Source organism: Pseudomonas sp. NPDC089734 (assembly GCF_044748865.1).
GTDB lineage: Bacteria > Pseudomonadota > Gammaproteobacteria > Pseudomonadales > Pseudomonadaceae > Aquipseudomonas.
This window is the reverse complement of the sequence record NZ_JBIVGV010000005.1, coordinates 1-115,343: the sequence shown is the minus strand read 5'-3', so window position 1 is coordinate 115,343 and position 115,343 is coordinate 1. Positions and strand designations below refer to the sequence as shown.

General features: G+C 60.8%; 93 protein-coding genes, 2 pseudogenes and 1 riboswitch (1 of these 96 running past the window's edge). Of the genes and pseudogenes, 58 read left to right on the top strand and 37 right to left on the bottom strand.

All coding sequences use genetic code 11. The annotated features are described in order from the left end of the window. The 8 genes from ACIPY9_RS08510 to ACIPY9_RS08475 all read left to right on the top strand — a co-directional run. Window positions 1-47 carry the 3' portion of an AraC family transcriptional regulator ligand-binding domain-containing protein gene (locus tag ACIPY9_RS08510; protein WP_400699362.1) on the top strand. It extends 991 nt beyond the left edge of the window, so the window shows 47 of its 1,038 coding nt (coding positions 992-1,038); the start codon falls outside the window, past its left edge; the stop codon is at window positions 45-47. A gap of 153 nt (window positions 48-200) precedes the next feature. After that, window positions 201-3,035 carry a TonB-dependent receptor plug domain-containing protein gene (locus tag ACIPY9_RS08505; RefSeq protein ID WP_400699359.1) on the top strand — a complete coding sequence of 945 codons (2,835 nt, stop codon included), beginning with the start codon at window positions 201-203 and terminating at the stop codon, window positions 3,033-3,035. Window positions 3,036-3,080: 45 nt separating this feature from the next. Beyond that, window positions 3,081-5,903: an insulinase family protein gene (locus ACIPY9_RS08500; protein ID WP_400699356.1), complete on the top strand. Its 2,823-nt coding sequence runs from the start codon at window positions 3,081-3,083 to the stop codon at window positions 5,901-5,903. Beyond that, window positions 5,900-7,576, top strand: coding sequence for an ABC transporter ATP-binding protein/permease (locus ACIPY9_RS08495; protein ID WP_400699353.1), 1,677 nt, complete (start codon window positions 5,900-5,902; stop codon window positions 7,574-7,576). Before ACIPY9_RS08500 ends, ACIPY9_RS08495 begins: the two co-directional genes overlap by 4 nt. A gap of 49 nt (window positions 7,577-7,625) precedes the next feature. Further along, window positions 7,626-7,841, top strand: a riboswitch (cobalamin riboswitch). Window positions 7,842-7,974: 133 nt separating this feature from the next. Beyond that, window positions 7,975-8,988, top strand: a complete 1,014-nt coding sequence (locus ACIPY9_RS08490) for an ABC transporter substrate-binding protein (protein WP_400699350.1) — start codon at window positions 7,975-7,977, stop codon at window positions 8,986-8,988. After that, window positions 8,985-10,007 (top strand): FecCD family ABC transporter permease, encoded by a 1,023-nt coding sequence (locus ACIPY9_RS08485; RefSeq protein WP_400699347.1) that lies wholly within the window; start codon window positions 8,985-8,987, stop codon window positions 10,005-10,007. The genes ACIPY9_RS08490 and ACIPY9_RS08485 overlap by 4 nt, the downstream gene beginning before the upstream one ends. After that, entirely contained in the window at window positions 10,004-10,795 is a 792-nt protein-coding gene (locus ACIPY9_RS08480) for an ABC transporter ATP-binding protein (RefSeq protein WP_400699344.1), read from the top strand. The genes ACIPY9_RS08485 and ACIPY9_RS08480 overlap by 4 nt, the downstream gene beginning before the upstream one ends. 22 nt (window positions 10,796-10,817) lie before the next feature. Continuing rightward, on the top strand, window positions 10,818-11,255 hold the full coding sequence (locus tag ACIPY9_RS08475; RefSeq protein WP_400699341.1) for a pseudoazurin: 438 nt from the start codon (window positions 10,818-10,820) through the stop codon (window positions 11,253-11,255). Between the two features lie 7 nt (window positions 11,256-11,262). Here ACIPY9_RS08475 and ACIPY9_RS08470 read toward each other — a convergent pair whose 3' ends face one another. Further along, on the bottom strand, window positions 11,263-11,757 hold the full coding sequence (locus ACIPY9_RS08470; RefSeq protein WP_400699339.1) for a GNAT family N-acetyltransferase: 495 nt from the start codon (window positions 11,755-11,757) through the stop codon (window positions 11,263-11,265). A 450-nt stretch (window positions 11,758-12,207) separates the two neighbouring features. Here ACIPY9_RS08470 and nirB point away from each other — a divergent pair, with 450 nt between their 5' ends. Then, window positions 12,208-14,769 (top strand): nitrite reductase large subunit NirB, encoded by a 2,562-nt coding sequence (nirB, locus tag ACIPY9_RS08465; RefSeq protein WP_400699336.1) that lies wholly within the window; start codon window positions 12,208-12,210, stop codon window positions 14,767-14,769. After that, entirely contained in the window at window positions 14,769-15,134 is a 366-nt protein-coding gene (gene nirD, locus ACIPY9_RS08460) for a nitrite reductase small subunit NirD (protein ID WP_400699333.1), read from the top strand. The genes nirB and nirD overlap by 1 nt, the downstream gene beginning before the upstream one ends. Here nirD and ACIPY9_RS08455 read toward each other — a convergent pair. After that, window positions 15,131-16,477, bottom strand: coding sequence for an ATP-binding protein (locus tag ACIPY9_RS08455; RefSeq protein ID WP_400699330.1), 1,347 nt, complete (start codon window positions 16,475-16,477; stop codon window positions 15,131-15,133). The genes nirD and ACIPY9_RS08455 overlap by 4 nt on opposite strands. Further along, on the bottom strand, window positions 16,478-17,170 hold the full coding sequence (locus ACIPY9_RS08450; RefSeq protein ID WP_400699327.1) for a response regulator transcription factor: 693 nt from the start codon (window positions 17,168-17,170) through the stop codon (window positions 16,478-16,480). A 430-nt stretch (window positions 17,171-17,600) separates the two neighbouring features. Here ACIPY9_RS08450 and ACIPY9_RS08445 point away from each other — a divergent pair, with 430 nt between their 5' ends. The 23 genes from ACIPY9_RS08445 (at window position 17,601) to ACIPY9_RS08335 (ending at window position 47,983) form a co-directional block, all read left to right on the top strand. Further along, entirely contained in the window at window positions 17,601-18,926 is a 1,326-nt protein-coding gene (locus ACIPY9_RS08445; protein WP_400699324.1) for an OprD family porin, read from the top strand. Window positions 18,927-19,050: 124 nt separating this feature from the next. Further along, entirely contained in the window at window positions 19,051-21,003 is a 1,953-nt protein-coding gene (locus tag ACIPY9_RS08440; protein ID WP_400699321.1) for a DNA topoisomerase III, read from the top strand. 298 nt (window positions 21,004-21,301) lie between these two features. After that, entirely contained in the window at window positions 21,302-21,967 is a 666-nt protein-coding gene (locus ACIPY9_RS08435; RefSeq protein ID WP_400699318.1) for a response regulator transcription factor, read from the top strand. Next, entirely contained in the window at window positions 21,942-23,336 is a 1,395-nt protein-coding gene (locus tag ACIPY9_RS08430) for a sensor histidine kinase (RefSeq protein WP_400699315.1), read from the top strand. Before ACIPY9_RS08435 ends, ACIPY9_RS08430 begins: the two co-directional genes overlap by 26 nt. A gap of 134 nt (window positions 23,337-23,470) precedes the next feature. Next, window positions 23,471-23,671, top strand: a complete 201-nt coding sequence (locus tag ACIPY9_RS08425; protein ID WP_400699313.1) for a Flp family type IVb pilin — start codon at window positions 23,471-23,473, stop codon at window positions 23,669-23,671. A gap of 24 nt (window positions 23,672-23,695) precedes the next feature. Then, the gene (locus ACIPY9_RS08420) at window positions 23,696-24,253 is read left to right on the top strand and encodes a prepilin peptidase (protein WP_400699310.1); all 558 of its coding nucleotides are present in this window, start codon (window positions 23,696-23,698) and stop codon (window positions 24,251-24,253) included. Between the two features lie 19 nt (window positions 24,254-24,272). Next, window positions 24,273-25,199 (top strand): Flp pilus assembly protein CpaB, encoded by a 927-nt coding sequence (cpaB, locus tag ACIPY9_RS08415; RefSeq protein WP_400699307.1) that lies wholly within the window; start codon window positions 24,273-24,275, stop codon window positions 25,197-25,199. A gap of 57 nt (window positions 25,200-25,256) precedes the next feature. After that, complete coding sequence (locus ACIPY9_RS08410) at window positions 25,257-26,786, top strand: type II and III secretion system protein family protein (protein ID WP_400699304.1); 1,530 nt, start codon at window positions 25,257-25,259, stop codon at window positions 26,784-26,786. A gap of 14 nt (window positions 26,787-26,800) precedes the next feature. Continuing rightward, window positions 26,801-27,466, top strand: a complete 666-nt coding sequence (locus ACIPY9_RS08405) for a CpaD family pilus assembly lipoprotein (protein WP_400699302.1) — start codon at window positions 26,801-26,803, stop codon at window positions 27,464-27,466. Window positions 27,467-27,476: 10 nt separating this feature from the next. After that, a complete protein-coding gene (locus ACIPY9_RS08400; RefSeq protein ID WP_400699299.1) occupies window positions 27,477-28,709 on the top strand; it encodes a CpaE family protein in 1,233 nt (410 codons plus the stop codon). A 16-nt stretch (window positions 28,710-28,725) separates the two neighbouring features. Next, entirely contained in the window at window positions 28,726-30,093 is a 1,368-nt protein-coding gene (locus ACIPY9_RS08395) for a CpaF family protein (RefSeq protein WP_400699296.1), read from the top strand. Window positions 30,094-30,104: 11 nt separating this feature from the next. Then, window positions 30,105-31,085: a type II secretion system F family protein gene (locus tag ACIPY9_RS08390; protein ID WP_400699294.1), complete on the top strand. Its 981-nt coding sequence runs from the start codon at window positions 30,105-30,107 to the stop codon at window positions 31,083-31,085. A 28-nt stretch (window positions 31,086-31,113) separates the two neighbouring features. Further along, on the top strand, window positions 31,114-32,067 hold the full coding sequence (locus tag ACIPY9_RS08385) for a type II secretion system F family protein (RefSeq protein ID WP_400699292.1): 954 nt from the start codon (window positions 31,114-31,116) through the stop codon (window positions 32,065-32,067). Window positions 32,068-32,093: 26 nt separating this feature from the next. Further along, a complete protein-coding gene (locus ACIPY9_RS08380) occupies window positions 32,094-32,975 on the top strand; it encodes a tetratricopeptide repeat protein (RefSeq protein WP_400699289.1) in 882 nt (293 codons plus the stop codon). Next, window positions 32,972-33,478, top strand: a complete 507-nt coding sequence (locus tag ACIPY9_RS08375; protein WP_400699286.1) for a TadE/TadG family type IV pilus assembly protein — start codon at window positions 32,972-32,974, stop codon at window positions 33,476-33,478. The genes ACIPY9_RS08380 and ACIPY9_RS08375 overlap by 4 nt, the downstream gene beginning before the upstream one ends. Next, on the top strand, window positions 33,475-34,053 hold the full coding sequence (locus ACIPY9_RS08370; protein ID WP_400699283.1) for a TadE/TadG family type IV pilus assembly protein: 579 nt from the start codon (window positions 33,475-33,477) through the stop codon (window positions 34,051-34,053). The genes ACIPY9_RS08375 and ACIPY9_RS08370 overlap by 4 nt, the downstream gene beginning before the upstream one ends. Before the next feature lie 127 nt (window positions 34,054-34,180). Beyond that, window positions 34,181-35,710 (top strand): hypothetical protein, encoded by a 1,530-nt coding sequence (locus tag ACIPY9_RS08365; protein WP_400699280.1) that lies wholly within the window; start codon window positions 34,181-34,183, stop codon window positions 35,708-35,710. 42 nt (window positions 35,711-35,752) lie between these two features. Beyond that, entirely contained in the window at window positions 35,753-41,365 is a 5,613-nt protein-coding gene (locus ACIPY9_RS08360) for a beta-propeller fold lactonase family protein (protein ID WP_400699277.1), read from the top strand. A 23-nt stretch (window positions 41,366-41,388) separates the two neighbouring features. Then, a complete protein-coding gene (locus tag ACIPY9_RS08355) occupies window positions 41,389-43,086 on the top strand; it encodes a TolC family protein (protein WP_400699274.1) in 1,698 nt (565 codons plus the stop codon). Continuing rightward, a complete protein-coding gene (locus tag ACIPY9_RS08350) occupies window positions 43,076-43,843 on the top strand; it encodes an efflux RND transporter periplasmic adaptor subunit (protein ID WP_400699271.1) in 768 nt (255 codons plus the stop codon). Before ACIPY9_RS08355 ends, ACIPY9_RS08350 begins: the two co-directional genes overlap by 11 nt. After that, a complete protein-coding gene (locus ACIPY9_RS08345) occupies window positions 43,840-45,177 on the top strand; it encodes an efflux RND transporter periplasmic adaptor subunit (protein ID WP_400699268.1) in 1,338 nt (445 codons plus the stop codon). Before ACIPY9_RS08350 ends, ACIPY9_RS08345 begins: the two co-directional genes overlap by 4 nt. A 3-nt stretch (window positions 45,178-45,180) precedes the next feature. After that, window positions 45,181-47,304: an HlyD family efflux transporter periplasmic adaptor subunit gene (locus ACIPY9_RS08340; RefSeq protein ID WP_400699852.1), complete on the top strand. Its 2,124-nt coding sequence runs from the start codon at window positions 45,181-45,183 to the stop codon at window positions 47,302-47,304. Between the two features lie 85 nt (window positions 47,305-47,389). Next, the gene (locus tag ACIPY9_RS08335) at window positions 47,390-47,983 is read left to right on the top strand and encodes a biliverdin-producing heme oxygenase (protein WP_400699266.1); all 594 of its coding nucleotides are present in this window, start codon (window positions 47,390-47,392) and stop codon (window positions 47,981-47,983) included. Between the two features lie 130 nt (window positions 47,984-48,113). Here the strand turns inward: ACIPY9_RS08335 and ACIPY9_RS08330 are convergent, their stop codons facing one another. Further along, window positions 48,114-48,476 carry a hypothetical protein gene (locus ACIPY9_RS08330; protein ID WP_400699263.1) on the bottom strand — a complete coding sequence of 121 codons (363 nt, stop codon included), beginning with the start codon at window positions 48,474-48,476 and terminating at the stop codon, window positions 48,114-48,116. 257 nt (window positions 48,477-48,733) lie between these two features. Beyond that, complete coding sequence (locus tag ACIPY9_RS08325; RefSeq protein WP_400699260.1) at window positions 48,734-49,660, bottom strand: LysR substrate-binding domain-containing protein; 927 nt, start codon at window positions 49,658-49,660, stop codon at window positions 48,734-48,736. A 224-nt stretch (window positions 49,661-49,884) separates the two neighbouring features. On the opposite strand from ACIPY9_RS08325, the gene ACIPY9_RS08320 reads away from it, so the two are divergent. The 4 genes from ACIPY9_RS08320 (at window position 49,885) to ACIPY9_RS08305 (ending at window position 55,637) form a co-directional block, all read left to right on the top strand. Next, the gene (locus ACIPY9_RS08320) at window positions 49,885-51,174 is read left to right on the top strand and encodes a dicarboxylate/amino acid:cation symporter (protein WP_400699258.1); all 1,290 of its coding nucleotides are present in this window, start codon (window positions 49,885-49,887) and stop codon (window positions 51,172-51,174) included. An 11-nt stretch (window positions 51,175-51,185) separates the two neighbouring features. Continuing rightward, window positions 51,186-52,655: an aspartate/glutamate racemase family protein gene (locus ACIPY9_RS08315; protein ID WP_400699255.1), complete on the top strand. Its 1,470-nt coding sequence runs from the start codon at window positions 51,186-51,188 to the stop codon at window positions 52,653-52,655. A 116-nt stretch (window positions 52,656-52,771) separates the two neighbouring features. After that, window positions 52,772-54,886 carry a TonB-dependent siderophore receptor gene (locus ACIPY9_RS08310; RefSeq protein ID WP_400699252.1) on the top strand — a complete coding sequence of 705 codons (2,115 nt, stop codon included), beginning with the start codon at window positions 52,772-52,774 and terminating at the stop codon, window positions 54,884-54,886. A gap of 22 nt (window positions 54,887-54,908) precedes the next feature. Beyond that, window positions 54,909-55,637 carry a DUF4198 domain-containing protein gene (locus ACIPY9_RS08305; RefSeq protein WP_400699249.1) on the top strand — a complete coding sequence of 243 codons (729 nt, stop codon included), beginning with the start codon at window positions 54,909-54,911 and terminating at the stop codon, window positions 55,635-55,637. A gap of 13 nt (window positions 55,638-55,650) precedes the next feature. Here the strand turns inward: ACIPY9_RS08305 and ACIPY9_RS08300 are convergent, their stop codons facing one another. The 4 genes from ACIPY9_RS08300 to ACIPY9_RS08285 form a co-directional block, all read right to left on the bottom strand. Next, complete coding sequence (locus ACIPY9_RS08300) at window positions 55,651-56,817, bottom strand: DUF1624 domain-containing protein (protein WP_400699246.1); 1,167 nt, start codon at window positions 56,815-56,817, stop codon at window positions 55,651-55,653. A gap of 132 nt (window positions 56,818-56,949) precedes the next feature. Further along, window positions 56,950-57,510 (bottom strand): carbonate dehydratase, encoded by a 561-nt coding sequence (locus ACIPY9_RS08295; protein WP_400699243.1) that lies wholly within the window; start codon window positions 57,508-57,510, stop codon window positions 56,950-56,952. A gap of 11 nt (window positions 57,511-57,521) precedes the next feature. Continuing rightward, the gene (folE2, locus tag ACIPY9_RS08290) at window positions 57,522-58,427 is read right to left on the bottom strand and encodes a GTP cyclohydrolase FolE2 (RefSeq protein WP_400699240.1); all 906 of its coding nucleotides are present in this window, start codon (window positions 58,425-58,427) and stop codon (window positions 57,522-57,524) included. Window positions 58,428-58,571: 144 nt separating this feature from the next. Then, a complete protein-coding gene (locus tag ACIPY9_RS08285; protein WP_400699237.1) occupies window positions 58,572-59,480 on the bottom strand; it encodes a LysR substrate-binding domain-containing protein in 909 nt (302 codons plus the stop codon). Between the two features lie 191 nt (window positions 59,481-59,671). Between ACIPY9_RS08285 and ACIPY9_RS08280 the strand changes: the two genes are divergently transcribed. The 8 genes from ACIPY9_RS08280 to ACIPY9_RS08245 all read left to right on the top strand — a co-directional run bounded on the left by ACIPY9_RS08280 (window position 59,672) and on the right by ACIPY9_RS08245 (window position 69,385). Then, on the top strand, window positions 59,672-61,192 hold the full coding sequence (locus ACIPY9_RS08280; RefSeq protein WP_400699234.1) for an ABC transporter substrate-binding protein: 1,521 nt from the start codon (window positions 59,672-59,674) through the stop codon (window positions 61,190-61,192). 109 nt (window positions 61,193-61,301) lie between these two features. Next, window positions 61,302-62,219 (top strand): ABC transporter permease, encoded by a 918-nt coding sequence (locus tag ACIPY9_RS08275; protein WP_400699231.1) that lies wholly within the window; start codon window positions 61,302-61,304, stop codon window positions 62,217-62,219. An 8-nt stretch (window positions 62,220-62,227) separates the two neighbouring features. Then, entirely contained in the window at window positions 62,228-63,136 is a 909-nt protein-coding gene (locus ACIPY9_RS08270) for an ABC transporter permease (protein ID WP_400699228.1), read from the top strand. Between the two features lie 16 nt (window positions 63,137-63,152). Then, the gene (locus ACIPY9_RS08265; protein ID WP_400699225.1) at window positions 63,153-64,154 is read left to right on the top strand and encodes an ABC transporter ATP-binding protein; all 1,002 of its coding nucleotides are present in this window, start codon (window positions 63,153-63,155) and stop codon (window positions 64,152-64,154) included. Then, window positions 64,151-65,137 carry an ABC transporter ATP-binding protein gene (locus ACIPY9_RS08260; RefSeq protein WP_400699222.1) on the top strand — a complete coding sequence of 329 codons (987 nt, stop codon included), beginning with the start codon at window positions 64,151-64,153 and terminating at the stop codon, window positions 65,135-65,137. Before ACIPY9_RS08265 ends, ACIPY9_RS08260 begins: the two co-directional genes overlap by 4 nt. Continuing rightward, window positions 65,134-66,561: a M20 family metallopeptidase gene (locus ACIPY9_RS08255; protein ID WP_400699219.1), complete on the top strand. Its 1,428-nt coding sequence runs from the start codon at window positions 65,134-65,136 to the stop codon at window positions 66,559-66,561. Before ACIPY9_RS08260 ends, ACIPY9_RS08255 begins: the two co-directional genes overlap by 4 nt. Continuing rightward, window positions 66,558-67,712 carry a M20 family metallopeptidase gene (locus ACIPY9_RS08250; RefSeq protein ID WP_400699216.1) on the top strand — a complete coding sequence of 385 codons (1,155 nt, stop codon included), beginning with the start codon at window positions 66,558-66,560 and terminating at the stop codon, window positions 67,710-67,712. Before ACIPY9_RS08255 ends, ACIPY9_RS08250 begins: the two co-directional genes overlap by 4 nt. 152 nt (window positions 67,713-67,864) lie before the next feature. Beyond that, complete coding sequence (locus ACIPY9_RS08245; RefSeq protein ID WP_400699213.1) at window positions 67,865-69,385, top strand: amidase; 1,521 nt, start codon at window positions 67,865-67,867, stop codon at window positions 69,383-69,385. Between the two features lie 50 nt (window positions 69,386-69,435). Here ACIPY9_RS08245 and ACIPY9_RS08240 read toward each other — a convergent pair whose 3' ends face one another. Then, window positions 69,436-70,683 carry a D-amino acid dehydrogenase gene (locus ACIPY9_RS08240; RefSeq protein ID WP_400699210.1) on the bottom strand — a complete coding sequence of 416 codons (1,248 nt, stop codon included), beginning with the start codon at window positions 70,681-70,683 and terminating at the stop codon, window positions 69,436-69,438. A gap of 148 nt (window positions 70,684-70,831) precedes the next feature. Between ACIPY9_RS08240 and ACIPY9_RS08235 the strand changes: the two genes are divergently transcribed. Further along, window positions 70,832-71,182 (top strand): RidA family protein, encoded by a 351-nt coding sequence (locus tag ACIPY9_RS08235; RefSeq protein ID WP_400699207.1) that lies wholly within the window; start codon window positions 70,832-70,834, stop codon window positions 71,180-71,182. Here ACIPY9_RS08235 and ACIPY9_RS08230 read toward each other — a convergent pair. From ACIPY9_RS08230 to ACIPY9_RS08195, 8 genes are all read right to left on the bottom strand, one after another. Continuing rightward, entirely contained in the window at window positions 71,179-72,627 is a 1,449-nt protein-coding gene (locus tag ACIPY9_RS08230) for an amidohydrolase family protein (RefSeq protein WP_400699204.1), read from the bottom strand. The genes ACIPY9_RS08235 and ACIPY9_RS08230 overlap by 4 nt on opposite strands. Further along, a complete protein-coding gene (locus ACIPY9_RS08225; RefSeq protein ID WP_400699201.1) occupies window positions 72,624-74,270 on the bottom strand; it encodes an ABC transporter ATP-binding protein in 1,647 nt (548 codons plus the stop codon). The genes ACIPY9_RS08230 and ACIPY9_RS08225 overlap by 4 nt, the downstream gene beginning before the upstream one ends. Then, on the bottom strand, window positions 74,267-75,142 hold the full coding sequence (locus ACIPY9_RS08220; RefSeq protein ID WP_400699199.1) for an ABC transporter permease: 876 nt from the start codon (window positions 75,140-75,142) through the stop codon (window positions 74,267-74,269). Before ACIPY9_RS08220 ends, ACIPY9_RS08225 begins: the two co-directional genes overlap by 4 nt. Before the next feature lie 10 nt (window positions 75,143-75,152). After that, on the bottom strand, window positions 75,153-76,094 hold the full coding sequence (locus tag ACIPY9_RS08215) for an ABC transporter permease (RefSeq protein ID WP_400699196.1): 942 nt from the start codon (window positions 76,092-76,094) through the stop codon (window positions 75,153-75,155). A 25-nt stretch (window positions 76,095-76,119) separates the two neighbouring features. Beyond that, the gene (locus ACIPY9_RS08210; RefSeq protein ID WP_400699193.1) at window positions 76,120-77,712 is read right to left on the bottom strand and encodes an ABC transporter substrate-binding protein; all 1,593 of its coding nucleotides are present in this window, start codon (window positions 77,710-77,712) and stop codon (window positions 76,120-76,122) included. A 111-nt stretch (window positions 77,713-77,823) separates the two neighbouring features. Beyond that, on the bottom strand, window positions 77,824-78,678 hold the full coding sequence (locus ACIPY9_RS08205) for a D-amino-acid transaminase (protein ID WP_400699190.1): 855 nt from the start codon (window positions 78,676-78,678) through the stop codon (window positions 77,824-77,826). Between the two features lies 1 nt (window position 78,679). Then, window positions 78,680-79,630 carry an N-carbamoyl-D-amino-acid hydrolase gene (locus ACIPY9_RS08200; RefSeq protein WP_400699188.1) on the bottom strand — a complete coding sequence of 317 codons (951 nt, stop codon included), beginning with the start codon at window positions 79,628-79,630 and terminating at the stop codon, window positions 78,680-78,682. A 129-nt stretch (window positions 79,631-79,759) separates the two neighbouring features. Further along, complete coding sequence (locus ACIPY9_RS08195; RefSeq protein WP_400699185.1) at window positions 79,760-80,677, bottom strand: LysR family transcriptional regulator; 918 nt, start codon at window positions 80,675-80,677, stop codon at window positions 79,760-79,762. A 162-nt stretch (window positions 80,678-80,839) separates the two neighbouring features. Here ACIPY9_RS08195 and ACIPY9_RS08190 point away from each other — a divergent pair, with 162 nt between their 5' ends. Then, window positions 80,840-81,739, top strand: a complete 900-nt coding sequence (locus tag ACIPY9_RS08190) for an AEC family transporter (RefSeq protein WP_400699183.1) — start codon at window positions 80,840-80,842, stop codon at window positions 81,737-81,739. 23 nt (window positions 81,740-81,762) lie between these two features. Here the strand turns inward: ACIPY9_RS08190 and ACIPY9_RS08185 are convergent, their stop codons facing one another. The 6 genes from ACIPY9_RS08185 to kdpF all read right to left on the bottom strand — a co-directional run bounded on the left by ACIPY9_RS08185 (window position 81,763) and on the right by kdpF (window position 89,734). Beyond that, window positions 81,763-82,470 (bottom strand): response regulator, encoded by a 708-nt coding sequence (locus tag ACIPY9_RS08185; RefSeq protein ID WP_400699181.1) that lies wholly within the window; start codon window positions 82,468-82,470, stop codon window positions 81,763-81,765. Between the two features lie 55 nt (window positions 82,471-82,525). Beyond that, on the bottom strand, window positions 82,526-85,180 hold the full coding sequence (locus tag ACIPY9_RS08180) for a DUF4118 domain-containing protein (protein ID WP_400699178.1): 2,655 nt from the start codon (window positions 85,178-85,180) through the stop codon (window positions 82,526-82,528). Window positions 85,181-85,196: 16 nt separating this feature from the next. Next, window positions 85,197-85,769, bottom strand: coding sequence for a potassium-transporting ATPase subunit KdpC (gene kdpC / locus ACIPY9_RS08175; RefSeq protein ID WP_400699176.1), 573 nt, complete (start codon window positions 85,767-85,769; stop codon window positions 85,197-85,199). 95 nt (window positions 85,770-85,864) lie between these two features. Continuing rightward, entirely contained in the window at window positions 85,865-87,931 is a 2,067-nt protein-coding gene (gene kdpB, locus ACIPY9_RS08170) for a potassium-transporting ATPase subunit KdpB (RefSeq protein ID WP_400699174.1), read from the bottom strand. Between the two features lie 10 nt (window positions 87,932-87,941). Beyond that, on the bottom strand, window positions 87,942-89,636 hold the full coding sequence (gene kdpA / locus ACIPY9_RS08165; RefSeq protein ID WP_400699171.1) for a potassium-transporting ATPase subunit KdpA: 1,695 nt from the start codon (window positions 89,634-89,636) through the stop codon (window positions 87,942-87,944). Between the two features lie 8 nt (window positions 89,637-89,644). Continuing rightward, window positions 89,645-89,734, bottom strand: a complete 90-nt coding sequence (kdpF, locus tag ACIPY9_RS08160; protein ID WP_219060310.1) for a K(+)-transporting ATPase subunit F — start codon at window positions 89,732-89,734, stop codon at window positions 89,645-89,647. Window positions 89,735-90,080: 346 nt separating this feature from the next. Between kdpF and ACIPY9_RS08155 the strand changes: the two genes are divergently transcribed. The 3 genes from ACIPY9_RS08155 to xopAW all read left to right on the top strand — a co-directional run bounded on the left by ACIPY9_RS08155 (window position 90,081) and on the right by xopAW (window position 92,728). Continuing rightward, complete coding sequence (locus ACIPY9_RS08155; RefSeq protein ID WP_400699169.1) at window positions 90,081-90,830, top strand: response regulator; 750 nt, start codon at window positions 90,081-90,083, stop codon at window positions 90,828-90,830. Next, entirely contained in the window at window positions 90,827-91,870 is a 1,044-nt protein-coding gene (locus ACIPY9_RS08150; protein WP_400699167.1) for a sensor histidine kinase, read from the top strand. Before ACIPY9_RS08155 ends, ACIPY9_RS08150 begins: the two co-directional genes overlap by 4 nt. 114 nt (window positions 91,871-91,984) lie before the next feature. Further along, window positions 91,985-92,728 (top strand): XopAW family type III secretion system calcium-binding effector, encoded by a 744-nt coding sequence (gene xopAW / locus ACIPY9_RS08145; RefSeq protein WP_400699164.1) that lies wholly within the window; start codon window positions 91,985-91,987, stop codon window positions 92,726-92,728. A 41-nt stretch (window positions 92,729-92,769) separates the two neighbouring features. On the opposite strand, the gene ACIPY9_RS08140 is transcribed toward xopAW, so the two are convergent. The 8 genes from ACIPY9_RS08140 to ACIPY9_RS08105 form a co-directional block, all read right to left on the bottom strand. Then, window positions 92,770-93,822, bottom strand: a complete 1,053-nt coding sequence (locus ACIPY9_RS08140; protein WP_400699161.1) for an AI-2E family transporter — start codon at window positions 93,820-93,822, stop codon at window positions 92,770-92,772. Between the two features lie 59 nt (window positions 93,823-93,881). After that, window positions 93,882-94,712: a DUF4892 domain-containing protein gene (locus ACIPY9_RS08135; protein WP_400699158.1), complete on the bottom strand. Its 831-nt coding sequence runs from the start codon at window positions 94,710-94,712 to the stop codon at window positions 93,882-93,884. Between the two features lie 121 nt (window positions 94,713-94,833). Then, window positions 94,834-95,688 (bottom strand): alpha/beta fold hydrolase, encoded by an 855-nt coding sequence (locus tag ACIPY9_RS08130; RefSeq protein WP_400699155.1) that lies wholly within the window; start codon window positions 95,686-95,688, stop codon window positions 94,834-94,836. Then, window positions 95,685-96,494, bottom strand: coding sequence for an alpha/beta fold hydrolase (locus tag ACIPY9_RS08125; protein ID WP_400699152.1), 810 nt, complete (start codon window positions 96,492-96,494; stop codon window positions 95,685-95,687). Before ACIPY9_RS08125 ends, ACIPY9_RS08130 begins: the two co-directional genes overlap by 4 nt. Before the next feature lie 120 nt (window positions 96,495-96,614). Then, entirely contained in the window at window positions 96,615-97,058 is a 444-nt protein-coding gene (locus ACIPY9_RS08120) for a hotdog fold thioesterase (RefSeq protein WP_400699150.1), read from the bottom strand. A 48-nt stretch (window positions 97,059-97,106) separates the two neighbouring features. Continuing rightward, the gene (gene sixA / locus ACIPY9_RS08115) at window positions 97,107-97,562 is read right to left on the bottom strand and encodes a phosphohistidine phosphatase SixA (protein ID WP_400699148.1); all 456 of its coding nucleotides are present in this window, start codon (window positions 97,560-97,562) and stop codon (window positions 97,107-97,109) included. Further along, entirely contained in the window at window positions 97,559-97,903 is a 345-nt protein-coding gene (locus ACIPY9_RS08110; protein WP_400699145.1) for a DUF4389 domain-containing protein, read from the bottom strand. The genes sixA and ACIPY9_RS08110 overlap by 4 nt, the downstream gene beginning before the upstream one ends. 25 nt (window positions 97,904-97,928) lie before the next feature. Further along, window positions 97,929-98,954 carry an NAD(P)H-dependent glycerol-3-phosphate dehydrogenase gene (locus tag ACIPY9_RS08105; RefSeq protein ID WP_400699142.1) on the bottom strand — a complete coding sequence of 342 codons (1,026 nt, stop codon included), beginning with the start codon at window positions 98,952-98,954 and terminating at the stop codon, window positions 97,929-97,931. A gap of 316 nt (window positions 98,955-99,270) precedes the next feature. On the opposite strand from ACIPY9_RS08105, the pseudogene ACIPY9_RS08100 reads away from it, so the two are divergent. The 7 genes and pseudogenes from ACIPY9_RS08100 to ACIPY9_RS08070 form a co-directional block, all read left to right on the top strand. Beyond that, a pseudogene (locus ACIPY9_RS08100) lies at window positions 99,271-99,525 on the top strand (hybrid sensor histidine kinase/response regulator); the annotation flags it as partial. Between the two features lie 144 nt (window positions 99,526-99,669). Beyond that, window positions 99,670-101,169 (top strand): annotated as a pseudogene (locus ACIPY9_RS08095) (ATP-binding protein); the annotation flags it as partial. Window positions 101,170-101,392: 223 nt separating this feature from the next. Further along, complete coding sequence (fabA, locus tag ACIPY9_RS08090) at window positions 101,393-101,908, top strand: 3-hydroxyacyl-[acyl-carrier-protein] dehydratase FabA (protein WP_400699139.1); 516 nt, start codon at window positions 101,393-101,395, stop codon at window positions 101,906-101,908. Between the two features lie 10 nt (window positions 101,909-101,918). Then, window positions 101,919-103,139: a beta-ketoacyl-ACP synthase I gene (gene fabB, locus ACIPY9_RS08085; RefSeq protein ID WP_400699136.1), complete on the top strand. Its 1,221-nt coding sequence runs from the start codon at window positions 101,919-101,921 to the stop codon at window positions 103,137-103,139. Between the two features lie 99 nt (window positions 103,140-103,238). Beyond that, on the top strand, window positions 103,239-104,093 hold the full coding sequence (locus ACIPY9_RS08080) for a pirin family protein (protein WP_400699133.1): 855 nt from the start codon (window positions 103,239-103,241) through the stop codon (window positions 104,091-104,093). A 259-nt stretch (window positions 104,094-104,352) separates the two neighbouring features. Next, the gene (locus tag ACIPY9_RS08075) at window positions 104,353-107,859 is read left to right on the top strand and encodes a Dyp-type peroxidase (RefSeq protein ID WP_400699130.1); all 3,507 of its coding nucleotides are present in this window, start codon (window positions 104,353-104,355) and stop codon (window positions 107,857-107,859) included. A gap of 70 nt (window positions 107,860-107,929) precedes the next feature. Beyond that, window positions 107,930-109,177, top strand: a complete 1,248-nt coding sequence (locus tag ACIPY9_RS08070; RefSeq protein ID WP_400699127.1) for a hypothetical protein — start codon at window positions 107,930-107,932, stop codon at window positions 109,175-109,177. Between the two features lie 58 nt (window positions 109,178-109,235). Here ACIPY9_RS08070 and ACIPY9_RS08065 read toward each other — a convergent pair whose 3' ends face one another. Continuing rightward, window positions 109,236-109,961 (bottom strand): dienelactone hydrolase family protein, encoded by a 726-nt coding sequence (locus ACIPY9_RS08065; RefSeq protein WP_400699124.1) that lies wholly within the window; start codon window positions 109,959-109,961, stop codon window positions 109,236-109,238. 83 nt (window positions 109,962-110,044) lie between these two features. Then, on the bottom strand, window positions 110,045-111,952 hold the full coding sequence (gene htpG, locus ACIPY9_RS08060) for a molecular chaperone HtpG (protein WP_400699121.1): 1,908 nt from the start codon (window positions 111,950-111,952) through the stop codon (window positions 110,045-110,047). 343 nt (window positions 111,953-112,295) lie between these two features. Here htpG and ACIPY9_RS08055 point away from each other — a divergent pair, with 343 nt between their 5' ends. Next, a complete protein-coding gene (locus tag ACIPY9_RS08055) occupies window positions 112,296-112,553 on the top strand; it encodes a hypothetical protein (RefSeq protein ID WP_400699119.1) in 258 nt (85 codons plus the stop codon). A 109-nt stretch (window positions 112,554-112,662) separates the two neighbouring features. Here the strand turns inward: ACIPY9_RS08055 and brnQ are convergent, their stop codons facing one another. The 3 genes from brnQ to ACIPY9_RS08040 all read right to left on the bottom strand — a co-directional run. After that, on the bottom strand, window positions 112,663-113,976 hold the full coding sequence (brnQ, locus tag ACIPY9_RS08050) for a branched-chain amino acid transport system II carrier protein (protein ID WP_400699116.1): 1,314 nt from the start codon (window positions 113,974-113,976) through the stop codon (window positions 112,663-112,665). A 398-nt stretch (window positions 113,977-114,374) separates the two neighbouring features. Further along, window positions 114,375-115,259, bottom strand: coding sequence for a succinate--CoA ligase subunit alpha (gene sucD, locus ACIPY9_RS08045; protein ID WP_400699113.1), 885 nt, complete (start codon window positions 115,257-115,259; stop codon window positions 114,375-114,377). After that, the coding region (locus tag ACIPY9_RS08040; protein WP_400699850.1) for a hypothetical protein at window positions 115,259-115,343 on the bottom strand (85 nt) is incomplete at its 5' end. The genes sucD and ACIPY9_RS08040, both read right to left, overlap by 1 nt.

Below are 115,343 nucleotides of genomic sequence, written 5' to 3'. Positions count from 1 at the left end.
CCGGCAGCACCCCAAAGCTGATACGGCACTTGTTCAATTTCGACTGAAACGCCCTGAAAACGACACTCTGCTGCCTTCCATGAAGTTTTTTTAATTTTTTTCTGAAAATTTCTCGCGCTGCCCCGTCCTTTGACTCGCACATAACATTGAGATCAATTCTCATTCAAAAATGCGGGCCTTGGCCCGTACGGGGACGTGGGATGACACCGAACACTCAGCCATCGCAGAGCCTTGGCGCAGCGATCCGCAAACACCTGAATCACGCCACACAACTCAGCGCCCTGAGCCTGTGCTGGATGATCAGCAGCCAGACCGTCATGGCCAGCGAACCGCTGAGCGAACCTGAGCAAATCCTGCAGACCCGCCACAGTTTCGATATCTCGGTACAGGAACTCTCCGCCGCGCTGATCAGCTTCGGCCAGCAGAGCGGCCTGCAAGTCAGTGTCGACCCGGCACTGCTGGGCGGTCGTTATTCCCAGGCCGTCCAGGGTCAGATGAGCAGCGAACAGGCGCTCGCCAAACTGCTGCATGGCACCGGCATCGGCTGGAACTACGATCAAGGCAGCCTGGTGTTCCACCTGACCCGGACCAGCGGCTTCGATGCGCCCATGGAATTGCAGAGTACCGTCGTTCTCGGTGAACCGGAGGAGAACAGTTTTCAGGGGCAGACGGTGATTGGCCGCAAGGCCATCAAGGCATTCCCCGGCGCCAATGGCGATATCACCACCCTGCTGCGCATGCACCCTAGCGTTCAGTTCGATGGTGCACAGCAAAGTTCCAATACGCCCGGTGAAATCTCCCCGGCTGACATCAGCATCAACGGCGCCAAGTATTACCAGAACAACTTCATGATCGATGGTATCTCGATCAACAACGACCTTGATCCGGGCGAGCATGATTACAACTCGATCCGTCAGTTCGACTCGGCCCCCAGCCGTTCTCACGGAATTGCACTGGATGCCGACCTGCTCGAAGAAGTGCGGGTCTACGACAGTAACGTGCCAGCCGAATACGGTGGCTTCAATGGCGGTGTGGTAGACGCCATTACCCGCAAGCCCACCCAGGAAATGCACGGCAAGATTTCCGCGTCGATGACACGTTCCTCCTGGACCAAATACCACATCACGGGCGAAGACCAGGAAAGTTTCGCGACATCATCCAATGAAAGTTTTCAGCCCGAATTTGAAAAGACCACTGTCCGAGGAACACTGGAAGGTCATCTGACCGATGATTTCGGGGCCATTCTCAACTTCTCCCAGAAACGCGCCACCATCCCGCTCAACACTTATGAAAATGGTTACCTCAGCCCTGTACAAAATAACAAGACAGAGCAGACTCGACGCCTCGATAACTACCTGCTCAAGACTTACTGGAACGCCAGCGAACGCCTGACGCTCGATACATCGTTGACCTATGCCCCCGAAGAAAACTATTACTTCCGGGCCAACCGCCTCAACTCCGGTTTCACGACAAAAGGGGGTGGTTTTCAAGGAACACTCAATGCCAAGTGGCAAGGAGACAATGCGGTCTGGACCAATAAACTGGCTATTACCAATCTCAGTAGTTCAAGGGACGCCGAATCCGATGACTACATCAACTGGTACTACTCGAGCACAAAAAACTGGGGCAACCCCAGCAGCAATACAGCGCGCAGTGCTGAAGGAGCATTCGGGTCACTTGAACAGACCCAGCGCGGTATCACTTACAACACCAAGGCAGACTGGTTCCCTCTCCAGTTCGCAGGCACTACCCACTCCCTCACGACGGGTATGGAGTTGTCGACCCAGACTGCAACCTGGGAACGTACCAGCGATGCCACGTCTGCAACCACCTTTGTCAGGGACAGTGGCACCAGTTGCGACGGCAATGATTCACTTTGCTCGATAGGCACACTGCTCAATGGTGCGACCAGGCAATACGCCACAAGGATGACCACCTACCAGGCGGGCAAGATCGAATTGACCGAAAACAAATACGGCTTCTTTCTTCAGGACAAGGCTGAGATCGGCAAGTTGACGTTGCGCCCTGGCGTTCGCTTCGAAGGCGATGATTACATGGAGAAAAAGACCATCGCCCCGCGCTTCTCGGGTGATTACGACGTGTTTGGCGACCGCAGCACTGTTGTGGTCTTTGGTGCCAACCGCTACTACGGCCGCAACCTGTTCAAATATCGTCTGGCCGACGGTCGCGGAGCTCTCAATGTCAACTACGTCCGCAGCGCTCAGACAGGACTCTGGACAGGCACTCGACAGTCCAATACCAACAAGTTCACGACGCTGGATATTCCTTATGACGACGAACTGACATTGGGTATCGATCAACGCTGGCTGGAAACCGATTTCCGCTTGAAGTATGTCAATCGCAAAGGCCGGGACAAGATCAACCGTTCCCTGGCCCGTGTACAGGGGTTATCGGCCGCTACGGGTTATGCAACCGAGTACTACACCTACACCAACGAAGGGAAAAGCGAGAGCGACAACATCACACTCAGCATCACCCCGATAAATGAACTCAAGTTCCTGAACACCAGGACCAGCATACAAATGGCCTTCGACTGGTCGCGTACCCGTGATGCCTATGGCAACTACGACGCGGCAGTCAACGCAGGCTTGTACGTCGATGCTGACGTTTTCTATAACGGCACATTGATGAAATACAGTGATTTGCCCGCGAGTAACTTCAACCGGCCGTGGACAGGTCGCATGACCACCATTACTGAAATTCCGCAACTGCACCTGACCTGGAGTAACTTCTTCCGTTATCGCGGTGCCTATGACCAGATCATTACAACGGGTGATGAAGTCACTATCGGTGGTGAGTCTTTCAGTCTGTTTGAAAACGCAAGAGTCAAGGCTGCCCCGACCTGGGACATGCGCCTGGACTGGGAACTGCCGACAGGTAAAGAGCAAGCCGTATTTGCAGCAGTGGACATCACCAACGTCACTGACAAGGTCAACCCGATCGTAGGCAGCACCGGCAGCACTTCTTATGAAGTAGGCCGCCAATTCTGGCTGGAAGTCGGTTACCGCTTCTAGCCCTGCGCCCCCTCTACGCCAAAAATGCTTTAACCGAGAAGCCTGATGAAAAAGATAATCATGAGCCTGTCCGGCTTGCTGATGCTGGGCGCGTGCGCCCAGTTTCCCGCCAGCACTGCGCCCCGTGCCTGGGATTCCCAGGTCATGCGCGGCCATCTGACCAATGGCCTGGAATACCGTCTGGTGCGTGAAACCAGTCAGCCGGGCAGGATCGATGCGCGCCTGACCGTGAAAGCCGGCTCCGTGGATGAAGAGGACGATCAGGTGGGCGTGGCCCATATGGTCGAGCACCTGAACTTCTATAGCCGTGCCGGACAGGAAGACACTATCCGCCACCTGATGAACCAGTGGGGCTGGGTTCAGGGGCGTCATTACAACGCCATGACCAACTACGACCGCACCCTGTACATGCTCAGCCCTACCGGCGGCGCAGCGCAGACCGAGCAGGCCTTGCAGGCACTTTCGACCCTGACGCTGGCCCACGACTACACCGCGGACAATCTGGAGCAGGAACGCCCGATCGTCATCGAAGAATGGCGCGGCGGTCTGGGGGTAGCGCAGCGCATGAACGATCAGCGTACCGCCTCGCAGCGAATCGGTTCTCGCTATCCGGAACATCGCACCATCGGCAACGAAGCGGCGATTCGCTCGGCGACGCTGGCCGAGTTGCAAAGTTTTGAAAAACGCTGGTATGTGCCCAACAACATGGTGCTGACCATCGTCGGCGATATCGACCCTGCCACTTTGCCCGCCCGTATCGAACACTGGTTCGGCAAGGCCAGACCGGCAGACCTGCCCGAGAAGAGCTATCGGGAGCTGCCACTCGACAATCAGTTGAAAATCGTTCGCCTGCAGGACAGCCAGAGCGGCAGCAATCAGGTCGCTCTGCTGTTTCGTCTGCATGAGCCCGCCAGCCGAGCCTCCACCCAGGATGGCTTGCGTGAACGGCTGATCGACCGCATGACCCTGTCGGCCCTGCTTGACCAGTTGCGCCTTCAGCCCCTCGAACCCGGCGTGCGCAGCCTGACCGTGCAGAAGAGCCTGATCGGTGATCAGTCCAGCGTATTGGGTGTTGCAGCAGGCGTGGAAGGTGACGCTCATGACGTTGCATTGAAACAATTGCTGACGGAGATCGAGCGCGTTCGGCGCTTTGGTCTGCGTGAGGCCGATCTGAATCGGGAAAGAGACAGTATTCGCGCCATCGCTCAGAAGATGCTGGCGAAAGACGAGGCTCGCACGTTCGAGCAATGGGTCACCGAGCTCAGCGATGCCGCGAATCAGAATCGCGTTGTCATCGCCAGACATGACCTCGCCTTGCAAAACCTCGAAGCGCTCGACAGCATCGACCTCAAGGACTTGAACCAGCGCCTGAAAAGCTGGACTGACAGTCCGGACCGCGTGCTGCAATTGTCGGCTCCCGGTCTGCGGCCGCTGACACTGCCGACGGTCAACGCCGTGAACGACCTGATGACTCAGGTCCGGAACAGTCCGCTGGACGCACCGCAAGCCGCCCCCATCACAGCCTCGACAGAACCCGAGGCTCTGCCCGCCTTGCCTGCCGCACTGCCCAAAGGACAGATCGTGAAGCGCAAGGCGTTCGCCGAGCAGAAGGTCGAATACTGGCACTTGAGCAACGGCGACCGTCTGGTCTGGCTCAAACGCAATGGCGAGAACGGCCGGTTCGTGATGCAGGCGGATTCCAGTGCCGGTTTCATGACCACCGAGATTCCGGCCTGGCGCAGTCAGATGGCAACGCAACTGGCGGAACAAAGTGCTCCGCAAGGCTGGAACGAAGAGCAGATCCGCCGCTGGCGCTCCGAGCAAGGCGTGAACCTCTCCTTCGATCAGGAAGCCAGTCGCCTGCACGTGGAACTGTCGACGATCGACAACAAGAAAGACCTTCCCTCGCCGCAGCGCCTCCAGGCCATGCTCCAGGCCTATCGTCTGAGCCAGTCGCCAGCCGGGATCGACAGCGACGCGTTCGAGGAGGCGCGCGATGAGTTGATCGAGCGTCAGTCACGCAATACCGACAATGTCCGCGAACGTCAGGACAAGGCCTTGCGCACACTGCAATACGGTGAGGATCACTGGCAGACGCCCACTCCGGACGACCTTCAGCGGGTACAGCCCCTGGACCTGAACGCCGACTGGAAACGTCTGAGCCAGGCCCCGGTGACCTACTACCTGATGGCCGATATCGACGCCAGCACGCTCCAGCCGGTGGTCGAGCAGGAACTGGCCAGCATTCTGCGCGGCAAACCGCTCAAGACGAGTCAGCAACAACAGCGCAGCGGCCAACACACTCAGGAACTGGCCATCGGCATCGAACCACGCGCCATGCTGTATGCCTTCAGCTATCACCCTCGCGCCTGGACACCCGAGGATGCCGCCCGTGTTTCCACCCTGAAGGACATTGCGCTCAAGGCCCTCAAGGAGCAGTTGCGCGGAGAAGCATCGGGGGTCTATCGACTGACATTCGACAGCATGCTCAACCAGCAGACCCAGCGCATCGAAAGCCGCCTGAACTTCAGCAGCGACCCGGCCCGTGTGGAAGAGCTCTGGCAGCTTGCCAGAAGCACGCTCGCCACACTGCCGAAAACCATCAGTGAAAAAGACATTCTTGCAGCCCGAAAAACGCTGATTCACCAGGAAAAACTGCGCCGCGACGATCCGCAGACCCAGATGCGCCGTCTGATTCTCAGTGATCGTTACTGGGGGGACCCACGCTACCTGAGCCAGCAACAGCAATTGACGCAAGCCCTGACGGTTCCGGCACTCAAGCGTCTGGCCGGTGAACTGTTCGATCCGCAGAACCTGGTCCAGTTGCGCCTGTTGCCCGTACCGAAAAGCGTGGTAGCCGGACAATGAAAACCCTGAGAACCTTCTACGCCCTGGCCAGCCCTTACTGGCTGGACCGCAGGCAATGGCTGTCCTGGGTGTTGCTCCTCAGCGTGATCGGCATGGGCTTGCTGGTGGTGCAGATCAACGTCTGGATCAACGCCTGGAGCAAGACGTTCTACGACACCCTGGGCGAGTTCAAGACCGAAGCGCTCTATTCCCTGATGGGCCAGTATTGCCTGTACATCGCCGGTTACGTGGTGATCGTTGTCTACCTGGAATGGCTGCGCAAGGCGCTGGTGCTGCGCTGGCGCAGAGCGATGACGAAAACCACCATCGAGGCCTGGATGCAGGGCCAGGCCTATTACCGTCTGGGGCTGACCGGAGAACCGGACAACCCGGACCAACGGATTGCCGAGGACGTGGATCTGCTGGTGGATCGCAGTGTCGAACTGCTGGCCTCGTTCATCATCAACCTGGCTCAGGTGCTGGCATTCGCGGGGGTGTTGTGGAACCTCTCGGGTGTCCTGAATTTCCAGGTGCTGGGCCATGACGTCACGATCCACGGCTATCTGCTGTGGGCTGCCGTGCTCTACACCGCACTGGGCACCGCCTTCACACACTTTCTCGGTAGCCCCCTGCAACCGTTGAACTTCCAGCAACAGCGTTATGAAGCGGACTTCCGTGCCAGCCTGCTGCGCAAACGCGACCACGCCGAACAGATTGCACTGTATGGCGGCGAAGCGGCCGAAAAACGGCAGCTGGGCGAACGCTTCGAGCACATTGCAAGCAACTGGTGGCAGTTGATGGAGCGCATGCGCAAGTTGCAGTTCTTCACCGTGAGCTACGACCGGGTCAGCCGCATCATCCCGGTCTTCGCCGCCCTGCCCGCCTTTCTTGCCAAGACCATTACCCTCGGTGGTCTGATGCAGATCCGCAGTGCCTTTACCGCGGTTCAAGGCTCGCTCAGCTGGTTCATCGACGTCTATCCACGGCTTGCCGCCTGGAGCGCTACCGTGGAGCGTCTCGGTCAGTTCCAGCAGGCCATCGAGGCCACTCGCGGCCAGGTTCGGGATATCGAGCGCACCGCAGCACTGCGAATAGAGGGTCTGCAAATCCACCGGCCAGATGGCAGTGTGCTGCTCGACAACATCAATGCCAGCGTCCACACGGGCGAATGGCTGCGTATCGAAGGCCGTAGCGGCCTGGGGAAATCCACCCTGTTGCGCACGTTGCAAGGTTTGTGGCCCTACTATCGAGGCGACTGGGCGTTGCCCGGCGGATCGAGCCTGCTGATTCCGCAACAGCCTTATCTTCCCGAAATGCCACTGCGCCAGTTGCTGACTTATCCGGCCACCGAATGCCCGTCCGATGCACGCCTCGTTCAAGTGCTGCACCGGGTCGGGCTGTCGAAGCTGGAACATCGTCTGGACCATCAGACCGAATGGACCCGCGAGCTGTCCGGCGGTGAACAACAGCGTCTGGGCCTGGCCCGTGCCCTGCTGTATGCGCCACAGACGCTGTATCTGGACGAAGCGACCAACCAGCTGGATGACCAGAGCGCCTGCCAGTTGCTCAAGGTCATTCGGGAGGAGCTGCCCGATACCCTGGTGATCGGTATCAGCCATCAAACCAGCGTGGCCGGTCTGTTCCAGCGGACACTGAATCTGCAGCCCGCCACTCACTCCGCAGCCACGGCATGACCGGGGGGCAGGCTTCGCGCAAAGCATTAGCCACTGCCCCCCTTATCGTTTACCATCGCGCCCCGTCGGTTTCCGAGAGGAACTAACAGGGAATTCGAGAGCCCCGTCATACACGGGGCTCAAACGAAACTGCCCCCGCAACTGTAGGCATCGAGTCAGCTCCATCATGGCCACTGGGTATTTCCGGGAAGGCCGGGGCAAGCCAGATTGGCTGAATGACCATGACATGCCAGTCAGGAGACCTGCCGACCTGCATATTCACTGACCGGCGGGGTGTCCGGGAAGGACATCCGCACGCCGGTCCACGGCGACCTTGCCCTGCTTCCCAGCGCAGTGCCGAGGATGTGTTTCCTGTCTGTACATTGCACCTTGCACGTACGAAACGGAGATCGCATTACATGTCACTGCCTCGCCTTGCCGCACTCATTGCCGGTCTGAGCCTGTCCACCCTGACGCTGGCCGCGCCCACTCAATACCCGCTGACGGTCGAGAACTGTGGTCTGAAGCTGACCTTTGCGCAGGCTCCGCAAAGGGCCGTGACCATTGGCCAGTCCGGCACTGAAATGCTTTACGAACTGGGTCTGGGCGACAGGCTGGTGGGCACGTCGTTGTGGTTCAACGATGTACTGCCTCAGTTCAAGGCTCAGAACGACAAGGTCGAACGTCTGGCGGACAACGACCCCAGCTTCGAGGCCGTCATCGGCAAGCGCCCGGAACTGGTCGCCGTCCAGCTGGAATGGATGGTCGGAGCCCAGGGTGTGGTCGGCACCCGCGAACAGTTTCATGACTTGAAGATCCCTACCTACATCATGCCGTCCGACTGTGAAGGCAAGGACAATCTGGTCGGCGCTGACGGCACGCGTCTGGAGCCTTTTCGCATCGACACCATCTACAAGAGCATCGAACAGCTCGCGCAGATATTCGATGTGCAGGATCGCGGCCAGCAACTGGTTGCACAACTGCGCAATCGTCTGGCCCATGCGGTGGCGAACGTGAAGCAGAACAAGGCCCGTGATGTGTCCGCCGTGTTCTGGTTCTCCAGCGCCGATATCGATATCGACCCTTATGTGGCCGGTCGCAAGGGTATTCCGGACTTCATGCTCAATAACCTGGGCATGCGCAACATCGTCGAATCCGATGAGGAATGGCCGACCGTGGGCTGGGAAACCATTGCCAAGGCCAACCCGGACATTCTGGTGATTGCGCGCATGGACCGTCGCCGCTTCCCGGCCGACGACTATCGCAGGAAACTCGAATTCCTCAAGTCCGACCCGGTGACCCGCAACATGGATGCAGTCAAGCATGACCGTATCGTGATCATCGACGCCGATGCCATGCAGGCCAGCATCCGCCTGTTCACGGGTATCGAAGAGCTGGCCGAAGCGGCCAATCGCTACAACGCCGCGCAATGAGACTGACCACGGCGCTCATTCACACACTCTGGGTTTCGGCAGTGCTGTTGCTGGCCATTGTCGCCGGTGCGGCCATCGGTGAAACCAGCATCAGCCTGCCCGTGGTTTTCCAGGTGTTGGCGAACAAACTCTGGGCAGCCGGGTATGTGCTCGATCCGATCGATGAAGGCATTGTCTGGAACTACCGCCTGACGCGCGCCATCGTGGCCGCCGCCTGTGGCGCGGGGCTGGCCATTTCCGGAGTGGTGCTGCAATCGCTGCTGCGCAACCCGTTGGCCGACCCTTATCTGCTGGGCATTTCGGCGGGCGCCTCGACCGGTGCTGTGCTGGTGGCCATCCTCGGGTTGGGTGCCGGGGCCATTTCCATGTCGGCAGGTGCTTTCGTCGGCGCCCTGGCGGCCTTCTCGCTGGTCGCCCTGCTCGCCCGCTCCTCCCACGGCTCGACCACCGCCGGGCACATCATTCTGGCCGGCATCGCCGGATCGCAACTGTTCAATGCACTGACGTCGTTTCTCATCACCAAGTCGGCCAGTTCCGAACAGGCCCGCGGCATCATGTTCTGGCTGCTGGGCAACCTCAGCGGCGTCCGCTGGCATTCGGTGTGGCTGGCCGTGCCGGTGGTGCTGATCGGGCTGCTGGTCTGCCTGTGGCACCGACGCTCGCTGGATGCTTTCACATTCGGCAGCGACTCGGCCGCTTCACTCGGCATTCCGGTAAGGCAGGTACAGGTCATGCTGATTGCCTCGGCGGCACTGGTCACCGCAGTGATGGTGTCCATCGTCGGCTCCATCGGTTTTGTCGGGCTGGTGATTCCCCACGCCGTACGCATGATCGTCGGGGTGCGGCATGCGCGACTCATACCCTTCAGCGCACTGAGTGGCGCGCTGTTCCTGGTGGCCGCCGATGTGCTTTCCCGAACCCTCATCAAGGGCCAGACAGTCCCCATAGGGGTCATCACGGCCCTGATCGGAGCACCGGTCTTCGCACTGATTCTCGTCAGGGGGAAAACCTCACGATGAACGCGTTCTCGCCTGTCGCCGATGTGGCCACTCTGACGTGCTCCGGCCTGGGCTACTCGGTCAAGGGCAAAACCCTGCTTCAGGGTGTGGACCTGAGCATCGTTCCGGGTGAAACCCTGGGCATTGTCGGCCCAAACGGTTCAGGGAAATCGACCCTGCTCAAGTTGCTCTCCGGTATCCAGATGCCCACCAGCGGGCAGGTGCAGCTCAATGGTCAGGCGCTGACAGGCATGAAGCGGCGCGATATCGCCCGCCTGCTGGCCGTCGTCGAACAGCAGGCCGATACCAGCGACGCCATTACGGTACTCGATGCCGTCGAACTGGGACGCACCCCCTGGCTGTCGGCTCTGGAGCCCTGGAGCGACAACGACGACAGCATCGTTCGCCAGGCCTTGCAGGATGTCGACATGCTGCACCTGATCCAGCGTGCCTGGCACACCCTCTCCGGTGGTGAGCGTCAGCGTGCCCATATCGCCAGGGCACTGGCCCAGCGCCCGCAGATATTGCTGCTGGACGAGCCCGCCAACCACCTGGACATCCAGCATCAACTGTCGATTCTGGGGCTGATCAGGTCATTGCCGGTCACCACGGTGATTGCCCTGCACGATATCAATCAGGCCCTGGAATGCGACCGTGTGGCGGTCATGGAGAACGGCCGGATGGTCGCACTGGGCGTGCCGGCCGACGTGCTGACACCCGAGCGCCTGCTGAGCACGTTCGGCGTCAAGGCCCACTGGCTGACCGACCCCTTCGACGGCGCGAAAATCCTGCGCCTGCTCCCTCACTGACCGAATCCGGAAACCTGTGAATATGCGTATTCCTGCTGCACTGACCCTGCTCCTGCTGACTTGCTGCCCACCAGCCATGGCCCAGACCTACGAAGTCAAGATGCTCAACCGTGGCGCGGCGGGCAGCATGATCTACGAGCCTGACTTCCTGCATATTGCACCGGGCGATACCGTGAAGTTCGTCGCGACCCACAGCAGCCACAATGTAGCCTCCATTCCACAACTGCTGCCGGCTGGCGCCACCGGTTTCAAGGGCAAGATCAACGAACAGCTTGAACTGACCCTAGACACACCCGGCTTCTACGGCATCCAGTGCATCCCCCATCTGGCGATGGGCATGGTGATGCTGATTCAGGTGGGCGAACCCGCCGAGCCGTCACCTGCCATACCGACCACCCTGCCCGCACGGGCCAGTGAACGACTGAATGCCATCATGGCCCGGGAGCTTTTGTCGCGGTGACAGCCCTCTAACGCACACACTGCATGTGCGTTGTCTGCCAGACCGGGTCGTCTTCCACATCGACCGTCACGAACCCCTGCTTTTCCCAGAAGCGGATCGCACCCGGCAAGAATGGATGGGTGTGCAGATACAGCACTTCGACGCCGTGGGCATCGGCCTGTGCCTTGAGCGCTTCATACAGCCGCCCTGCCAGCCCGGCGCCTCTGAATTCGTGACAGACGAACAGGCGCACGATCTCCACGGTCCTGCGCCCCGAGTAATCCAGTTGAGGAAAACGGTGGTCGTAAGGCAGATAGCCGATGGCGGCGATGATCTCGCCTTCGCAACGGGCGATCAGAAACTTGCCGGTCTCTGCGCCCAGATACACCTGTTCAAAATTCGCCAAATCGGCCGGGACCACAGTGGCATCGAGCATCGGGAAGATTTCGGCGCGAGAGCGCATGACAAAATCGATGGTCTCGCGGATGTCGGCAGGCTGGACTTCAGTGAGGATGATGTTCATGACAGCAGATCGGGTCGGGGGATCGCAGGGTAATACAAATGATGCGTGTACAGCGTGTGTGGGACCGGATTTATCCGGGAAGAGGCCCGTAGATTCCAACACATGCTTCGCCATGAAGAATGCCTTCCCGGATAAATCCGGCCCTGCAGGGCACGCATACATTTGTTTCAGGGATGCACGGATTTACAGCATCGCCAGACCCTGATGCACCAATGCAAAGCGGACATCGACTGCTTTTCTCAGACAAAAGCCCCCGAAAACAGGCGTTCTCCCAGGCTGGCACACCCCCTGCATAGTCCTGCACAAGATGATTCAGGTGCATCCGGCAACGTCGCCCGATGCCCTCCCAAAACAGAGATGAACGACAGGCAAAGACGCCTGGAACCGAAAGGTTCCGGGCGTCTTTTTTTTGGCTTTGAAAAACCTGATGGGCCTCGGCCGGGACTTGATATGAACACCACAGTCTTCCCCCTCAACGATGTAAAGACCCTGATCGTCGTCGGCAACGGTATGGTCGGTCATCATTGCGTCGAGCAATTGATCGCAGGCGGCGCTCTTGATCGCTATCGCATTCATGTGTTCGGCGAAGAACGCCAGCGTGCCTATGATCGCGTGCACCTTTCCGAATACTTCACCGGCCGCGATGCCGAGTCACTGGCCATGAGCGATGCGAGCCTTTATGAGCAAGCCGGGCTGACCCTGCATCTGGGCGTGCCGGTGCTGGAGATCGACCGCGAACGTCACGAGATCATCACCGCCGAAGGCTGCTTCACCTACGACAAGCTGATCATGGCCACCGGCTCGTTTCCGTTCGTACCGCCCATCGAAGGGGCTCAGGGCGACTCACGCCTGGTCTATCGCACCCTCGAAGACCTGGACACCATTCGTTATGCCGCCTCCAGAGCGCGTCGTGGCGTCGTGGTCGGTGGTGGCCTGCTGGGGCTGGAAGCCGCCAATGCACTCAAATCCCTGGGGCTTGAAGCCCATGTGGTGGAGTTCGCGCCACGCCTGATGCCGGTGCAACTGGACGATCATGGCGGCGCGGCCCTCAAGGCGCGGATCGAGGCGCTGGGAGTGGGTGTACATCTGTCCCGCGCCACGCAGTCCATCAGCGACGGCAAGCAATACCGCTATCGCATGAACTTCGCCAACGACGAATTTCTGGAAACCGACCTGATCGTATTCTCTGCCGGCATTCGTCCGCAGGATGCACTGGCACGCCAATGCGAGCTGGAACTCGGCCCGCGCGGCGGTATCGCTATCGATGAACACTGCCTTACCAGCGACGCGGATATCTATGCGATTGGCGAGTGCGCGGCCTGGAACGGCAGCGTCTTCGGACTGGTCGCACCGGGTTATCAGATGGCCCGTAGCGTGGCCGCGCAGCTTTGCGGGCAAGAGGCCGATCCTTTCTTCGGTGCCGACATGTCCACCAAACTCAAGCTGCTCGGCGTGGACGTCGGTTCGATTGGCGATGCCCATGGCGCACTGGCCGGTGCGGTCAGCTATCGCTTTATCGATGAAGCCACTGCCAGCTATCGTCGCCTGGTGGTGTCGGCCGATGGCAAACAGGTGCTGGGGGCGGTGCTGGTCGGCGACAACAGTTACTACGACACCCTGCTGCAATACGCCCAGAACGGCATTCCCCTGCCCGCCGATCCATCCAGCCTGATCCTGCCCCGTGGCGAAGGCGCACCGACCCTGGGTGCCGATGCCCTGCCCGCCACGGCGACCATCTGTTCCTGCCACAACGTCAGCAAGGGTTCGATCTGCTCGGCCATCGATGCGGGCTGTACCGACCTGGCCAGCATCAAGACCCAGACCAAGGCCTGCACCGGCTGTGGTGGCTGTGCGGCCTTGCTCAAACAGGTCTTCGAGCATGAACTGATCGCCCGGGGTGTCAGCGTCGACAAGAGCCTGTGCGAGCACTTTGCCTATACCCGTCAGGAGTTGTATTCGATGGTTCGCGTCGAAGGCATCGAAACCTTCGAGGAACTGCTTGCCCGCCATGGCAAGGGTGCCCATGGCTGCGATATCTGCAAACCTGCCGTCGGCTCGATCCTGGCGTCCTGCTGGAACCGGCCGATCACCGATCCCTCACTGGTGCCGTTGCAGGACACCAATGACACCTTCATGGCCAACATGCAGAAGAACGGCACTTATTCGGTCGTACCGCGCATTCCCGGTGGCGAGATCACCCCGGACGGCCTGATTGCCATCGGTGCGGTGGCCAAGAAATACGACCTGTACACCAAGATCACCGGCGGCCAGCGCATCGACCTGTTCGGCGCGCAACTGCATGAACTGCCGGATATCTGGGGTGAGCTGATTGCGGCCGGCTTTGAAACCGGGCATGCCTACGGCAAATCGACCCGCACCGTGAAATCCTGTGTGGGCAGTACCTGGTGCCGGTATGGTGTGCAGGACAGCGTGGCCATGGCCCTGCGTATCGAGGATCGCTACAAGGGATTGCGCTCCCCGCACAAGCTCAAGTTCGCCGTCTCCGGCTGTACCCGTGAATGCGCCGAGGCACAAAGCAAGGACGTAGGCGTCATCGCCACCGAAAAGGGCTGGAACCTCTACATCAGCGGCAACGGCGGCATGCGTCCGCGTCATGCGGAGCTGTTCGCCACCGATCTGGATGACGAAACCCTGATTCGCTACATCGACCGCTTCCTGATGCTGTACATCCGCACCGCCGACAAATTGCAACGCACCTCGGTCTGGCGCGAATCCCTCGAAGGTGGCCTCGACTACCTCAAGGCCGTTGTGATTGATGACAGCCTGGGCCTGGCCGCAGAGCTGGAGGCGCAGATGCAACTGGTGGTCGATCGTTATGAATGCGAATGGGCCAACGCCCTCAAGGACCCGGAAAAGCTCAAGCGCTTCCGCACCTTCGTCAATGATCAACGCAGCGATCCGGACGTGCATTTCGTCAAGGAACGCGATCAGCGTCGCCCGGCAAAAACCGAGGAAATCACCCTGATTCCACTGTTCAAGGAGGTGGTCTGATGAACCAGTCCAATAGGGCCTGTGCCGAAACGACTCAATGGCAGGCACTCTGCACACGCCGGGATCTGGTAGCCAACTCAGGCGTAGTGGCCTGGCTTGATGGCGCTCAGGTCGCACTGTTCTATCTGCCTGAAACCGACGAAGGCGAAAAGCTCTATGCCATTGAAAACCGCGACCCCAAGTCCGGCGCCAATGTCATTGGCCGTGGCCTTCTCGGGCAGATGGGCGGAGAACTGGTGATCGCTTCGCCGCTTTACAAACAACACTTCCGCCTGCGCGACGGGGCCTGCGTGGAATACCCGGAACAGCAGCTTGAGGTATGGCCTGTACGCCTCAACGGCGAACAGGTGGAGATTGCCCTTTAACCGGCAGACGCCTGCAGCACGACGCGCAACCCGGGTTGCGCGTCCTCCAGCAGCAGCTCGTAACCATGCGTACTGGCAACTGCCGCGACGATGGCCAGCCCCAGCCCGGCCCCACTCACGCCCGGATCGCGTCGCCCCCGGGCAAAACGGGTCAACACCGTCTTGCGCTCACTCCAGGGAATACCGGGGCCGCTGTCCTGAACCTCGAGCCGGGTTCCCTTGGTGCCAGCCGTCAGACGCATCAGGATACGTCCACCCTCAGGAGTGAACTTCAAGGCATTGTCCAGCAGGTTCATCATGGCTTCGGCCAGCAATTCACGGTCGGCCAACAGAGGCGCGACCTCTTCGAGCTCCAGTTGCAGCCGGATCCCTGCCTCCTCCGCCACCGCTTCATAGTCCTCGAATAACTGCTCCAGCAGCAGTCGGGGTGGAAAATGCGCCATGCCCGCACGGCGCGCATTGCTGTCGATCTCGGCAATACGCTGCAAGGCGCGAAAGCGTCCCAGCAGAATATCCGCCGCGTCGAGAGACTTTTCCAGGCGGTTTTTCAACTGCTCCTTGGGCGACTCATCCCACTCCATCAGGGCACGATGCAACTGGGCGCGCAGCTTGTTCAGCGGTGTGCGCAGGTCATGGGCAACGTTGTCCTCGACGCTTTTGACTTCATCGAGCAGGCATCCGACCTGGCAGACCATCTGATTCACCAGCGACGACAGCACATCGAGCTCATCGCCCTTGCCTGTCACGGGCAGGCGTTGGGAAAAGTCGCCTTCAGCGATGCGATGGCTGATGACCTGAACGCTACGCACCCGACGCAACGGCCCTGCGCCCAGCAATACGCCGAATACCAGACCGCCCAGAATGATCAGAGCCGCACTCCAGCCCAGCGAATACAGGAGGATTTCGCGCAGGCAGGCCAGCGTTCTGGCGTCATAACCGACCAGCAATATCTGGCCGTTGTCCAGACGCCGGGCGATGGCCTTGTCGCCGAACCGAAACCCCGACTCCCGCCAGTCATGGGGCTGCCCATCGATCGGGAGGCCTTCGGGCAAGGCCTTGAGCTGCCCATACAGGCCATTGCCTTGCGGGCTGAACAGGCCATAAGAGATCACTCTCCGCAGGTCCCCCCTTTGCAGCCGGTCAATCTCCTGAGGCAACTGCCCGACGTCCAGATACGACAGCTGCCTCATTTCGCTCAGCACCACGTCTTCGGCCTGGCGCGACATGTAATTGGCCGTGTGCCAGTAGATAAGACTGACCAGAGCGATGACGCCCACCAACAGGACGGCAGCATAGGTGAACGTGAGGCGGAAAGCCGTCGTACGTGACAGACGAGCGCGCATTCAGTGATCCCGGCCCGTGGTCACCAGTACAAAACCCGAGCCACGCAGGGCATTGACCGTCGCGACACAACCGATCGCATCCAGTTTGCGACGCAGACGGGTCAGGTGGACATCGATCAACTTGGTACCGGGGTCGAAGTGATACCCCCATACCGACTCGAAGATCAGTGCCCGGGTCACCACCGAACCGGCGTTGCGCATCAGGAATTCCAGCAGCCTGAACTCTGTCGGCGACAGGGCGATGCACTGATCTGCGCAGTGTATTTCGCGGCTCAGTAGATCCAGTGTCAGATCCTCCACCCGCAGGAACGTCTCACGCTCGCGGGTATCGCCATGACGGCGCAGCAGCACTTCAATGCGTGTGGCCATTTCTTCGGAGACAAACGGCTTGACCAGGTAATCGTCGCCCCCGGCACGCAGCCCGCGAATCCGGTCATCCACATCCGTGAGCGCACTGATCATCAGCACAGGCGTCTGTACACCGGAACGACGCAGGCAGGTAATCACTTCAAGCCCATCGATGCCGGGCAACATGCGATCAAGGGTAATCGCGGCAAAATCGCCGCTGAGTGCGCGTTGCAACCCTTGCTCACCATCACCCACGCATTCGACAGCAAAGCCTACGCGCCTCAGTTCCGAGGCAATTTCATGGGAAGTGTCGCTGTCGTCTTCGATACACAGGACTTTTCGCATTCGGTTCTCCGTTCAGCCTCGGCCCGAATGTTAACAAGTCTGTACGTCCGATCGGGGAAATCGCCCATAAAAAAGCCGCCACAACAGGGTGGCGGCAATCAAAAGAGCAATTGAAGCGATGAGATCTTCAATTCGACCCGAGACTAACAAGTCAATATTTCTGCCAAAAGTTAAATATTTGTAACCGTCGTTTTATTGCAACCAACATGCCCCGCACAACAGACATGCTATAAGTACCAGCGGCGCGATACACAGGTCGGTTTCCGATAACCCGGCCCATAATCATTCTTCAATATCGCGACCTTCAATAATTATCAGACGGGCGCTTGCCAGCCTGCCGTTCATACCTGTCTCCGTCGATGAGTGACGCGCTTGAAAGCGTGCTTTTCGATAAGGATTCGGGAGACATCAAACCAGGGGAATCAACAGCATGAATGCAAGACATTGGAGCGCCATCGCATTGGCGGTATCGGCCGGACTGAGCCAGATGGCATTGGCCGCACCCGTTGAAGACCAGGCCCAGGCCACAGGTTTTGTCGAAGGCAGCAGCCTCACCGCCTTGCTGCGTAACCAGTATTTCAACCGTGATCGCCAGAACAACCGCCCGGACAACCGGGACTGGACGCAAGGCACCACCGCCAACTTCAGCTCGGGCTTTACCCAGGGCACAGTAGGCTTCGGGGTGGATGCATTCGCTCAGCACGTCCTGAAACTCGATGCCCAGGCACGCTACACCGGCACCGGTAACCTGCCGATCAAGAGCGACGGGCATCCGGAAGACGATTACGGCACCGTGGGCGCCAGCGTCAAACTGCGCGTGTCCAAGACCCAGCTTCGTTATGGCAACCTCCAGCCTACAGCGCCTGTCTTTGCAGTGGGCGGCACCCGCCTTCTCCCACAGACAGCTACAGGTTTCAATCTCAACAGCAGTGAGATCGAAGGCCTGGATCTGGAAGCCGGTCGTTATACCAGCACCAACAGTGGTGTGACCGCCAACCACGATCACGATATATATGCCGTTTATGCGAACGAAACTTCCAGCAGTGCAACTTTTGCCGGGGGTGTCTATCAGATCACGCCGAACTGGTCCGCCACATTATATGGTTCGGAATATAAAGACATCTGGAACCAGTACTACGTCAACACCAACTATTCATTGCCACTGAGCGATGATCAGTCCCTGGCGTTCGACTTCAATCTTTATCGCACGCTCGATGAAGGTCAGGCCAAGGCCGGCAGCATCAATAACACCACCTACTCCCTGGCGGCGACTTATTCGTTCCTGGCGGCTCACTCCATCACCCTGTCCTTCCAGGAAGTCGATGGCGATACTCCGTTCGACTACGTGGGTACGGGCGACAACGGAGGTGGCGACGGTGGCGACTCGATCTTCCTGGCCAACTCGGTGCAGTGGTCGGACTTCAACGGCCCCAACGAAAAATCCTGGGGCATTCGTTACAACCTGAACATGGCCACTTACGGCGTGCCGGGGCTCAGCTTCATGGCCCGCTACATCAACGGCTATGACATCGACGGTACCAAGACGCCGTCCAACAGCTCCTATGCCGGCCTGTACGGCGAGGATGGCAAACACCATGAAACCGACCTCGAAGCCAAGTACGTGATCCAGAGCGGCCCGGCAAAAGACCTGTCGTTCCGTATCCGTCAGGCGTTCCATACCGCCAACGCCGACCAGGGCGAAGGCGATCTGAGCGAGTTCCGCCTGATCGTGGATTACCCGATCACCATTCTGTAATCGCCACGATCAACCGATCGGTCTTACAAGGTTTATCTGTATATCCATACAGATAAACCTTGCCCCCAGCCTCTCGAGTGTTCATCCTTACAGCCTTCAAGACCCGTCAATCAAAGCGGTGGTTATGCGGCTGTTTCTCTGCGAAAAACCTTCCCAGGCCAAAGATATCGCTGCCGTGCTCGGTGCAACCCGGCGCGGGGATGGCTGCTGGACAGGCCCCAATGCCACCGTGACCTGGTGCATCGGCCACCTGCTGGAAACCGCACCGCCGGATGCCTATGACACCCGCTACAAGCGCTGGGTGCTGGAAGACCTGCCCATCGTTCCGGCCCAGTGGAAGATGCTGGTCAAGCCGAAAACCGCCAGCCAGTTCAAGGCCGTCAAACGCCTGCTCGGCGAAGCCCGGGAACTGATCATTGCCACCGACGCCGACCGCGAAGGCGAGATGATTGCCCGGGAACTGGTGGAACATTGCCGCTATCGCGGGCCGATCCAGCGCCTGTGGCTGTCGGCGCTGGACGACGCCTCCATCCGCAAGGCTCTGGCGTCCCTGAAGCCCGGGGCCGACACCTTCAGCCTCTATCATTCGGCCCTCGGTCGCTCCCGCGCCGACTGGCTGATCGGCATGAACATGAGCCGCCTGTTCACCCTGCTCGGTCGCCAGTCCGGCTATCAGGGTGTGCTGCCGGTCGGCCGCGTGCAGACGCCGACCTTGCGGCTGGTGGTGGATCGGGACCGCAGCATTGCCGACTTCGTGCCGGTGCCGTACTGGGCCATCGACGTCAGGCTGCTGCATGAAGGTCAGGCCTTCATCGCGCAATGGCGAGCCCCCTCCGATGCCTGCGACGATCAGGATCGCTGCCTGAACCAGCCGCTGGCACAACAGGCCGCCGAAGCCATGCGCAAGGCCGACAGTGCCAGGGTCATCAAGCTGCGCACCGAGCGCATTCGCGAAGCCGCGCCCCTGCCGTTCGATCTCGGCACGCTGCAGGAAATCTGCTCGAAAAAGCTCGGCCTTGGTGCCCAGGAAACCCTGGACATCGCCCAGGCCCTGTATGAAACCCACAAGGTCATCACCTACCCGCGCAGCGATTGCGGCTACCTGCCCATGAGCCAGCATGGCGAAGCCGCAGGCATCATCGCCGCGCTGGGCAAGGCCGATCCTGCATTGAGCGAGTTGCTGAAATACCTGGAACCGCAACGCCGTTCACGGGCCTGGAACGATGCAAAAGTCAGCGCTCACCATGGCATCATTCCCACTGCTGCCGCCCGTGGTATCGAGCGCCTGAGCGGCAAGCACCGGGCGGTCTACACCCTGATTCGGGCACGCTATCTGGCGCAGTTCCTGCCCAACCACGAATACGACCGGACCCAGGCCGATTTCGATTGCGCCGGGCACGCCTTGCGCGCTGTCGGCAAACAGATCGTCGAGCCGGGCTGGAAACGGGCCATGCCCGAAGCCCTGGCTCCGGCAAAAGGCCGCGAAGCACCGCCCCCGCAAAACCTGCCCGCGCTGTTTCAAGGCTGCGACTGCGCCGTCAGTGATGTCACCCTGAAGGACCTCTGGACCCAACCGCCCAAGCCATTCACCGAGGGCGACCTGATCAAGGCCATGAAGAACGTCGCCCGGCTGGTCGAAGACCCGCTGCTCAAACAGAAACTCAAGGAAACCACGGGGATCGGCACCGAAGCCACCCGCGCCGGCATCATTCAGGGCCTGCTGGATCGGGGTTACCTGATCAAGCAAGGCAAGGCGCTGTCCGCCACCCCTGCCGCGTTCAGCCTGATCGATGCCGTCCCCCGCGCCATTGCCGACCCCGGCACAACGGCCATCTGGGAGCAGGCGCTGGACATGGTGCAGAACGGCGAAATGAGCCTTGAGGAATTCGTTTCCCGGCAGGCCGCCTGGATGAGCAAGCATGTAACCCGTTGCCTCGGCCTGCGCCTGACCATCACTGGCCCCGCCAGCCCGGCCGGTGGTGCTGCTCCCTGGAAGAAGAAACGCAAGGTCGGCACTCGCAAAGCGGCTGGCACGAATGCGCGCAAAGGCAAGCGTCCAGCCAGATCGAAAGCCTGAACGCCGATTTCCGAGGCGTAGCCTGTTTTTGTATTTTTTCCCTTACACAGTCTCCTGAGGCTGCAGAAAATGCAGGCTTGCCCCCTGCTTTCCCTCAAAATCCGCGACTTGAATCCCTCCTTCTTTCCTGCCAGTCAGACTGATTTTTGCCTTTTCTCTTGAAGAAAGCGCATGAATATCGTATTGCTTGTCTGACAATGATAATGATTAACATTTACTAACATTAATGAATCTTAATTGTTACAATCTGGCTTTCCGTTTGAATATGACTGCCACAGAAGAAGGGAGCAGCACCACCATGCGTGTATTAGTGGTAGAAGACGACATATCGGTCAGCCACTGGCTTGGCAGCAAACTGCATGCGTTCGGCCATAACTGCAAATTGACTCACGACGGCGAAGGCGCGCTGGAAATGCTGACGCAGGAGGCGTTTGACGTGGTGGTCCTGGACCGCATGCTGCCCAGAATGGATGGCATCGAACTGCTGGGCAAACTGCATGGCCGCTCCCGCCCTCCCGTGCTGATCCTGTCGGCAAACGACCAGATCAGCGACCGTGTCGAAGGACTGCGGGCCGGTGCCGATGATTACCTGGGCAAGCCTTTCGACTTCACCGAACTGCTGTTGCGACTGGAGGTGCTGGCTCGCCGGCATAATCAGACCGCCATGGAAGAAGTGATTTACATCGAAGACCTGCGCATCGATCTCGGACAACGCTGCGCATGCAGGGCCGGTCGCCAGATCGACCTGACCGACAAGGAATTCCGCCTGCTGCAAGTGCTGGCCGAACACCCCGGCCAGACCGTCACTCGCACCATGTTGCTGGAGAAAGTCTGGGGCTATCACTTCGATCCGCAGACCAACCTGATCGACGTCCATATTTCCAAACTACGCACCAAGATCGACAAGGGTTTTGAACGCAGCCTGCTGAGGACCATCCGTGCTATCGGTTACGAACTCGGCTAGCCGCTTCGAGCTGCGCCACATCCTTGAAACCAGCAATTTTCAACAAGCCGCCACCATGGCGTTCGCCTGTCTGCTGGTGGCCCTTCTGTCGGTCATCGGCAGCGGCTGCGTGCTTGAAAGCGTGATGCGCAGCCATGTGCGGGAAATGATCCTGGCCGACGTACGTACCATGCATGAGCTGACGCAAAGCCGCAGCAGCCATCAGGTGGCCGAACTGCTCAGGCAGCGCGACCTCTACGATCGCCGCAGCGAACGCCACTCCCTTTTGCTGGACCCGCAAGGCAAGGTCCTGACAGGCGATGCGACGATGCTGGAAGTCATGGACTGCATCAGTTTCAAGTGCCCCGATAACTGGCGAAACATTCGCACCTACGAAGACCGCCAGATCATGGGGCTGGTGATCGAACTGCGCGACGGCGGCCGTTACTTCAGTGCCTATGACCTGCAACCCATGCTGGAACGCACCCAGATCATTCCCCTGATGGCCGGTGCCGGTCTGTTTCTGGTGCTGCTGGGCAGCCTGATCCTGAGCCTGCGCTACAGCCTGCGCAAGCTGTACCGCATCGAACGCATCCATGACGCACTGAAGCGTTTTGCCAGCGGCGATCATCAGGCCTTTCCCCCGCTGGATCGCAGCGGCGACGAACTGGACCGGCTGGCTACGGATATCTACCGCAATCTGGAACGCATCAACAAACTGATGGCAGAGGTCAAGGGCGTGACCAGCCATATCGCCCATGAGCTGCGAACCCCCTTGACCCGCTTGCAGAATCGTCTGGTCAGCGCGGCGGAAATCGCCACCGGGGATGTGCGCGAAGCCCTCTGGATGGCCGCCGATGAAAGCGAACGCATTCAGAGCCTGTTCAGAGCGGTCATGCGGGTCGGCGAAGTGGAAACCGGTCGTTGCGCCCACCTCTTCGAGGCGTTCCCGGCCCACGACCTGCTCCATGACTTGCGAGAGTATTACCTGCCGCTGGCCGATGAACGCAATTCGCCTCTGGAGATTGAAACAGACCCCGGCTGCCAGATCTGGGGAGACCGCGCCCTGCTGTTTCAGGCCATGGCCAATCTGGTCGACAACGCATTGAAATATGCCCCCCGCAATTCAACGGTGACACTGTTCGCCCGGCACCGCGGTCACTTCACAATTCTGGGCGTGGCGGATCACGGAAGCGGTATTCCGGCTTCGGCCACGGAACAGGTGGTCGAGCGCTTCCATCGCCTGCACACGTCTGGCGACATCCCCGGCAACGGGCTGGGCCTGACACTCGTCAAGGCCATCAGCGAATTGCATGGCGGGTCCCTGTGCCTGAGCGACAACCAGCCGGGCCTGCGCGTCGAATTGCAGCTGGGCCGGGCGATTCCTTAACGCTTCTTAATGATCCCCGCCTTGCCGCTTAATGAGAATAAATCCTACTATCGTTTCACTCGCTTGAACTCGCCCTCGCCCCGTATTGACTGCGGGCGGGACTCCTTTTTACGACCCTCATACAGGCCTTCGGCATGCTCGATTCCATCAAGAAATTCCTTAAAGACGAAAGCGGTGTGACTGCCATCGAATACGGCATCCTCGCGGCCTCCATGGCAGCTGCCATTGGTTACATCTTTGGTTCGGACGGTCAGTTCATCGGTGCGCTCAAAGAGCGTTTCGGCGGCATTGCCGATCAGATCCGGTCCACCAACAACAGCACCGGCAGCAACTGACGTTACCTTCCAGGATTCCCGTCCATGACCAGCCTTGTCGTCGTTCTACTGTCGCCCGCTCTGTGCTGGGTGGTGGTCACGGATCTGCTGTATCGCAAGATCCACAATCGACTGGTGCTGGCCCTGCTGGCGGGATGGTTCGCACTGCCGTTGCTGGCCCCGTTTCAGATCGGCCCCTTTGCCGGTTTCGGCGTCTGGCAGACGATCTCCAGCATGGGATGGTCGACGGCAGGTGCAGCCCTGGTTCTGCTGGTCGGCTACGGCCTGTACATGATCGAACGAGTGGGTGGCGGCGACGTCAAGCTGATGACCGTCCTGAGCCTGTGGATCGGCAGCGAAGATCTGGTCACCTTTCTGATCATCACTTCACTGGTCGGCGGCATCCTGGCCCTGATACTGCCCTCGCTGGAAGTGCTTGAAGCAACGCTGGCACGAGGCGTGATGTGGCTGATCAAGCGCATGCCACAGAACATCCTTGCCGTACCGATCATTTACGACGCCCAGCGTCCCGCAGGTATCCCCTACGGTCTGGCCATCGCAGCAGGTGCGCTGTTCACCCTGCTCAATCCCATCAACACCTGACCCACAGTAGTCGTACTCGATGAAAAAGAATTCGCTCATTCTGCTGACTGGGGCCATTGTCCTGGCCAGTGGTTCCGCTCTGCTTGCCCGGGCACTGCTGGCACCGCCCAAGCCACCTGAAGTCAAGGCACAGGTTCAACCTGCCGCGCCCAAGGAAGTGACCCGCCAGGTGCTGGTCGCCTCCCGTACTCTGCAACCGGGTGACTTCATCGATGCCGGCAGCCTTGACTGGCAACCGGCAACACCGCAAATGACGCGCTCGCTGTATTTCATCGAGGGCCAGGACAAACAGGAATCCCTGCTGGGTGCCACGGTACGCCAGCCGGTGGAAGCCGGTCAGCCGCTGACCAGCAGCGTCGTCGTGCGCCCCGGCGAACCGGGCTTTCTGGCCTCGGTCATCAAACCGGGCATGCGCGCCGTGTCCGTACCGACCAGCGCCGTGGAAAGCAACTTCGGCCTGGTGGCCGCCGGTGATCGCGTGGATGTGATCCTGAGCCTCAAGCGCGAGCAGGAAATCCAGGCACCGGATGCGCCCGCCCATGCTGCTCCCTTCCTGGCCGCCCAGACCATTCTTCACGATGTCCGCGTGCTGGCGATGAACAACAGCACCCGCAGCGATCTGACCGTGCGCAAGGATGTGGAAGCCACACCGAACACCAAGAGCACCAGCACCCGTCAGAGCTTTGAGACCGTCACCCTGGAAGTCGCGCCGTCGGCAGCCGAACAACTGGCCGTGGCCAAGGAAATCGGCAATCTGCAACTGGCCATACGTTCGTCGGTCGAGCCTACCGAAGAAGAGCTGCTGGCCACCGGTGAAGTCACCACGCTGAACAAGACCACCAGCATTTATCCGTCCCCGAAAAGCGCAGGCAAATCCGGGGCCGCCGCTACTGTGCAGGTCTACAAAGGCAAGGCCACCGAAGTTCTGGATCTGGCGAAACACTGATCAGTCGCGAATGCCGGCCGGTGTAGCGCCGACAGACGCCCTTACGGAAAAAACAGCATGAAACGCACAGCGCAACCTCTGGCTTCGGGCCGGAACGGACTCTCCTTGCTGCTCGCCGGCCTCGGCTTGAGCGCCACACTGGTCAGCCCGTCAGTTGTCATGGCCGAGCAGGCCCCCGTGGACAACTACGACATGCCTGCAAAAATGCCGGTCACTCCAGTGATCACGGCGCAACAACGCGCCCATTTGCAACAGGTCAGCGAAACCCAGACGGTCAATCTGACCGTACGCCAGGGACGCCTGCTGCAATTGCCTCGCGCCGCCGCCAAAGTGCTGCTGGCCGATCCGGACGTGGCCAGTTTCCAGATGCCGTCCCCCAGCAGCGTGTTCGTGTTCGCCCAGCGGGCCGGTGCGACCACGCTCTATGCGCTGGACGCCAACGACAACGTGATCGCCGCCATGCGTCTGGTGGCCGGCTTTGACCTGGAAGGCCTGCGCCAGCAGATCGAAAACGAAGTGGCCGGCTCACAGGTCAGCTTCGTCCCTGCCGCCGGCGACGGCCTGATCGTTCGCGGCCATGTGCGGACCCCGCTCGAAGCCCGCCAGGTCATCGCCAGCGTCAAGGCAGCCGTCGGTGCCAACGACAACGCGGCCGGCGCACCCGGTGGTGGCGGCGGTGGCGCACCGGCTCCGGGAGGCGGCGGACCTGCTGCACCGCGGGTCATCAACCAGCTCAAGGTCGAGCTGTCCGCTCAGGTCAATATCCGGGTTCGCGTGGTCGAAGTGTCGCGCAACCTCAGCCATACACTGGGCCTGAACTGGGACTCGGTCATGAACAGCGGCAAGTTCCGTCTGGCAACGGGTTCGTCCACCAGCCTGTTCAACGCCGCCAACGCTGCGTCGTCGGCCGGCACCATCGCCGGGGCGACACAGGCGGGCCAGCTGATTCGCAGCGCCAACACCATCGGTTTCACCGACGGCAACCTGACCGGCCTGATCAATGCCCTGTCCGTGGAAGGCATGGCCTCGGTCCTCGCCGAACCCAACCTGACGGCCCTGTCCGGCGAAACCGCAGGCTTCGCGGCCGGTGGTGAAGTGCCGATCGTGGTGATCACCAACAACAACGTCAGCATCACTTACAAATCCTACGGCGTGATCCTGCGCATGACGCCTACCCTGCTCTCGCCCAACCGGATCAGCCTGCATATCGCGCCGGAAGTCAGCGACCTGTCCGACGACGGTGCCGTGACCCTGCCCGATGGCGGCTCGACAATCCCGGCGTTCAAGGTGCGTCGCGCCGACACCACCGTCGAACTGGCCAGCGGTCAGAGCTTCGCCCTGGCGGGCATGCTGCGTAGCAACGTTGCCCAGGAAGTCAGCAACCTGCCGGGCCTCAAGAGTGTGCCGTTGCTCGGTCGCCTGTTCGAGAGCGAAACCAGCACCCAGCAAGACACTGAACTGGTGATTCTGGCGACCGCTTATGTGGTCGACCCGGTCACCGAAGGCGAACTGCAAACCCCGGGCCGCGGCCTGCCAAGCATGGACGCGCAGATGCCGCGTCAGGCCAGCGCAGGATACCTGTACTGATGGAGACCTTGAAAATGAAGCCTGTCACTTTGCGTCTGGCCCTGCTGGCCTGCCTGCCTGTCTTCATGGCCGGTTGCACCTCGCAGTACAACGACCTGCGCGCCAAACGCTTTGCCAATACGCCCATGCCGACCGTGCAAGTGAACCCCAGCGCCCTGAGCGTTTCACTCAACACCGTCAATCAGGGCAAGGGACTGAGCGCCGAATCCCTGGAAAACCTCAATACGATGCTGGGCAATCAGGGCCGCCTGAAAAATCAGAGCCTGACCCTGCAACCGTTCACCCCTGCCGGTGAACAGATGGCCAAGCGTCTGGCGCGCGTCCTGAGCGAGCGCGGTGCGGATGCCGACCGGATCATTGTCGCGCCCATTCAGCTCAAGGCCGCCGAACAGTCGGGCGGCTGGGATCTGCAAGTCATCTCCGAAGCCATCGTCGCGCAGATCCCCGACTGCCAGATCGCCAATCCCAAGGCCTGGACCATGACCCCCTATCAGGCGGTCGGCACCCTTGGCTGCGCGAACCGCGCCAACATTGCCCGCATGGTCAGCGACCCTCGCGACCTGGTCCGCCCACGCACCCTGGACAGCGCCGATGGCAACCAGGCCAACAATGCCGTGCAGCGTTATCAGGAAAACAAAGTCATCGAACTGATGAACATCGACTTCGCCAAGGACGACTGAGGACGCCGCCATGAACGACAAGACCAATCCCGTATTGCTCAACGGCGACAAAACCTTCCTGGCACCGGTCCTGTTCGCGGCCAGCACGGCTGACCAGCGTACCTTTGCCGAACAGATGCAACGTCTGGGACAACCCGAAGCGCTGGTGCAAAGCGGTGGCATCGAGGCTGCCAAGGCCTGGTGCGCCGAGCAGCGGGCCAGCCTGCTGCTGGTGGACCTGGATGGCGAACAGTTTCCCCTGCAAGCCATCTCTGAACTGTCGAGCCTGTGCGACCCCGGCTGCGCCATTCTGGCCATCGGCAGCCGACATGATGTGGACCTGTATCGCGCCCTGACTCACAGCGGCGTGGTCGACTACCTGTGCAAACCCGTGCCGCTGGACCTGCTGGCCAGCAGCCTGGAGCGTGCGCGCAATATCCACCATCAGCCACAGGCAGGCCAGGTGCGCACCGGCCGCAGCATCGCGGTGACCGCCTGCAGCGGCGGGCTGGGCACCAGCACGATCAGTGCCGGGCTGAGCCTGTTGCTGGCCCGTGAACGCCACATGCCGGTGGCCGCCGTGGATTACGACCGCCACAACGCCGACCTGTCCCTGTTGCTGGGCGCCCAGGGCGATTGCGGGCTGGCCGCCGCCCTGAGCAGCAGCGAGATCGATGCCCGCTTCCTGCAACGCGCCATGAGCCGTCTGGACGACCGTCTGCACTTGCTGGCCCAGGAGCCTTCGCCCGAGCATTTTGCCCCTATCGATACCGATCACTTGCTGGAACTGGGTGCCAACCTGTGCCGCCTGTTCAATCAGGTGGTGTGGGACCTGCCCTCCGGTCATCCCCAGGGTGCGCTGGAGGTCTTGCGTCACGTCGAGACACGCATCCTGATCAGTGAGTTCAGCATTCAAGGTGCCCGCAACACTCAGCGCATGCTTGAAGAAATCGGTGACGAAAGCGAGGGCCAGCAATTGCTGCTGGTGGTCAATCAGAGCCGCGGCACCCACCAGACCGTCGCCCGCGAACAGTTCGAGGCTTTCGTCGGCAGACGCGTGGACCTGATCCTGCCCTACGCCGGTCATGCCCTCAGCGATGGCCTGCTGAGCGGCCCGCTGCGCCTGGAGGCGGCACCGGCCTTCCGTCAGGCCCTGCTGAATCTGGCGGACCTGGCCTGCGGCCGCAAGCCGGGTAACACCACCATTGCGCCGTCCGTGCTGGCCCGCCTCAAAGGCGCCCTCACCCGTCGCAACGCGGCTTGAAGCAAGGAGCCGGACCATGCTGATACGCAAACCCAGAACCCTCGCCCCTGCGCCCGCGCCCTCCCCTGCGCAAGAGAGCAGTGAACCTGCCATCGAGATGCAGAAAGTCAGCGCGACCAAGGCAAACCCTACGCTCAAGACGGCCGACAGCAGCGCCAATATGAACCGGCGGCTGATACGCGGCTTTCTGTACGACCAGATCGACCCGCTCAAGGCGGCGGCCATGGGCCGTGACAAGCTGCGCCAACAGATCGAAAGCCAGATACGCCGCATCTGCGATGAAAATCGCCTGCAACTGTCTCGCCCCGAAGAAGAGCAGATCGCCAGCGAAATGCTCGACGAAATGCTGGGTATCGGACCGATCCAGCCACTGCTGGCCGACGATACAGTCAACGATATTCTGGTCAACGGTGCCGGGCAAGTCTTCGTCGAACGCTTCGGCAAACTGGAGCTGTCGAACATCACGTTTCTGGACGAAGAGCACGTGTTCAACACCGCCCAGCGTATCGCTGCCGGTGTCGGTCGACGCATCGACGAAGCCAACCCCATGGTCGATGCCCGACTGGCGGACGGCAGCCGGGTCAACGTCATCACCTACCCGCTGGCCATCGACGGCACCACCATTTCCATCCGGAAATTCATGCGTCGCAACCTGACCCTCGAATCCCTCGCGGCCCGCAATGCCATGTCGATGGAAATGGTCCAGGTGCTCAACCGCGCCATGATCGCCAAGCTCAATATCGTGGTCTCCGGCGGTACCGGTGCGGGCAAGACCACGCTGCTCAATGCCTTGTCGCAGAAGATCAGCGAAGACGACCGGATCCTGACCATCGAAGACGCCGCCGAGCTGCAACTGCAACAGATCCACGTGGTTCGTCTGGAAACCCGCCCGGTCAGTGCCGAAGGCACCGGCAAGGTCGATCAGCGCGACCTGGTACGCAACGCCCTGCGCATGCGCCCCGACCGGATCATTCTCGGTGAGGTGCGTGGCGGCGAAGCCTTCGACATGCTGCAAGCCATGAACACCGGTCACGACGGCTCGCTCTGCACCGTCCACGCCAACACCCCCCGCGACGCCATCATGCGTCTGGAGAACATGGTGATGATGGCCAGCATGCAGCTGCCCATGGAGGCCATTCGACGCCAGATCGCCAGTGCCGTGAACCTGGTGGTTCAGGTCGAGCGTCAGCGCGACGGCGGACGACGTGTCGTGTCGATCACCGAAGTCTGCGGCATGGAAAACGACGTGATCCAGACCCAGGAACTGTTCGGCTTCAAGGTCCGCTCCACCGACAGCCAGGGCAAGATTCTGGGCGACTACGTAGGCAGCGGTCAGCGGCCCGAGTTCTACAACCAGCACGCCCACCTGTTTGGCGATCTTTGAGGGAACACTCCATGCAAGCCGTTCTCGATCTGCTCACCCTGCTGGTCTTTGCCTGTGTCATGTTCGCGTTCTATGGCCTGCTGAGCTTGAGCAAACGCCGCCAGCGGGCAGCCGAAAGCGCCGCCCGCCTGGAGCAATTGCTGCGCGACAAAGTGGCGGTCAATGCACCCGCCACCCAGGTCGAGAGCATCATGCGGGACATGCAGAGTGCACCGCTGGGCAATGTCCCCGTGGTCGGAGCCCTCGTTGCACGTATCTGGGTCAACCTGAACCTGCTGGGCTGGCGCAAGACCCTCAAGGCACGGGCCATCATGTTCGGCCTGGGCGGTTTTTTCGCCGGGGTACTGATCGGTCGCGATACGCCCATGCCATGGCTGTTCGGCAGCCTGATTGCGGTCTTTGCCGCTTTGGCGCTGTTTACGCTGTTCTACCGTCAGGCGCTGGCCAAATACCATAAGCAGTTGCGCCAGTCCCTGCCCGAAGCCATCGATGCCATTACCCGAACCTGCCGTGCAGGCGTGCCCGTCAGCAACGCTTTCGTGCTGGTGGCCGAACACTTGAGCGGGCCGTTGAGCGTGGAGTTCGCGATGATCGACCACTGGCTGCGCCTGGGCGTGCCTTTGCGTCGGGTCATGCAGGACTCGACACAGCGGGTGCCGCTGGCCGAATACCAGTTCTTCGCCGTGATCCTGATCATCAACCAGGAAGCCGGCGGCCGTCTGGGGGAAACCCTTGACCGGCTTTCGGCCACCCTGCGCGACCGTCACGAGCTGCAACTCAAGATCCTGTCCAAGACCTCCGAAGCACGGGCCTCGTCCAAGATCGTGTCATCGCTGGTGCCCGCCATGCTGGGCTACATGTACATCAACTCCCCTCAGGACTTTCGCTTTCTGCTCAACGACCCCACCGGCAACATGGTGCTGCTCTACGCCATCGCCAGCGTCACCCTGGGGCTGATCATCAACCATCTGATGGTGAGCCGGGTCGGATGAACCCTCGCCTTTGCGGAGAACAACAGCCATGACCAACGACACTCTCGTTCTGCTCGCCCTGGGGGTGATGCTGACCGGTACCGGCCTGGCTCTGCTCGGCTGGTACATGAGCCTTTCGGAAAAAAGTCTCGACCTGCGTCTGGGGCGCAGTGAGGACAGCCGTCAGCAACAGGTCCAGGACAATATCCTGCGCACCGACCAACTGGCACTGCCCGCCAGCGCCAGACGCCTGTTGCTGCCACTGGCCTCGGCCGGCGAACACCTGGCCGGTACGGCACAGGATCGCCACCACCTCAATCGCCTGCTGAGCATGGCGGGGTTCCGTGCCCAGGCCAGCCTCGGTCTGTTGATGATCGCCAAGTACACCAACGGCCTGCTGTTTCTGGGCATCGCCCTGTTCGGCGTGCTGGACGCCCAGGGCCGTTTCGGTCTCAAGGGCCTGGCCATGGGCCTGATTGCATTGTTCGTGGGCAGCACGCTCCCCGAAGCCTGGCTGAAATGGAAAGCCGCCCGCCGTGGCGGACGCATGGCCCGTTCGGTTCCCGATGGCCTGGACCTGATGGTGATCTGCGCCGAGGCCGGCCTGCCCCTGGGCCGCATCATGCAAGTGGTGGCCAAGGAACTGGCCCTGTCGGCACCCGAACTGGCGGATGAGTTGCGCTACACCTTCGCGGAACTGCAGATCGTCAGCGACCGTTCCCGGGCACTGCTCAATCTTGCCGAGCGCACCGGCGTGCGGGAAATCGAAAGTATGGTCGCCACCCTGATCCAGGCCGAACGCTACGGCACACCGCTGTCCCAGGCACTGCGCACCATTGCCGATGAAAGCCGCAAGACCCTGGTGCTGGGCCTTGAAGAAAAAGCCGGAAAGTTGCCCGCACAGATGAGCGTGCCACTGATGGTCCTGATCCTGCCGCCGATCATCGCGGTCATGGGCGCACCGGCCATGATCCGTCTGGTCCGCGCACTGGCGCAAAACTGATGCCTGCCTTGTCTCTGGAGAATACCGTGTCCTCACCTTTTTCCCTTTCACGCCTTGCCTTGCTGTCACTGCTGATCGTCGGGCTGAGTGGCTGCGCCAGCCTGCCTGGCCTCGGCCCTGACAAGACACAGCCGCAGACCAATGCGCCTCTGAGCCAGAAGGAAAGCGCCGAGGCCCTGCGACTGGCCCGCGTGCTGCGCGACAACGGGCGCTTTGAAGCCGCCACCGAGGTCTACGCCAGAATGGACCAGCGCAATCAGCTCTCCCCGCGCGAGTTGCTGGAATACGCCAGCGTTGCGGCGCTGGTGCGCAAACCGCAGCAATCGCTGGAGCTTTATGGCCGCGCCCGGCATGCGCTCGGCGGTGCCGACAGTCTCAAGCCGTCCGAAAGCCTGATTACCTGTCTGGGCATGGGCCGTGCACGGCTGGCACTGAATCAGGTTCAGGCTGCGGTCAAGGATTTCAATTGCGCGCTCAAGGCCCAGCCGGACAGCACCGAAGGCCTCAACGGCCTGGGTGTGGCCAGCAACAGTCTGGGGCAGACCGAACAGGCCCAGAAGCTGTTTCAGCAGGCCCTGGAGATCGACCCGTCCAATCAGCCCGCGCTGAATAATCTGGCCATGACCTACCTGAGCAGCAACCAGCCTCAGCAAGCCATCACGCTTCTGCAGGGTGCCAGCCTCAACGCGACACCCAGCCTGGTGCTGAACCTGGCGCTGGCGCATCTGCTCAAGGGCGATAACGATCAGGCGCGTCAGATCCTGAGCCGCAACCTGCCCGATGCCAACACCGAAGACTTGCTCAAAGCCCTGCAAGCCAGCGTCGAGCGTATCCATGCCGGTTCACCGGTAGCCACTGAACTGCTCGCCGCCAGTCAGCGGCCACTGGCTCTGGGCACACCACAGTGAAGTCGTGGCCCTGGAAACAACGCGGCGTGACAGCCGTGGAAACCGCACTGATCATGCCGGTGATCCTGATCGGCCTGATGATGTTCTTCGAGCTGGCACGCATCGCACTGGTGGTCATCATCGGCAATCTGGCCCTGGACTCGGCATTGGGCGGCCTGCGTCACGAGAAACTCGACCTGATGGCCACCGAACAGCTTCAGCCCCTGATCACCGACCGGATTCTGCTGGCGTCCTACGGCTACCTGAAAGCCGACGAGATCCAGATCGATGCCACCTCCTACAGCGCCCTGCAAGTCATGGGCGGGGAAAACGTCAATGACGATGAATCCAGCACAGAACTGCCCGATGGCAGCCTGCCGGTCATCGTCGTCAAGGTGACCCTGCAACAGACTTACATCACCGCACTGCCCAAACTGCTCGCCCTGCCTGACCGCTTTACCTATGAGTACCGCCAGGTACTGGGCAACCTCTACAACACGGCCCTTATCGGTAACGACCAATGATCAAGCGTACGCAGCAACGCGGCAGCGCCCTGCTGGAAACCGCACTGGCCCTGCCGATCATCCTGGGAACAGGGTTCATCTGCGCCGACCTCTACAACCTCAGCCGTGCCAAGACCGACATGGAACGCAGTACTTCGACCCTGTCTTCGGTCCTGTCGATTCAGGACCGGCTGACCAGTGCCGGTCTTGAGCAGTTGATCGAGAACATTCGCGGCCCGAGGCGGGACAACTATCAGATCTTCATCGCTCAGGTCCGACGCAGCGGCGACGTGGTGTGGCACCTGCAACGCGGCACGGCAACAGGGCTGTGCGACGACCCGTTCGCCGGCAGCTATTACAGCGGAGAACTCCCCGAAAGCAGCCCCACCTCTTCCTCCTCCGAAGAGCAGCAGGAAGACAAGGTCTCGATGCTGATCGTACAGACCTGCCAGGCCAGCACCGAACTGGCCATGAGCAGCGACCTGCTCGGTGGCCGGATCATGCAGAGCGTCGCCCTCGACCGCATGCAGAACAGCGATCTGGAACTGGCCGAAGACCTGGCGCAGGAAGCCGGTCTGGACAAGGAAAAGAGTTGATTAAGGCTTCTTAATGGAGCCAGCCTTGCTGCTAGTTGGGAAAGATTCTTATTCTTGTATGAACCTCAAGACCGCTGTGACAGCGGTCTGCTGATCCCCCGGCTACCCCCTCAGGAATAACCGTTTCATGCTCAATCGCAGGCTTCAGCGTGGCAACGTCGCGCCCTTCATGATTCTTGCCACTGGCGGCCTGTTACTGGCCAGTGCCTACGCGATAGACCTGACGCGCATGACCGGCAATGCCTCGCAACTCAAGCGCGCCACCGACGCCGCCGCCCTGGCCATCGGCCGGGCCAATGCCGACGGCGATGAGAACGTCACCAAGGACCCTGTCGGTTTTGCCACCGCTTACGTGCGCCAGAACCTGGGCATGGACGCGCAGCTTCTGGATAACCTGGGTGAAGTCACCGTCGAAGAAGGCCGCAGCGACGACAGCAACCCGACCTACCGGGTCACGGCAACGTCCCGTCACGATCCGCAGGTCAGCGGCAATGCCAGCCAGGACCTGACCGTGCACTCCACGGCCGAGTTGATCAGCAAGCCGCTGGAAGTGGCGTTGGCGATTGACTCGTCGGAAATCGAAAACGCCATGACCATAGGCGTCAACTCAAAGCTGCACACCGATGCCGCACGGTACTTTCTTGACCGGTTGTTTGGTACAGACGCCAACGGACAGCCACGCGAAACCAAGGAAAACCTGAGGGTTGCTCTGGTTCCGTTCAGTCAGGAAGTGAACCTGTACGATCCCCAATACAGCCGGGCCAATCAGCCTCGTCTGACGGACTGGACAGCACCGGGTGCGCTTAGGCCTGAAGATTACGGCACCACCCTTCTGCAACAATATGGCTTTTTCAAACGTTATGGTGACTTGAGAAACCCTCAGTACCCCGACCGCCGGGCCAGACGCCAGGCCTTCTTCAGAGGCACGAACACCAACAGGTCATACGAGTGGATTCCATCACCTGCCGAGTCAAAGATGCAGCTCGTGGCCGGGATGATCGTTTCCAGTAACGAAAACATGCGTGCCGTCGTTTCAGAGCGTCGCTTCTTCAGCCTCACCGCCAGCAATGACGATGGCGTGGAAAACACCGTAGAGACCGACACCAGTATCCCTAACGCGCCATTACTGCCGCTGGAAGCGGAACGCAGCAAACTCGATGAGCGCCTCGATGAAATACGCGGTGACTGGTATCTCCAGGTCATGCCGGGGCTTGTCTGGGCAGGCAGCGCACTGTCTCCGAACTGGCGCGGCAGCGGTGGCTGGGGCGATAACACCTATCCCCTGGACTTCAACCCTGATGGAAGCGGCCCCAACCGCAAGGCCATCGTCCTGTTGCTGAACTGGAACGCGGGCATTGCTACCGAGAACCAGAACCAGAACCTTCAGGACTTCCTCAACATATGCCAGTCATTCAGCGATAACGGCATCGAGTTCCATGCTGTCGTCCAGGCGACGACCGAACTGACCGCCGTACCTCCCGGCATAGACCCGGTTTCCATTGCTGCCGACTGGCTCACGCCCTGCACCAATGGCGGCAAACGCCTGCACGTCATCGCAGGCAGTTCATCGGATACCACCAGCGATTTTCAGGCCGCAGTCGACAGTATCGCCAACGAGCTCAAGAGCCAGGCCAACCGTGTGTTGCTGGTCGAATGATGCGCCTCCCCCTTTCCGTCCATTCCTCAAAGGATTGCCCCCATGACTGAGCGCTCCCCTGCCCGTCCCCGTCTTCAGCGGCTGTACCTGGCGCTTGAACCCCGGATGATGTTCGACGCAGCGGCGGTTGCCACGGCAGCGGATGTCGCGGCTGCCAGCGAAACACAGAGCGCCAGTCCAACCCCGGATAAAAGCGCCGCTGCGGCCACGGATACAACGACGACAACTACAACAGTCCATGAAGACAGCAGTTCTTCAACCGATCAGGAGAGCACCGCTACCAGCCTGCGCACCACCGCACAGGCGACCGACAGCGGCAGTCACTTGAACCTGGACATTCTGAAAAATATTACAGACCTGAGCAGTGTCAGCGGTCTGACGGATATTGCCCAGACCGAACTGTCCAGTGACGGCAAGACGCTGTATGTGGGCAGCAGCAAAGGTGAGCTGGCGATATTCACCCGCAATACCGACACCGGTGAACTGACGCTCAGCAGAACCCTGACGGCCAGCGAAACCCATCTGACGTCGATCATTGACCTGAAGATCAGCCAAGATGGCGAAATGCTCATCATGAGCGGGGCAAACGGCAGGTCCTATTCCGACACGCTTGCCGTATTCAATCGTGATACGGCAACCGGACAGTTGACCTATGTTGAAAGCCACAACATCAACACCATCACGCAGTTGGCAATCTCGGACGATGGCAAATCGGTGTATGCCATCGATAGCGGCAATGAAGGGGTTTACGTTTTCAGTCGCGACACTGCCAGCGGCCAACTGACCCGGCTGAATATGGTCGACTCCACCTCCTGGAGCGAGCCTTACCTGTTCAGGGTATCGGCCATGGAAGCCCATGGCGACTACGTCTTCTTCACCGCCACCTTCCAGCAACACACCCTGATCGCCTACCAGCGCGACGCCGATGGCAATCTGGGCTCGCCGTTCTACATCCGCGATGGCCAGCAGGACAGCGCCGGTACAACGGTATCACTCAAGGACCCCAACCAGATCAATGTCTCGCCCGATGGCCAGAGCCTGTATGTCACCACTTCCGAAGGGATCGTGACGTTCAAGGTCGATGGCCAGTCCTTTGTCGTCCAGAACACTCTCAGCCAGACCAATATCACTTCGACAGCCCTGAGCAGCAACGGCAGTACGCTCTATGCCACCCTCAGCGATGGCACCATCAATCGCTACAGCGTCACAACCCAGGGTCTGGTGCTGCTCAACAGCACGGCAGGCGGCCAGAGCAACGCCACCGAAATCCAGCTCACCACCGATGGCGGCGTGATTGTCACCGGCTCGGGCATTGGCGTGTTGCAGGAAGCCAGTACCCGTTATCTGGAAGGCACAACGGTACAAAAGCTGAGCGACGCCGTGGTCAGCGATTCGACTCTGGATGCGCTCGACAACGGCAATGGCGACTACAACGGCGCAAGTTTCAACGTCACGCCGCAACGCGGAGACAATGCCGAAGACCGCTTGAGTTTCATTGCAACCGGCACCCTGACATTGAGCAGTGACGGTACCCAGATCCTGAACAACGGCAATGCCATCGCCACACTGACCGGCACAGGCTCCAGCCTGACCGTCACGTTCACCAGCCAGGTCAGCACCGCGCTGGCCAATCAGGTGCTCCAGCAGATCGGCTACAGCAACACCAGCTCAGACGCCGGTAGCCTTGCCGTCATGGTGCTGACCTTCGATAACGGTCAGGGCGCGAGCACGTCCCTCAACGTTGAAGTCCGTCTGGTCGACGTCAACAATGCCCCGACACTGGCCACGACGGCCAGCGACCCCAAATATTCCGCACAGGGCAACCCGGTCACGGTGTTCCAGGGCACCGTCATCGATACCGGCGAAAAAGCCCAATTGGTCAGCGGTCTGGACTTGAGTGTGACCGGCGTTCAGGACGGCGCGAACGAAATACTGGTCATCGACGGCACTCGCATCGCCTTGACCGACGGCAATAGCGGCACCACCCGCAGTGGCCTGAACTATGTCATCAGCATCAGTGGCACCACCGCCAGTATCAGCCTGAGCGGCGGCGCACTCAGCGTGGCCAGCGCACAGACGCTGGTCGACGGTATCGGCTATTACAACGACAGCACTGCCATCACCGGAGCGGATCGTGTCGTCAGCCTGACACTGATTCGCGACAACGGCACGACAGCCAATGGCGGCATCGACAGCACGGCCCTGAGTCTGGCGTCGACGGTCACCATGCGCGACAACAGCGCACCAGTGCTCAGCAACGTGCCGACAAGCCTGGCCTACACCGAAAAGGCCGCAGCGTTGGCTCTGCTCGCAAATGCCGGGTTTACCGACGCCGAGCTGGACAGCGATGGCGATTATCGCGACGCCAGCATCCATATCGCGCGCAGCGGAGGAGCCAATGCGGCCGATATTTTCGGCTTCCAGGAAGGTAACGGCCTGACGCTGTCCGCCGATGGCAAGCAAGTGCTCAAGGATGGCAACGTCATTGCCAGCTTCAGCCTGGTAGACGGCACGCTGGTGCTGACTTTCACCGCCAGCCAGCCGGTCAGCGCCGCCGACGCCAATCAGGTGCTGAAACAGATTACCTATGCCAATGAAAACAGCGATCCGGGTAGCCAGATCAGCCTGGACCTGTCGATCAACGACGGCGACGGCCTGACCTCCACCACGCATACTCTTGTCATCGCCGTGACCGAGATCAACGACGCGCCAGAGCTGACGGCCACGCCCCTGGACCCGACCCTGAGTTTCGGCAACAACACCGCGCTGTTCAGCGACACACGGATTTCAACCGTGGAACAGGGGCAATCCATCCTCGAACTGCGCCTTGAAATCAGCGGACTGAGCGACGGCAGCCAGGAACGCCTGAACATCAACGGCACCCTTGTCGAGCTGGTGGACGGCACACAAACCATCGGTGGCTACACCTATACCGTGACCCTGTCGGCAGGCACTGCCACGCTGATCATCACCCCGGCCAGCGGCATCAGCACGGAAGCTGCGCAAACCCTGATCGACGGTATCCGTTACAGCAATGCCAGCCAGACACCGACGCTGGGCAGCCGCACCGTGACGCTGACCCGCATTCAGGACAGCGGCGGGACTCAGGATGGCGGAACCGACGTCAGCGATCTGAATATTGCGTCCACCGTAGAAGTCACTGCCAATACCGCGCCCGGCGTCAACAATCCGAACCTGGGCACGGTACTGACCTCCCCCGCCATCACCGATCCGACTCAGCCCACACATCTGACACAGGGCAGCGTGGACTCGGCCCCCACGACCATGGCCACCTCCAGCGACGGCAAGTTCGTCTATATCGTGGCGGGCAAGACCCTGACGGTCTATGCCCGGACGGCAGACGGGCTGGTCGCCCAAGGCAGCTTTACCGACGACCAGTATTTCAGCGACCGGGACATCTTCTTGCAGGGCATGGACAGCGTGTCATCGGTGTCCCTGTCCGCCGACGGAAAATACCTCTACGTCGCAGGTTCCGAAGCCACGCCAGATAACGCTTCGGGCACCATTTCGACCATTGCCCTGTACCAGCGCGACGTCACCACCGGAGCGCTCACCTATGTCGGCATTGCCGCCAGCAACGAAACGAGCACGGCCTATTTCGGCGGCATGGTCGCGTCTGCCGACGGCAAATCCTTGTATGTGGTCAGTGCCGACAGCTCAAACCCCGGCATCACCACCTTTACGATCGACGCCCAGGGCGGCCTGACTCAGATCGGGCATCTGTCCGACGGCATTGGTCAGGCGTCGGAAGTGGTGATGTCCAGCGACGGCCGCTCGGTCTATGTCAGCGCCAGCTGGGATAACGGCATTGCCATTTTCTCCCGCGACACCGCGACCGGTGCATTGACCTATACAAGCTCTCTGAAAGACCTGGGTAACGGCCAAAGCCTCACGTCAACGGGAGGGATTGCGCTGTCCAGCGACGGCAACTTCCTGTACGCCTCGGACAAGAGCAGCAACTCGATCCGGATCTTCAGCCGCGCCACCGATGGCAGCCTGACACTGATCAGCACCTTCAGGGACGGGCTGAACAGTGTCTACTCGCTGGCCGACATCACCCTCAGCGCCGATGGCAGTGCCCTTTATCTCGCCCACAACAGCGGTGATCCCAGTCTTCTGGTGTACAGCCGGGATACCGCCACCGGTGCCTTGAGCCTTGTCCGGACCTATTCGTCCTCGTCGGGTTTCGAGCACCTCGTCAGCGCCGCAGACGGCAGCCTGTATGCCCTGGGCAGTACCTGGTCCGGTTCGGATGTGGTGGTCCTGGGCAGCCCGACCGGTGCACCGCACTTCACCCAGGGAGGCGATGCGGTATTGCTCGCACCCCACGGGGTTCTCAGCGATGCCGAACTGGATGTGCTGAACAACGGCGTCGGCAATTACAACGGCGCCACCCTGACGCTGGAGCGTGCCGAGGGAGCCAGTGCAGACGATCGTTTCGGCCTGCAATCTTCCGACACACTCGCCTTGTCCAGCGATGGCAGCCAGATTCTGCTCGACGGCACGGTCGTTGCCACGTTCAGTCAAAGCGCCGGTCGCCTGACCATCACGTTCACCCGTGATATCAGCCAGGCACAGGCGCAATCGGTGCTGCAACACCTGACCTACCTCAACAGCGCGGGCACACCGCCTGCGCAGGTGCAACTGGCCGTCACTCTCAACGATGGGCTGCTGACGTCAAGCAGCACGAACTTCAGCGTTGCGATCACTGCCACGCCCGGCACCACACCTCCCGTGACCGGCGGAGACGGTGGAACCGTCGTGACACCTCCTGACACAGGCAATGGCGACCCGGTCGTCACACCCCCGCCAACCGGAGGCGAAAACACGGGCAACACCTCGGACGGCACGACCGATCCCGTGATCGTGGCCTGGCAATCGGCACCGCTGATGGGTCTGCGCCCGAACGGCTTCAACGAGCGCAACAACGCCGAACAGGCCAATGCGCCGCAACCACCCCGGATCACTCAGGCGGGCCTGCCGATCAACATGAACAGTGCGTTGAATACCGCACTGCCCGATGCCACGGGTCTGGAGTCGAGTCAACGCAGCATCACCGAACAACTGCTCGGCAGCAGCAACATCCTGAGCGACAGCCTGGTCTCCAGTGAACCGGCACGACCAGGGGAAATCTGGCAGATGCAGGTCGATACCGGCAGCACGGCCCTGACCAGCGAAGTGCAATTGCCGCAATCGTTGCTCAGCAGCCAGGGCAGCCCCTTGCTGCGCCAGGACAACGGCCTGCCCCTGCCCGCCTGGATTCGCTTCGACCCGCGCAGCGGAAAACTGACCGTCGACAACCGCCAGCTGGCGACGGCCCAACGGCTGAATCTGGTGCTCATTACACGGGACAGCTCCGGCAAGGAACAACGTACACCGGTGCAGATCGAGACGGGCGAACGGCCTCAAGGGGCCGCCACGCAAGCCGCTCCGGCCAACACACCACAAGCTTCGGCACCAACACCGGAACAGGCCTTGCGCGCCCAGCTGCAAGACAGCGCGCCCAGCCTGAACCTGGCACGTCAGGCCGAGCATCTGCTTGAAAGCCTGCTCTCGTTGATGGGCAACGCTCCAACACGCGATACCGAAACAGTCGCCAACGCAGCGACCACCGACGACCAGCGCGTCGCATGATCTTTTTCAGGGGAAACGCAACAATGTCCAGATTCACCCACGAACAACGCCTGCCGGGGCTGGCGCTGCGCAAGACTTCGCTGTGCCTGGCCATCGGTTTCATCGTGGCCGGCCTGAGTGCCTGCGCGGTCAAGCCCGAGCCGGTCAGCCTGGAACAGCAACTGGCCCAGGCCAGCGCCGACCGCAGCAAGATGTTCGATCAGCAGGAACCCCTGAACCGGCCGGTCAGCCTCAACGAGGCCATGGCCCGCGCCGTGAAATACAACCTGCAACAGCGTCTCGGTCTGATGGAACAGGCCATGGAAGAAGGCCTGCTCGATACCCAGAACCTGTCGATGCTGCCACAACTGGCTGCCCGCGCAGGCTGGCGTGGTCGCGACAACGTGGCGGGCTCGTCCAGCGAATCGGTGCGTACCCGCACCCAGTCTCTGGAACCGTCCACCAGTTCCGACCGTTCGGGCCACACAGCTGACTTGCAGTTGTCGTGGAACGTACTGGATTTCGGCATCAGCTATTTCGGTGCCAAAGTCCAGGCCAACAAGAGCCTGGCCGCCGAGGAACGCCGTCGCCGCGTGATCGCCGATATCATCCAGCAAGTGCGCACCGCCTACTGGGACGCCGCCACGGCACAACGCCTCAAGCCACAGGTCCAGTCGACGCTGGTCCAGGCTCGCGCGGCGCTGGAACAGGCGCGCGTCACCGAACGTGAGCGCCTGCTGACGCCTATCGATTCGTTGCGTTACCAGAAAAGCCTGGTGGAAATGATCCGCCAGCTGGAAGTGCTGGACGGTGAACTGGCACTGGCCAAGTCGCGTCTTGCAGGCTTGATGAATATCCCGCCTGCCAGCCAGTACACCCTGGCGGTCCCGGATGATGCCAGCATGACCGCGCCTGCCGTGGCCTACAGCCTGGAGGATCTGGAAACCCTGGCCATGACCCAGCGTCCGGAAATCCGCGAGGAAACCTATCAGGCCCGCAATGCGGTACTGGAAACCCGCATGGCGATGCTCAAGCTGCTGCCCGGCGTCAATCTGTTTGCGGGTCTGAACCGTGACAGCAACAGCTATCTGGTCAATGAGCAATGGGCCGATGCCGGCATGCAGATCAGCTGGAACCTGATGAGCGTGCTGTCTTATTCGTCCATCAAGAAGACCGGCGAAAACCGTGAAGCGGTGGCCGAGCTGCGTCGTCAGGCCATGCGCATGGCGGTGCTGACACAGGTCAACGTGGCCTGGCAGCAATACCAGCGCGCCAATCAGTTGTTCGAGCGCTCCAACGAGCTGCAACGCTTGCAGGACGGCATCCTGGCGCAAAGCGAAAGTGCTTACAGCAGCCAGGCGCAGAGCCTGCTGGAAAAGGTCCGGATCGAAACCGAAACCGTCCTGGCCAAACGCACCCGTGATCGCAGCTTCGCCGAATTGCAGGCCACCTACGGTGCCATTCAGCAGGCCGCCGGGCTCGATCCCCTGCCCCAGCGTCTGTCGGGCGAAAGCATTGCCGAACTGACTCAGGCCATCGCCCGCAATGCCGTGGACCTGGCCCGTGGTCAGGTGCAGATTCCACGTTTCGAGAGCCCGTTGAACAACGTTGCCCAGAGCCGCCCGGCACCGGCCAGAACAGCCGTCATCGCCCCGGTCGCCCGGGTCGACATGTTCGACAGCCTGGGCTCGCTGCAAGGCGTGGAGCTCAAAGAGCAAGGAAGCACGGCCCATGCACGCTGAGCCCACTGCAAGCGGGATCTCTATCAAGCAGCACTCGAAAGTCTGGCTGGCGATTCTGATCGGCGTGGCGGCCAATATGGCCCATGCTGCGGAAGGATTGCGTGTGCAGTTGAGCCCTATCGCCCAGACGACGCTGTCCAGCGAAGTGGCCGGCAAGATCACCGAACTGTCCATCAAGGAAGGTGAGCGTTTCAAAAAGGGTGACCGGCTGGTGGCGTTCGATTGCGGCGTCTACCAGGCGCAGTTGAACCGTACCGCCGCCGTGCAGGAAGGTGCGCGCAAGAAGCTTGAAGTCGCCAACCGCCTCGACAAGCTCAACTCCATCAGCGTCGCCGACGTCACCCAGGCCCAGGCCGCCATGGCCGTGGCCAGGGCCGAAAGTGGCATCAACCAGGCAATCCTCGGCCGCTGCGCCATCACCGCGCCCTTCTCCGGGCGCGTGGCGGCACGCAAGGCGCAACGCTGGGAATACGTCGCCGAAGGCAAGGAGTTGCTGAGCATCTACGACGACAGCGCCTATGAACTGGAACTGATCGTGCCGTCCAACTGGTTGCGCTGGCTCAAGCCGGGCCAGAACTTCAGCGTCCATCTGGACGAGAGTGGCAAGGACTACCCGGCGCAGATCAGCCGGATCGGCGCCATCATCGACCCGGTCAGCCAGTCGGTGAAGGTGTTCGGACGCATCACCCAGAGCGACGAAAGTCTGCTGCCCGGCATGAGTGGCGTGGCGAAACTGACCCCGCCGGGTGAGTCATGACAGCGCACCCCCACAGTCGCTCCATGGAGCATCTGACCCTGCTGGTCCAGCTGGAACAGCAGGTACGCGCCGCGGACAGCCTGCAAGCGCTGGGTTTCATCATGCTCAACGACAGCCGTTCGCTGCTTGAATACCGGCAAGCGATCCTCTGGCGCAGCGACACCCAGAGCCTGCAAGGCTTCTCGGGGCTGGCCGTCGTTGAGCAGCAGGCGCCCATGGTCACCTGGCTGAACCGCCAGTGCCGACGCTGGGAACAGACCGACAATGCCCGGCATATTCACGCGCTGGACATCTCATCCGTGGCTGTCGAAGACCAGCCTCAGTGGCGCGAGTATTGTGCTCAACACCTGATCTGGCTGCCACTGCAAAAGGCTGGCGGTCCGCTTCTGGGCGCTTTGCTTCTGAGCCGCGACGACCCGTTGCGCGATACCGAGTGTCTATTGGCGCCCTTGCTTCTGGATTGCTACGGCCATGCCTGGAGCAGCCTGCTGGGACATCGCCCGCGTCGCCAGCCACTGCGCAGGCGCAAGCGGCTGTGGTGGGCGGCCGGGCTGGCCATGGCCGTCGTGTTGATGCTGCCGGTGCGCCAGTCCGTATTGGCCCCGGCGGAAATCGTCGCCCGCGAACCTGCCGTCCTGCGGGCACCGCTGGCCGCCGTGGTGGACCGCATTCTGGTCCAGCCCAACCAGCGCGTCACCGCTGGCCAGCCACTGGTCCAGCTGGATACCCGTGAGCAGACCAACCATCTGGAGTCGGCACGCCAGGCCTATGCCGTGGCCGATGCCGAACTGCGCCAGGCCCAGCAACAGGCGCTGTTCGACGAACGCAGCAAGGCATCGCTGGCCACCCTGCAAGGGCGACGCGAGCAGGCCAGAAACGATGTCGAGTTCTATACCGCCAACCTCAACCGTCTGCGCATTGAAGCCCCCCGCGACGGCATCGCGATTTTCGATGATCCCAGCGACTGGATCGGCCGCCCCGTCACCCTGGGCGAACGCATCATGCTGATTGCCGAACCTCAGGATGCCGATCTGGAAATCCAGTTGCCCGTCGCCGATGCCATCGACCTGCAACCCCGGACGCCGGTGAAACTGTTCCTGAACACCGACCCGACCGCGCCGCTGGAAGCCACGCTGCAACGCATCGGCTATCGCGCCAGCGTCAACCCTGATGGCGTCATGGCCTATCGGTTGAAAGGCAGCTTCGACACCCAGGACCCGCGCATCCGCATCGGCCTCAAGGGCAGCGCCAAACTGTATGCAGAACCCACCGTGCTGTTCTATTACCTGTTGCGTCGCCCGCTGGCTGCCTTGCGTATTCATGTGGGCCTGTAAGTGATGCTCGCCCCTTCGACCCAAGACCTGCCGCCGCTGCGCCAGGAACTGAAACTGCATCGCGGCCCGAGACTGCGGGACGGCTCACCGAGCTGGACCCTTGAAGACCCGGCACGCGGGCAGTTCTTCCGGCTTGGCTGGGCCGAAGTGGAAATGCTGGCCCGCTGGGAAACCGGCAACAGCCAACAGGTGCTCGACGCGATCAATGCCCAGACCTCATTGACGCTGGACATTCAGGACGTCAAAGGTTTCGCAGCGTTCCTGAGCAACCTGCAACTGATCCAGACCCAGGGACCGGAAGGCAACGAACGGCTGCTCAGGATCAGCCAGCAAGGCAAGCATGGCTGGGCAGGCTGGCTGCTGCACAATTACCTGTTCGTGCGTATTCCGCTGGTCAATCCCGACGCCTTTCTGGGGCGCAGCCTGCCATGGGTGCGCCCCCTGATGAGTCGCGGCTTTGCCTTGCTGACGGTGTTGGCGGCCTTGCTCGGCCTGATACTGGTCGCCCGCCAGTGGGACGTTTTCGTGCATACCTTCCTGCACTTTTTCACCCTTGAAGGTGCGCTGCTGGCCGCCATGACGCTGGGGTGTACCAAGGTGCTTCACGAACTGGGCCACGCCTACACCTGCAAGCGCTTCGGGTGCCGGGTCGCCAGCATGGGCGTGGCCCTGCTGGTGATGTGGCCGGTGCTGTACACCGACACTACCGGGGCCTGGCGGCTGACCGCACGAAGACAACGGCTGGCCATCGGCGCGGCGGGCATGCTGGTCGAACTGTCGCTGGCCGCCTGGGCCACCCTGCTCTGGAGCTTCCTGCCGGACGGCCCTCTGCGCAGCGCGGCCTTCATGCTGGCGACCACCACCTGGATCCTGACCCTGGCGATCAACCTCAGTCCGCTGATGCGTTTCGACGGCTACTTTCTGCTGTCCGACGCGCTGGACGTTCCCAACCTGCAAAACCGCAGTTTTGCCCTGGCCCGCTGGCGTCTGCGCGAGTGGCTGTTCGGCCTGGACGATCCGCGTCCCGAAGTGTTCGAGCCCTGGCTGGAACGCACGCTGCTGATCTACGCCTTCGGCACCTGGGTCTACCGCTTTTTTCTGTTTCTGGGCATTGCCCTGCTGGTCTATCACTTCGCATTCAAGTTGCTGGGGCTGCTGCTGTTCGCCGTCGAGATCGGCGTTTTCATCGTGATGCCGATCTGGCGCGAGTTGCAGCACTGGGCCGGACGACGCAAGGACTATCGTATGAACCGCAATACCCTGATCACCCTCCTTGTGCTGGCCACACTGCTGCTCGGTATCTGCCTGCCCTGGCGCAGCAGCGTCCAGGCCCCGGCCCTGTTGCGCGCCAGCCAGCAGGCCACCTTGCTGGTGCCCAACGGTGCCCGGTTGCAGAGCATTCACGTACAGGCCGGACAGGTTCTGAAACGTGACCAGCCGATGTTCGGCCTGGAAGCACCCACCCTCGTTCATGAGCGGAACAACCTTGAATTGCAGATCAAGACCCTGCGCTGGCAACTGAGCTTCCAGCGCATGGACAAGGACGCAGCTGCCCGTCTGCCCGTGGTTCAACGAGAACTGGACACCGCCGAGGAACGCTACACCGCCCTGCGCAACCAGATCGACCAGTTACAGATCCGCGCCCCTTTCGACGGCACGCTGGTGGACATTGCCGAGCCTCTGGCCGTCGGTCAGTGGCTGCCACCCGGAGAGTGGCTGGGCACACTCGCGGCACCGGAGAGCGCGCTGATCGAAGCCTTCGTGAGCGAGCAGGACATGCACCGTATCGCGACCGATAACCGTGCCTGGTTCTATCCCGAGGATCTGTCGCGCCCGCGTCTGGAACTGCGCGTCGTCAGCGTCGAACAGACCGCCGTGCGCAAACTGGCTTCGGCCCCGGAGCTGGCTTCGGATTATCAGGGGGGTATCGCCACCCGCATGAACAAGGACCACGAGCCCATTCCGGAACAGGCGGTCTACCGTGTTCTACTGCGTCCCGATGGTTCTTCACAGGGTATCGAACAGGCCATTCGAGGCAGCGTCAGCATCGATGCGCAGAGACGAAGCCCGCTGCTTCACGCCTGGAACAATGTGGTCGCAGTATTGATTCGCGAAGCCGCATTCTGACCTTAACAACTCTTAATGGACCCACGATTGTTGACGCCTGATGCGGACTCTATCGTGCTGTTCTACTTTCACGCTGGAGTCAGCCATGTCCACCGCCACCCTTGCAGAACCCCTGTCACGCGCCAAACAACTGAAGGCCAGCACGCATACGGCGCATGAAAAGATCGACAAACTGGTGATGCGCCACGAGCCGTTCCAGAGCCTTGAAAGCTACGGCCACTTCCTACGTCTGCAACATGTCTTTCATGGGGCGCTGGAGCCGGTCTATCTCAATGAAAACCTGAACAACCTGCTGCCAGGCTTGAGCCAGCTCAACCGGTTCCCGGCTGTCGAAGCCGATCTGAACGATCTGGAAATGCCCATCCCGCCAAGCCCTGAAGCAGCCGCCATCGGCTCTGCCTATCAGGCGCTGGGATGGCTGTATTGCAGCGAAGGCTCGAACCTGGGCGCGGCGATTCTGTTCAAGCACACCCGCCAGCTCAACCTGCACGAAACCCACGGTGCCCGCCACCTCGCCGCCCACGAAGACGGCCGCGCCCTGCACTGGCGCGCCTTCGTCCAGCAACTGGACGCCCTGGAACTGACCGAAGAACAGGACCAGGAAGTGATCGCCGGCGCACGGGCTGCGTTCGATTTCTACCGCGATCAACTGCATCGGGTGTATGGCGAAGTAGCCTGAAGAGCGTCTTCGCGAATGAATTCGCTCCTACTGTAGGAGCGAATCGGGCGGCGTCTTCGCTCCGTCGCGGGAAACCCATAAATATGGGTACCGGTAGAAGCGAATTCATTCGCGAACAGACTGACTCCCGTTACTGCACAACCACCCACCCCTTACCCTTGTCAGCCGAACCTTTCATCCCCGCCATACAGGCAATTACCTGAGGTTTTTTCATCGCCTGAAAAACCTCGGGCTTCATGGCCTGACCATACAACTGAGCCAGTTGTGCGCTGTTGGCCACAGACTTCTGATACTGATCCTCGGCAATGGCCGCACACGCATCGATATCGGTCCGGAAGCTGGCTGCCAGTGTCTCGCCAGTCAACCCGGACTTGTTGAAGCGGGTGTTCTCGTAGCTGAGTTTTGCGTAATCGATGGGGGCAGCCGGGGTTGCAGGCTGCGTGGCACAACCCACGAGAGAAACCGCCAATACGAAGGGGATGAAACGAAGCATGGAATGTCCTTACTCGTAGAAGAATCAGTTGGTCAGCGCTGAATGCTATCGACTTTGCGGGTGGGTTCTTGAACAACCCGCACCAGGAAAACCTATCGAACCTTGAGCGACTCGATAACCGCCTCGGTATAGCCATCAATTGCTCGTAAGGCGACAGCCCCTGAGTAGCCCCTGTGGAAGGCTTTCCTTAGCGTGTCACCCACATTGTGCTTTCTCGCAGCACTTGTACTTTCTCTCTCAGCCCCTGGATTTTGGCCTCATCGTACGGGCATGGAGACACACCGCGAAGCCCCTTCCAAAGTCTTCCACAGACTGCGCATGGTCGGATTCTGATTGGCAATCGCACAATACGACCGGATCTCCAGTCGCGTGCTCCACTCCTCCCCTCCGGCCCGAACCAGCAGCCCACGTTCCAGTTCATCGACCACAGCGCTCTGCGGCAGCCAGGCCACGCCGTAGCCTTCAATGGCCATGCGCATCAGGAGCATGGCCATGTCGGCTTCGTAGCAGCGCTCCAGCTTGACGGGAGACGGACCGTTCTTGATGACGATGTCGGCAACCCGCCCAAGGAAGGTGGTGGCGGTATAGGCCAGATGGGGAACGGGTCTGGCAGTGCTGCCCGGCAGGCGGTAGAGCGGTTGGCCTTTCTTGTCCGGGGCGCACAGGGGGATGAAGGCATCATGCCCAAGGGCCAGGCTGCCGAAACGTTCGGCATTCAACAGGATAGGCGTGAGGGGATGATGGTAGACGATCATGAGGTCGCAACTGCCCTCTTCCAGAGCGATCACCGCGTCATGAATGTTGGCCGCAACGACCCGGGCGTTGAACTGCTCGTTGTGTTGCTGAAACTGTGAAAGCCATTTGGGCAGGAAGGTCATGGACAGGCTGTGGCCCGCCGTGACCTGAATGGATCGTCCGGGCATGCGTTCCACTTCGCGCAGGGTTGAACGCAATCTGAGCAGACCTGCCAGTGCTTCGCGGCTTTCTTCACAGAATGCGCTGCCGGCTGCGGTAAGCCGCACGGGATAGGTGCCACGGTCGACCAGCTCGACACCCACCCACTCTTCCAGCGACCGGATGCGTCGGGACAGGGCCGACTGAGTCACGCAACGCACTTCAGCCGCCCGGGAGAAGTTCTTCCACTCGGCGATGGCCTGAAGATCGTCCAGCCACTTGATTTGCATACCCGCACCTCCCGTTTTTAGAAGGCATCTTACGTCGCCTTTACGCACCTATCGCTGCCATTTCGGCAACTATTCCAAAAGCGCATCGGTTTAGCCTGATTACTCATCATGCCTGTCAGGCGCATCCCTAGAATCGTCACAGCACCGGGGCCAGCAGAGCCATCGGGCGAATCAGACTTGTCTCCTGCCGAATAAAAAAACCAAAAACACTTGAGGACAGCTTCGTGACGAAAAACAGACTTCCAAGACAAATCGCGATCGGCATTGCACTGGGCGTGCTGGTGGGTTGGGCGTGTCATCATTTCGCAGGCAGCGAACAAGGCGCCAAACAGATTGCGTCCTACTTTTCGATGATCACCGATATTTTCCTGCGCATGATCAAGATGATCATCGCCCCTCTGGTCTTTGCAACGCTGGTCGGCGGCATTGCCAGCATGGGGAGTTCCCGATCGGTCGGGCGAATCGGCCTGCGTGCCATGGCCTGGTTCGTGACGGCCTCGGTGATTTCCCTGGCGATCGGCATGGGCCTGGTCAATCTGTTTCAGCCCGGTGCGGGCCTTAATATGGAGGTGACCCAACAGGCAAGCGCCGTAGTGCCGGTCAATACCGGTGACTTCAGCCTCAAGGTGTTCATCAGCCATGTGTTCCCCCGCAGCATTGCCGAGGCCATGGCCAATAACGAGATCCTGCAGATCGTGGTGTTCTCGCTGTTCTTCGGCTTTGCCCTGGCAGGCGTCAAGCGCGCGGGCTACACCGCGATCACCGACATCGTCGATGAACTGGCCAAGGTGATGTTCAAGATCACCGATTACGTCATGGCTCTGGCCCCGATTGGTGTCTTTGCCGCCATCGCATCGGCGATCACCACTCAGGGGATTGGCTTGCTAGTGGATTACGGCAAGCTGATCGCCGAGTTCTATCTGGGAATTGCCGTTCTCTGGGGCGTGCTCTTCGGTGCCGGATACCTGTTCCTCGGACGCTCCGTCTTTACCTTGGGCAAGCTCATTCGCGAACCGATTCTATTGGCCTACTCGACCGCCAGCAGCGAGTCCGCCTACCCGAAAACCATGGAAGCCCTGGAAAAGTTCGGCGCGCCCAAAAGGGTCTCCAGCTTCGTGCTGCCACTGGGCTATTCGTTCAACCTCGATGGTTCGATGATGTATCAGGCCTTCGCCATCATGTTCATTGCCCAGGCCTACAACATCGACCTGAGTTTCACCCAACAGCTGCTGATTCTCCTGACACTGATGATCACCAGCAAAGGCATGGCGGGTGTTGCGCGTGCCTCGGTGGTCGTGGTGGCCGCCACGCTGCCCATGTTCAACCTGCCTGAAGCCGGGCTGTTGCTGATCATCGGCATCGATCAGTTCCTGGATATGGCACGCACGGCCACCAACGTCGTGGGTAACAGCATCGCAACCGCCGTGGTCGCAAGATCGGAGCCTTGCGAAGAGCCCATGGAGGAATCGCCTGGCGCGTCAGCCTCACATGCCCGCCCGGTTTCGGTTGCCTGAGGAGTATCGTCATGAAAAGCAAATCGAAGTCGGCCAACAAAGGCTCACTGGTGCGCAAGCTGGGTATCGTCGGGGGACTGGGTTCCCTGGCCGGTGGCGACCTTTTCTACAAGCTGGTCAGATCCAGGGCGGTACTTGAAGATCAGGGCCGCTACCACTTCCTGTTCGAGCAGCACCCGTTCAAGGACGTGCTGCTGCCTCTGGACAAGGACGCGCACATGACGTCGCGCAAGTTCTATGTGTTCCAGGTGTGCAAGTCCTTCGAGGAGAGCGGCGTAGATGCGGTAATGCTGCCCTGCTTCGCCAGCCACACGTTCCGTGCCGAAATCCAGGAGGAACTCGGCATTCCGGTGCTGGACATGATGCAGGCCCTGGCCCGGTACATCCGCCATGTCGCCAGGCCCGGCACGACGCTGGGCGTGATCGCGTCGGACTTCGTGGCTCATTCGGGTCTGTTCGAGCGCTATCTGGGCAAGGACTTCAGGATCGTTTACCCCGATCCCGAAGCACAGTCCGTGCTGATGAATGCGATGTACGGAGTCAACGGCATCAAGGATGGACACCTCGATGGCGTTCCGCTCGAGTCGGTCTATCAGGCCTGCCTTTCCCTCCAGACACAGGGGGCCACGCTGGTGGTCCCCGGCATGACAGAACTCTCGCTGGTCTGCTCCGATCTCCAGCGGCGCGGCGTATCGGTGCTGGATATCAATGAGATCCATGCGAACTTTGCGACACAGGAGCAAGGCCAGCCAGCACAACCGCCGTTCAAACTGGGCATTGTCGGCGGTGTAGGCCCCGCCGCCACCGTGGACTTCATGGGCAAGGTGGTTGCCCATACGCCCGCGGGAAAGGATCAGGAACACATCAAGATGGTGGTCGAGCAAAACCCGCAGATCCCTGACCGGACCGCCAGCCTGCTGCGCGATGAAACCGATCCGACGATGGCCCTGTATGCGACCTGCAAACGCCTTGAAAGCGCGGGTGCCAATGCCATCGCCATTCCCTGCAACACGGCCCATGCGTTTGTGGAGCGTATCCAGCCACATTTGCGGGTGCCCATCGTCAACATGCTGAGCGAAACGGTGGAATGGATCGTGCAAACCTACGGCCCGGGCAAGAGCGTCGGCCTGCTGGCCACCTCCGGGACCGTGCAGAGCCGGGTCTACCACGAAGCTGCCAGGCGCGCGGCTTTACGGATCATCACGCCAGGGTTCGATTACCAGAACATGGTGATGGAAGCCATCTACGGAGAGCGCGGGATCAAGGCCGGTTTTACCGAAGGCCTCTGCCGGGAACAGTTGCTGCTGGCGGCTGAACACCTCTGTAAACAGGGCGCTGAGGTGTTGATTCTGGGGTGTACCGAACTGCCGTTGGTACTCGCCCATAGCGAGGTGTTTCAGATCAATCAACACAATGCGACGCTGGTCGATCCGACGACGATTCTGGCGATGAGGTGTGTTGAGTTGGCGGGGGCACCATAACGCACCCGAATCGTCATTCTCATAGGAAATATTTTTTACATCCTGTTACATCCACCCTCGGTAATAATTCTCAATGGAGATGTTATATTGTATCCATAACTATCAGGAACTCCTCCATGTCGTCTCGTAAAATCGCGTCGTTGACCGGTCTGGCAATCGGAATGCTAGGCAATGTCAGCTTCGCAGAAGAACTGCCGCAAACTCTGGAACTGGACAGCGTCAACATCTCCTCCGATTACCACTATGAGACAGCCACCAGCCCGGTTCAGGGTTATCGCGCCACTCGCTCGGCAACCGCCACCAAGACCGACACCGCCATCAAGGACATCCCGCAATCGATCAGCGTGGTGCCCGCTTCGGTGCTCAAGGATTTGGGCAGCAACAGTGTCGAACGTGCGCTGGACTATGCCGGCGGCGTCTCGAAGCAGAACAACTTCGGCGGCCTGACGCTTTACGAGTACAGCATTCGCGGCTTTACGACGTCGGAGTTCTACAAGGACGGTTTCAGCGCCAACCGTGGCTACCCTGCCACGCCGGACACCGCCAACATCGAACGTATCGAAGTCTTGAAAGGCCCCGCTGCCAGTCTGTATGGCCGCGGCGATCCAGGCGGTACGGTCAATATCGTGACCAAGAAACCTCAGCGCGAAGCCTTCACCACGTTGCAGGCCAGCGCGGGCAGTTGGGACCGTTATCGCACAGCACTGGACGTCAACGCGCCGCTGGATGAGGAAGGCAATATCCTGTCGCGGGTCAACCTCGCGGTCGAGGACAACAACAGCTTCCGCGATTACGTCGAGAGCAGTCGTGTCTTCGTGGCGCCGTCCTTCAGCTGGCAGTTGAACCCCGACACCAGCCTGTTGGTGGAAACCGAATTCGTCCGTCACAAGTCCACCTTCGACCGTGGCATCGTCGCGCCGAACAACAAGTGGAGCGGGATGTCACGCTCGACCTTCCTGGGCGAGCCCAGCGACGGCGATATCGATAACGACAACAACATGATTCAGGTGGCTCTGGATCATCACCTCAACGATGTCTGGTCGCTGCGTCTGGCCAGTCATTACAAGGAAGGCGAGCTGTCGGGTTATGCCAGCGAAGCCCGTGCGCTGAACGCCGATGGCCATACGGTCAACCGTCGTTATCGCGAACGCGACATGAACTGGCATGACAGCATTACCCAGCTGGAACTGCGTGGCCGCTTCGATGCCGTTGGCCTGGAACATGAAGTGCTGATCGGCACCGAATACGAGAACTACCGCAAGAACGAGCGAGTCACCAATATCGGTGGCAGCACTTACGCCATCGACATCTACAACCCGGTCTATGGCCAGACAAAACCTAATGGCGCACGCACCGGCACGGATTTCTTTGAGCATGTGGAAAGTCGCGCCCTGAACCTGCAGGACCAGATCGTCTTTACCGACAAGTTGCGCGGCATGATCGGCGCTCGTTATGAGCATTTCGATCAGCAGATCGACGACTACACCACCAACGCACGATCCACTCAGGCCCACGACGCATTTACCCAGCGCGCCGGCCTGCTGTATCAGCTGACGCCACAGGTCGGGCTGTTCGCCAACGCATCGACCTCGTTCAAACCCAACAACGGGCTGGACGCCTCAGGCAAAAGCTTCGACCCGGAAGAAGGTGTCGGCTATGAAGTCGGGATCAAGAGCGAGCTGTTCGACGATCGCTTGAGCACCACCCTCGCCGCCTTCCACATCGAGAAGGAAAACGTGCTGGCCCTCGACCCGTCCACCAACGTCAACCGTGCCATCGGTGAAGCCCGCAGCCAGGGCCTGGACCTGCAACTGACCGGTCAGGTGACCGACGCCATCCGCGTGATCGGTGCCTTTGCCTATATCGATGCCGAAGTGACCAAGGGTGACCAGACCATTCCGACCGGCAGCCGGATTCTCGGTGTCGCCAAACGCAGCGGCAGCCTGCTGGGCGTTTATGAGTTCCAGGAAGGCGCATTACGTGGTTCGGATGTGGGTGCGGCATTCACTTATGTCGGTGATCGCTCCGGCGAGTCAGGCACAAGCTTCGAGCTGCCGGCCTATCACACCGTCGACCTGCTCGCGCACTACAAGGCCACCGACAACGTGACCGTGGGCCTGAACCTCAACAACCTGTTCGACGAGAAATACTTCGAGCGCTCCTACAGCAATTACTGGGTAGCGCCCGGCGAGCCACGTAATTTCACGGTCAGCCTGACCCTCAACCTCTGATCGGCAACCACAAGGACGCATCATGCATTGCAAACCCTCCGTTCTGGCCCTGAGCCTGCTGGGTGCCCTGTTCATGGGGCAGGCCAGCGCTCACGGTCTGTGGACCGAACAGCGTCGCGGCAACATCGAAGTGGTCTACGGCCACGGTGCCGAAGACAATGCCTTCAAGGCACAGAAAGTCAGCGGCGCCTGGGCCTATGACCGTGCCGGCCGTATGGTTCCCGTCACGGTGCAGCGTCTGGACGACCATGCACGCCTGCAACCGCTGAAACCGGTGGCGGTCATGTCCGTGGCGCTGGACAACGGCATGTGGACCAAAGGCAAGGACAACAAGTGGGTCAACGAAGGCCGCAGCAAGGTTCCGGGCGGCACCGAGTCGATTCACACGTTCAAGTACAGCCTGGCCATTTATGAAGAAGGCGCCCGCCTGCCCTCACTCGACAAGCTGAAGTTCGTGATCGTGCCGCAGGTCGATCCTCTGGAAGTCGGCCCCGGAAAACCGCTGCCCGTGCGCGTGCTGATCGATGGCAAGCCTGCGGCAGGGATCAAGCTGATCGGGGATTATCGCAGCGCTCCGGACACCGTGAGTGCCGAAACCGATGCCGAAGGACGTGCCACGGTGGTGGTACGTAACGAGGGATTGAACGTGATCGCAGCCGAGGTCACATTGCCGGTCAAGAACGATGCCGATATCGAAGCACGAGGGTTGTTTACCTCGCTGACCTTCGTGGGTGAAGCGCATCACGACTGATGTACTCCTACAGTTACAGGTATTTCAACCAGGTGATATCCCGCCGCCGCGCCTTGACCCCGGCAAACCAGCGGACCGCCGGAAACAGCACCACGGCCAGCACGACCGAGCAGAGCCATACGCCCCACATCGCATCGAAACCAAACAACTCACCCTGATTCTTGCCCCAGATCGCCACGGCAATCAGGTACAGGAACTTCAGCACGTACAGGTGCAGCAGATAGAAAAACATCGGTGCCGCGCCCAGTGTCACCAACGGTTTCAGCCACCCCTTCTCCTGAATGCGCTCAAGCCCGATCAGCACCAACAGCCCCACGCCCAGCGTCAGGCTGATGAACAGCAGTGACGGCGGATATTTGGTGATATTGAAAAAGCTCATCACGGTTTGCAGGCCTGTTTCTCCCACGCTCCAGGGCTTTTCGCCATAACCGTTGAGCAAGCGCAGAACCATGAAGCCGACCAGCGCACCAAGCCCCCAGACCAGCAGGCGGTTCCGACGTGCGAGCGCATCCATGCCTTTGGAGAACCACGGCCCGGCGGCATACCCCAGCGCAATCACGCCGATCCAGGGCAATACAGGGTAGGACGTGCGCAGGCTCAGGCTGTCGGTGATCGGGATCCAGCCGCGATCATGCAGGATCGCCCACGGAATGTGCATGAACGACCCGACCTCAAAGTGCAGCGGGTCCAGCAGGTTATGGCCGGCAACGATCACCACGCCGATCGCTACCAACGCCCAGCGCGGCAGGAACACCATCGCGGACAAGGCCACCATGCTCAGGCCAATCGCCCAGATGACTTGCAGATAGATGATGGTGGGCGGGAACTTGAAGGTCCAGGCAAAGCTCACCAGGGTGAACTCCAGGGCAATCAGGAACAGGCCGCGCTTGAGCAGGAAGGCTGAAACGTCGGTTCTGCCGCTGTACTTTTCACCATACAGGTATGCCGAAAGCCCCGTCAGCAGCACAAACAGGGGCGCGCATACATGGGCCAGCAAGCGGCTGAAGAACACTTCAGGAGCCGTCGTGGCCACATCCATGGGATCCGTGACCTGACGATGCAGGAAGAAGGTTTCCCGTACATGGTCCAGCAGCATGAAAAGAATGATCAACCCACGCAGGGCATCGATCGATCGCAACCGTGAAGACGGCGCAGGGGTCGAGGGAACAGCTGTTGTCATGGAAGATTCTTGTCCGTTGGGAGCTGTAACAGGTGCATGCTTCAAGAGGGAGGCTGCGGGCAAGCCTCACTCGCACAAAACGCAGGGCGCATTGTGCCGCAGTCAGGCTTGCTCATGACAGTGCTATCGATTTCAGAACTCGTTCTGCAAGGCCTTGTAGCCGCGGACCAGATCGATATTGGTATGTGCCACGTCTTCCGAGAACTCCGAAGCGGAAATACTCACGGGCGGGAACTGCGAAAGGTCGGTGTTCGGGCCGATGCGGGTCGTGGACGGCACGTAGAAACTGTCTGGCAGGTCACGGCCATCGACCACCGAATTATGGCGCACGACGCTGCCATTCCCCACCTGACAGTTGAACAGCACACTGTTGAACCCGATGAACACCCGGTCGCCCACGGTACAAGGGCCATGCACGATGGAGCGATGGGCAATCGAGGTGTATTCGCCGATGGTCACCGCAGCGCCGGATTTGGAGTGGATGACCACGCCATCCTGGATATTGGAATTGGCACCGATGATGATCGGGTCCATGTCGCCACTGGCGTTGACTTCATCGGCGCGGATCACGGCATAAGGGCCGACAAAGACATTTTCACCGATGATGACCTTGCCGCAGATGATGGCGGTTTTATCGATATAGGCAGACTCGGCAATGACCGGCAGATGGCCGGACGGGTTCTTGCGGATCACGGTAATAGTCCTCAGGACATGTAATTGGAAGTGTAGGCCACGGCATCGTGGGGGTGCAGGCTTTCAAGGTGACGCACCGCGACGCTGGAGGCTGAGAACAACCCTTCCAGGGCCTGCAGGATCCTGCGCGCAGCGTCTTCGACGTACATCAGGTTCTGGCCATTGAGCCGGGCAAAGGCCTGTTCGTCGGCACGCTTGACGGCGGTCTGTACCGGCGTACCCAAGGCGTGCTCGGCAGCCTCGATCAAGGCCATCAGACCCAGCCCGGTCGCACGCTCAGGGATGCGCACCTGCACTGTCGCCACACTGCGCTGGCTGTGAGGCGTCGCGAAGGAACCGTTCTCACGGAGCCAGAGCGCCGCTTGAGCCGGCGTCATGGCGGCCTGATCACCGAACTGTGCCAGAAATGCCTCCTCCAGCAGTTGGCGCGACAAGGCTGCCGAGCAGGGGCACGTCGATGAATAAGTCACATCCACCGAAGCATCCAGGGACAGCCGCCCCCCGATCCAGAGCGCTTCCAGAACCACCGGATAGGATTTCCAGCCGCTCAGGCCCGGGGTTTTCAAGGCCGGTCGGCGGCACAACAGATTGAAGGTCATCTTGAGCCGGGCACGACTGGAGTGACAGTCGGCATGGCTGGTGACCATGGTCTCCAGCAGTGCGGTCATGGCAGCCGGGGTCAAGACCTGGCTCTCGGCAAACGTGTCGAGCAAGGTATAGAGGCGTGACATGTGAATGCCCTTGACGCCGGGATCGGCCAGATCGACCTGCAGGTCCACCCAGGCATGGACCGGATGCTGCACGCCTGACTCGTTCAACCGGACAGGAACTTCGATACCTTGCATACCGACCCAGTCCAGAGGGATAGAGACGGCAGAAACTTCCGTCAGGGCAACGTCAGGGAGGGGGCTACTCATGTTCATCGGTCATCTCGTTGTCCAGCCTCGTCACGGGAGCGAGGCATGTTGTAAGCATCATGGGCGACGCTTCAGGTCGACCAATATTGATACAATATAACATTAGCAACAAGAAATCAGACAGAACCAGTTGGGTATTGGGTCTCAGGTCTTTGCCAGTTCTTCGATCAGAAAGTCCCGAAACGCACTGACCGCCGCCGGCAGATTGCGTCCGGCCATGCTTTGCAGCTCGATACTCCGGGCCTTCATGCCTTCATCGCGAATGGGCAAGGCCTTGAGTTCCTTGCCTTGCAGACGTTTGTCCAGGGTCATTTCACTGGCCAGGCTGATGCCCCCCTCCTCCCGGACAAAACGCAACAGTGCACCGATGTAATTGCTGGTCAGCACCGGGTCGAACAGCAAGCCCTGTACCCCGCAGCAGATATCGAACAACTGGCGCAGCGTCGTGTCGGTATTGGTCAAGGCGATGACATAGGGCTGAAGCTCCGCGAGCGATACCTCCTCGCACTCGGCCAGTGGATGGTTGATGCTCACGACTGCGCAAATGGCACCGGAATGAACGTACTCGACCTTGATTTCCTTCTCGGGGGCCAGGCTGAACGTCAGGCCCAGGTCGGCATCGCCGGAGCGGACCTTTTCCGTGACCTGGGCAGGCGCACAGACCTCCAGGGAAAAGTGGATGCCTTCATAGGTCTGTCGAAAAAGAGCGATGGCCTTGGGCAGAAACTCCAGGGCAAAGCCTTCGGAGCAGGCAATGCGCACATGCCCGCGTTGCAGGCCGTGCAGTTCGGTGATTTCCAGTACCACCTGCTCGGCTTCCAGCTGGGATTTGCGAGCATAGGCCGCCAGACGTATACCCGCCTCGCTCAAGACCATGCCTCGGGCACGCCGCTCGAAGAGCACCGCGTCCAGCTCCCTTTCCAGCTTGGCGATCTGTCGGCTCACCGCCGAAGCCGCGACATTCAGCCGCAGCGACGCCTCGCTGATCGACCCGCACCGTGAAACCTCCAGGAAATAGCGTAAAGCCGTGGATTGCACACCATAGAGCTGCATGTCCGCCTCCAGCATTGCCTTTTCGGCAAGGCAAGTATCGAAAGATTGTGCTTGTGGCATTGATACGCTTTGCCTAGAGTCGTGTCGAGGCCTAATAAAACCATTGCCTGATTCACCCCCTCTTTCCTTTATCGCATTTGCGATCCACTGCCCTTTGATACAACCACTTCGCCTTTTGGAGACGACGGCATATGGGCATCAAGGGTTTCGCTCGCAGCATTGCGCTGCTTGGCTTGTTCAGCAGCTTTTCCGCCTTTGCCGGCAAAGCCGACGACACACTGGTTTACGCTTCCGACAGCGAACCTGAAAACATCAGCCCCTATCACAACGACCTGCGCGAAGGCGTCATCCTCGGCCGGCTCATCTGGGACAACCTGGTCTATCGCAACCCTGACAGCGGTCAGCTGGAACCCATGCTGGCCACCAGCTGGAAACAGGTCGATGACACCACCATCGATTTCGAATTGCGCCAGGGCGTGAAATTCCACAACGGCGATGCTTTCACGGCTGACGATGTGGTGTTCACCCTCAACTATGTGGTGTCTCCCGACTCCAAGGTCGTCACGGTACAGAACGTCGACTGGATCAAGAGCGCCGAGAAACTGGGCGACTACAGCGTCCGTCTGCACCTGAAGAAGCCCTTCCCGCCAGCACTGGAATACCTGTCCAACGCAGTCCCGATGTTCCCGAAGAACTACTTCGAGAAAGTCGGCATGGCCGAGTTCAGTCGCAAGCCTGTGGGGACCGGCCCTTATAAGGTCGTGTCCATTACCAGCGGCGTGGGCGTGAACATGGACAAGAACCCGGATTACTTCCAGGGCAGCCCACAGGGTCAGCCGAAGATCGGTCATATCCAGTTCAAGGTGATTGCCGACTCCGAAACCCGCCTCGCCGAGCTGATGACCGGCGGTGTCGACTGGGTATGGCGCGTGGCACCGGATCAGGCCCAGAGCCTCAAAGGCATGCAAAGCCTGGTCGTGACCAGCGGCGCGACCATGCGTATCGGCTTCCTGATCCTCGATGCCCGTGGCACTTCCACCGCCGACTCGCCCATGAAGAACCTCAAGGTGCGCCAGGCGATCAACCATGCGATCAACCGCGAAGGCCTGGCCTCGCAACTGGTCGGTGGCGAAAGCAAACCGTTGCAGGTGGCCTGCTACCCGGCTCAGTTCGGTTGCGACACCAGCGCGGCAACGGTCTACAACTATGACCCGGCCAAGGCCAAGGCACTGCTGGCGGAAGCGGGCTACCCCAATGGTTTCGAGACTGAAATCTTCGCCTACCGCGACCGTGACTATGTCGAAGCCATCATCGGCAACCTGCGTGCCGTGGGCATCAACGCCAAGCTTCGCTTCCTGAAATACGCGGCACTGCGTGACCAGCAGCGCGGCGGCAAGGTGCCGATGTCGTTCCAGGCCTGGGGCTCGTTCTCGATCCTCGACACCTCCGCCTCGGCGGGCACCTGGTTCAAGGGCAACCCGGACGACAACATCAAGGACCCGCAAGTCCAGGGCTGGCTGCAGACCGCCGACAACGCCCTGGACCCTCAGGTGCGCAAGGACAACTACCGCCTGGCCCTGCAACGCATCAGCGAGCAGGCGTACTGGGCACCGCTGTTCAACTACTCGATGAACTATGCGTACGTCTCGGACCTGAACTTCAAGCCCTATCCGGACGAGTTGCCACGCTTTGTCCTGTCGAGCTGGAAGTAAGCGCCACCTGACGTGAATCGGTGATATCGACCGTAGAGCGTCGTTGCTCGACGACGCTCTACGGCTCCGAACTCATCAATGTCATCCCATGGATACAAGGTCACTTGCCATGTTCGGATTTCTCATGCGTCGCCTGGGTATCGCCTTGTGCGTCGCGATTACCGTGTCGGTGATCAGCTTTTCCCTTTTGCACCTTTCCGGCGACCTGGCCACCGCCATTGGCGGACCTGAAGCCACCAGCGAACAGATCGAACAGATCCGTGTGCAATACGGCCTCAACAAGCCGCTGGTTACACAATATTTCGACTGGCTGGGCGACCTGCTGCACCTGGACCTGGGCAATTCGTTCTTCTTTCAGGAGTCGGTCTACGACCTGATCGCCTCACGCCTGTCCATCACCCTGGGCCTGGGGGCCATGGCACTGGGTATCGCCCTGTTGATCGCCATTCCGCTGGGCGTGCTGGCGGCCGTCAAGCGTGATACCTGGGTCGATCGTCTGGCACTGAGCATTGCGGTGCTGGGTCAGGCCATGCCGAGTTTCTGGTTCGCCCTGATGCTGATCGTGGTGTTCTCGGTGACGTTGAAATGGCTACCGGTTTCCGGCAACGCGACCTGGGCACACTTCGTGATGCCGGCCATTGCCCTGGGCTACTACGCCACCCCCGCCATCATGCGCCTGACCCGTGCCGGCATGCTCGATGTACTCAACTCCGACTACATCCGCACCGCACGCGCCAAGGGGCTGCGCCCTTCGACCGTGCTGTTCAAGCATGCGCTGCGCAATGCCCTGATCCCGGTGGTTGCACTGGCAGCCGTGGAATTCGGCTTCATGCTCGGCGGTTCGGTGGTCATCGAAACGGTGTTTTCCCTGCAAGGCATCGGTCAACTGGCCTGGGACGCCATCGCCCGTGACGACTTCCCCGTCGTTCAGGCCGTGGTGTTGCTGATTGCCGTGATCTACATCGTCCTCACCCTGCTGGCCGACGTGCTCAACGCACTGCTCGACCCGCGCATCCGCGTGAAATAGGAGGCCCCATGAGCACGACAACCTCATCCGCTCTGGTCATCAACGATTACCAGCCACCGGCCAGAAGTATTCTGCGCAGCCTGCGCAACAGCCTGCGTCATCGGGGCTTTGCGATTGGCATGGCGCTGCTGCTGATCATTCTGTTCGGCGCACTGTTCGCACCCTGGCTCGCGCCTTATGATCCTTATGCCCAGGACGTCATGCTGCGCATGAAACCGCCGGTCTGGATGGCCAACGGCTCCTGGGACTACATTCTGGGCACCGACAAGCTGGGCCGGGATTACCTGTCCCGTCTGCTCTACGGCGCTCGCATCTCATTGTTCATCGGTTTTTCGGCGGCCCTGATTTCAGGCCTGATCGGCACCGTCATGGGTCTGCTGGCCGGCTATTTCGGCGGCAAGGTCGATGCCGTGATCAGTTACCTGATCACCACCCGCCTGGCCATGCCCGTGGTCATGGTCGCGCTGGCCTCAGCGTCCTTGATGGGCGGCTCGCTGAAAGTCGTGATCGTGCTGCTTGGCTGCCTGTTGTGGGACCGCTTCGCCGTGGTCGTCCGTGCCGCCGTGCAACAGATCCGCGATGCTGAATACGTCGCTTCGGCCCAGGCCCTGGGCTGCTCGACCTTTCGCATCCTGGCCAGCGAAATCCTGCCCAATCTGGTCGGCGCACTGATCGTGGTCGCCACCCTGGAAATGGCCCACGCCATTCTGCTGGAGTCGGCGCTTTCGTTCCTGGGCGTTGGCGTACAACCGCCGATTCCGTCCTGGGGCCTGATGATCGCCGAAGGCAAACCCTACATGTTCTTTTCCCCGTGGGTCATCGCCATTCCCGGCGTCGCACTGATGGTGCTGGTACTGGGTATCAACCTGGTCGGTGACGGCCTGCGTGACCTGATCCTGCCCGATGGGCGCAACTGACAGAGGATATCCGGACATGGCTCTCTTGCATGTTGAAAACCTGCGCGTCGATATCCCCCTGGGCGAGCAAACCCTGCATGCCGTTCGCGGCCTGGATTTTCATGTCGAACGCGGCGAAATGCTGTGCATTGTCGGCGAATCGGGCTGTGGCAAATCCCTCACGTCGCTGGCCCTCATGGACCTGCTGCCACGCAAGGCCAAACGCACGGCAACCCGGCTCAGCCTGGACGGCATCGATATGCTGACCCGAAGCGAAAAGCAGATGTGCGACCTGCGCGGCAACCGCCTGGCCATGATTTTCCAGGAGCCGATGACCTCGCTGAACCCGGCCTACAGCATTGGCGATCAGCTGTGCGAAGTTCTGCTGCGTCACCGCAAGGTGTCACGCAAGGACGCCATGCTGCGTGCCGCGCAAATGCTGGAAAAGGTCGGCATCAGCAATGCCGGCGAACGCCTGCGCCAATACCCGCATCAACTGTCCGGCGGCCTGCGTCAGCGGGTCATCATCGCAATGGCATTGATGTGCGAACCCGATGTGATCATCGCCGACGAACCGACCACGGCACTGGACGTAACGATCCAGGCGCAGATCCTGCGCCTGATCCGTGACATCCAGAAAGAGTTCGGCATGGCCGTGATCTTCATCACCCATGACCTGGGCCTGGTGGCCCGCATCGCCGACCGCGTCGCCGTGATGTATGCGGGACAGATCGTCGAAACCGCACCGGCCGTGCAGTTATTCGAGAACCCGCAACACCCTTACACCCGTGGCCTGCTGGCCAGTATTCCGATTCCGGGCCGTACGCAACCGGGCCAGGCACTGGGGTCGATTCCAGGGCTGGTGCCGAGCCTGGTGGGCGAGCAACAGGGCTGCGCATTCCGCAACCGCTGCTCCCAGGCCATGGCCGACTGCGCCAGCCACGTCCCTCCCGTGCAGAACGACGAGCACATGGCCCGTTGCCTGTTTGCCGCACCGGGAGCCGAACCCGTGTTTCACCGTGAAGGGGCATTGTCATGAAAAAAGATATCGCTCTGGAACTCTGTGATATCCGCCGTGAGTTCAAGATCAATCGCGGTTTCTTCAAACCTTCGGCCACCCTGAAAGCCGTGGACGGCGTATCCCTGCGCCTGATGCGCGGCGAAACCCTGGGTCTGGTCGGTGAGTCCGGCTGTGGCAAGAGCACCCTGGCGAAAATGCTGCTGGGGCTGCTGCCGCCGAGCAGCGGCGATGTGCTGGTCAACGGCAAGCACCTGGCCGCCACTGACCGCAAGGAAATGGCGCGACGTATCCAGCCGATCTTCCAGGACCCCTATTCGTCCCTCAACCCGCGCAAGACGCTGCGGGAAATCGTCACCTTGCCCATGATTGTGCATGACATCGGTACGCCTGCCGAACGCCGCAAGCGCACCGAAGAAATGCTCGATGTGGTGGGCCTGCCCAAGCGCGTGGTGGACAGCTACCCCAACCAGCTTTCCGGCGGCCAGCGTCAGCGGGTGGCCATCGCCCGTGCGCTGGTGATGCGTCCGGATGTGTTGATCTGCGACGAACCGACCTCGGCACTGGACGTGTCGGTGCAGGCACAGATTCTCAATCTGTTGCAGGACCTCAAGCGCGAGTTCGGCCTGACCTACCTGCTGATCAGCCATAACCTGGCAGTGATCGAGCACCTGGCCGATCGCGTTGCCGTGATGTACCTGGGCCGGATCGTCGAAGAGCGCAGCCGTGAATCACTGTTTTCCGAACCCGGCCATCCTTATACCCAGGCCTTGCTGGACTCGGTCCTGACCCCCGATCCGCATCTGGGCATTCCTGACCTGGCCCTGCACGGCACCTTCCCGAATCCCGTGTCGCCCCCGACCGGTTGCGCATTTCACCCGCGCTGCCCCGACTGCGCCGCCACCTGCAAGAGCCAATACCCGGCCAACACGTCCGTCAATGGCGGAACCGTGCGCTGCCATCTTCGCGGCACCCCTCAAACACTGGAGCTCGTTGCCTCATGAGTAGTCGCTCGAACGCTATCGAAAACGTCTGTGAACAATTCGACAACGGCGCCTTTTTCGCCCTGCTTGAAAGCAGCGTCGCCTACCCGACCCAGAGCCAGGAAGCCACGAGCCTGCCGGAACTCTACCGTTACCTGAACGAGTTCATCACCCCGCATGTGGAACGCCTGGGCTTCACGGTCAGCATTCATGAAAACCCGGTGGCCGAGCGTGGCCCGCTGATGATCGCGACCCGCATCGAAGACCCGGCCCTGCCGACCCTGCTCAGCTATGGGCACGGCGATGTGGTGCGCGGCTACGATGCGCAATGGCACGAAGGGCTGTCGCCCTGGCAGGTCGTCGAACGCGGCGATCGCTGGTACGGCCGTGGCACGGCGGACAACAAGGGTCAGCACCTGATCAACCTGACGGCACTGGAACAGACCCTCAAGGCCCGCAACGGAAAACTGGGTTTCAACGTGAAGCTGCTGCTGGAAATGGGCGAAGAGGATGGCTCCCCCGGCCTGAGCGCCTTCTGCGAAGCTCACCGCGAAGCGCTTGCAGCGGACATTTTCATTGCGTCCGACGGCCCGCGCCTGGCCGCCTCGCGTCCAACGCTGTTTCTCGGCTCCCGGGGCGTGTTCAACTTCGAGCTGACGGTCAACCTGCGTGAAGGCGCGCATCACTCCGGCAACTGGGGCGGGCTGCTGGCCAACCCTGGAATCATTCTGGCCAACGCCATCGCCAGCATGGTCGATGAAAAGGGCCGCGTGAAAGTCCCGGGGCTCATGCCCAAGGCCATTCCGGAAAACGTCCGGGCGGCACTGGCCGACATCGAAGTCGGTGGCGGCCCTGGCGACCCGGACATCGACCCGAACTGGGGCGAGCCAGGCCTGTCCCTGAGCGAAAAGGTGTTCGGCTGGAATACCCTGGACGTGCTGGCTTTCAAGACCGGTAACCCGGAAGCACCGGTTCACGCCATCCCCGGCAAGGCCATCGCCCATTGCCATATGCGCTTTGTGGTGGACAGCGACTACACCACCTTCATTCCGGCCGTGCGCGCCCACCTGGACGCACAGGGGTTCAGCAATGTCGAGGTCAGACAAAGCCGGATCGACGTCATGCACGCCACTCGCCTGTCGCCGAAAAGTCCCTGGGTCGAATGGGCCATGGCGTCCCTGGCCAGCACCACCGGCAAGAAACCGGCCTTGCTGCCTAACCTCGGTGGCTCGTTGCCCAACGACGTGTTTGCCGAAGTGCTCGGCCTGCCCACGGTCTGGGTACCGCACTCCTACCCGGCGTGCTCGCAGCATGCCCCCAACGAACACTTGCTGGCACCCGTGGTCAAGGAAAGCCTGCAAATCATGGCCGGCCTGTTCTGGGATCTGGGCAATGACGCCGCACGCCTGACCCGCGAACATCAGGCCCTGGAGAACGCCCGATGAACGAGGCTCAACAGCAGGCCACCCAATGGCTCGCCGGCCAGTACGATGCGATGGAGTCTCTGCTGCAACGCATCGTCGACACGGACTCCAACAGCTACGACAAGGCCGGCGTGGATGCGGTCGGTGACCTGCTGGCCGCCGAATTGCAGGCCGACGGCATCAGCGTCGAACGCATCGCCATCGAAGGCTTTGGCGATGTCATGCTGGCCGAACTGCCCGGAGGGCCGGGCAAGCCGGTCCTGTTGCTGGGGCACCGAGACACGGTCTTCCCCAAAGGCACCACCACGACCCGTGGCTACTCCCGTGACAAGGAACTGGCCTACGGCCCCGGCGTGGCGGACATGAAAGGCGGGCTGGTGCTCAACTGCTTCGCCCTCAAGGCACTCAAACGCCTGCCGCCGTTGCCGTTCCCGGTGCAGATTCTCTACACCGGCGACGAGGAAATCGGCTCCGGCAGCGCCCGCGTGCATATCGAACGCCATGCCCGCGCCGCACAGGCCGTGCTCAACCCCGAGCCGGGGCGCGCCAGCGGCAATGTGGTCAGCGCCCGCAAGGGAGGCGCCACGCTGATCATCGAAGTCAGCGGACGCGCCGCCCATTCGGGCGTCAATCACGCCGACGGAGCCAGTGCCATTCAGGCCCTGGCCCACAAGATCATCAAGCTGCATGCCCTGACCGATTACGCGGCAGGCATCACCACCAATATCGGCCTGATCTCGGGCGGCACCTCCAGCAACACCGTCGCCCCGAGTGCCACGGCAAAGCTCGATGTACGCTTTGTGGAACTGCGGCAATGGGAGGAAATTCTCAGCGCCATCCAGGCCATCGTCGCCGAAGAGGAACTGCCCGGTACGTCGGCGCGTCTGCTGGAAGCGACCACCTTCCTGCCCATGGAGGCCCGACACAGCGCCGACCTGCTGCGGATCTATCAGAAGCAGGCCACAGAACTGGGTTTCAGCGTTGAAGGCGAATTCACCGGCGGCTGCGCCGACTCGGGATTCACTGCCAGCCTGGGCATCCCGACCCTCTGTGGCCTCGGGCCAGTGGGTGGCAAGGTGCATACGGATCGTGAATACCTGGAACTGGCCACCCTGGTGCCCAGAGGCCAGGCGCTGGTCGCGACCATTCTGGAGCTGGCTGTTCGCGGATGAATCCACATGCAGGAGCGAATCGGGCGGCGATCCGCTCATTCGCGAGACGTCATTGAAGGCGACAGATTTTCTTTCGCTTCACGGGCCTATCGCGAATGAATTCGCTCCTACAGAACGAACGAAAATGCCCAATACATTGAAGGACTGCCCCTATGTCCCTGTCAGAACTGCTCAGCAAGCCCGCCACCGAACTGCGTGCCCTGATCGGCAGCAAACAGCTGTCCCCCGTGGAATTGCTGGACGCCTGCATTCAGCGCATCGAAGCCCTCAACCCGAAGATCAACGCCTTTACCGCCACCTGCTTCGAGCGAGCCCGCAAAGAGGCGGTACAGGCCGAACAAGCCGTCATGCAAGGCCAGCCGCTGGGGCTGCTGCATGGCCTGCCCATCGGCATCAAGGACCTGGAAGAAACCGCCGACGTGCTGACCACCTACGGCTCGTCGCTGTTTCGCGACAACGTGCCCAGCCGTGACAACCTTTTCGTGGCCCGCCTGCGCAGCGCCGGAGCAATCATGGTCGGCAAGACCAATGTCCCGGAAATGGGCGCCGGTGCCAACACCCGTAACGTGGTCTGGGGCGCTACCGGCAATCCGTTTGATCCGAACCTGAACGCCGGCGGTTCATCGGGCGGCTCCGCGGCCGCACTGGCCGTGGACATGGTGCCGCTGTGCAGCGGTTCCGATACCGGCGGTTCATTGCGCATCCCCGCTGCCTTGTGCGGCATCGTCGGTCTGCGCCCTTCGCCGGGGCTGGTGCCCAGCGAGCGCAAGAAACTGGGCTGGACACCGATTTCCGTGGTTGGTCCCATGGGGCGAACAGTGGCCGATACCCTGCTGCAATTGCGTGCCACGGCAGGCCTCGGGCAATCCGACCCACTGAGCTACGCCGTGGCCAGCGATGAGTTCGCGCCTCGCGCCATCGACCTGAGCCAGTTGCGCGTCGGCTACAGCGAAGATTTCGGCAGTTGCGCCGTGGATGATGATATCCGGGCCGTGTTCCGGCAAAAGATCGCTGCCCTCAAGCCTCTGTTCAAATCCTGTGAAGCCATCGACCTCAACCTGGAAAGCGCCCACCGCACCTTCGATGTCCTGCGTGCCGAAGCCTTCGTGGCCGGTCTTCAGGAGGCCCATGAGCGCGATCCCGATGCCCTTGGCCCCAATACCCGCGCCAACTATGAAATGGGCGCGGCCATGTCGTTGCAGGACTGCGTCAAGGCCCATGGCGAACAGAGCCGTATCTTCCGCCGCTTCCAACAGCAGTTCGAGCGTTATGACCTGATCCTTGCGCCCACCACGCCGATATCGCCGTTCCCCTGGACCGAGTTGTACCTGCGTGAAGTCAATGGCGTGCCGCTGGACAATTACTATCGCTGGCTGGCGCTGTGCTACACCATCACGCTGACCACCAACCCCGCCGTCTCGATCCCCTGTGGCCTGGATCACAAAGGCATGCCCTTCGGCCTGCAAATGATTGGCGGCTTCCGGGAAGACGCTCATCTGATGGCCTGCGCCCAGGCCATCGAACAGGCAACGACAGGCGACGTTCGCCTGTCACGCCCCCGCCCGGACCTGCAAAAACTGATGGATTCGTCGGTGGACCTGACCCATATCGTCACTCATCCACCGATCCATGGCGGCTCCAGCGTGCGCAAACCGGATATCGGGGCGATGTGACCCGGTCCCGACAGCCCCTCAAGGCTGTCGGGCCCCTGAAGCCCGGCAGCTCAGGCCGGTGCAAAAGGCCAGGGCGCAATGGAGGGCGGAGCACCGGCCAGTTGCGAAGCCAGCAACTGGCCGCTGCCCAGGGCCAGGGTGAACCCCAGAGCGCCCTGGCCGACATTCAGCCACAGGTTATCGAAGTGCCCTGCGCGGCCAATGATCGGCTTGCTGTTGGCGGTACTGGGACGAACCCCCGCCCAGATCTGCGCCGCACTCAGGTCCAGATTCGGGAAGGTTTCAGCCACCTGCTGCTTGAGCAGACGGATTCGCGCCGGATCGACCTCGGCCCGATCCACGCCCATATCGACCATGGCGGCAATCCGCAAATGCTGCCCCATCGGGGCGTAAACCACCTTGCGCCCCGCATCGGTAACGCTCAATACCGGCTTGATATCATTCGGTCCCAGCGGCACATGGAGGCTGTAACCACGCAGGCCATACAGCGGCAACGCAATACCCAACGGCTTGAGCAGGGAAACACTGTGCATGCCGGCGGCAATCACGAAAGCATCTCCTTCCAGTTCCCCCTGCGCCGTCTTGACCGCCACAACGCGCCGGTTGCGCTCCACCAGCGCCTGAACATCGGTCTCCAGGCGAATCGAAACGTTGGGCATCTGCCTGAGCAATCCCAGCAGCCCTTCACAGAACTGTCGGCAATCGGCCGTGGCTTCACCGGGGGTATAAATGCCTCCGCTCAACTGGCTGGCGACGTCCTGCAAGGCCGGCTCCAGTTCCAGGCAGGCCTGACGGTCGAGCACCTGCTGTTCGGCACCCAGCTCTCGCTGCCACTCGACCATCGGACCAGCGTTCGCCAAGGCATCGGCGTCGCGGTAGACCACCAGTTTGCCAGTACGCTGCAAACCGAACTCCAGAGGATGCTCGGCCAGCAGGTCATCGAGCAGGTCACGGCTGAGGAACGACAGGCCGAGCATTTCGCCTATGGTGCGTTTGACCTGACTGCCATTGCAGGCGCGCAGGAAGGACAGGCACCAGCGCCATTGCGCCGGGTCCAGACGCGGCCTGAAACGCAAGGGTGAATCACTGCGCAATAACCACTGCGGCAGCTTGCCGATCACCGACGGGTCGGCCAACGGCGCGACATAGCTGTAACTCAACTGGCCGCCATTGGCGAAACTGGTTTCCCGGGCGACCTCTGCATGCCGGTCGACCAGGGTCACCTGCATGCCTTGCCGGGCCAGGTACCAGGCACTGCTCAGGCCCACCACGCCTGCTCCGATCACGACTACATGCACCTTGGTTCTCCTGTCGGGTGAAAGAATAACGGTTGAAGCCAAATCATCCGATTAGCCTGAAGTTAAGACTGCCCATCAAAACGGTATTGGTTTCAAAGGCCGCTTCTGGTTAGGGTCATGTTTTCAGCAAAGCCCATCAGGAGTCCCCATGAGCATTAAACGCATTTCGGTCAACCCGCGTCTGGCGGGTGCCGTTGTCCACGGCGGCGTCGCCTGGCTGTCTGGCCAGGTGCCCGATGACCGCAGCCAGGACTGCGCCGGGCAGACCCGCCAGGTACTGGCCAAGATCGACGCATTGCTGGCCGAAGCAGGCAGCAACAAATCCCGTCTGCTCAGCGCACAGATCTGGCTCAAGGACATCAACGCGGATTTCGCCGCCATGAATGAAGTCTGGAGCCAGTGGCTGCCCGAAGGTGCCGCCCCGGCCCGGGCAACGACCCAGGCCGATCTGGCGTCTCCCGATGTTCTGGTCGAGATCATGCTCACCGCCGCCGTTTAAAGCGCGACCGCGGCAGGCTGGCGCTTCAACAGCCGCCCCTGCCGCTCCCGCACCACGCCGTTTTCATACGCCACCGCCCCGTTGACCACCACCAGATCGATACCCGGTGCCTGACGACACGGATCGCTGTAGGTCGCCACATCCTCGATGCGGGCCATGTCCACCAGTGTCAGGTCGGCAAATGCTCCTTCACGCAGCACGCCTCGATCCTGCAAGCGAAAACGCCCTGCCGACAGGCCGGTCATCTTGCGCACCGCCTCGGCCAGGTCGAAGAGCTTCAGGTCCCGGCAATAATGGGCCAGCACTCGGGGAAAGGTGCCCCACAGACGCGGATGAGGATTGGGATCGCTGGGCAGGCCGTCGGACCCCACCATCGATAATGGATGGGCCAGTATCCGGCGCACATCGCTCTCCTCCATCATGTGGTAGATCGCGCCAGCCGGACGCAGGCGGGCCGTGGCTTCCAGTTGGGACACGCCCCACTGTGCCGCGATGTCCTTGAGGGTCTGCTTCGCCATTTCCGGATGCGGGTCAGACCAGGTGATGTAGATTTCCATCTGCTCATTGACCCGCCAGGCATCCAGGGTCGTGGAGCTGGCTGCGTAGGGGTAGCAGTCGCAGTTGCAGGGCTGCGACTGTGCAGCCTGTTCAAGGGCTGCCAGTGCCAGCGGCGCCCGCCCCCAATTGCCCGCGCCGGCACACTTGAGATGAGAAATCACCAGGTCGGCCCCCGCGTTCCGTGCCGTGCTGAAGGACTCCTGCAACGACGTCAGCAAGCCATCGTGTTCGTCGCGCATGTGGGTGGTGTACAGCGCACCATGCTCGCCGACGATATCCACCAGCGGCTGGACCTCCTCGATGGGGGCCTGTTTTGCATTGGTGTAGGCCAGGCCGGTACTCAACCCGATGGCACCAGCCTTCAAGGCCTCCTGAAGCGCCAGGCACATGGCCTGGACCTCATCGTCCCGGGCCGGGCGATCGAAGCTGGACATGACATTGGCACGCAACGCGGTATGACCGATCAGGGCCGCCACATTGACGCTGGGCCGCGCCTGTTCCACCGCCTCCACATAGGCCTCGAAGGTCGGGTAGACGAAGGCCTCACGCGGACCGAGCAGGTTCATCGGGTCCGGTGGCGTGCCCGGCAGCGTCACCGGTGAAGCACTGATGCCACAGTTGCCGACGATCACCGTGGTAACACCCTGAGACAGCTTGGCCAGCATGTCCGGGGTGCGGATCACTTGAGTGTCGTCATGGGTATGAACATCGATGAAACCGGGCATCAGACAACGCCCCTCACCTTCGATCACACGCCCGGCCTCGTACCCGGTCAGATCACCGATCGCCACAATGCGCTCATCGCGCGTCGCAACATCGGCCACATAGGGCTCGGCCCCTGTACCATCGACCACCGTGACCCGGCGAAACAGCAAATCCGGCCTCATCCTTGAATCCTCTGTCCTGTCGCGAAATCCCAGACCTTGCCCGGCACGGCGTCCATCAACTGACGGGTATAAGCCTGGCGAGGGCTGACCAGCACCTCGGCTGCCGGCCCATACTCCACGACCTGACCGTGCTGCATCACCAGCACGTCGTCACACAATTGCGCCGCGACCCGCAGGTCATGGGTGATGAACAGAATGGCAACGCCCAGACGCTCCTGAATATCATCGAGCAGCGCCAGCACCTGCGCCTGCACTGAAACATCCAGTGCCGACACCGCCTCGTCTGCCACGATCACATCCGGTTCCATGGCCAGGGCCCGGGCGATGGCAATACGCTGCCGCTGCCCGCCGGAAAACTGGTGGGGATAGCGCTCAATGGCATCGGCAGGCAGACCTACCAGTTCCAGCAGGCGCACGCCCTGCTCCCAGGCCCGATCAAAGGGCACACCATGATTCATCGGCCCTTCCACCAGACTGCGGCCAATGCTGATTCGCGGATTGAGGGAGCGATTGGGGTCCTGGAAGATCATCTGGATACGCTTGCGATGCGGCTTGAGGCCCGCCGTCGACAGCTCGGAAATATCCTTGCCGGTCACCCGGATACAGCCCTGTCCCGGTTCCAGCAAACGCATCACGCAGCGGGCAACCGTGGACTTGCCCGAACCGCTTTCGCCCACAATCCCCAGCGTCCGCCCCCGCTTGAGGGTGAACGACACATCATGGACCGCACGGGTGCCTTCGCGCTTCTTGCCGAACCAGCTCAAGGCACCGCCTGCCGCCGGGTAGGTCTTGCCCAGTTCGCTGACGTCCAGTACCACTTGCGGGCTGATTTCGTCACGTGACGGACGTGGCTTGAGTGCTGGCACGGCGGCCAGTAACAGACGTGTGTAATCCTCTTGCGGACGGGACAGCACTTCATCGACCGTACCGGACTCGACCACCCGCCCCTGGCGCATCACGCAGACCCGGTCCGCGATATCCACCACCACACCCATATCGTGGGTGATGAACAGCACGGCAGTACCGTGCCGTTGCTGCAACTCGCGAATCAGCTTGAGAATCTGTTGCTGGGTCGTGACATCCAGCGCCGTGGTCGGCTCATCGGCGATCAGCAAACGAGGTTCCAGCACCAGCGCCATGGCAATCATGATCCGCTGACGCTGACCACCGGAAAGCTGGTGAGGATAGGCATCGTGAATGCGCTCGATATCCGGCAGATGAACATCATCGAGAGCCTGCAAGACCCTGGCCCGGCGCTGACCGGCATTCAGGTCGGTGTGCGTCTGCAAGACTTCATCGATCTGACGCCCGACGCTCAGGACCGGATTGAGGGCCGTCATCGGCTCCTGGAAAATCATGGCCATGCGGCTTCCACGCAAGGACTTGAGACGGTGATTGCTCACCGCCAGTACGTCCTCCCCCTCCAGCGCGATACGCCCGGCCGAAACCTTCAGGGCGTCCCTGGGCAGCAGGCCAAGGGTCGCCAGCGACGTGACAGACTTGCCCGAACCGCTCTCCCCCACCAGACACAGGGTTTCCCCCGCCCGGATGTGGAATGAAATGTCTTGCAGGATAGGTTTGCCGTCGTCGGTCGCGATGCTCAGGTTATCGACGTCCAGAACAATGTCTCGGGAATCGCTCATGCTGCGCCCCTCTTTTTCATGCGCGGGTCCAGGGCATCCCGCACCCAGTCACCCAGCAGATTGATCGACAGAATGCACAGCGACAGTGCCAGCCCGGCCCAGAGCACCAGCGAGGGCTTGAGCTGGAAGTAGACGCGCCCTTCGGAAATGATGTTGCCCCATGTCGGGATTTCGGTGCCGATACCCGCGCCCAGAAATGACAGGATGGATTCGGTGAGAATCGCCGAGGCGCAGATATAGGTGCCCTGGACAATAAGCGGTGCCAGGGTATTGGGCATCAGGTGTCGCAGCATGATGCTCAAGGGGGACGTGCCCATCAGTTGGGCGGCCTCGACATAAGGCTCCTCGCGAGACGACAACACCCGCGACCGCACCAGACGCACCACCTGGGGAATCTCCGGCACCATGATTGCGATCATGACCGTGACCAGCCCGGCCTTGCTCAGAGAGACAATGGCAATCGCCAGCAGAACGCCCGGAATCGCCATCAGGCCATCCATGATGCGCATCAGCACAGCGTCCAGCGTACGGAAATAACCGGCCAGCAGCCCCAGCGGCAGACCGATGAGAATGCTCAAGACCGTCACACCCAGGCCCACGATCAGCGAAATCCTCGCGCCATGGACGATTCGGGAATACAGGTCGCGCCCATAGGCATCGGTGCCCAGCCAGAACTCGGCACTCGGTGGTTTCAGGCGATTGGCCGGGGCCAGCGCTACCGGATCATGGTTGGCCAGCCAGGGAGCAAACACGGCCATCGCAACAATGGCGACCAGACAGACCAGCGCCAGGGCCGATGTCAGCGGCATGCGCGGCACACGCAGCCAGCGGCTCCGCGTCACGGGCTGGATGAGGGAGGTGGATTTATTCATGCTCAGGCCCTCAATAGCGGATGCGTGGATCGCTGATCGCGTACGACAGGTCGATCAACAGGTTGATGACGACATAGACACCGCTGGTGAGCAGGATCATGCCCTGGATGACCGGGAAGTCCCTGGCCAGTACCGCATCGACAATCAGCCGCCCCAGACCGGGAATGTTGAAAACGCTCTCGGTCACCACGACGCCGGAAATCATCAGCGCAAACCCCGTCCCGATCACCGTGAGGATCGGAATCAATGCATTGCGCAAGGCATGCCGGAACAGCACATGGATTTCCGCCACACCCTTGGCCCGGGCGGTGCGGATGTAGTCCTCGCCCAGCACTTCCAGCATGCTGGCACGGGTCATTCGCGCCACCAGCGCGACGTACACCGACGACAGGGTCAGGGCCGGCAGCACGATGCGCTGGGCAAATGGCCCGATACCGTCGGTGATACTGCGAAAGCCCTGCACCGGCAGCCACTTGAGCTCGATCGAAAACAGCGTGATCAGCACATAACCGATGACGAAGACCGGCACCGAAAAGCCGATGACCGACGTGGACATCACCAGGTTGTCGATCCAGGTCCCGTGCCTCCAGGCCGCCAGCACACCCAGCGGCACCGAAATCAGAATGGTGAACAGGATCGACACCAGCGCCAGGCTGATGGTCGGTTCCACTCGCTGACCGATCATGGTCAGCACGGGCGTGGGCGCCATCAGCGACGTGCTGAAATTGCCCTGCAACAGTTGCCCCATCCAGACGAAGAACTGTTCATGCAGGGGCAGGTTCAACCCCAGGCTTTCCCGGATCGCCGCCAGTTGCTGCGGCGTTGCCATATCGCCGGCGATGATGGCCGCCGGGTCCCCCGGCGACAGTCGCAGCAGCAGGAAAACGAACAGGGCAACCACCAGCATCACTGGTATTGCCGACAGAATGCGGCGCAGGAAGTAGCTCAGCATCGTTGCCTCCACAGACAGACCAGGCTCACTGGCTCTTCTCGACAGCCCAGAACACGGTGGACGGTCCCTTGAGCAGGTTCTTGATGTGACGGTTCCAGGCCGAAACATCGTGATACTGGCCCAGCGGGATGTAACTGACCTGATCCATGGCGTGCTTCTGGATCCGGGCCGCGACCGCTTTCTGTGCCTCAGGAGTCGTCGCTGTCGCGAACTCGACACGCAGCTCGTTCATCTGCGGATCGGTCGGCCAGCCGAACCAGGCCCCTTTCTGGCCATTGCCGTCGAGCATCGGGTTGACCACCGGGTTCCAGATGGTCTGCACGTTCCAGTAGGTGAAGAACAGGTTCCAGCCCCCTTCGGCCGGCGACTTCTGATTGGCGCGACGCGAAACCAGTGTCTGCCAGTCCATCGGTTGCAGGTCGACCTTGAAGCCCGCGTTGCGCAGCGCCTGTGCGGCCACCACAGGCTGCGAGGCCTGGCTTGGTACATCGGTCGGCTGCATGATGACCACGGGCGTGCCGTCGTAACCGGCCTTCTTGAGCAAGGCCTTCGCCTCCTCAAGACGCCCGCCGCTCACCAGCGATTCACCACCGACCTGGCTTTCCAGCTCGGTCCCGCAGCCGAATACAGAAGCACATTGCTGGTAATACTTGGGATTGCCTACCAGCGCATCGAGCACGTCTTTCTGGTTCATGGCCAACAACGCCGCACGGCGGATATCCGGGTTATCGAACGGCGGATACAGGAAATTCATGCGGCCACCGGTCATCAGGCCCAGGTCACTGAGCACACCGGTCCTGAGGTTGTCGTCGGCCTCCACCATCGGCAGCAGGTCGATGGGCAACTGCTCGATGAAATCGATGTCGCCGGACGACAACGCATTGAGGGCGGTCATGCGATCCGGCATGTTGATCCACTCGACGCGATCGACCTTGACCACCTTGCCACCGGCCGTGCCGCTGGCAGGCTCCTGGCGCGGGACATACTCCTTGAATTTCTCGTACACCACCCGGTTACCCGGATCGAACTCGCTGGCCACGAACGTGTAGGGACCGGAGCCGGTGTAATCGGTGATCATCTTGCCTTCGGCCGTATTGGCCACCCGCTCGGGCATCATGAACGCCGCCACCGAAGAGGGTTTGGCCAGAAGAGGCAACACATAACCGAAGGGTTTGGCCAGCGTGAGAACCAGGGTTCTGTCATCGCGGGCCTCAAGGCTGGCGACAGACTTCATCATCAACTGACCGCCCACATCGTAATGGGCCCAGCGCTTGAGCGAGGCAACACAGTCCTTCGCCGTTACCGGCTTGCCGTCATGCCAGAGCAGGCCGTCACGCAGCGTGAAGGTGTAGACCAGACCGTCCGCCGAGACCGTCCAGTCCGCCATTTGCGGGCGTGGATGAAAGTCGGCGTCCATGGCGATCAGGGTGTCGTAGATCATGAACCCGTGGTTACGGGTGATCTGTGCCGTGGTCGCGACAGGGTCCAACACCCGCAACGAGGAAGACATCACCGCATGCAGGGTCGTTTCGGCAGAAAATGCCAGGGGAGCATTGAGCGCCGCCAACAGCCCGACGGGCACTAGCAGACGGGCAAGCATGGAGCGTGGTCGTTTCATGCGTAACTTCCTTACAGATTCAGGGCTGAGGTCGGCAGGGTGTCCTTTGTGGTCGAAGAAACGTTCGGGGCCTGTCGTCTCTGCGGACGACGAGGCCATATGTGCAGCGGCTCAGTTCAGAACCGCCAGGGCATGCTCGATATAGAGTTGTCGCAAACGCAGGGTCATGGCACCGGGTGTACCGTCGCCAATGGCCTGACCATCGATCCGCACGACCGGGTAGATGAAGGACGTGGATGAGGTGATGAAGGCCTCGCTCGCCGCCCTGGCCTCTTCCAGGGAAAACGCCCGTTCCTCGAGGCGCAATCCATGCTCGTCCAGCAGCGCAATCAGCGCCCCTCGTGTCACGCCGGGCAGCAAGGCACTGGACAGGCCACGGGTCACTACAACGCCATCCGCCGTGATGATGAATGCATTGTTGGAGGTCCCTTCGGTCACGAGCCCGTCCTTGATCAACCAGGCATCATCGGCCCCCTGCTGACGTGCCTGCTCCTTGGCCATGCAGGCATACAAGAGCTGCGTGGTCTTGATATCGCTACGTCCCCAGCGCAGGTCGGGCAGCCCGACGATGTTCATCCCTCGCCTGGCAAGCGGGCTGTCGAGCACCACCTTGGCCTGGGTATAGAGCACCACGGTCTGAGGCACGCCGGTGGCCGGGTACAGAAAGTTACGATCTTCTGCGCCCCGCGTGATCTGCAGGTAGACCAGCCCTTCGTCCAGCGCATTGAGGTCGATCAGGCGTCGGTGGATGCCCAGCAGTTGCTCGTCCGTGAACGGTAACGCCATGCCCATTTCCCCAAGAGAACGGCGCAGGCGCTGCACATGCAGATCGAAGTCCACCAGCTTGCCGCGCAAGACGGCAGTGACTTCATAGATCGCGTCGGCAAACATGAAGCCCCGGTCGAAAACCGACACTTTCGCCTGATCTTCTGCGACGTACTCTCCGTTCAGATAGACCGTGCGCATGTCAGAGACCTTGCGGCTTGAAAGCCGCTGCCGGACGTTCGACACCTGTCTGGCTGCAAATGATGCCGTAATGCTCGATACGCCGATGGCGGGCGAAATCGAAAATGGTGGTCTTGCCGAAGTTGCACAGGTCCATGTCGCAGCGGTGGCTGATCAGTTCGTCCCCCTGCCCCTGGGCTCTGGCCACCACGAAACCGTTGGGATCGACAATGACACTGCCGCCCATCAAGGGGAAACCGTCTTCGACCCCGCCCTTGGCCACGCCGACCACCCAGGTCGCGTTCTGATAGGCCCCGGCCTGCATGCACAGCTCGGAGTGGAACAGGCGATGCTCCTCGCCTTCGCCACGGTTCTGGGAGTTGATCGACGGCGTGTTGTAACCCAGCATCACCAGCTCGACGCCCTGCAGGCCCATGACACGGTAGGTTTCCGGCCAGCGACGGTCATTGCAGATGCACATGCCCATCACCGCGTTTTCGTTTTCAAAGGTCGGGAATCCCAGGTCGCCCGGCTCGAAATAGCGCTTTTCAAGGTGCTGGAAATCACGCGCTGTGTCGTACTCCACATGACCCGGCAGATGGACCTTGCGGTACTTGCCGACGATATTGCCCTGCCGGTCCGTCAGAATCGACGTATTGAAATGACGGCCTTCCGGGGTCAGTTCGGCATAACCGAAGGAAATGGCTATCGAATGCTGGCGGGAGAAATCGAACAGAGGCCGGGTCTCGGCGCTGGGCATTTCCCGCTCGAACCAGGTATCGACCTCACGCTGATCTTCCATGTACCAGCGAGGGAAAAAAGTGGTCAGTGCCAGTTCGGGAAACACCACCAGCTCACACCCCTGCTGACGGGCCTGTTCCAGCAGAGCCAGCATGCGCTGCACGACACTGGCCCGTGAATCACTCTTCTGGATGGCACCCAGCTGGGCACCGCCGATAACGATTTCGCGCATTTCGTATTTCCCCCGCAAGGCCGACTCAGTGTCGGCAAACCCTGTGACATCGCATTGATGTCCATCTTGGCCAAGCTTGCGGCCGCTGTCGCATACCAATACGTCGGCAGGGGTTAACACCGTGTTAAGTCATTCGTGCGAGTGCTCAAAACCGCTGGCGATCAGCGTGTCCTTGAGCTGCTCGACAAACGACTGCGCCAGTTGAGCCAATGGCTCGCGGCGCAGATGGACCAGGCTGACCCTCAATCGCTCCCGGGTCAGGATCGGCAAGACGCCCATCAGCCCCGCAGCCGAAGCCCGGAAGGAAATCTCGTCGACCACGGAAAACCCTGCGCCATTCTTGACCAGCGCACAGGCATGGTGCGGCGAATCGACCTCGATGCTCGGCCGATACTCCAGACCGGCACGCTCGAAGGCCGGCTTGATGACACTGAAGAAAGGCGTTTCGGCCGGATAGCCGATCAGGGGATAAGCGGCCAGCGCATCGGGCAAGGCTTCGGGGGGCAGGTCCAGAAGTTCATGTCCACGGGGACAGACCATCAGCATCCGCACTTCGCTCAGCGGAATGGCCCGCAGATTGGGGTGATCGATGGGAAACAGGGAAATTCCGAGATCCGCCTGCTGATCCAGCAGACGGTCGCGCAGCAGCACATGCCGCAGGCACTCGAGGCTGACCCGCACATGCTCGTTATTGCGACGAAACGCAGCAATGGTGTCCGGCACCATCTGATGGCCCAGACTGGGACTGCTGGCAATGCGCAGCACGCCATGACGCTGCTGGACCAGATCCTGGAGCGTGGTGTTGACCCGCTGAATATTGCGATACACCGACTCCACATCGTGAAACAGACGTCGCGCTTCCGGGGACGGGTACAGACGCCCCTTGACCCGCTCAAACAGCTGGAAACCGATCCGTGCCTCCGTGTGCGACAACATGCGGCTGACCGCCGGTTGAGACACCAGCAGCAATTGGGCAGCGCCATTGATCGAGCCGGTGATCATGACGGCACGAAAGACTTCGATCTGCCTGAGATTGAGTGACTGCATGCACGGGTCTCCAGAAGATGACGTCGCCAGCAAAGGCTTAACATCAGGTTAACAGGCATTAGCAATATGTATGCCACACCGACAAAAACCTTGATCTTTCGCAGACAATCGCAGGATTTCCTGTTCATAATGCGCAGCCATTCACTCAAGGAGCCTATGCCCGTGGCCGTCTCGCAAGCCATCCTGCCGATATTCCTGTTGATCGTTCTGGGCTACGTCCTGGGCCGACGCAAAGCGTTGACCGTCGAGAGCACCAAGGCCCTGAGCAACCTGGCCTTCAAGCTGTTCATGCCCATGGTGCTGTTTACCGGCATGGCCAAGGCGCCCCTGCACAATGGTCTGGATATCCGGATACTGGCGGCCTACTTCGTGCCTGCACTGATGGTGTTTGCGCTGGTCAATCTGGTGGCCCACCGCTTTATCGGGCACCCGACGCCCTTCGGCCTGACGGCGGGGTTTTCCAATAACGTGCTGATCGGCATTCCGATGGTGGCCGGTCTGTTCGGCCAGCCGGGGCTGGTGCTGCTGTTTACCGTGATTGCCGTCCACAGCCTGTTGCTGTTCAGCTTCCAGAGCCTGTACGACAGCTTCGCGGGCAATGAGCCTTTCAACTCACGCTCGTTGATCGCCAGTCTGGCGAACCCGATGATCATTGGCCTGCTGCTGGGCGTGGCCTTGAACCTTTCGGGCTTTTCATTACCGGACTGGGCGGACCATCTCACCACCTGGCTGGCCCAGGCGGCCCTGCCCTGCGCCCTGATCGTGCTGGGCGCCAACCTCTCCAGCTACAAGCTGACACCCAGCGCCGAAGCCCTGGGCATCACCTTCGCCAAACTGGCGCTCATGCCGCTGCTGGTGTTGCTGGCCTGCATTGTCCTGGGCATCGAAGGGATGCCGCGTTCGGTGCTGGTGCTGATGGCGGCCGGTCCGTCCGGGGTGAACGTGCTGGGCTTTGCCCGCACCGTGCCTGACGTGCAGAAAACCAGTTCGGCGATCTGCCTGACGACCCTGTTGTCGGCTGCAACCCTGCCGTTGTGGATGTGGATCGGAACGGCGTTCTGAGGCTTTTTCGCGAATGAATTGGCTTACACGGCCGGGTCTGACGCCCCTGCTGCAAGACGATAACCCACCCCGGCTTCGGTCACGATGAAACGGGGCGCGGTGGGGTCGTCAGCCAGTTTCTGACGCAAATGCCCCACCACGATCCGCAGGTAATGGCTGTCCTCGGTATGGGTCGGCCCCCAGATGTCCTTGAGCAGTTGCTGCTGGGTAATCACGCGTCCGGGGTAACGCGCCAATTGCGCCAGCACCGCATACTCCTTGCGGGTCAGGGCGACTTCCACCCCGTCGAGCAACACACGCCGATAGGCCAGGTCCACGGTCAGCGGCCCCAGGTTCAAGGCCGCCTCGGGCCTGTCGCCTGCCGGAACCTGGCGCAACAAGGCCCGCACCCTGGCCAGAAATTCCTGGATACCGAAGGGTTTGGTCACGTAATCGTTGGCCCCGGCGTCCAGCGCCTGGACCTTCTGCGCTTCGCTGGCCCGAACCGAAAGCACCAGCACCGGCACACTCGACCATTCGCGAAACTCCTTCAGCACCTCCTGGCCGTCCATGTCCGGCAAGCCGAGGTCAAGCACCAGCAGGTCCGGCTTGCTCAACGCGGCCTGGCTCAGGCCATCGACTCCGGTAGGCGCTTCGAGCACCTTGTATCCCTGAGAGACAAGGCTGATACGCAGAAACTTGCGGATCTGCGGTTCGTCGTCGATCACCAGAATGGTTGCGGTCTGACTCATGATGCCTCTGGGCCTGCAATGACGGGAATGGCCACAAGACTAACGTAAAGCGCCCTCAAGACAACGCCTCCACTTCCGCCTCAGGCTGGGTCTGCAAGGGTAAATGCAGGGTGATACAGGTGCCCTGCCCGTCAATGCCCGCTCCGACACTGACCCGCCCGCCATGGGCACCGACCATGCCCTGACAGATGGCCAGCCCCAGCCCGGTCCCCTGCCCGCCGCGATCGCCACGGGCTGCGGTGTAGAACATGTCGAAAATCTTCGCTCGCTCATTCTCGGGAATGCCCGGCCCCTCATCGCTTACAGCAAATGACAATTCGTCCTCTGCCACGCTCACGGCCACCTGCAAGCGGCCGTTGAGGGGCGAGAAACGTGCGGCGTTTTCCAGCACATTGACCAGCGCCTGTTCGATCAGAGCGGCATGCACATACAACAGCGGCAATTCAGCAGAGACACGGGCCTCGACCTGCAAGGGAGCCAGTACCGCACGCAGGCGACCGAGCGCGCTGCCGACGATGTCGCCGGGCGATACCCAGTCACGCGCCAGCTTGAGGGCACCATGCCCCAGACGGGTCATGTCCAGAAGGTTCTGAATGTAGCGATCCAGACGCTCGGCTTCGTCCCGGGTACCTTCCAGCAGTTCGCGGCGATCCGGTGGCGAAATGGCCTCATCCAGGGCCAGCAGGCTGTCGATGCTGCCACGCATGGCGGTCAGTGGCGTGCGTAGGTCATGGGATACCGAGGCCAGCAAGGCACTGCGCAACTGCTCGGTTTCACCGTGCAGGCGCGCGGCTTCCAGGTCTTCGGCCAGTCGCGCCCGGGCCAGGGCCTGGGCCAGTGGCTGACTGAGGGCAATCAGCAGGCGACGGCGCTGCGCCGTGAATTCCTGCCCGTCACGGGGACACACGCCCAGCAAGGCCAGCGGGCCATTGTCACCGGACAACGGCCACCACCACCAACGGCCGGACGGCAAGGTGCCGGTGCCGTAGCCCGCCGCCTGATCGTGCTGCCAGGCCCAGTCTGCGGCTGCACGCTCCGACTCGGACAAGGGATCGATATTGCTGTCGAGTTTCCAGACGCCTTGTGTATCCCGATCCAGCAAATAGACCTGCAACTCTTGCCAGCCGTTCAAATGCTGCCCGGCCGCACTGAGCACGGCCTGCCGGTCCGTTGCGGCCGTCAGTTTGCGGGACAGGTCCAGCAACTCGCTGGTCTGTTCCTGAGTATCGCGCAAAGCCTCCAGTTGATGGCGCTGACGGGCCGCCAGATTGCCGGTCAGGGCCGACATCAACAGGAAGAACAGCAAGGTCAGTACGTCCTCTTCGCGCTGGATAGTCAGCGAGAAGCTGGGGGGCATGAACAGAAAGTCATAGGCCAGGAACGACATCACCGAACAGGCCAGGGCCGGCCCCACGCTGGTGCGTATCGCCACCAGCAGAACCGCTGCCAGAAACACCAGCGAGATATTCGGCAAATCCAGCACGTTCGACACGGCCCAGGCCAGGGCGCTGGCCAGCACGGTCGCAATCAGCGCCAGCAGGTAATCGAACCAGGGTGCCGGACGGGACGAGCGAATCCGTGGCTGATCCGGCAGCGGCTCGCTGTCCAGCACGCTGATTTCCAGACCGTGGGCTTCACGCAACAGGCGTTCGGCAACACCGCCACCGAACAATCGACGACGCAGGCGTGGCCGCGACTGACCGACCAGTACCACGCTGGCCCGTCGTTCGGCGGCATGCTGAATGAGGGTTCTGGCCACTTCTCCGGCGCGGAGCTGTACCACTTCACCCCCCAGACGCTCGGCCAGTTGCTGGGCACGCTGCAAACGGGCGCGGGACGGCTCATCGAAGGGACGGCCATTGTCGACATGCACCAGGGTCCAGGGCAGATGCCGACGCTGCGCCACCCGGCTGGCATGACGAACCAGGCGTTCGGCATGCACGTCGCCATCCACGCAGACCAGCAAGCGGCCACGCACGGCGGGCGCGTCCTGCCCCAACTGGCGATAGCCCTGGGCCAGATCGTTATCGACCTGGGCCGCAGCCGCCTGCATGGCCATCTCACGCAATGCCGTGAGATTGGTCTGGGTGAAAAAGGCATCGATGGCGGCCCGTGCCTGCTCCGGCACATACACCTTGCCGTCACGCAACCGCTCCAGCAATTCGCGGGGCGGCAGGTCGATCAGCACCAGCTCATAGGCCTCCTGCAATACCCAGTCGGGCAAGGTTTCGCGGACCTGGACACCGGTAATTCCCCGCACCTGATCGTTGAGGCTTTCCAGATGCTGAACGTTGACGGTGGTGTAGACATTGATGCCCGCCGCCAACAGTTCCTGAATGTCCTGCCAGCGTTTCGCATGACGGCTGCCCGGTGCGTTGCTGTGGGCCAGTTCGTCCACCAGCACCAGTTCCGGGCGCAGCTCGAGCAGGCCGTCGAGATCCATCTCCTCCAGGGTCACGCCCCGGTACTGGGAACGCAGCATGGGCTGTTGCGGCAAACCACTCAGCAACGCCTCGGTCTCGGCACGACCATGGGTTTCGACCACACCGGCCAGCACCTTGACGCCCTGACGCAGTTGCCTGTGGGCGGCCTGGAGCATCGCATAGGTCTTTCCGACCCCTGGTGCAGCCCCCAGAAATACTTTGAGACGCCCGCGCCCGGCGCTGGGCATATCGGCTAGCAAGGCATCGGCACGGCCGGAATCACTCATGGTTGTCACTACTCACTCAAAGTTGCGCCTGGCGTTGCGCAGACGGTAACTGATTCAAGGCACGATTCAAGTTCAGCACATTGACCACGGGCGGGCCAATCAATGACCGTTCAGTGTTGGCCTCGATAAGGGCCTGCACCTGCTCCAGCGGCAACTGCCGTGCTGCGGCGACCCGGGCAGCCTGATAAATGGCGGCGGATGGTGGCAGATGCGGGTCCAGACCGCTACCGGAAGTGGTCAACAAGGCCAGGGGCACCGAGCCCTGCCCGGCAACCGCCAGCTTGCCAGCCTCATCGGCGACCCGGGTCGCCAGGGCCGGGTTGCTCGGTGACAGGTTGCTTGCGCTGCTGGAAACCGTGGCGAAGGCCCCGGCCGAAGGCCGCGGCTGGAACCACTCATCCCCACTGAAAGCCTGGGCAATCAACTGCGAACCGCGCACCTTGCCATCGGCGTCATACACCAGACTGCCATTGGCCTGCTCGGGAAACGCCACTTGAGCCACACCCGTTACAGCCAATGGATAAGCAACGCCAGTCAGTACAGTCATCAACACAAGCAGGCTCAAGGCCGGACGCAATACAGTGGACATAGCAAATTCCTCAAAATCAGATAAAGACTGTCGGGTCCCGTAATCCCTGCAGGAGCGGATTCATCCGCGAAAAACATTCCCGTATACATTCGGCCCTACACCAACCCCAACCCGACCAGCAGCAGGTCGATCAACTTGATGCCCACGAACGGCACGGCAATCCCGCCCAGCCCGTAGATCAACAGATTGCGACGCAACAGATGGGCAGCGCTGGCGGCCTGGACCCTGACACCACGCAGGGCCAGCGGAATCAGCAGCACGATGATCAAGGCGTTGAACACAATGGCCGACACGATCGCGCTTTGCGGGCTGGCCAGTTGCATGATGTTCAGGACGCCCAGCTGCGGGTAGATCGCCGCAAACAGCGCGGGCAGGATCGCGAAGTATTTGGCAATGTCATTGGCGATGGAGAACGTCGTCAACGCGCCGCGAGTGACCAGCAATTCCTTGCCGATCTGTACCACATCCAGCAACTTGGTCGGGTCGCTGTCCAGATCCACCATGTTCGCCGCTTCGCGTGCCGCCTGGGTGCCGTCGTTCATGGCCATGCCGACGTCTGCCTGGGCCAGGGCCGGAGCATCGTTGGCACCGTCGCCACACATCGCCACCAGACGGCCTTCGTTCTGCTCGGCACGGATGCGCTCAAGCTTTTTCTCCGGGGTGGCTTCGGCCAGGACATCGTCCACGCCCGCTTCAGCCGCAATGGCCGCAGCGGTCAGCGGGTTGTCGCCCGTCACCATCACGGTGCGAATCCCCAGCTTGCGCAACTCGGCGAAACGCTCGCGAATCCCTGGCTTGACCACGTCCTTGAGGTGAATCGCACCCAGCAGTTTCCTGTCGACACACACCAGCAGCGGCGTGCCGCCCGTCTTGGCGATCTTGTCGATTTCACGGGCCAGTGCCGCTGGCAGGTCCCGGCGTTGCATGCCCACGAATGCCAGCAACGAATCCACGGCCCCCTTGCGGTATTGACGGCCCTGGTAATCCACACCGGACAGGCGCGTTTCGGCGCTGAATGGCACAGCCGTCAGCTCAGCCGCCTGAGGCTCGGTCATGGGGTTGAGGTTACGCAGGAACTCAACGATGGATTTGCCTTCGGCCGTGTCATCGGCCAGAGACGCCAGCAAGGCCCCTTCGCTCATTTCGCGAGAGGTCACACCCGGGGCGGCATACAGCGCACTGCACCGACGGTTGCCGAAGGTGATGGTGCCCGTCTTGTCCAGCAGCAGGACATGAACATCCCCGGCTGCCTCCACGGCGCGCCCGGACTTGGCGATGACATTCAGGCGTACCAGACGGTCCATCCCGGCAATGCCGATGGCTGACAACAGGCCGCCAATGGTGGTGGGAATCAAGGTCACCAGCAACGCCACCAGAAACACCAGCGGCAGGCTGCCACCGGCGAAATGGGCGAAGGGCTGCAAGGTCACGACCACCAGCAGGAAGATCAGGGTCAGGCCGATCAGCAGGATATCCAGCGCCACCTCATTGGGGGTTTTCTGGCGCTTGGCGCCTTCGACCAACGCAATCATGCGGTCCAGGGTCGATTCGCCGGGGTTGGTGCTGATCCGCACCAGCAGCCAGTCGGACACCAGCCGGGTGTTGCCGGTAACCGCCGAACGATCACCGCCGGACTCACGGATGACCGGGGCCGATTCACCGGTAATCGCCGCCTCGTTGACGGCGGCGATGCCTTCGATGACCTCGCCGTCGCCGGGGATCATTTCTCCGGCCTCGACGCGCACCACATCGCCTTTGCGCAACGCACTCGCATTGACCACGCTGAACGCACCGGACTCATCCCGGCGACGCGCCTTGAGGCCTTCGCTGCCTGCCTTGAGGCTGTCGGCGCGAGCCTTGCCACGCCCTTCGGCCAGGGCTTCGGCAAAGTTGGCGAACAACACCGTGAACCACAACCACAAGGCGATCTGCACCGCGATCCCCATCGGCACGGCCGGATCGGGGATCAGACACAGAATCGTGGTCAGGATCGCCGTCAGCTCCACCACCAGCATGACGGGAGAGCGCGCCAGCTGGCGAGGATCGAGCTTGACGAAGGCTTGCACCAGCGCCCCGCGCCACAGCGCTGAAAAGCTGGTTTTCACCGATTCAGTCACAGCAGGTGATTCAGCCGGTTTTGTTGCGGGAATCTGCATATTCATCATCGGCTCCTCAGAAGCCCAGGCTCAAATGTTCGGCAATCGGACCCAGTGCCAGGGTTGGCAGGAAGGTCAGGCCACCGACCAGCAAAATGGTCACGGTCAGCAAGGTCACGAACAGCGGGCCGTGAGTCGGGAAGCTGTTGAGGCCCTGCGGCGCGGCCTTTTTCATCGCCAGGCTGCCCGCCAGTGCCAGGACCGGCACGATGTAGCCGAATCGCCCGAGGAACATCGCCACGCTGAGCATCAGGTTGTGGAACACCGTATTGGCGCCGAACCCGCCGAATGCCGAGCCGTTATTGGCCGAGGCCGAGGTATAGGCGTACAGCAACTGGCTGAAGCCATGAGGACCGGGGTTGCTCACCGACGCCAGCGGTCCGGGCAGGCTGGCCGCCACGGCCCCCAGTACCAGCACGCCCACCGGCATCACCAGCAGCGTCGCGACCAGCAGACGGATTTCCGTCGCCTGCAACTTCTTGCCCAGGTATTCCGGAGTGCGACCGATCATCAGCCCCGCCAGGAACACCGCAATCAGCACGTTGAGCAACATGCCGTTGAGGCCGACACCGACGCCGCCGAAAATCACCTCACCCACCATCATGTTGACCAGCGCGACCATGCCGCTCAGCGGGTTGAGGCTGTCATGCATGGCGTTGACCGAGCCGTTCGAGGCTGCGGTGGTCGCCGTTGCCCACAATACGGTGGCGGTCGTGCCGAAGCGGCTTTCCTTGCCTTCCAGCGGTGCGGTCTGCTCGACACCGGCAATGTTCAGCGCCGGGTTGGGCTGGTATTCGGCCCACAGCGACACGGCACCGCCGATCAACAGCAGGCTCAACATGCAGGCCATGATTGCGCGGCTCTGGCGCATGTCCTTGACGTAATGGCCGAAGGTAAAGACCAGCGCCGCCGGGATCAGCAGGATCGACACCAGTTGCAGCAGATTGCTCAATGCCGTCGGGTTCTCGAACGGATGCGCCGAGTTCACGCCGAAGAAACCGCCGCCGTTGGTGCCCAGTTGCTTGATGGCAATCTGGCTTGCTGCCGGCCCCATGGGCAGGCTTTGATCGGCGCCCTGCAAGGTGACGGCATCGATGTAATGGGCAAAGCTTTGCGGCACACCCTGCCAGACCAGTAGCAAGGCCAGCACGGCACACAGCGGCAGCAGTCCATACAGGACGACACGGGTCATGTCGGTCCAGAAGTTGCCGAGGTTTTCCGTCGAGCGGCGACTGATACCGCGACAGAACGCCAGCAACACAGCGATGCCCGTGGCGGCGCTGACGAAGTTCTGCACGGTCAGCCCCGCCATCTGGCTCAGGTAGCTCAACGACGCTTCGCCGCTATAGCTCTGCCAGTTGGTATTGGTGACAAAACTCATCGCTGTGTTGAACGCCTGCGACCATTCCATCCCCGGCAATTGCTGCGGGTTGAGCGGCAAGGCGCCCTGCCCCAGCAACAGGGTGAACAACAGCACGAAACCGGCCAGGTTGAAGGCCAGCAAGGCCCACAGGTAGGCTTTCCAGTTCTGCTCTACCTTCGGATCGATGCCCGACAGGCGATAGCAGATACGTTCCACCGGCCCCAGCGCCGGGGTCAGCCAGGTGCGCTCGCCTTCAACGACCCTATAGTAGAAACGCCCCAGCCAGGGTGCGGGCAAGATGACCAGTACCAGAAAGGCCAGGATCAACAGATAGTCATAACTGTGCATGGCTGCTCCTAGTTCCGGCCGGCGCGCAGCAGCGCAACCAGCAAGTAAATGAACAGCCCTGCCGCCAACAACAGGGACACCCCATCCAGAACGCTCATTGAAATTCTCCGTCGCTACGGCGGTTGCCGCTTGGCAGCCATTGTCCGCAGGAGGGGTGTAAAGGAACGAGAGCGACAGACCGCGAGGGGCGTAAAGAAGGCGTAAAGAACGCAAAGCACAAGCGGCAAGCGGCAAGCGGCAAGCGGGTTTATCCGCAAAAGGAGCGTCGCAGGCAAGTCGTTTAAGCAGGCCCCTCCTTTGTACCAACAAGGATACATTCACGACATGCCCACGACATTCTGCCGCGACACCCTTTCGCCGCGCCTCCTGGCGAAGTAGCATGACGGGAGCGTTGATCTTCAATAGCGGCCAGTGATGGCGGCATCACAAGGCAGCAGTCGCACTATGCAAGCAATCCCCGACAGCAATACCGATAACTCATCCTCCGAACAGCGCTGGAATATCCGCGCCCTGATCGTCGACGATGACGTGGCCATTCGTGAACTGCTCTGTGATTACCTGTCCCGTTTCAACATCCAGTCCAAGGGTGTCACCGATGGCGCGCAAATGCGTCAGGCACTGGCCGAGGAGACGTTCGACGTCGTCGTGCTGGACCTGATGCTGCCGGGCGAAGACGGCCTGTCACTGTGCCGCTGGCTGCGCAGCACCTCGGACATTCCGATCCTGATGCTCACCGCCCGTTGCGAACCCACAGACCGGATCATCGGCCTTGAACTGGGTGCCGACGACTACATGGCCAAGCCATTCGAGCCACGCGAGCTGGTGGCCCGTATCCAGACCGTCTTGCGCCGCGTACGCGACGAACGCAGCGAACAGCGCACCACCGTGCGTTTCGATGCCTGGCGCCTGAACAGCGTCCTGCGCCAGTTGATCGCTGCAGATGGCCTGGTTGTCCCGCTTTCCAACGCCGAATTCCGCCTGTTGCGGGTCTTTCTGGAGCGCCCTCATCGCGTACTCAGCCGCGAGCAGTTGCTGGACGCTGCCCGGGGCCGCTCCATAGAAGCCTTCGATCGCAGCATTGATCTGCTGGTATCGCGTCTGCGCCAGAAGCTGGGGGATGATCCGAAAAATCCCCAACTGATCAAGACTGTGCGCGGTGAAGGCTACCTCTTCGATGCCAGGGAACTCGCTTGATAAGATCAGCCGATACACTTTTTGCGCGCCTGTTCGGTGGTGCACTGATTGCCATCCTGCTGGCGCATGTATTGGCATTCATCTGGTTCACACAATACGCCCCACCGCCGCTGAGGGAGGCCCCGCCGGAGTCTGCCCAGCATCATGAGCCTCCGGGCCCGCCCGAAGATCACGGGCCTCGTCGCCCTTCGCCCTGGCGCGGCCCGCTGACTGTGATGGGGTTCCAGTTGCTCACGCTGGTGATCGCAGCCTGGTACGGCGCCAAGGCGCTGAGTCGCCCCGTACGCCGCATAAGCGAAGCCGCCGAGCGCCTGAGCGAAAACCTCGACAGCCCGCCTCTGGAAATCACCGGTCCGCGGGAAGCCCGCAACGCTGCCCAGACGTTCAATCTGATGCAGCAGAAGATTCGCGAACAGATGCAACAACGCGGGCGCATGCTGGCGGCTGTCTCCCATGACCTGCGCACGCCACTCTCTCGCCTGAAACTGCGCGTCGAAAAGATCGACGACCCCAAATTGCACGCCCAGATGACTCAGGACCTGGACGACATGATCAACATGCTCGATGCCACCCTCAGTTACCTGAACGAGCACCGGAAGAATGAAGTCCTGCAACAGCTCGACCTGCACTCTCTGATCGAATCCCTGGCCGAAAACGCCCAGGACAACGGCGACGACGTTCAATATCAGGGGCACTGCAAACCCCTCAAGACCCAACCAATGGCACTGCGATCCTGCCTGCACAACCTGATCGACAATGCCCTGCGCTATGCCGGCAGTGTGAAAATCGACATCCAGGATCAGGCCAATCGCGTGAAAATTTCGGTCATCGACCATGGACCGGGAATCGCCCCCGAACTCCACGAAACCGTATTCGAACCCTTCTACCGCCTGGAAGGCTCACGCAACCGTAATTCCGGCGGCGTCGGCATGGGCATGACCATCGCCCGAGAGGCCGCCTGGCGCATGGGTGGCGAGCTCTATCTCACACAGACGCCGGGTGGCGGCCTGACGGCGATTCTTGATCTGCCACGGGCCTGAAGGCTTCGTATCCCCTCCGATACAAAGCCCACATCCCCACGACAACTGACACCTTGAGGCTTCATAAGCCGGTGCACCGCCATCGGCTCTATCAACCTCATGGGAGTCAGCCCAATGATCAGTGGTATCAGCAGTAGTTTTTCGAGCTACACCAGCTCAAGCAGCTTGACTTCAAGTACAAGCAGCAAGAAATTCCAGGAAGAGCTGTTGGCCAAGCTCGATACCGACGGCGATGGCAGCATCAGCAAGGATGAACTGAGTTCGGCACTGTCTTCGGACAATAAAGACGGCATTACCGTCAGCCTGAGCGAAGCGTTCAGCACCCTGGACAGCGACGATGACGACAGCCTGGATGCCGATGAACTGGCCGCCCTGACGCCTCCTCCGCCACCGCCGATGCAACCTGCCACCGATCTGGCTGAAGACCTGCTCAGCTCACTGGATTCCGACGGTGACGGCTCGATCAGCAGCGACGAACTGACCACTGGCCTGACCAATGCCGGCAGCACGGCCGACAGCACTGAAGTGTTCGACGCCCTGGACACCAATGAGGACGGCACTGTCAGCCTTGAAGAGCTGACCGCCAGCCTGCAACCGCAGCAACCACCGGCCCAGTTCGCCAATGTCAGCAGCACTGACAGCGCCACCCTGTTCAGCGCCCTGGATACCGACAGTGATGACAGCATCAGCGCGACCGAACTGTCCGCCGCTCTGAACCAGAGCAACAGCAACAGCGAACAGACCAACGCCAATCAGATGGCTGCTCAGGCCCTGAGCAAGATGATTGCCGCGCTGGGCGAGCGTTATGACACCGATGGCAGCAAGCCGATCGGCAAATACCTCGACACCGCTGCCTGACAGAGAAACCGCCGCTGATGTGGGTCAAGCGGCGGGATCTTCTAGCGTTGAGTCTTGATGATCCGCTCCCCCGCCACCCAGTCGGTCAACAGGCTGTAGGCGACCGCCAGTAATGTCGGGCCGATGAACAGCCCGATGAAGCCGAACGCCAGCAAACCACCAAACACCCCCAGCAGCACGATCACCAGCGGCAGGTTGCCGCCGCGGCTGATCAGGTACGGTTTGAGCACGTTGTCCACGCCACTGATGATGAACGTGCCCCAGATTCCAAGGAATACGGCCATGCCGTACTCACCCTGCCAGACCAGCCAGGCGGTGGCCGGTATCCAGACCAGTGGCGGCCCCATGGGAATCAGGCTGAAGACGAATGTCAGGATACCCAGCACCAGCGCACCGGGAATACCCGCGATGAGAAAGCCGATCAGGGCCAGTATGGCCTGGGCTGCAGCCGTGCCGATCACGCCATTGACCACCCGCTGTACCGTACTGGCGACCAGATCCAGATAATACTGGGCTCGCTCGCCGATCAGACGCTCCAGCAGGCTGAGCACAAAGGCTGCAAGCCGAGGGCCGTCACGGTAGAAGAAGAACGCGAACACGATGCTCAGGGTCAGTTCCAGAATACCGCCGCCGATCTGTGCGCTACGCGCCAGCAGCCAGTTGCCGACCTCTCCCAGATAAGGCCTGACGGCCGCCATGAGCGCGGCACCCTGCTGGTCGATGGTGGTCCAGAGCCCCACCAGTCGCTCGCCCACGAAGGGAATGCCCGCCAGCCAGGCTGGCGGGTCGGGCAAGCCATCGACCTGAACGTCCTTGATGAACGTCGTTGCATCCCGTACATGATCTGCCAGATTGAACCCCAGCCAGACCAGCGGCGCGGCGATCAACAGCAACCAGCACAGGCTCATCACCAGCGCGGCCAGCGACTCCCGCCCCTTGAACCAGTGAGTCAGCAGACGCATCAGCGGCCAGCTGGCAAACGCCAGCACAGCCCCCCAGACCAGCGCCGACCAGAAAGGAGCCATGACCCAGAGACAGGCCCCGAGCAGCGCCAGAAGCAGGATCTGCACCAACAGGCGGTCGTTATTCAACATGGGGACATCCTGCTCAATGCATCGTAGATAAAGGACAGCGAACGTCTTGCCTGCAAAGCCTAGCGGATGACTTCAATAACCAGACCCGTCTTATCGACACCCCCCACCTCCAATCGTGCCCCACGAACGCCCTTGGTAATCAGGGCCTCACGCCAGGCCTCGGCATGAGCCCCCGAAACCGTCGCGCGCAACGTGCTGTCCAGATTCAGCCCACGAGCCAGCAAAGTCACCCATGTTTCCTGTGGATCACCGACAAGCCTTGGCAGGTCCAGCCTGCCGGTGCTTCGGAGTTGGCGCATCAAGGTCGCGGATGTTGGCAATAAGTCGCCCAACGGGGCCTCGGCCTTGAACTGCTCGACATGCAGGTAGGCCCGACGATTGCCACGGGTGATGCCATACAGGGCCACCAGTGTTTCGCTTTCAGGCCCGGCCCGTCGCAATAACAGATAGGCTTGCCGATCATCGGCCCCATACAGCTTGGAATTGCCGAACACTTCATTGGCCCACAGGCTGCTTTCTCCGCAATCACGCGCCTGACACCAGAACAATAGTTCGGCACCTTGCTGTTGCAAGGCTTCACGAGCCGCCGTGAAAGCCTCGTCGGACGAGTGCTCGGCAGGCAATTGGTAGGTCACCGAAGTGAGATTGCCCCGGGCATTGACCTGACCGTCAAAACGCAATTGACCGCTGATCTTGCGGATGGCCCCCATGGGGTAGATACGCTCCAGATCCGTGCCGGGACGGTAATCGACAATTTCCGCATCGGGCAGGCGCGACATGAAATCCGGATCGCGGCTGCCCGGAACATCGGCGGCACAGGCAACGGCACTGAACAGTGAAGCGCACAGCAGGACGAATGGAGCATTGGATAGACGCATGGATGCTCTCATCGACTTGCAGAAAGAGAAATGGAAGGGGCACAGCCGGGACAAATAGGAAAGGCGGTGGATTGATCCATCATGATTGACTCCTGTTTCAACCCGTCCAGCCTCGACAGTTGCCTGCTGCAAGTCAAGAAGCAGAGAAGAAGCGATTGAAACAGTCTGCAACAGAGCGGGCTCCCGATTCATCGTTCAGGTGCAGATGATGCCCGCCGGGCAAGGTGTGAATCGCAAATGTCAGGGCTGACAACAAGGCTTCATTCCTGGCCAGCATCCCGTCCTCTGCGATGACCAATTGTGTCGGGCACTGGATGGCCTCGACAAAGCTCATGGCCTGCTGACGGGTCAGGCGAATGGCCGAAGGCAGGGTCAGGCGGCTGTCGCTGCGCCAGGTGTACCCTCCCGGCACCGGCATGAGCCCGCGCTGAGCCAGTAACTGCGCAGCCTCACGACTGACAGCCACCATCCCTTTCATCCTCACCTCGATGGCCCGCTCCTGGTCCGGGTACACCGGTTTTTTCTTGTCCGGCAGCGCCAGTTGCGCCTGCAGGGCCAACCCCATCCTTTCCACACTCTCATCGGCCTCGGCCATGAGCGGCAACAGACCGTCGATCAAGGCCAGGCGGCTGACGCGCTCCGGCATGGAGGCCGCCAGCAGTACGGAAACGATCGCCCCCAGGGAATGCCCGAGCAGGGAAAAGCGCTGCCACCCCAATTGCTCCGCCACTTGCAGGACATCGAACGCATAATCGGCCAGGTTGTAGCTCGCCCCTATCGGTCGATGATCGGAATGACCGTGCCCGGCCAGATCCAGCGCCACGATGCGCAAGCCTTCAAGCCTGGGGGCCAGCCGGGCAAAGCTGTTGGCGTTATCGAGCCAGCCGTGCAAGGCAATCACAGGCTGGCCATCATCGGGCCCGAACAGATGGGCCGCCAGCTCGATATGACCCAGATTCAGGCGAATTTCTTCTACAGGGTGGCTCATGGGCCAGTGTCCTCAATACGTCGGGCATTCCAGCGGGTGAACAGGGTCTTGAGCAGTTGCGCCGTTTCGGCTGGCCGTTCCAGTGGAAACATGTGCCCGCCCGGCATCGACAGGTACTCACCTTCGCGCAAGCGCCGGGCCTGATAGCCATGATGCGGCAACACGACTCGGCTTTGGCTGCCGCGCACCATCGCCAGTGGCACCTGAAGCTGTCGCGAAGGCTTGGGGCTGGTGTGCGGAACGCTGCGATAGATGCTGATTTCCGTGGCTGCATTGAAACGCAGGCGCAATTGCTCGCCATCGGCTTGCAGCCCGTGTTGCAGGTAGGCATCGAAGCAGTCCGGGTCGAAACGGCGAAACAGCGTCTTGCTGGCGAAATAGTCACGGGCTGCCTGCGCACTGGTAAACGCTTCGCGACGCCCCAGAGTACGGCCAGCGGGCGTGATGCGATCGATGAAACCGAAACGCTTGGCGACGCGGATCATCCACTGATCGAGCAGGCTCAGGACCGGCGAGTCGAGCATCACCACACCGCGATAGAGTTCGGGGCAGCGCAGCGCGGCATGAAAATGCAGCACACCGCCCAGAGAATGCCCGACACCCCAGACAGGCCCCGGTTGTTCGCGCAAGTGATGAATCAGCTCATCCACCAGATTCAGCCAGTTGTCGTCGACCGGAAAACGGGGATCATGGGCATGCTGCTCCAGATGAGCGACCGAGTATTCCGGTGCCAGCGCAGAAAATAGCTTGCCGTAGGTCGCCGACGGAAAACCGTTGGCGTGAGCAAAGAAGATATGTTGCGACATGCCGACGCACCCCATGGCGAACGAGTGGCGATTGTGTGCACTTCGCGCCGGGATCGACAACGATTGGAAATGCCATCGAAGATGGCACTCCGGCCATGAACCGGCCGGAGCCTGGATGGCTCACCGTGCGGAAGGCTCCTGACCATGGGGAACGACCGCAACGGTCAGCCGGGAGATACAGCAGGGCTTGCCGTCTTCATTGCTGATGCGAATGTCCCAGACATGGGTGGTGCGCCCCAGGTGGACCGGTCGCACCACGCCCGTCACCCGACCGCTGCGAACGCCCCGCAGGTGGTTGGCGTTGACCTCCAGCCCCACACAGAAGAACTTGCTGCTGTCGACAACCAGATAACTGGCCACAGACCCGAGAGACTCGGCCAGCACCACCGACGCACCGCCATGCAGAAGACCAAACGGTTGATGAGTCCGCTGATCGACCGCCATGCTGCCGGTCAGGGAATCATCGGTGAACGACTCGAAGCGAATATCCAGCACTTCGCCAATGGTGTTCTTCTGGCCCGCATTGAGGCTTTCGAGGTCGGGAGTTTCACGCCATACAGTCATGATCGATCCTTCTTGTTCATTGACAGTGTTCATTACCACGTACGACATTCACACGTGACGGACACTCACCAGTGTCATGCCACCAGCCAGCGCGAACTCGCCTTCGAGCTCCGCAAGGCTGGCGGTGCTCATGGGCTGGGCCCGCTGATAGCTGCCGTGAACCAGCAAACCGACCAGCGCCCCGACCAGAGGCTGATGACTGACCAGCAGGACGTCGTCATCCGCCGCAATGTCCAGATGACTGATGACCTGACGGGGATCGCTGTCGGGCGTGAGCCAGGGAACCGTCACGACCGGTTCACTGAAACCCAGCGCATGACGCACCAGCTCGGCAGTCTGCTGCGCCCGCACATAAGGACTGGCCACAATGCGTTGCAGCGGCTTGCCCTGCAGATGTGCAGCGCTTTGCAGCACCTCTTCGCGACCATGGGCCGTCAGCTCACGCTCGGCGTCGCTGCGCGCCCGGGATTGCGCCTCTCCGTGGCGAAGGACCCAGACCTTCACAGCTTCGGCTCTTCATCGCGCACAGGATGCGGCGCAGGCTCGACCTGGTGAGCGGCCTCGCCTTCCGGAGCACGAGGTGTCGGCCAGTCGGCAAACGGCCAGGGCTTCTGATCGCTGTGAAAGGTGCCGAAGCGCCCGATCTGCGCCAGGAACTGGCTCAGGCTGTCGCCAAAGCCCATCAGGCTGCCACTGGGTGCCCCATAGATCAGGCGATAGCCCAGTTGCACCAGCACGACCACCGCCAGAGCGATCTCGGCGACCTGCCAGACGATCACAAACACCAGCATCCACAGGATGCGCAGCAGGATCGATTCGTTTTTCTGGATTTTCGACTCGTTCAAGACCTTCTCCCTGATGAGTTTGAATTCAATTGAAACCCGTGGTTGAAATGAAATCGACGTCCGTCTTGGGTTCTGCCCGCATCAACGCTTCAATGACCTGATTGAGCGTACGACCTTCAAAAAGAATCGCGTGCAGCCCGGCGACCAACGGCATGTAGACCTGCACCTGCTGCGCCTTGACCTTGAGCACCTTGAGCGTATTCACGCCTTCGGCCACTTCACCCAGGCGGGTAACGGCCTCGTCCAGGGTCAACCCCTGCCCCAGCGCAAAACCGACCTGATAGTTTCGGCTCTTGGGCGAGGAACAGGTGACGATCAAGTCTCCGACACCGGCCAGCCCCAGAAAGGTCATGGGATTGGCCCCCTGGCTGACCGCAAAGCGTGTCATTTCAGCCAGAGCACGGGTGATCAGCATGCTCTTGGTGTTTTCGCCCATGCCCAGGGCAACCGCCATGCCGGCAATGATTGCATAGACGTTCTTCAACGCGCCGCCCAGTTCGACACCAAAACGGTCGGCACTGGCATAGACACGAAAGGTCCGGCCATGCAGCACGGCCTGCACCTTCTGGCAAAGCTCTTCGCTTTCACTGGCGACCACTGTGGCCGTCAGGGCATGTTCGGCGATTTCACGGGCCAGGTTGGGGCCGGACAACACACCGATACGAGCCAGGGGAACGATTTCCTCCAGAATCTGGCTCATCAGCTTGAAGGTCTGGGCCTCAATGCCTTTGGTCAGGCTGACCAGCATTTTTCCGCTCAGACGCTCGACATGGGGGGCCAGCACCGTGCGCAGGGCGCTCGAAGGCAGGGCCACGAAAATCAGCTCACAGGCATCGAGCGTGGCCGAGAGGTCGGTCACCGGCTCGACTTCAGGCCTGACCTTGATGCCCTTGAGGTAACGAGGGTTTTCGCGGTGGGTACGAATCGCTTGTGCCTGCTCGGGGTCGCGCATCCATTGGAGGACCTGATGACCGTTTTCCGCCAACAGGTTCGCAATGGCGGTACCGAAACTGCCACCGCCGAGAACCGCTACAGGTTGCTGTGTGGTCATAAACCAATCCATCCAGGGCCATTTGACTGGCGATGGCGGCATTATACGGAGCGCTGACGCATCGGTCAGCGATAAACATTGTCAGAAATGCCCCTGATCACTGAGCTGAGCACAGCTCTGTCCCACAAGTTCCATGGAAATCACGCCCATCTCGGTTAACATGCGCCGATGCAGCATGAATGATCGTGGCAGACAGCCTTCTTACCTGGGGCTGTGCCGATGACATACATGCTATGACCCGAATCACAGAGTGCCGACGCATGGACGCAATCATCAATTTCCAGGACCACCACCCGGACCAAAGGGTGCGTTATCGATGAGTCTGCGTCACTGGGATATCAACACCCGAACACAATTCATCAGCCTGGGCCCCGCTCTGATCCTGACACTGCTATTGGTCAGTTTCTTTACCTTCGTGCGCATCCAGGATCTGCGACAGGAGCTCAACCATATCGGGCAACTGATCGCCAACCAGCTGGCGCCTGCCTCGGAATCCGGTGTCATTCTCGGGGACATGGAAACCCTCAGGAGCCTGATGCGCGCAACGCTGTCCATGCCCAACGTGCGTTATGTGGAAATCCAGGACAGTAACAACAATGTACTGATCTACATCGAACAACCGCATCAGAGCGGGAGTCAGTCGTTGCAGACTGAAACCTTTCAGGCCCCCATTCACGCCCAGCACTCGGGGACCGATCACCTCGCTCCCCCGGACAATTATCTGGGCCGGGTGCTGGTGGGCATGTCCAGCGAGGCCTTCAGCCAGCGTCAGCAGGAAATCCTGCTCAAGGCCGGCATACTGGCCCTGTTCGCATTGCTGTTCACCTTTCTCCTGGCCAGACGACTGGCCTTGAGCCTGTCACGACCGATCAGTGACATGGGCGATGCCCTCAAGGCCATCCAGCAAGGTGATTACAGAACGCCTCTGCCGGTCAGTGACGACACGGAACTGGGTGCTCTGGCTACGCACATCAACAATCTGGCGTCGAATCTGGACAAGGCCAGCATCGAGCAACAGCGCTCCATGGCCCAATTGATCCAGACCCGGGAAGAAGCCGAGCAGGCGAACCGCGCCAAATCGGACTTCCTGGCCATGATGAGCCATGAACTGCGCACGCCCATGAACGGTGTCCTGGGCATGCTGCAACTGCTGGAAACCACCCGGATGACCGACGAGCAGAGCGAATATGCAGCCCTGGCCACCGAGTCCACCGAACACCTGTTGCGCGTCATCAATGACATCCTCGACTTCTCCCGCATTGAACGCGATGCCCTGCAGATCGAAGGTATCGCTTTCAATCTGGCCGATCTGGTCACGGCCTCGACCCAGGCCTTCAACCATAGCGCCCTGCAACGCAAGCTACAGCTGGAGCTGCATACACAGCCGGGGCTCGAGACGCTGAAGGTTCAGGGCGATCCGACCCGGATCCGTCAGATTCTGGTCAATCTGATCGGCAATGCCCTGAAGTTCACCGAGGTCGGCTCCGTTCATGTGGACGCAGGCTGGGTCAACCTGGATGCTGGCAACGTGCGTTTCACCTGCACCGTAAGGGACAGCGGCATTGGCATACATGCCGACAGACTGGAGTCCATGTTCGATGCCTTCAGACAGGCTGACAGTTCCATTTCACGCCGCTATGGCGGGACCGGACTGGGCCTGCCGATTGCCCGCACGCTCGCCGAACGCATGGGCGGGACACTGCACGCACAGAGCGAGGAAGGCGTCGGCTCGGTCTTTACCCTGCAAATCCCCCTGCACCGATGCGATGTCGTGATTGCAGACAAGGCCGAGCCACGCCCGCTCCTTGAAGATCAGGCAAACGAACACCGCATCCTGCTGGTCGAGGACAACCCGGTCAATCGCACGGTGGTCATTGCCATGCTGCATAACATGGGCTGTGCGGTGGATGTCGCGACTGACGGAGCCCAGGCCGTGCTCATGGCTGGCGCAGGCCGTTATGCACTGATTCTCATGGACTGTCGGCTGCCCGTCATGGATGGCTATGAAGCCACCCGGCAGATCAGGCAATTGCCGGGGCAGGATCAGCCGCCGATCATTGCCCTGACAGCCAATGTGCTGCAAGGCGACCGTGACGCCTGTTTACAGGCGGGCATGAATGACTACCTGGCCAAACCCTTCAAACACGCGGATTTACAACAGGTTTTACAGCGCTGGCTATCCTTTCGGACACCTGTGACTGGCGATAAATGCTAAATTGCGGCAGTCTTGGGGATCAAACCGGCCCGTAATATCGGCTGGATGACGAATTTCAGTGCACAGGTGTACTTTGATTTCCCTTGCGCTGTGACTTTCACTTGAACGCAACAGTCTATGAGTAGGCTGCCGGACAGAGTCCTGGCGAAACTAGTCCGCCAGGACTGGCAATTAGGGCCAGTGGCGCCCCATCTTGCCGCACAAAGATCATTGAGGAGCTCGCATGACCAAACAACACGCCTTTACCCGGGAAGACCTGCTGCGCTGCAGTCGCGGCGAGCTGTTCGGCCCAGGTAACGCGCAACTGCCCGCCCCCAACATGCTGATGGTTGACCGGATCATCCACATCAGCGAGGAAGGCGGCAAGTACGGCAAAGGTGAATTGGTCGCCGAGCTGGATATCAATCCAGACCTGTGGTTCTTCGCTTGCCACTTTGAAGGCGACCCGGTCATGCCAGGCTGCCTGGGCCTTGATGCCATGTGGCAGCTGGTCGGCTTCTTCCTCGGCTGGCAGGGTCTGCCGGGCCGCGGTCGCGCACTCGGATCGGGCGAAGTGAAGTTCTTCGGCCAGGTCTTGCCGACCGCCAGCAAGGTCACCTACAACATCCAGATCAAGCGCGTCCTCAAAGGCAAGCTGAACCTGGCCATCGCCGATGGCTCGGTCACTGTCGACGGTCGCGAAATCTACACCGCCGAAGGCCTCCGGGTCGGCGTCTTCACTTCCACCGAAAACTTCTAAGGGTACTCGCATGCGCCGCGTCGTTATCACTGGTCTGGGCATTGTTTCCTGCTTGGGCAATGACAAAGAGACCGTCACCGCCAACCTGCGTGCCAACCGCCCTGGCATCCGGTTCAACCCGGAATATGCCGAAATGGGTCTGCGCAGCCAGGTTTCCGGCTCCATTGACCTCAACCTTGAAGAACTGATCGATCGCAAGACCTTCCGTTTCGTCGGCCACGCGGCAGCCTATGCCTATCTGGCGATGAAAGACGCCATTGCCGATTCGGGTCTGAGCGAAGATCAGGTTTCCAACGTGCGCACCGGCCTGATCGCCGGCAGCGGCGGTGCTTCCACCCTGAACCAGATGGAAGCACTGGACACCCTGCGCGAAAAAGGCGTCAAGCGTGTCGGTCCATACCGCGTCACCCGCACCATGGGCAGCACCGTTTCGGCCTGTCTGGCCACGCCGTTCAAGATCAAGGGCGTGAACTACTCGATCTCCTCCGCCTGCGCCACCAGTGCTCACTGCATCGGTAACGCCGTCGAGCAGATCCAGCTGGGCAAGCAGGACATCGTGTTTGCAGGCGGTGGCGAAGAAGAACACTGGACTCAATCGTTCCTGTTCGACGCCATGGGTGCCCTGTCCACCCAGTACAACGAAACCCCTGAAAAGGCCTCCCGCGCCTACGACGCCAACCGTGACGGTTTTGTCATCGCCGGCGGTGGCGGCATGGTGGTTGTCGAGGAGCTGGAACACGCTCTGGCACGCGGCGCCAAGATCTACGCGGAAATCGTCGGCTACGGCGCAACTTCCGACGGCTACGACATGGTTGCTCCGAGCGGCGAAGGCGCCATCCGCTGCATGCAGATGGCCCTGTCCACCGTTGAAGGCCCGATCGACTACCTCAACACCCACGGCACCTCGACTCCGGTCGGCGACGCCAAGGAGATGGAAGGCGTGCGTGCCGTATTCGGCGCCAACGCTCCAGCCATCAGTTCGACCAAGAGCCTGTCCGGTCACTCCCTGGGCGCCGCCGGCGTTCACGAAGCGATCTACTGCCTGCTGATGATGGAAAACAACTTCATCGCCGGCTCCGCCAACATCGACGAGCTGGACCCGGTTGTCGCTGACATGCCGATCCTGCTCAAGACCCAGGAAGATGCCAAGATCGATCAGGTCATGAGCAACAGCTTCGGGTTCGGCGGCACCAACGCAACACTGGTACTCAAGCGCTGGCAGGGCAAGTAATACGCCTATCGTCACGCAATTAGAGAAGGCGCCTTTCGAGGCGCCTTTTTCATGCCTGCGATATGCTGGGCATTGCCACGATCAGCCGGGACACACCTCATGCTCACCATCAAGCCACGCGCCGAAGACGTGGAAGGACAGCCCATCCTGCGCCCCCTGCCCTCTGCTGGATGTCGCAATGTAGGCCCTTTCGTCTTTTTTGATCACATGCTGGAAACCGACTACGCACCGGGCACCGGCATGGATATCCGCCAGCACCCGCATATCGGACTTTCGACCCTGACGTACCTGTTCAAGGGCCAGTTACAGCACAAGGACAGCCTGGGCAGCGACCAGATCGTCAACCCTGGCGATGTGAGCTGGATGACGGCGGGCAGTGCCATCGCACATGTCGAGCGCACCCCGGCCCAATCACTGGCCAGCGGCTCCAGGATGCACGGCTTGCAGGTCTGGCTGGCGTCTCCCAAGGCACACGAACAAGGCCCAAGACATTACAGCCACCATCCTGCCCAAAGCCTTCCGCACAGCGAAAACATGGGCATTGCCATTCGCATGATCGCAGGCAACGGCTTCGGGCTGACCTCCCCCGTCCCGGTTCTTTCCCCCACCCTGTATGCCGAACTGCACCTTCAGAACGCAACGACCTTGTCGATCCCCGACGAACATGAAGAACGCGCGCTGTACGTGCTTGAAGGAGAAGCGTCACTGGATGGCGAGCCCATTGCCCCACGCAGCCTTGTGATATTGGAGCCGGGTCAATCAGCGAACCTGTGCGCAGAAAGCGACTGCCATGCCGTGCTGATCGGCGGAGCTCCCCTGGACGGCCCACGGCGCATGAACTGGAATTTCGTGGCCAGCGACAAGTCCCTCATTGAACAGGCAAAAGCTCGCTGGATCGCCGGAGACTGGCCGACCGTGCCAGGAGAAACCGGCAGGATCGAGTGGCCCCGGTAGGAGCGAATTCATTCGCGAAGACAGTGCTCCCGGCGCAGAAATGCATCGGATGTACCGGCCTCTTCGCGAATGAATTCGCTCCTACTTCTATCCGGTGATAAGGCCATATGAACGGCTTATATTCAGTTGGAACATTTCTCACATTTGGTTTAACTTCCACCGCAAATTATGGCCATTTAATGCCATTGCCTGAGTACCGTTTTTAAGCCGCGCTCTACGAGCGTTGCTTCTTTTCAATCCTCATCTTCAAGGAAGTCGCATGTTTGCCAACACCGTCCAGGGAGCTCAACGCGGTCTTTTATTGCGGCCTTTATTCGGCCAGATTCTCACCATCACGCTCCGGGACCGTGGACCGGCCAGCCAGCAGGCGGTGCTGGATTTCGTACGCAAGCTGGCTCTGGCCAGCGAGGCGGCGCCCCAGCCTGCGGGGCTGGTGACTGCGTTTGCACCAGAACTGTGGGGCAGCTGGCGCGGCCGTGAGATTCCGGTTAGCCGCAAGGTGCTCAACCATTCCCCCAAACTGCGCGATACCGGTGGAGATGTACTGCTGTTCCTGAAAGCGCCCGACGCAGAAACGGCACGCCGCCTGGTAGACGAATTCAGGCCCGCGCTGGAGGCACTGGCCAGCCACATCGAGGTGGTGGAAGCCGGAAAGCGCGAAGATGGCCGTGTCATTGGCGGCCGCTATCTGGATGGCATTACCAACCCCAACGATCCAATCAGTCTGGCCGAGGATATTCTGCTGGACGACGCGTATGCGGGGGCGTCGTTCGCCTTTACCCAGAAGTTCCTGTTTGACTGGCGCACCATTGCCGCGATGTCGCCGGACAGCGAAGACGCCATGATCGGCCGCGATACGGATGGAGCAATCCTGCCGCAGGGGCCTGCGGATGCGCATATCCACCGCGCCCATGTGCGTGATGCCAATGGCGATAACCGCAAGCTGCTGCGCCAGGCGCTGCCATTTGGCGAGCAGGCCGGCCACCCGGCCCGTGAGGCAGGGCTGATGTTCGTGGCTTTCTGCAACGAGCAGGAACGTTTCGAGAAGATCCTGCACCACTTGATGGGTGACATGCCCGATCGTCCTGTCGATCGCCTGATGAGCGTGGTGCAGGGTGTGGCGGGTGCTTACTGGTATGTGCCGGCGGCGGCAGAGCTGGACGTGGCGCACGTGGCCAGCGTGGCCGATACCGAGGAAGATCCGCATTGGGATGTGCGCAGCCCCAATGGCTATATGTTCTACAACTCTCAGGATTATCTGCACCAGATGGCAGAAGGCGGCTATGCGCCAGGCGACCCGCCCGGCCCTCGCCTGCTGACCTTGCTGGGGCGAACCTTTTCCCACTGGAGCGACGGCTGGCTGCGTCGTAAGCCCTTTCCACGCCTGCCACACCTGTCCACGCTGGTGACACCTGACGAAGCGCCGGTGCTCCAGGGATCGGCCTTGCTGCGCAAGGGGCTGGCCAACAAGAAGACACTGGCCGACCTGCTCTCGGCCCCACACTCACGACTGGCCCGTGACAACCAGTTGCTGCGCATCTACCCCGAAGAATTGCTGGTGGGGATCATTCCCGACTTCACGCTGGGGCGCGGCAAGGAAGTCGTCCCCTACCTGAGCGAGCAAGAGACCCTTGCGGCCTGGCTCAAGGGCCAGCTCAACGAATGGTCGGCCATGGGCCATGTGGTCCCGCACTACCAGCATCTGGTCGATCTTGGCCTGGGCGGTCTGCTGGATCAGTTGAAGCAAAAGCAGGCACAACCTGGCCTGACAACGGCACAGCAGGACTTCTATCAGGGGGCGATCTGGTCGCTGGAAGGCGTACAGCAATACCTGCTCAACTGGGCAGAACATGCCGAGCAGACAGAAGCCCGGGCCACAGCACCGGAAGATGCGCAGAACATGCGTGACGTGGCTGAGCGCCTCCGCCACCTGAGCAGCAAGCCGCCGCGTGACTTCCATGATGGCGTGCAGTTGATCTTTTCCTTCCACTGCTGCCTGCACCTGCTGGGCGAACTGACGGCACTGGGGCGACTGGACCAGATCCTGTGGCCACTGCTCCAGAAGCATCCGCTGGACGAAGCCCGTGCCCAGGAGATCATCGATTGCCTGTGGCTGAAGATGGGCGAGAACGCCTTCGTGAACCGGGCCAACATCACCGACTACGTCACTTACGGCACCACGGCGGTGTGCGGGATGGGCGGCAACTTCCCGCAAGGGGGAGGCATCAACCAGTGGGTGCAACAGATCACCGTGGGCGGCTATATGGCCAATGACGATGCCGAGCCTACCGGCGGCGTCAACCTGGTGACCATGCTGTGCCTGAAGGCAGCCCGCCGCATACCGGTCAACGCCCCCACTCTTTCGCTGCGGGTGTACAAGGACATGCCTCAGGAGGTTCTGGACGCAGCGGCCCAATCGCTGCTGGCAGGCGGCGCGCACCCGATCCTGTATCAGGATGACAAACTGTGCGAAGCGCTGCGTCGCTCAGGCAAGGACGTGTCGCTGCGCTGGTCGCGGGATTACGCGGCCGATGGTTGCTATGAGCCGATGCTGGCGGGTGCCACCGAATTTGCGTTTGCCAACGTCACGCCGATGGCGGCGCTGGAGCAGGCGCTGAACCAGGGAGCCACCTATGGCGCAGCTGGCCCGATCTACCTGCGTGGCCTGAAGCAGACTTTCCGCTCGCCACCCGCCCACGAGATAGACAGCTTTGAAAAGCTGCAGGCGCAGTTCCTGCACCAGCTGGAATGGCTAGTGATCCAGACCTACAACGTCATCCTCGGTGGCTATGGCAATCTGGGCGAAATCTGCCCGAGCCCTCTGCTGTCCACGTTGATCGACGGCTGTGTCGATTCAGGTCGCGACCTGACCAATGCCGGAGCCCGCTTTCACATGATTGCGCCTCTGTGCGTAGGCGTCTCCAACACGATCGATTCCTTGTATGCCATCAAGAAGCTGGTGTACGACCGCGAGACGGCGATCACCACACTCCCCGAACTGGTGGACTGCCTGATCAACGACTGGGGCTACACCCCGGTTGAGCCGTACCAGAACGAGTTGATGGGGCCTGCGGCGGCGGGCGAGCGCGCACGCCGTTACCAGGAATGGCGCGACATCGCCCTGCAACTGCCCAAGTGGGGCAGCGGGAACAAGGACGTTGACGAACTGGGTAATTGGGTGATGGATAACCTGATCCGTCTGTGCGTGGATGTGATCCGACAGCCCCATCCCGTGCTGCAACCGGTGCTGGACAGCATTGCCAAGACCTATGGTGCGTTTGAATTCGTCGTCACACCAGGCATCGGCACCTTCGAGGGCTACGTGGGCGATGGTGAACCCTGCGGCGCCACCGCCGATGGTCGCCGCAACGGCATGCCCATTGCCTCCGACCTGTCTCCCGTTCCGGCACCGCAGGATCTGGCGGCGGCACCCGCCTTCCGCAACATCTACCAATCGTTGGAGAGCTGGCGCAACGATGCCATTGACTACGGGCTCTCCAACGCGTCTCCGGTGGACATGAACATCTCCGAGAGCTTCCCGCTGGAAGACCTGAAACGCTTCCTGCGCGTATATGCCGACGGCGATACCGGCTCCAACCTGATCACTCTGACCTGCGCCGACCTGGCCACCTATCAGGCGGCGAGCAAGGACCCGGAACGCTACGATCTGCTGCGCGTGCGCATGGGAGGCTGGACCGAGTTCTACGCCGTGATGTTCCCCATGCACCAGGAGCAACATCAGCGCCGTCAGTATTTCACGCCCTGATCCGACCACCCTCACCGCCCACCGCACTGGCCACAGCTCTGTGGCCAGTGCGCCTTACCGGAAATTCATCATGATGCTACGTTTCCTTTTATTGCTGCTGTGCGTGCTGAGCTTCAACCGTGTCGCGTTGGCGGACTCTCCAGCCCTCAATCCGAACGACTGGAATTTTGTATTGGTGCCCAGCTTTGAAAGCCAGACAGGCAAGGGCAACAACCTCTCGCCTACCGGGCTCAACCACTCTCTGCGCTTTGGTCAGTTGCTCAACAGCTTGCTGGCGGGCAAGGCGGCGCAGGTGCGCCAAGTGTACGCACTCACCTACTCGGGTTCGCCCAGCATGGTGCCGTTGCAAAGCATCGAGCCCTATGCGTTGCTGAACAACTTCGGCATTTCCTCGCAAGACCTCAGCCAGGGCGATGCCAGTGTCTACAACTCACCGGCGTATTTCATGCAGCAGCTGCTGGGCAACCAGCCCCGTGGCACCTATGTAATGGCCATGCCGCCCGAGATGATCCAGGCCATGGCAAGCAGCGTCAGCAACGATACGCTGACACTGAATGGCACACACCAGTATGTGGTGCTGTCGGGCCAGAGCAAGCCGTTTGCCGTGAGCACCTACAGCGACGGCATTACCGATGATCCGCACTTCCCCAAGGTGCCCCTGCCACCACGCTCCGCCTGTGCCCAGCCGCCTGTCACCATCCAGGCCAAGGCACCGGACGGCTGGCAGCCTTACACCGAACAAAAGGTGTACCTGGTGCGCCATGTGGAAGCACACCCCGGCAGCAACTTTGAAAATGGCAACTACGTGTGCCAGGGACAATGGCGTGCTCTGGGTGCCAACGCCCGACTCGGCGAAATCATGAAGCGCAAGCCAGACCATATTTTCACGTCCGACCCCGACAACATCATCGGCTGCAATGGCACATGCTCGTACATCCGCCCTTCGCTGACGGTGGCACCGTTCGCCATTGAGCACGACTTGCCCCTGACGCTGGCCGAGTTCCAGTGGAATGATGCAACTGATCTGGCACAGGCGCTTTTCAACCGTGCCTCGCCCTACTTCAGTCGCGCAGAGCATGGCAGCACGATCCTGGTGGGCTGGGAACATGGCAACATTGAAAAGGCCGTGAAATACCTGCTGACGGACATGTACCGCAATCCGGCCGCCGCAGCGCAAGTGCCTTCCTGGAGCTTCGAGGATTACGACAGCGTGTGGGAGCTGTCCACCGACAAGCAAGGCAATCTGACATTCAGCAACACCTGCGAGGCCATTCCCACCACAGCCTTGCCCAGCACCTGCCCGGCCTTTTTCCAGTAAGTTAAAAGAAGCTTCTGCAGGAGCGAATTCATTCGCGAATAAATTCGCTCCTACACGATCAGAAGACTTCGCGCAGCAGGTTATGCATGCTGGTAAACGCACGATTGGCCACCTTGGCGTCGTACATCATCATGCCCGGCACATTGGCGTGCGGGTCGGTGAACGAGTGGAAGGCACCGCCGTAGCTGTGCAACTGCCAATCCACACCGGCTGCGTTCATTTCTTCTTCAAATGCAGGCAGTTGTTCCTTGTCCACCAACGGGTCGGACGCACCGTGCAGGACCAGTACCGCGCCCTTGATGTTGTTCGCATCGGCAGGGTTCGGGGTATCCAGCGTGCCGTGGAAGGAAATGGCTGCTTTCAGTTCTGCGCCGGTACGTGCCAGCTCAAGGGAGCAGCAGCCGCCGAAGCAGAAACCGAACGTTGCGATCTTGCTGACATCCAGGGAAACATCGGCCTGACCCAGCAATTGGTCCAGCGCCGCCTGCATGCGCTTGCGCAGCAAGGCGCGGTCATTCTTGAGCGGCATCATCGCGGCACCCGCCTCGTCATTGTTGGACGGGCGAACGGTCTGGCCATACAGGTCAGCCAACAGCACGACATAACCCTGCTCGGCAACGGCTTTGGCAATGGTTTCGGCACCCTGGCTGACACCCATCCAGTTGGGTGCCATCAACAGGCCCGGGCGCGAAGAAGTCGCTGCTGCGTCGTACACCAGACGACTTTCATAGGGCTGGCCATCGATCTGGTAAACCACGGAACGGACAGTAACAGTGCTGCTCATTGCTGACTCCTGATCTTCTAGAAAAAGGGATTCAAGTAACAAAACAAAAAACCCGCCGAAGCGGGTTTTCTGTCAATCGGTCATCAAACCGACAGCTCTACCAACAGCTTGTTCAGACGGCGCACATAAGCGGCCGGGTCCTTCAGGCTGTCGCCAGCGGCCAGTGCCGCCTGATCGAACAGGATGTGCGACAGGTCGCCGAAGCGCTCTTCGCTCTGCTCCAGATCGAGCTTGCCGATCAATGGGTGGGACGGGTTGAATTCAAAGATAGGCTTGGAATCCGGAACCTTCTGACCGCTGGCCTCCAGGATCTGACGCATCTGCAGACCCAGGTCCTGCTCGCCAATCGCCAGAATCGCAGGAGAATCGGTCAGGCGGTGAGACACACGCACCTCGCTGACAGACTCGCCCAGCGCTGTCTTCAGACGCTCGATCAAGCCTTCCTTCTCCTTGGCGATTTCTTCCTGAGCCTTCTTGTCCTCTTCGGAATCAAGCTTGCCCAGATCCAGGTCGCCACGTGCCACATCGACAAAGCCCTTGCCGTCGAAATCGCTCAGGTAGCTCATCAGCCACTCGTCGATACGGTCGGTCAGCAGCAACACTTCGATGCCTTTCTTGCGGAAGACTTCCAGGTGCGGGCTGTTCTTGACCTGAGCGTAGGATTCACCGGTGAGGTAATAGATCTTGTCCTGACCTTCCTTGGCACGAGCCAGGTATTCGGTCAGGGAAACGCTCTGCTCGCCACTGTCATCGGACGTCGAAGCGAAACGCAGCAGGCCGGCGATCTTTTCCTTGTTGGCGAAATCTTCGGCCGGACCTTCCTTCAGGACCTGGCCGAAGTTCTTCCAGAAGCCCTTGTATTGCTCAGGCTCGTTCTTGGCCAGCTTTTCCAGCATGTCCAGCACGCGCTTGGTCAGTGCGGATTTCATCGAATCGATGATCGGGTCTTTCTGAAGGATCTCGCGGGAAACGTTCAGTGACAGATCGTTGGAGTCCACCACGCCCTTGATGAAACGCAGGTACAGAGGCAGGAACGACTCGGCCTGATCCATGACGAACACACGCTGCACATACAATTTCAGCCCGCGAGGTGCTTCACGCTGATACAGGTCGAACGGTGCGCGCGCCGGAACATACAGCAACGAGGTGTATTCCAGCTTGCCTTCGACCTTGTTGTGGCTCCAGCTCAGCGGGTTTTCGTAGTCATGGGCAACGTGCTTGTAGAACTCCTGGTATTCCTCGTCCTTCACATCGGTACGGGAACGGGTCCAGAGCGCGCTGGCACGGTTGACGGTTTCCCACTCCTGCGCCGGAGCCTCTTCACCCTCAGCGGCCGGAGCCTGCTCTTTAGGCAGCTCGATCGGCAGGGCGATGTGGTCGGAGTACTTCTTGATGATGTTGCGCAGGCGGTAACCATCGGCGAATTCGTCTTCACCGCTTTTCAGGTGCAGAACGATACGGGTGCCACGCTCGGCCTTCTCGACAGTGGCGACTTCAAATTCGCCTTCGCCTCTGGAGGACCAGTGCACGCCTTCGCTGGCTGGCAGGCCTGCGCGACGGCTGAACACTTCGACATGGTCGGCCACGATGAATGCCGAGTAGAAACCCACGCCGAACTGACCGATCAGGTGCGAATCCTTCTTCTGGTCGCCCGACAGGTTTTTCATGAAATCTGCAGTACCGGATTTGGCGATGGTCCCCAGGTGGGTAATCACATCGTCACGGCTCATACCGATGCCGTTGTCTTCAAGCGTGACAGTCTTGGCGTCCTTGTCGAAGGTCACACGAATTTTAAGCTCTGCGCCGCCTTCGAGCAGTTCAGGCCTGGACAAAGCTTCAAAGCGTAATTTGTCGACCGCGTCGGAGGCGTTCGAGATCAATTCGCGAAGGAAGATTTCCTTGTTGGAATACAGCGAATGGATCATGAGGTGCAGCAGCTGCTTTACCTCGGTCTGGAAGCCCAGGGTTTCCTTTTGAGTTTCCACACTCATGGTCATCAAACTCCAATTGGATGGTATAGGCCGCCACATCGAGTCGGGACCTGCGTGGCAGCGGTTAGTCATCAAGGTGGGGGCTTGGAGCGGGATTTCAAGAGCGCAAAAAGATCCGCCGCGATTCTTCGCAAAAAGTTTCAGGGAGCAACCCGGTGCAATCCTGCTTCTGTTTCAACAGGTTAACGCTTGCACACTTCTCTCGGGGCAGAGCATCCCCTCTGCCCTTTTCGCCTGTAAAACCGGCCATACAGGGGGCATTAACATTCCGATGATCCGTTGGAACTTAATTTACAAGGCAGCGCTCTCAGGCACGTAGCTAATCAATAAGGAGAAATACCCCATGCGTAAGTCTTTAGCCTATGCCTTGATGCTTTCTGCCACATTGGGTCTTGCCGCCTGCGACAAAAAATCCGAGAACACTCAGCAAGAAGCCAACAAGGCAGCTCAACAATCTCAGGAGTCGATGGAGAAGGCTCAGGAAAAAGTGAACGACGCGGCCAAGGAAAGCCAGGAAGCAGCCCAGAAGAATGCGGAAGCTGCACAGCAGCGCGCGACCGAAGCGCCTGCCCAGACACCGGAGTCGGCACCCGCCAAGTAATATCAAGCCACTTCAGAAACGATAAAGCCCGTTATTCAACGGGCTTTATGGGTGACGCTGTCAATGTGGCGTGACAGCAGCGTACTCACGCCTTACACGCATCAACGCCTCAGGCCAGCGCCTCGCGACGCTTGCCCGCTACGCGATCCACGACCATGGCCGCACACAGCGTAATGACTGAAGGCACCAGCCAGGCCAGACCCTGCTCACTGAGCGGCAGATTTGCCAGCACGCCCGGCAGATGATCGCCAAACCCGGCGCCCTTGCAGGCATCGATGATGCCGAACAGCAGGGAGACCAGCATGACCGGGCCAATGACCCGCCCCTGACTGTTCCACAGCCCCTTGCAGAAGCTCAGACCGACCAGAACGATGCAGGGCGGATAGATGGCCGTCAGCACGGGGATCGAGATCTGAATCAGGTTGGTCAGGCCAAGGTTGGAAACCAGCAACGAAAACAACGCCAGCACGATAACCAGCGCCTTGTATGACAGCGGCAGAATGCGGCTGAAATACTCGGCACAGGCACATGTCAGGCCCACTGCGGTCACCAGACAGGCCAGCGAGATCAGCACGGCCAGGAAACCACTGCCCAGCGAGCCGAAGGTATGTTGCACATAAGCGTGCAGGACCGCTGCGCCATTGGCAGCACCTGCCGCCACGGCATGACTGCCGGAACCCAGGCGGAACAGGCTGATGTACACCAGTGCCAACCCGACACCCGCAATAAGACCGGCAATGACGGCATAACGGGTAATCAGACGGGGCGAATCAACACCTCGCGAACGAATGGCATTGACGATGACGATACCGAAGACCAGCGCTCCCAGCGTATCCATGGTCAGGTAACCATTGATGAAGCCCTGGGAAAAGGGTGCCGCGACATAGGCAGGTTCCGCAGAGCCGATATCTCCAGCCGGCAGCATGAAGGCGGCAATCCCGAGTACCGCCAGCGCGATGATCTTCAAGGGAGCCAGGAAACGCCCCACGGTGTCCAGCAAGCGGCCGGGATACATGGAAACCCAGAACACCACCAGGAAATACACAAGGCTGTACAGGAACAGCGCCAGAGGGCTCTCACCCGTCAACGGAGCCAGACCGACCTCAAAGGAGACCGTAGCCGTACGTGGCGTGGCAAACAGAGGACCGACAGCCAGATAGCAGACCGCCGCCAGAATACCTCCGGCAATCTTGCCGATAGGGCTGCTCAGGTCGTCCATTGCGCCGCCCACCTTGGCCAGGGCAATGACTGTGACAACCGGCAAGCCGACAGCGGTGACCAGGAAGCCCAGTGCAGCCATCCAGACATTTGGACCCGCCTGCAGGCCTACGATTGGCGGGAAGATGATATTACCGGCGCCCACAAACAGGGCGAATGTCATGAAACCGAGTGCCAGAACGTCCTGGCCTTTCAACACTTTCATCTAGGGAAACCACACTGCCAGATCAGAATTCAAAGAGAGGAGTTCCCACGGGTGAGGGAAGCTCTGCCTGCCCTTTTAAGGCTGACAGTACGACGTCAGAATTCCTTGTGAGAAACGGACGACACGAAAAGGTTGCTAGCCTAACGAAATACCCGGGAAAACGCACTAGAAAAGAGCGTAGCAACGACGAAGTGCACTCGAATATAGCGACTTACGACTCATTCGTGCATGAAATTCGCGAAAAGGCCGGCACATCCAAAAGACATGCTCAATCTGGAATACCGTCTCGCGGACAAGTCCGCTCCTGCTCAGACAGCCCGATGGCGGCATGACCACTCAAAAACACAAAGGCCACCCGAAGGTGGCCTTTGCCGATGGTCAATCAGAGCAAGCGATGCTTACTTCTTCATTTCCCAACCGGTCAGCTCAGCCAGGGCCTTGCCGATATCTGCCAGCGAACGCACGGTTTTGACGCCTGCGTCTTGCAGTGCAGCGAATTTCTCGTCTGCAGTACCTTTACCGCCGGAGATGATTGCACCTGCGTGGCCCATGCGCTTGCCCGGAGGAGCAGTCACACCAGCGATGTAGGAAACAACCGGCTTGGTCACGTTTGCCTTGATGTAGGCAGCCGCTTCTTCTTCAGCAGAACCGCCGATCTCACCGATCATGACGATCGCTTCGGTCTTCGGATCTGCCTGGAACAGCTTCAGGATGTCGATGAAGTTGGAACCCGGGATCGGGTCACCACCGATACCAACGCAGGTGGACTGACCGAAACCGGCGTCAGTGGTCTGCTTGACAGCTTCGTAGGTCAGGGTGCCGGAACGCGACACGATACCGACCTTGCCTGGCAAGTGAATGTGACCTGGCATGATGCCGATCTTGCACTCGCCCGGAGTGATGACGCCTGGGCAGTTAGGGCCGATCAGGGTAACACCCAGCTCGTCGCACTTGACCTTGGCTTCCAGCATGTCGATGGTAGGAATGCCTTCGGTGATGCAGACGATCAGCTTGATGCCGCCGAACGCTGCTTCAAGGATGGAGTCCTTGCAGAAAGGAGCCGGAACGTAGATGACCGATGCGTCAGCGCCGGTGGCCGCTACAGCTTCTTTCACAGTGTTGAACACTGGCAGGTTCAGGTGAGTGGTGCCACCTTTGCCTGGAGTCACGCCGCCAACCATCTTGGTGCCGTAGGCGATGGCTTGTTCGGAGTGGAAGGTACCTTGCGAACCAGTGAAGCCCTGGCAGATAACCTTGGTGTCTTTATTGATCAGAACGCTCATTACTTGCCCTCCGCAGCTTTGACAACTTGTTGAGCAGCGTCGGTCAGGCTGGTAGCCGCGATGATGTTCAAACCGCTTTCTGCC

Coding starts and splice junctions, on each gene's coding strand:
- ACIPY9_RS08065 (WP_400699124.1), bottom strand. CDS start 109,961: ATGAGCAGCACTGTTACTGTCCGTTCCGTGGTTTACCAGATCGATGGC.
- ACIPY9_RS08205 (WP_400699190.1), bottom strand. CDS start 78,678: ATGCGCACGGTCTATCTGAACGGAGAGTACGTCGCAGAAGATCAGGCG.
- ACIPY9_RS08335 (WP_400699266.1), top strand. CDS start 47,390: ATGTCCACCGCCACCCTTGCAGAACCCCTGTCACGCGCCAAACAACTG.
- ACIPY9_RS08330 (WP_400699263.1), bottom strand. CDS start 48,476: ATGCTTCGTTTCATCCCCTTCGTATTGGCGGTTTCTCTCGTGGGTTGT.
- ACIPY9_RS08400 (WP_400699299.1), top strand. CDS start 27,477: ATGAACGACAAGACCAATCCCGTATTGCTCAACGGCGACAAAACCTTC.
- ACIPY9_RS08080 (WP_400699133.1), top strand. CDS start 103,239: ATGCTCACCATCAAGCCACGCGCCGAAGACGTGGAAGGACAGCCCATC.
- ACIPY9_RS08140 (WP_400699161.1), bottom strand. CDS start 93,822: ATGTTGAATAACGACCGCCTGTTGGTGCAGATCCTGCTTCTGGCGCTG.
- ACIPY9_RS08310 (WP_400699252.1), top strand. CDS start 52,772: ATGTCGTCTCGTAAAATCGCGTCGTTGACCGGTCTGGCAATCGGAATG.
- ACIPY9_RS08490 (WP_400699350.1), top strand. CDS start 7,975: ATGTCACTGCCTCGCCTTGCCGCACTCATTGCCGGTCTGAGCCTGTCC.
- ACIPY9_RS08055 (WP_400699119.1), top strand. CDS start 112,296: ATGCGTAAGTCTTTAGCCTATGCCTTGATGCTTTCTGCCACATTGGGT.
- kdpB (WP_400699174.1), bottom strand. CDS start 87,931: ATGAATATGCAGATTCCCGCAACAAAACCGGCTGAATCACCTGCTGTG.
- ACIPY9_RS08235 (WP_400699207.1), top strand. CDS start 70,832: ATGAGCATTAAACGCATTTCGGTCAACCCGCGTCTGGCGGGTGCCGTT.
- ACIPY9_RS08350 (WP_400699271.1), top strand. CDS start 43,076: ATGCACGCTGAGCCCACTGCAAGCGGGATCTCTATCAAGCAGCACTCG.
- ACIPY9_RS08365 (WP_400699280.1), top strand. CDS start 34,181: ATGCTCAATCGCAGGCTTCAGCGTGGCAACGTCGCGCCCTTCATGATT.
- ACIPY9_RS08485 (WP_400699347.1), top strand. CDS start 8,985: ATGAGACTGACCACGGCGCTCATTCACACACTCTGGGTTTCGGCAGTG.
- ACIPY9_RS08455 (WP_400699330.1), bottom strand. CDS start 16,477: ATGCGCGCTCGTCTGTCACGTACGACGGCTTTCCGCCTCACGTTCACC.
- kdpF (WP_219060310.1), bottom strand. CDS start 89,734: ATGAGCGTTCTGGATGGGGTGTCCCTGTTGTTGGCGGCAGGGCTGTTC.
- ACIPY9_RS08075 (WP_400699130.1), top strand. CDS start 104,353: ATGTTTGCCAACACCGTCCAGGGAGCTCAACGCGGTCTTTTATTGCGG.
- ACIPY9_RS08275 (WP_400699231.1), top strand. CDS start 61,302: ATGTTCGGATTTCTCATGCGTCGCCTGGGTATCGCCTTGTGCGTCGCG.
- ACIPY9_RS08355 (WP_400699274.1), top strand. CDS start 41,389: ATGTCCAGATTCACCCACGAACAACGCCTGCCGGGGCTGGCGCTGCGC.
- ACIPY9_RS08200 (WP_400699188.1), bottom strand. CDS start 79,630: ATGCGCGAAATCGTTATCGGCGGTGCCCAGCTGGGTGCCATCCAGAAG.
- ACIPY9_RS08280 (WP_400699234.1), top strand. CDS start 59,672: ATGGGCATCAAGGGTTTCGCTCGCAGCATTGCGCTGCTTGGCTTGTTC.
- ACIPY9_RS08405 (WP_400699302.1), top strand. CDS start 26,801: ATGAAGCCTGTCACTTTGCGTCTGGCCCTGCTGGCCTGCCTGCCTGTC.
- ACIPY9_RS08340 (WP_400699852.1), top strand. CDS start 45,181: ATGCTCGCCCCTTCGACCCAAGACCTGCCGCCGCTGCGCCAGGAACTG.
- sucD (WP_400699113.1), bottom strand. CDS start 115,259: ATGAGCGTTCTGATCAATAAAGACACCAAGGTTATCTGCCAGGGCTTC.
- ACIPY9_RS08220 (WP_400699199.1), bottom strand. CDS start 75,142: ATGAATAAATCCACCTCCCTCATCCAGCCCGTGACGCGGAGCCGCTGG.
- ACIPY9_RS08120 (WP_400699150.1), bottom strand. CDS start 97,058: ATGACTGTATGGCGTGAAACTCCCGACCTCGAAAGCCTCAATGCGGGC.
- ACIPY9_RS08125 (WP_400699152.1), bottom strand. CDS start 96,494: ATGTCGCAACATATCTTCTTTGCTCACGCCAACGGTTTTCCGTCGGCG.
- ACIPY9_RS08070 (WP_400699127.1), top strand. CDS start 107,930: ATGATGCTACGTTTCCTTTTATTGCTGCTGTGCGTGCTGAGCTTCAAC.
- ACIPY9_RS08105 (WP_400699142.1), bottom strand. CDS start 98,954: ATGACCACACAGCAACCTGTAGCGGTTCTCGGCGGTGGCAGTTTCGGT.
- ACIPY9_RS08230 (WP_400699204.1), bottom strand. CDS start 72,627: ATGAGGCCGGATTTGCTGTTTCGCCGGGTCACGGTGGTCGATGGTACA.
- ACIPY9_RS08130 (WP_400699155.1), bottom strand. CDS start 95,688: ATGAGCCACCCTGTAGAAGAAATTCGCCTGAATCTGGGTCATATCGAG.
- ACIPY9_RS08480 (WP_400699344.1), top strand. CDS start 10,004: ATGAACGCGTTCTCGCCTGTCGCCGATGTGGCCACTCTGACGTGCTCC.
- ACIPY9_RS08255 (WP_400699219.1), top strand. CDS start 65,134: ATGAGTAGTCGCTCGAACGCTATCGAAAACGTCTGTGAACAATTCGAC.
- folE2 (WP_400699240.1), bottom strand. CDS start 58,427: ATGAGTAGCCCCCTCCCTGACGTTGCCCTGACGGAAGTTTCTGCCGTC.
- ACIPY9_RS08155 (WP_400699169.1), top strand. CDS start 90,081: ATGCAAGCAATCCCCGACAGCAATACCGATAACTCATCCTCCGAACAG.
- ACIPY9_RS08300 (WP_400699246.1), bottom strand. CDS start 56,817: ATGACAACAGCTGTTCCCTCGACCCCTGCGCCGTCTTCACGGTTGCGA.
- ACIPY9_RS08315 (WP_400699255.1), top strand. CDS start 51,186: ATGAAAAGCAAATCGAAGTCGGCCAACAAAGGCTCACTGGTGCGCAAG.
- ACIPY9_RS08425 (WP_400699313.1), top strand. CDS start 23,471: ATGCTCGATTCCATCAAGAAATTCCTTAAAGACGAAAGCGGTGTGACT.
- ACIPY9_RS08270 (WP_400699228.1), top strand. CDS start 62,228: ATGAGCACGACAACCTCATCCGCTCTGGTCATCAACGATTACCAGCCA.
- ACIPY9_RS08410 (WP_400699304.1), top strand. CDS start 25,257: ATGAAACGCACAGCGCAACCTCTGGCTTCGGGCCGGAACGGACTCTCC.
- cpaB (WP_400699307.1), top strand. CDS start 24,273: ATGAAAAAGAATTCGCTCATTCTGCTGACTGGGGCCATTGTCCTGGCC.
- ACIPY9_RS08445 (WP_400699324.1), top strand. CDS start 17,601: ATGAATGCAAGACATTGGAGCGCCATCGCATTGGCGGTATCGGCCGGA.
- ACIPY9_RS08210 (WP_400699193.1), bottom strand. CDS start 77,712: ATGAAACGACCACGCTCCATGCTTGCCCGTCTGCTAGTGCCCGTCGGG.
- ACIPY9_RS08215 (WP_400699196.1), bottom strand. CDS start 76,094: ATGCTGAGCTACTTCCTGCGCCGCATTCTGTCGGCAATACCAGTGATG.
- ACIPY9_RS08450 (WP_400699327.1), bottom strand. CDS start 17,170: ATGCGAAAAGTCCTGTGTATCGAAGACGACAGCGACACTTCCCATGAA.
- ACIPY9_RS08185 (WP_400699181.1), bottom strand. CDS start 82,470: ATGAGTCAGACCGCAACCATTCTGGTGATCGACGACGAACCGCAGATC.
- ACIPY9_RS08475 (WP_400699341.1), top strand. CDS start 10,818: ATGCGTATTCCTGCTGCACTGACCCTGCTCCTGCTGACTTGCTGCCCA.
- fabB (WP_400699136.1), top strand. CDS start 101,919: ATGCGCCGCGTCGTTATCACTGGTCTGGGCATTGTTTCCTGCTTGGGC.
- brnQ (WP_400699116.1), bottom strand. CDS start 113,976: ATGAAAGTGTTGAAAGGCCAGGACGTTCTGGCACTCGGTTTCATGACA.
- ACIPY9_RS08500 (WP_400699356.1), top strand. CDS start 3,081: ATGAAAAAGATAATCATGAGCCTGTCCGGCTTGCTGATGCTGGGCGCG.
- ACIPY9_RS08250 (WP_400699216.1), top strand. CDS start 66,558: ATGAACGAGGCTCAACAGCAGGCCACCCAATGGCTCGCCGGCCAGTAC.
- ACIPY9_RS08225 (WP_400699201.1), bottom strand. CDS start 74,270: ATGAGCGATTCCCGAGACATTGTTCTGGACGTCGATAACCTGAGCATC.
- kdpC (WP_400699176.1), bottom strand. CDS start 85,769: ATGTCCACTGTATTGCGTCCGGCCTTGAGCCTGCTTGTGTTGATGACT.
- xopAW (WP_400699164.1), top strand. CDS start 91,985: ATGATCAGTGGTATCAGCAGTAGTTTTTCGAGCTACACCAGCTCAAGC.
- ACIPY9_RS08195 (WP_400699185.1), bottom strand. CDS start 80,677: ATGCAGTCACTCAATCTCAGGCAGATCGAAGTCTTTCGTGCCGTCATG.
- nirB (WP_400699336.1), top strand. CDS start 12,208: ATGAACACCACAGTCTTCCCCCTCAACGATGTAAAGACCCTGATCGTC.
- ACIPY9_RS08135 (WP_400699158.1), bottom strand. CDS start 94,712: ATGAGAGCATCCATGCGTCTATCCAATGCTCCATTCGTCCTGCTGTGC.
- ACIPY9_RS08285 (WP_400699237.1), bottom strand. CDS start 59,480: ATGCAGCTCTATGGTGTGCAATCCACGGCTTTACGCTATTTCCTGGAG.
- ACIPY9_RS08390 (WP_400699294.1), top strand. CDS start 30,105: ATGCAAGCCGTTCTCGATCTGCTCACCCTGCTGGTCTTTGCCTGTGTC.
- ACIPY9_RS08505 (WP_400699359.1), top strand. CDS start 201: ATGACACCGAACACTCAGCCATCGCAGAGCCTTGGCGCAGCGATCCGC.
- nirD (WP_400699333.1), top strand. CDS start 14,769: ATGAACCAGTCCAATAGGGCCTGTGCCGAAACGACTCAATGGCAGGCA.
- ACIPY9_RS08325 (WP_400699260.1), bottom strand. CDS start 49,660: ATGCAAATCAAGTGGCTGGACGATCTTCAGGCCATCGCCGAGTGGAAG.
- kdpA (WP_400699171.1), bottom strand. CDS start 89,636: ATGCACAGTTATGACTATCTGTTGATCCTGGCCTTTCTGGTACTGGTC.
- ACIPY9_RS08180 (WP_400699178.1), bottom strand. CDS start 85,180: ATGAGTGATTCCGGCCGTGCCGATGCCTTGCTAGCCGATATGCCCAGC.
- ACIPY9_RS08245 (WP_400699213.1), top strand. CDS start 67,865: ATGTCCCTGTCAGAACTGCTCAGCAAGCCCGCCACCGAACTGCGTGCC.
- ACIPY9_RS08470 (WP_400699339.1), bottom strand. CDS start 11,757: ATGAACATCATCCTCACTGAAGTCCAGCCTGCCGACATCCGCGAGACC.
- ACIPY9_RS08385 (WP_400699292.1), top strand. CDS start 31,114: ATGACCAACGACACTCTCGTTCTGCTCGCCCTGGGGGTGATGCTGACC.
- ACIPY9_RS08395 (WP_400699296.1), top strand. CDS start 28,726: ATGCTGATACGCAAACCCAGAACCCTCGCCCCTGCGCCCGCGCCCTCC.
- ACIPY9_RS08420 (WP_400699310.1), top strand. CDS start 23,696: ATGACCAGCCTTGTCGTCGTTCTACTGTCGCCCGCTCTGTGCTGGGTG.
- fabA (WP_400699139.1), top strand. CDS start 101,393: ATGACCAAACAACACGCCTTTACCCGGGAAGACCTGCTGCGCTGCAGT.
- ACIPY9_RS08260 (WP_400699222.1), top strand. CDS start 64,151: ATGAAAAAAGATATCGCTCTGGAACTCTGTGATATCCGCCGTGAGTTC.
- ACIPY9_RS08440 (WP_400699321.1), top strand. CDS start 19,051: ATGCGGCTGTTTCTCTGCGAAAAACCTTCCCAGGCCAAAGATATCGCT.
- ACIPY9_RS08305 (WP_400699249.1), top strand. CDS start 54,909: ATGCATTGCAAACCCTCCGTTCTGGCCCTGAGCCTGCTGGGTGCCCTG.
- ACIPY9_RS08360 (WP_400699277.1), top strand. CDS start 35,753: ATGACTGAGCGCTCCCCTGCCCGTCCCCGTCTTCAGCGGCTGTACCTG.
- ACIPY9_RS08265 (WP_400699225.1), top strand. CDS start 63,153: ATGGCTCTCTTGCATGTTGAAAACCTGCGCGTCGATATCCCCCTGGGC.
- ACIPY9_RS08370 (WP_400699283.1), top strand. CDS start 33,475: ATGATCAAGCGTACGCAGCAACGCGGCAGCGCCCTGCTGGAAACCGCA.
- htpG (WP_400699121.1), bottom strand. CDS start 111,952: ATGAGTGTGGAAACTCAAAAGGAAACCCTGGGCTTCCAGACCGAGGTA.
- ACIPY9_RS08435 (WP_400699318.1), top strand. CDS start 21,302: ATGCGTGTATTAGTGGTAGAAGACGACATATCGGTCAGCCACTGGCTT.
- ACIPY9_RS08495 (WP_400699353.1), top strand. CDS start 5,900: ATGAAAACCCTGAGAACCTTCTACGCCCTGGCCAGCCCTTACTGGCTG.
- ACIPY9_RS08345 (WP_400699268.1), top strand. CDS start 43,840: ATGACAGCGCACCCCCACAGTCGCTCCATGGAGCATCTGACCCTGCTG.